Annotated in this window: 95 protein-coding genes, 2 tRNA genes, 2 pseudogenes and 1 riboswitch (2 of these 100 cut by a window edge); of the genes and pseudogenes, 34 read left to right on the top strand and 65 right to left on the bottom strand. The window is 71.8% G+C overall.

Annotated elements, in window-relative coordinates:
* The 4 genes from RWE79_RS15695 to RWE79_RS15710 form a co-directional block, all read right to left on the bottom strand.
* Positions 1-872 carry the 5' portion of a WxL domain-containing protein gene (locus tag RWE79_RS15695; RefSeq protein ID WP_475940691.1) on the bottom strand. The gene continues 463 nt to the left of window position 1, outside the view, so the window shows 872 of its 1,335 coding nt (coding positions 1-872); the start codon lies at positions 870-872; its stop codon lies off the left edge, out of view.
* 121 nt (positions 873-993) lie between these two features.
* Positions 994-1,680, bottom strand: coding sequence for an LPXTG cell wall anchor domain-containing protein (locus RWE79_RS15700; protein ID WP_475940692.1), 687 nt, complete (start codon positions 1,678-1,680; stop codon positions 994-996).
* A gap of 579 nt (positions 1,681-2,259) precedes the next feature.
* Positions 2,260-2,751, bottom strand: a complete 492-nt coding sequence (locus tag RWE79_RS15705; protein WP_475940693.1) for an ATP-binding protein — start codon at positions 2,749-2,751, stop codon at positions 2,260-2,262.
* 189 nt (positions 2,752-2,940) lie between these two features.
* Positions 2,941-3,309, bottom strand: coding sequence for an STAS domain-containing protein (locus RWE79_RS15710; RefSeq protein ID WP_475940694.1), 369 nt, complete (start codon positions 3,307-3,309; stop codon positions 2,941-2,943).
* A gap of 137 nt (positions 3,310-3,446) precedes the next feature.
* On the opposite strand from RWE79_RS15710, the gene RWE79_RS15715 reads away from it, so the two are divergent.
* Complete coding sequence (locus RWE79_RS15715) at positions 3,447-4,328, top strand: RNA polymerase sigma factor SigF (RefSeq protein WP_475940695.1); 882 nt, start codon at positions 3,447-3,449, stop codon at positions 4,326-4,328.
* A 94-nt stretch (positions 4,329-4,422) separates the two neighbouring features.
* On the opposite strand, the gene RWE79_RS15720 is transcribed toward RWE79_RS15715, so the two are convergent.
* From RWE79_RS15720 to hutU, 5 genes are all read right to left on the bottom strand, one after another.
* On the bottom strand, positions 4,423-6,057 hold the full coding sequence (locus tag RWE79_RS15720) for a beta-N-acetylhexosaminidase (protein ID WP_475940696.1): 1,635 nt from the start codon (positions 6,055-6,057) through the stop codon (positions 4,423-4,425).
* 45 nt (positions 6,058-6,102) lie between these two features.
* Positions 6,103-7,287, bottom strand: coding sequence for an imidazolonepropionase (hutI, locus tag RWE79_RS15725; protein ID WP_475940697.1), 1,185 nt, complete (start codon positions 7,285-7,287; stop codon positions 6,103-6,105).
* Positions 7,288-7,440: 153 nt separating this feature from the next.
* Positions 7,441-8,784, bottom strand: coding sequence for a formimidoylglutamate deiminase (locus RWE79_RS15730; protein ID WP_475945840.1), 1,344 nt, complete (start codon positions 8,782-8,784; stop codon positions 7,441-7,443).
* Positions 8,781-9,968, bottom strand: coding sequence for an allantoate amidohydrolase (locus RWE79_RS15735; protein ID WP_475945842.1), 1,188 nt, complete (start codon positions 9,966-9,968; stop codon positions 8,781-8,783). Before RWE79_RS15735 ends, RWE79_RS15730 begins: the two co-directional genes overlap by 4 nt.
* Before the next feature lie 17 nt (positions 9,969-9,985).
* Complete coding sequence (gene hutU, locus RWE79_RS15740; protein ID WP_475940698.1) at positions 9,986-11,701, bottom strand: urocanate hydratase; 1,716 nt, start codon at positions 11,699-11,701, stop codon at positions 9,986-9,988.
* A 120-nt stretch (positions 11,702-11,821) separates the two neighbouring features.
* Here hutU and RWE79_RS15745 point away from each other — a divergent pair, with 120 nt between their 5' ends.
* The gene (locus RWE79_RS15745) at positions 11,822-13,126 is read left to right on the top strand and encodes a type III PLP-dependent enzyme domain-containing protein (protein WP_475940699.1); all 1,305 of its coding nucleotides are present in this window, start codon (positions 11,822-11,824) and stop codon (positions 13,124-13,126) included.
* Positions 13,127-13,149: 23 nt separating this feature from the next.
* Here the strand turns inward: RWE79_RS15745 and RWE79_RS15750 are convergent, their stop codons facing one another.
* The 3 genes from RWE79_RS15750 to RWE79_RS15760 form a co-directional block, all read right to left on the bottom strand.
* Positions 13,150-13,626: a hypothetical protein gene (locus RWE79_RS15750; protein WP_475940700.1), complete on the bottom strand. Its 477-nt coding sequence runs from the start codon at positions 13,624-13,626 to the stop codon at positions 13,150-13,152.
* 116 nt (positions 13,627-13,742) lie between these two features.
* Positions 13,743-14,609, bottom strand: a complete 867-nt coding sequence (locus RWE79_RS15755) for a MurR/RpiR family transcriptional regulator (RefSeq protein ID WP_475940701.1) — start codon at positions 14,607-14,609, stop codon at positions 13,743-13,745.
* 75 nt (positions 14,610-14,684) lie between these two features.
* Positions 14,685-16,043, bottom strand: coding sequence for an AMP-binding protein (locus RWE79_RS15760; protein WP_475940702.1), 1,359 nt, complete (start codon positions 16,041-16,043; stop codon positions 14,685-14,687).
* Between the two features lie 155 nt (positions 16,044-16,198).
* Between RWE79_RS15760 and RWE79_RS15765 the strand changes: the two genes are divergently transcribed.
* Entirely contained in the window at positions 16,199-16,657 is a 459-nt protein-coding gene (locus tag RWE79_RS15765; protein WP_475940703.1) for a hypothetical protein, read from the top strand.
* 98 nt (positions 16,658-16,755) lie between these two features.
* Here the strand turns inward: RWE79_RS15765 and RWE79_RS15770 are convergent, their stop codons facing one another.
* Together RWE79_RS15770 and RWE79_RS15775 are read right to left on the bottom strand one after the other, a co-directional pair.
* Positions 16,756-17,781, bottom strand: a complete 1,026-nt coding sequence (locus RWE79_RS15770; RefSeq protein WP_475940704.1) for an SGNH/GDSL hydrolase family protein — start codon at positions 17,779-17,781, stop codon at positions 16,756-16,758.
* Positions 17,782-17,914: 133 nt separating this feature from the next.
* Positions 17,915-18,712 (bottom strand): helix-turn-helix transcriptional regulator, encoded by a 798-nt coding sequence (locus RWE79_RS15775; protein WP_475940705.1) that lies wholly within the window; start codon positions 18,710-18,712, stop codon positions 17,915-17,917.
* Between the two features lie 179 nt (positions 18,713-18,891).
* Here RWE79_RS15775 and RWE79_RS15780 point away from each other — a divergent pair, with 179 nt between their 5' ends.
* The 4 genes from RWE79_RS15780 (at position 18,892) to RWE79_RS15795 (ending at position 24,109) form a co-directional block, all read left to right on the top strand.
* Positions 18,892-20,277 carry a cystathionine beta-synthase gene (locus RWE79_RS15780; protein WP_475945844.1) on the top strand — a complete coding sequence of 462 codons (1,386 nt, stop codon included), beginning with the start codon at positions 18,892-18,894 and terminating at the stop codon, positions 20,275-20,277.
* Between the two features lie 398 nt (positions 20,278-20,675).
* Entirely contained in the window at positions 20,676-21,506 is an 831-nt protein-coding gene (locus RWE79_RS15785; RefSeq protein WP_475940706.1) for an inositol monophosphatase family protein, read from the top strand.
* Positions 21,507-21,618: 112 nt separating this feature from the next.
* The gene (locus RWE79_RS15790; protein ID WP_475940707.1) at positions 21,619-22,839 is read left to right on the top strand and encodes an acetyl-CoA C-acetyltransferase; all 1,221 of its coding nucleotides are present in this window, start codon (positions 21,619-21,621) and stop codon (positions 22,837-22,839) included.
* Between the two features lie 433 nt (positions 22,840-23,272).
* Entirely contained in the window at positions 23,273-24,109 is an 837-nt protein-coding gene (locus RWE79_RS15795) for a hypothetical protein (RefSeq protein ID WP_475940708.1), read from the top strand.
* Positions 24,110-24,151: 42 nt separating this feature from the next.
* On the opposite strand, the gene RWE79_RS15800 is transcribed toward RWE79_RS15795, so the two are convergent.
* Positions 24,152-24,475, bottom strand: coding sequence for a hypothetical protein (locus RWE79_RS15800; protein ID WP_475940709.1), 324 nt, complete (start codon positions 24,473-24,475; stop codon positions 24,152-24,154).
* A 107-nt stretch (positions 24,476-24,582) separates the two neighbouring features.
* Between RWE79_RS15800 and RWE79_RS15805 the strand changes: the two genes are divergently transcribed.
* A complete protein-coding gene (locus tag RWE79_RS15805) occupies positions 24,583-24,813 on the top strand; it encodes a DUF4287 domain-containing protein (protein ID WP_475940710.1) in 231 nt (76 codons plus the stop codon).
* A gap of 71 nt (positions 24,814-24,884) precedes the next feature.
* On the opposite strand, the gene RWE79_RS15810 is transcribed toward RWE79_RS15805, so the two are convergent.
* From RWE79_RS15810 to RWE79_RS15820, 3 genes are all read right to left on the bottom strand, one after another.
* Entirely contained in the window at positions 24,885-25,727 is an 843-nt protein-coding gene (locus tag RWE79_RS15810) for a Bax inhibitor-1/YccA family protein (protein WP_475940711.1), read from the bottom strand.
* A gap of 68 nt (positions 25,728-25,795) precedes the next feature.
* On the bottom strand, positions 25,796-27,013 hold the full coding sequence (locus RWE79_RS15815) for an acyltransferase family protein (protein ID WP_475940712.1): 1,218 nt from the start codon (positions 27,011-27,013) through the stop codon (positions 25,796-25,798).
* A 247-nt stretch (positions 27,014-27,260) separates the two neighbouring features.
* A tRNA-Leu gene (locus tag RWE79_RS15820) sits at positions 27,261-27,343 on the bottom strand.
* A 362-nt stretch (positions 27,344-27,705) separates the two neighbouring features.
* Between RWE79_RS15820 and RWE79_RS15825 the strand changes: the two genes are divergently transcribed.
* Together RWE79_RS15825 and RWE79_RS15830 are read left to right on the top strand one after the other, a co-directional pair.
* The gene (locus RWE79_RS15825) at positions 27,706-28,473 is read left to right on the top strand and encodes an ABC transporter ATP-binding protein (protein ID WP_475940713.1); all 768 of its coding nucleotides are present in this window, start codon (positions 27,706-27,708) and stop codon (positions 28,471-28,473) included.
* Between the two features lie 63 nt (positions 28,474-28,536).
* A complete protein-coding gene (locus RWE79_RS15830) occupies positions 28,537-31,044 on the top strand; it encodes an ABC transporter permease (RefSeq protein WP_475940714.1) in 2,508 nt (835 codons plus the stop codon).
* A 57-nt stretch (positions 31,045-31,101) separates the two neighbouring features.
* On the opposite strand, the gene RWE79_RS15835 is transcribed toward RWE79_RS15830, so the two are convergent.
* The 17 genes and pseudogenes from RWE79_RS15835 to RWE79_RS15915 form a co-directional block, all read right to left on the bottom strand.
* Complete coding sequence (locus RWE79_RS15835) at positions 31,102-32,403, bottom strand: class I SAM-dependent methyltransferase (protein WP_475940715.1); 1,302 nt, start codon at positions 32,401-32,403, stop codon at positions 31,102-31,104.
* A gap of 155 nt (positions 32,404-32,558) precedes the next feature.
* Entirely contained in the window at positions 32,559-33,947 is a 1,389-nt protein-coding gene (locus RWE79_RS15840) for an NAD(P)/FAD-dependent oxidoreductase (RefSeq protein WP_475940716.1), read from the bottom strand.
* A gap of 321 nt (positions 33,948-34,268) precedes the next feature.
* Positions 34,269-35,216: a Ppx/GppA phosphatase family protein gene (locus RWE79_RS15845; protein WP_475940717.1), complete on the bottom strand. Its 948-nt coding sequence runs from the start codon at positions 35,214-35,216 to the stop codon at positions 34,269-34,271.
* Positions 35,213-35,788 (bottom strand): DUF501 domain-containing protein, encoded by a 576-nt coding sequence (locus RWE79_RS15850; RefSeq protein ID WP_475940718.1) that lies wholly within the window; start codon positions 35,786-35,788, stop codon positions 35,213-35,215. Before RWE79_RS15850 ends, RWE79_RS15845 begins: the two co-directional genes overlap by 4 nt.
* Before the next feature lie 58 nt (positions 35,789-35,846).
* A complete protein-coding gene (locus RWE79_RS15855; protein ID WP_475940719.1) occupies positions 35,847-36,350 on the bottom strand; it encodes an FtsB family cell division protein in 504 nt (167 codons plus the stop codon).
* A gap of 191 nt (positions 36,351-36,541) precedes the next feature.
* Positions 36,542-37,822 carry a phosphopyruvate hydratase gene (gene eno / locus RWE79_RS15860; RefSeq protein WP_475940720.1) on the bottom strand — a complete coding sequence of 427 codons (1,281 nt, stop codon included), beginning with the start codon at positions 37,820-37,822 and terminating at the stop codon, positions 36,542-36,544.
* 141 nt (positions 37,823-37,963) lie between these two features.
* Positions 37,964-38,305, bottom strand: a pseudogene (locus tag RWE79_RS15865) (transglycosylase family protein); the annotation flags it as partial.
* 4 nt (positions 38,306-38,309) lie between these two features.
* Positions 38,310-38,492: riboswitch (cyclic di-AMP (ydaO/yuaA leader) on the bottom strand.
* Positions 38,493-38,724: 232 nt separating this feature from the next.
* Entirely contained in the window at positions 38,725-39,678 is a 954-nt protein-coding gene (locus RWE79_RS15870; protein ID WP_475940721.1) for a transglycosylase family protein, read from the bottom strand.
* Between the two features lie 148 nt (positions 39,679-39,826).
* Positions 39,827-41,125 (bottom strand): cytochrome P450 family protein, encoded by a 1,299-nt coding sequence (locus RWE79_RS15875; protein WP_475945846.1) that lies wholly within the window; start codon positions 41,123-41,125, stop codon positions 39,827-39,829.
* Entirely contained in the window at positions 41,118-41,828 is a 711-nt protein-coding gene (locus RWE79_RS15880) for an endonuclease V (RefSeq protein ID WP_475940722.1), read from the bottom strand. The genes RWE79_RS15875 and RWE79_RS15880 overlap by 8 nt, the downstream gene beginning before the upstream one ends.
* 59 nt (positions 41,829-41,887) lie before the next feature.
* Positions 41,888-42,268, bottom strand: coding sequence for a DUF6479 family protein (locus RWE79_RS15885; RefSeq protein WP_475940723.1), 381 nt, complete (start codon positions 42,266-42,268; stop codon positions 41,888-41,890).
* A gap of 48 nt (positions 42,269-42,316) precedes the next feature.
* Positions 42,317-43,300 (bottom strand): nucleoside triphosphate pyrophosphohydrolase, encoded by a 984-nt coding sequence (locus tag RWE79_RS15890; RefSeq protein WP_475940724.1) that lies wholly within the window; start codon positions 43,298-43,300, stop codon positions 42,317-42,319.
* A gap of 17 nt (positions 43,301-43,317) precedes the next feature.
* Positions 43,318-43,959, bottom strand: a complete 642-nt coding sequence (locus RWE79_RS15895) for a SurA N-terminal domain-containing protein (protein WP_475940725.1) — start codon at positions 43,957-43,959, stop codon at positions 43,318-43,320.
* A gap of 108 nt (positions 43,960-44,067) precedes the next feature.
* A complete protein-coding gene (locus RWE79_RS15900) occupies positions 44,068-44,931 on the bottom strand; it encodes a GmrSD restriction endonuclease domain-containing protein (RefSeq protein WP_475940726.1) in 864 nt (287 codons plus the stop codon).
* Between the two features lie 45 nt (positions 44,932-44,976).
* Positions 44,977-45,759, bottom strand: coding sequence for a hypothetical protein (locus tag RWE79_RS15905; RefSeq protein WP_475940727.1), 783 nt, complete (start codon positions 45,757-45,759; stop codon positions 44,977-44,979).
* 54 nt (positions 45,760-45,813) lie between these two features.
* Positions 45,814-46,563, bottom strand: coding sequence for a DUF6585 family protein (locus RWE79_RS15910; protein ID WP_475940728.1), 750 nt, complete (start codon positions 46,561-46,563; stop codon positions 45,814-45,816).
* Positions 46,564-46,635: 72 nt separating this feature from the next.
* Positions 46,636-47,382, bottom strand: a complete 747-nt coding sequence (locus RWE79_RS15915) for a hypothetical protein (protein ID WP_475940729.1) — start codon at positions 47,380-47,382, stop codon at positions 46,636-46,638.
* A 260-nt stretch (positions 47,383-47,642) separates the two neighbouring features.
* Between RWE79_RS15915 and RWE79_RS15920 the strand changes: the two genes are divergently transcribed.
* The 4 genes from RWE79_RS15920 to RWE79_RS15935 all read left to right on the top strand — a co-directional run bounded on the left by RWE79_RS15920 (position 47,643) and on the right by RWE79_RS15935 (position 53,463).
* Complete coding sequence (locus tag RWE79_RS15920) at positions 47,643-49,667, top strand: N-6 DNA methylase (protein WP_475940730.1); 2,025 nt, start codon at positions 47,643-47,645, stop codon at positions 49,665-49,667.
* 93 nt (positions 49,668-49,760) lie between these two features.
* Positions 49,761-50,372 carry a hypothetical protein gene (locus tag RWE79_RS15925; protein WP_475940731.1) on the top strand — a complete coding sequence of 204 codons (612 nt, stop codon included), beginning with the start codon at positions 49,761-49,763 and terminating at the stop codon, positions 50,370-50,372.
* A 56-nt stretch (positions 50,373-50,428) separates the two neighbouring features.
* Positions 50,429-51,904 (top strand): protein kinase domain-containing protein, encoded by a 1,476-nt coding sequence (locus RWE79_RS15930; protein WP_475945848.1) that lies wholly within the window; start codon positions 50,429-50,431, stop codon positions 51,902-51,904.
* A gap of 116 nt (positions 51,905-52,020) precedes the next feature.
* The gene (locus RWE79_RS15935; protein ID WP_475940732.1) at positions 52,021-53,463 is read left to right on the top strand and encodes a DUF2079 domain-containing protein; all 1,443 of its coding nucleotides are present in this window, start codon (positions 52,021-52,023) and stop codon (positions 53,461-53,463) included.
* A 133-nt stretch (positions 53,464-53,596) separates the two neighbouring features.
* Here RWE79_RS15935 and mfd read toward each other — a convergent pair whose 3' ends face one another.
* The 5 genes from mfd to RWE79_RS15960 all read right to left on the bottom strand — a co-directional run bounded on the left by mfd (position 53,597) and on the right by RWE79_RS15960 (position 61,894).
* Positions 53,597-57,154, bottom strand: coding sequence for a transcription-repair coupling factor (gene mfd, locus RWE79_RS15940; protein WP_475940733.1), 3,558 nt, complete (start codon positions 57,152-57,154; stop codon positions 53,597-53,599).
* 168 nt (positions 57,155-57,322) lie between these two features.
* Positions 57,323-59,899, bottom strand: coding sequence for an ABC transporter permease (locus RWE79_RS15945; protein ID WP_475940734.1), 2,577 nt, complete (start codon positions 59,897-59,899; stop codon positions 57,323-57,325).
* On the bottom strand, positions 59,896-60,684 hold the full coding sequence (locus RWE79_RS15950) for an ABC transporter ATP-binding protein (RefSeq protein WP_475940735.1): 789 nt from the start codon (positions 60,682-60,684) through the stop codon (positions 59,896-59,898). Before RWE79_RS15950 ends, RWE79_RS15945 begins: the two co-directional genes overlap by 4 nt.
* 224 nt (positions 60,685-60,908) lie before the next feature.
* Positions 60,909-61,394, bottom strand: a complete 486-nt coding sequence (locus RWE79_RS15955; protein WP_475940736.1) for an SUKH-3 domain-containing protein — start codon at positions 61,392-61,394, stop codon at positions 60,909-60,911.
* Positions 61,391-61,894 carry a YwqJ-related putative deaminase gene (locus tag RWE79_RS15960; RefSeq protein ID WP_475940737.1) on the bottom strand — a complete coding sequence of 168 codons (504 nt, stop codon included), beginning with the start codon at positions 61,892-61,894 and terminating at the stop codon, positions 61,391-61,393. The genes RWE79_RS15955 and RWE79_RS15960 overlap by 4 nt, the downstream gene beginning before the upstream one ends.
* Positions 61,895-62,190: 296 nt before the next feature.
* On the opposite strand from RWE79_RS15960, the gene RWE79_RS15965 reads away from it, so the two are divergent.
* The 3 genes from RWE79_RS15965 to RWE79_RS15975 all read left to right on the top strand — a co-directional run bounded on the left by RWE79_RS15965 (position 62,191) and on the right by RWE79_RS15975 (position 66,341).
* On the top strand, positions 62,191-63,177 hold the full coding sequence (locus RWE79_RS15965) for an SMI1/KNR4 family protein (RefSeq protein WP_475940738.1): 987 nt from the start codon (positions 62,191-62,193) through the stop codon (positions 63,175-63,177).
* Positions 63,178-63,185: 8 nt separating this feature from the next.
* Complete coding sequence (locus RWE79_RS15970) at positions 63,186-65,342, top strand: SUKH-4 family immunity protein (RefSeq protein WP_475940739.1); 2,157 nt, start codon at positions 63,186-63,188, stop codon at positions 65,340-65,342.
* Positions 65,343-65,414: 72 nt separating this feature from the next.
* Positions 65,415-66,341 carry a DivIVA domain-containing protein gene (locus RWE79_RS15975; protein ID WP_475940740.1) on the top strand — a complete coding sequence of 309 codons (927 nt, stop codon included), beginning with the start codon at positions 65,415-65,417 and terminating at the stop codon, positions 66,339-66,341.
* 99 nt (positions 66,342-66,440) lie between these two features.
* Here the strand turns inward: RWE79_RS15975 and RWE79_RS15980 are convergent, their stop codons facing one another.
* On the bottom strand, positions 66,441-67,748 hold the full coding sequence (locus RWE79_RS15980; RefSeq protein WP_475940741.1) for a sensor histidine kinase: 1,308 nt from the start codon (positions 67,746-67,748) through the stop codon (positions 66,441-66,443).
* A 139-nt stretch (positions 67,749-67,887) separates the two neighbouring features.
* Here RWE79_RS15980 and ppc point away from each other — a divergent pair, with 139 nt between their 5' ends.
* Positions 67,888-70,641 carry a phosphoenolpyruvate carboxylase gene (gene ppc, locus RWE79_RS15985; RefSeq protein WP_475940742.1) on the top strand — a complete coding sequence of 918 codons (2,754 nt, stop codon included), beginning with the start codon at positions 67,888-67,890 and terminating at the stop codon, positions 70,639-70,641.
* Positions 70,642-70,787: 146 nt separating this feature from the next.
* Here ppc and RWE79_RS15990 read toward each other — a convergent pair whose 3' ends face one another.
* The 6 genes from RWE79_RS15990 to RWE79_RS16015 form a co-directional block, all read right to left on the bottom strand.
* A complete protein-coding gene (locus tag RWE79_RS15990; protein WP_475940743.1) occupies positions 70,788-71,285 on the bottom strand; it encodes a hypothetical protein in 498 nt (165 codons plus the stop codon).
* Positions 71,286-71,347: 62 nt separating this feature from the next.
* The gene (gene pth, locus RWE79_RS15995) at positions 71,348-71,935 is read right to left on the bottom strand and encodes an aminoacyl-tRNA hydrolase (protein WP_475940744.1); all 588 of its coding nucleotides are present in this window, start codon (positions 71,933-71,935) and stop codon (positions 71,348-71,350) included.
* A gap of 79 nt (positions 71,936-72,014) precedes the next feature.
* Complete coding sequence (locus RWE79_RS16000; RefSeq protein ID WP_475940745.1) at positions 72,015-72,611, bottom strand: 50S ribosomal protein L25/general stress protein Ctc; 597 nt, start codon at positions 72,609-72,611, stop codon at positions 72,015-72,017.
* A 176-nt stretch (positions 72,612-72,787) separates the two neighbouring features.
* The gene (locus RWE79_RS16005; protein ID WP_475940746.1) at positions 72,788-73,774 is read right to left on the bottom strand and encodes a ribose-phosphate diphosphokinase; all 987 of its coding nucleotides are present in this window, start codon (positions 73,772-73,774) and stop codon (positions 72,788-72,790) included.
* Positions 73,775-73,880: 106 nt separating this feature from the next.
* On the bottom strand, positions 73,881-75,311 hold the full coding sequence (glmU, locus tag RWE79_RS16010; RefSeq protein ID WP_475940747.1) for a bifunctional UDP-N-acetylglucosamine diphosphorylase/glucosamine-1-phosphate N-acetyltransferase GlmU: 1,431 nt from the start codon (positions 75,309-75,311) through the stop codon (positions 73,881-73,883).
* Positions 75,312-75,441: 130 nt separating this feature from the next.
* Positions 75,442-75,512: transfer RNA gene (locus RWE79_RS16015), tRNA-Gln, on the bottom strand.
* A 217-nt stretch (positions 75,513-75,729) separates the two neighbouring features.
* Here RWE79_RS16015 and RWE79_RS16020 point away from each other — a divergent pair.
* Both RWE79_RS16020 and RWE79_RS16025 read left to right on the top strand, forming a co-directional pair.
* Positions 75,730-76,725 (top strand): acyl-CoA desaturase, encoded by a 996-nt coding sequence (locus RWE79_RS16020; protein ID WP_475940748.1) that lies wholly within the window; start codon positions 75,730-75,732, stop codon positions 76,723-76,725.
* Between the two features lie 70 nt (positions 76,726-76,795).
* The gene (locus tag RWE79_RS16025) at positions 76,796-77,398 is read left to right on the top strand and encodes a TetR family transcriptional regulator (protein WP_475940749.1); all 603 of its coding nucleotides are present in this window, start codon (positions 76,796-76,798) and stop codon (positions 77,396-77,398) included.
* Between the two features lie 63 nt (positions 77,399-77,461).
* Here the strand turns inward: RWE79_RS16025 and RWE79_RS16030 are convergent, their stop codons facing one another.
* On the bottom strand, positions 77,462-77,854 hold the full coding sequence (locus tag RWE79_RS16030; protein ID WP_475940750.1) for a VOC family protein: 393 nt from the start codon (positions 77,852-77,854) through the stop codon (positions 77,462-77,464).
* Positions 77,851-78,681: a trans-aconitate 2-methyltransferase gene (locus RWE79_RS16035; RefSeq protein WP_475940751.1), complete on the bottom strand. Its 831-nt coding sequence runs from the start codon at positions 78,679-78,681 to the stop codon at positions 77,851-77,853. The genes RWE79_RS16030 and RWE79_RS16035 overlap by 4 nt, the downstream gene beginning before the upstream one ends.
* A 120-nt stretch (positions 78,682-78,801) precedes the next feature.
* Between RWE79_RS16035 and RWE79_RS16040 the strand changes: the two genes are divergently transcribed.
* On the top strand, positions 78,802-79,299 hold the full coding sequence (locus RWE79_RS16040; RefSeq protein ID WP_475940752.1) for a MarR family winged helix-turn-helix transcriptional regulator: 498 nt from the start codon (positions 78,802-78,804) through the stop codon (positions 79,297-79,299).
* Positions 79,300-79,494: 195 nt separating this feature from the next.
* On the top strand, positions 79,495-80,514 hold the full coding sequence (locus RWE79_RS16045) for an SH3 domain-containing protein (RefSeq protein ID WP_475940753.1): 1,020 nt from the start codon (positions 79,495-79,497) through the stop codon (positions 80,512-80,514).
* Between the two features lie 75 nt (positions 80,515-80,589).
* Here RWE79_RS16045 and RWE79_RS16050 read toward each other — a convergent pair whose 3' ends face one another.
* From RWE79_RS16050 to galT, 4 genes are all read right to left on the bottom strand, one after another.
* A complete protein-coding gene (locus RWE79_RS16050; protein ID WP_475940754.1) occupies positions 80,590-81,381 on the bottom strand; it encodes a LuxR C-terminal-related transcriptional regulator in 792 nt (263 codons plus the stop codon).
* A 265-nt stretch (positions 81,382-81,646) separates the two neighbouring features.
* A complete protein-coding gene (galK, locus tag RWE79_RS16055; protein ID WP_475940755.1) occupies positions 81,647-82,807 on the bottom strand; it encodes a galactokinase in 1,161 nt (386 codons plus the stop codon).
* The gene (gene galE / locus RWE79_RS16060) at positions 82,804-83,799 is read right to left on the bottom strand and encodes a UDP-glucose 4-epimerase GalE (protein WP_475940756.1); all 996 of its coding nucleotides are present in this window, start codon (positions 83,797-83,799) and stop codon (positions 82,804-82,806) included. The genes galK and galE overlap by 4 nt, the downstream gene beginning before the upstream one ends.
* Before the next feature lie 112 nt (positions 83,800-83,911).
* A complete protein-coding gene (gene galT / locus RWE79_RS16065; protein WP_475940757.1) occupies positions 83,912-84,955 on the bottom strand; it encodes a galactose-1-phosphate uridylyltransferase in 1,044 nt (347 codons plus the stop codon).
* Positions 84,956-85,069: 114 nt separating this feature from the next.
* Here galT and RWE79_RS16070 point away from each other — a divergent pair, with 114 nt between their 5' ends.
* Both RWE79_RS16070 and RWE79_RS16075 read left to right on the top strand, forming a co-directional pair.
* A complete protein-coding gene (locus RWE79_RS16070) occupies positions 85,070-86,740 on the top strand; it encodes a sodium:solute symporter family protein (RefSeq protein ID WP_475940758.1) in 1,671 nt (556 codons plus the stop codon).
* Positions 86,741-86,751: 11 nt separating this feature from the next.
* A pseudogene (locus RWE79_RS16075) lies at positions 86,752-87,069 on the top strand (hypothetical protein); the annotation flags it as partial.
* Here the strand turns inward: RWE79_RS16075 and RWE79_RS16080 are convergent.
* The 10 genes from RWE79_RS16080 to rsmI form a co-directional block, all read right to left on the bottom strand.
* Positions 87,051-87,830 (bottom strand): helix-turn-helix transcriptional regulator, encoded by a 780-nt coding sequence (locus RWE79_RS16080; protein ID WP_475940759.1) that lies wholly within the window; start codon positions 87,828-87,830, stop codon positions 87,051-87,053. The pseudogene RWE79_RS16075 and the gene RWE79_RS16080 sit on opposite strands and share 19 nt — an antisense overlap.
* Before the next feature lie 260 nt (positions 87,831-88,090).
* A complete protein-coding gene (locus RWE79_RS16085; RefSeq protein WP_475940760.1) occupies positions 88,091-89,683 on the bottom strand; it encodes an outer membrane protein assembly factor BamB family protein in 1,593 nt (530 codons plus the stop codon).
* A 63-nt stretch (positions 89,684-89,746) separates the two neighbouring features.
* Entirely contained in the window at positions 89,747-91,546 is a 1,800-nt protein-coding gene (locus RWE79_RS16090; RefSeq protein WP_475940761.1) for an ABC-F family ATP-binding cassette domain-containing protein, read from the bottom strand.
* A 39-nt stretch (positions 91,547-91,585) separates the two neighbouring features.
* Entirely contained in the window at positions 91,586-93,055 is a 1,470-nt protein-coding gene (locus RWE79_RS16095; RefSeq protein WP_475940762.1) for an acyltransferase family protein, read from the bottom strand.
* 86 nt (positions 93,056-93,141) lie between these two features.
* Complete coding sequence (locus tag RWE79_RS16100; protein ID WP_475940763.1) at positions 93,142-94,086, bottom strand: 4-(cytidine 5'-diphospho)-2-C-methyl-D-erythritol kinase; 945 nt, start codon at positions 94,084-94,086, stop codon at positions 93,142-93,144.
* A gap of 107 nt (positions 94,087-94,193) precedes the next feature.
* Positions 94,194-95,066, bottom strand: a complete 873-nt coding sequence (gene rsmA / locus RWE79_RS16105; protein WP_475940764.1) for a 16S rRNA (adenine(1518)-N(6)/adenine(1519)-N(6))-dimethyltransferase RsmA — start codon at positions 95,064-95,066, stop codon at positions 94,194-94,196.
* Positions 95,063-96,427 (bottom strand): ubiquitin-like domain-containing protein, encoded by a 1,365-nt coding sequence (locus tag RWE79_RS16110; RefSeq protein WP_475940765.1) that lies wholly within the window; start codon positions 96,425-96,427, stop codon positions 95,063-95,065. Before RWE79_RS16110 ends, rsmA begins: the two co-directional genes overlap by 4 nt.
* 115 nt (positions 96,428-96,542) lie before the next feature.
* Positions 96,543-97,463 (bottom strand): TatD family hydrolase, encoded by a 921-nt coding sequence (locus RWE79_RS16115; RefSeq protein WP_475940766.1) that lies wholly within the window; start codon positions 97,461-97,463, stop codon positions 96,543-96,545.
* A 23-nt stretch (positions 97,464-97,486) separates the two neighbouring features.
* Positions 97,487-97,888 (bottom strand): hypothetical protein, encoded by a 402-nt coding sequence (locus RWE79_RS16120; protein ID WP_475940767.1) that lies wholly within the window; start codon positions 97,886-97,888, stop codon positions 97,487-97,489.
* Between the two features lie 212 nt (positions 97,889-98,100).
* The gene (rsmI, locus tag RWE79_RS16125) at positions 98,101-98,988 is read right to left on the bottom strand and encodes a 16S rRNA (cytidine(1402)-2'-O)-methyltransferase (RefSeq protein ID WP_475940768.1); all 888 of its coding nucleotides are present in this window, start codon (positions 98,986-98,988) and stop codon (positions 98,101-98,103) included.
* A gap of 117 nt (positions 98,989-99,105) precedes the next feature.
* On the opposite strand from rsmI, the gene RWE79_RS16130 reads away from it, so the two are divergent.
* Positions 99,106-100,911: a dolichyl-phosphate-mannose--protein mannosyltransferase gene (locus RWE79_RS16130; protein WP_475940769.1), complete on the top strand. Its 1,806-nt coding sequence runs from the start codon at positions 99,106-99,108 to the stop codon at positions 100,909-100,911.
* Between the two features lie 109 nt (positions 100,912-101,020).
* On the opposite strand, the gene RWE79_RS16135 is transcribed toward RWE79_RS16130, so the two are convergent.
* On the bottom strand, positions 101,021-101,446 hold the full coding sequence (locus RWE79_RS16135; RefSeq protein WP_475940770.1) for a hypothetical protein: 426 nt from the start codon (positions 101,444-101,446) through the stop codon (positions 101,021-101,023).
* Positions 101,447-101,686: 240 nt separating this feature from the next.
* Here RWE79_RS16135 and RWE79_RS16140 point away from each other — a divergent pair, with 240 nt between their 5' ends.
* The 4 genes from RWE79_RS16140 (at position 101,687) to RWE79_RS16155 (ending at position 107,009) form a co-directional block, all read left to right on the top strand.
* The gene (locus RWE79_RS16140; RefSeq protein ID WP_475940771.1) at positions 101,687-102,319 is read left to right on the top strand and encodes an HdeD family acid-resistance protein; all 633 of its coding nucleotides are present in this window, start codon (positions 101,687-101,689) and stop codon (positions 102,317-102,319) included.
* Between the two features lie 419 nt (positions 102,320-102,738).
* Positions 102,739-103,866: an AI-2E family transporter gene (locus tag RWE79_RS16145; RefSeq protein WP_475945850.1), complete on the top strand. Its 1,128-nt coding sequence runs from the start codon at positions 102,739-102,741 to the stop codon at positions 103,864-103,866.
* 209 nt (positions 103,867-104,075) lie between these two features.
* Positions 104,076-105,695: a penicillin-binding transpeptidase domain-containing protein gene (locus RWE79_RS16150; protein ID WP_475940772.1), complete on the top strand. Its 1,620-nt coding sequence runs from the start codon at positions 104,076-104,078 to the stop codon at positions 105,693-105,695.
* 465 nt (positions 105,696-106,160) lie between these two features.
* Positions 106,161-107,009 carry an EamA family transporter gene (locus RWE79_RS16155; RefSeq protein WP_475940773.1) on the top strand — a complete coding sequence of 283 codons (849 nt, stop codon included), beginning with the start codon at positions 106,161-106,163 and terminating at the stop codon, positions 107,007-107,009.
* A 12-nt stretch (positions 107,010-107,021) separates the two neighbouring features.
* On the opposite strand, the gene RWE79_RS16160 is transcribed toward RWE79_RS16155, so the two are convergent.
* The gene (locus tag RWE79_RS16160; RefSeq protein WP_475940774.1) at positions 107,022-108,035 is read right to left on the bottom strand and encodes an ATP-grasp domain-containing protein; all 1,014 of its coding nucleotides are present in this window, start codon (positions 108,033-108,035) and stop codon (positions 107,022-107,024) included.
* A gap of 263 nt (positions 108,036-108,298) precedes the next feature.
* Between RWE79_RS16160 and RWE79_RS16165 the strand changes: the two genes are divergently transcribed.
* The 5 genes from RWE79_RS16165 to RWE79_RS16185 form a co-directional block, all read left to right on the top strand.
* Complete coding sequence (locus tag RWE79_RS16165) at positions 108,299-109,954, top strand: FAD-binding dehydrogenase (RefSeq protein WP_475940775.1); 1,656 nt, start codon at positions 108,299-108,301, stop codon at positions 109,952-109,954.
* A 94-nt stretch (positions 109,955-110,048) separates the two neighbouring features.
* Positions 110,049-110,615: a Uma2 family endonuclease gene (locus tag RWE79_RS16170; RefSeq protein WP_475940776.1), complete on the top strand. Its 567-nt coding sequence runs from the start codon at positions 110,049-110,051 to the stop codon at positions 110,613-110,615.
* A gap of 216 nt (positions 110,616-110,831) precedes the next feature.
* Positions 110,832-112,529 carry a glycoside hydrolase family 6 protein gene (locus tag RWE79_RS16175; protein WP_475940777.1) on the top strand — a complete coding sequence of 566 codons (1,698 nt, stop codon included), beginning with the start codon at positions 110,832-110,834 and terminating at the stop codon, positions 112,527-112,529.
* A gap of 202 nt (positions 112,530-112,731) precedes the next feature.
* On the top strand, positions 112,732-113,898 hold the full coding sequence (locus tag RWE79_RS16180; RefSeq protein ID WP_475945852.1) for a serine hydrolase domain-containing protein: 1,167 nt from the start codon (positions 112,732-112,734) through the stop codon (positions 113,896-113,898).
* A 108-nt stretch (positions 113,899-114,006) separates the two neighbouring features.
* Positions 114,007-115,343 carry the start of a S41 family peptidase gene (locus RWE79_RS16185; RefSeq protein WP_475940778.1) on the top strand. Its footprint extends 2,047 nt past the window's final position, so only the first 1,337 of its 3,384 coding nucleotides appear in the window; it begins with the start codon at positions 114,007-114,009; its stop codon lies beyond the right edge, outside the window.

Consider the following 115,343-nt stretch of genomic DNA (forward strand, 5'->3'; position numbering starts at 1 on the left):
GGGGTGTTGTCGATGACGTAGTACCCGACCGGACCGGCCGCCGTCGAGGCGTCGTACGTGGTGCCCTCGAAGGCCAGGATGCCGGTGGTGTCCAGGTCGCTGACGGCCAGGGTCGCCGAGAAGGCGCCCGAGGCGTCGGTGGTGGCCGCCGTGTACTCACCCGTCGGATCCGAGCCCTGGACACCGACGACGGTGACGGCGGTGCTCGGCGTGAAGCCACTGCCGTTGACGGTGACCGAGGCGCCCACCACGCCGGATCCGGAACTCAGCGACAGGGAACGGCTGCTGGGCGCGGTGGCGGTGATGGTGGTGGCCACCGGCGCGGGCGGACTGTTGACGGTGCAGGGCGTGTCGGCCGAGATTCCGTAGTCGGAATGGACGACGTAGTCGGAGGGGGTCAGGGTGATGGAGCCGGGTGCGGTCACCGTGAAGGTGCCGGTGATGGTGAGGTTCGGGAAGTCCGCCCCGGCGGGGATCTCCGGGTTCTCCTTCGGACCGACGAAGGTCAGCAGGCCGGTCTGCGCGCCGCCGAGCTGGACCTTCACGGTGGGCGTGATCTGGTCCTCGGGGATGGCCAGGTTGAAGACACTGGTGTTGGCCATCGGCGTGTCCAGTACATAGGTCACCGTGACGGTGTCACCGACCTGAGGAGTGGTGTCACTCACGGAGATGTCGGCCACCGTGGTGCCGTCGAACGCGGGGATCCCCGAGATGGACGGCGGGATGCAGTGCACCGAGAACGAGGAGGTCGTCGCTGCCGCCGCCGCGGGATCCGCGAGGACGGCCCCGCCGCCGAAGGCGAGCGCCGCAGCACCGAGTACGGCGGCCGCCCTTCGTCTCAGTACTGCTCTTCGTGCGCTTGCGATCATCATCTACCCCTTGATCACACTCTGGGCGCAGAGTCCCGTTTCCACGCCATGCGTGGGCCATTGATGGCCCGGAGCTCAAAAGAAGTCAATGCGTACGGTTGACCGAATTTGACGCATCGTCAGATTAGGAGCGGCGGACTCGCCTGGTCAGCCACAGGACGCCGCCCGCGCCGAGCAGCAGTACGGTGCCGCCGAAGGTGCCGAGCGCGACCACGTTGTCCTCCGGCCCGGTCTGCGGCAGCGCGTCGTCGTCCGAGGACGAGGAACCGGAAGAACCGGAAGAACCGGAAGAACCCGAGGTCCCCGCGGACGAACCGGTGACGGCGAGCGAGAGGGAGACCAGCGTGCTGCCCGGCGTACAGGTCGTGGTCGTCCCCAGCGCCTTGATGGTCAGCACCCCGGGCGCGAAGGTGACCGTGCCGGACTTCTTGGGCGTGTAGGTCGCCGAGAGGTCACTGATCCTGATCGGCGTGTTGGCCTTGATCTCGGACGCGTTGGCCGGCCCGCTGACCTGGAGCGACCCCGAGTCGGCGCCACCGAGGGTGATCAGCGCGCTCGGCTTCATCGTCCCCTTGCCCAGGGGCGCCGGACTGGAGGAGACCCCCGCCTTGAAGGACATGACGACCTTGTACGCCGAACCCGACCTGGTGGCCGTGATGTCGATCGGGTCGACCGCGGTCTTCTTGCCGATCGGCGTATCGCAGGTGTACTTCACGCTCACGGTCTTGGCGTACGCGGCCGGACCGCTGAGCACGACGGCCGTGACCGCCACGACGGTCACCACGGCGGCGCCGGCGATGGAATGCCGCACGGGAGTCTCCCTTCCCCCAGAACCTTACTGACGGTGTATCAGATTCGGCCGACGGTACGCCTGTCGGCAGAAGACAGGAAGGGAACGGGACCGGCGGCAAGCGCCCGGCACGGCGGCCCGCCCGCCGAGCCCCGCGCGGGCGGCGCGCCAACTGCGCGTGCGCAGCGCCCTCGTCCGGATCCGCGGGCACCCAGCGGTGTGCGGCGAGCCGCGACAGCGGGGGGTGCGGACAGGCGACCGGCACGGCGGCTCGGCGACCGCGCACCGGCTGCGCAGCGCCCCCGTCCGGATCCCGGGGGTGCCGATCCACGATGGGCGGCAGGCCGCGGCAGCGGGACAAGCGCGGCAACGGGGCGCGGGCAAGCAGCAGGCACGGCGACTCACCCACCGAGCCCCGCACGGGCGGCAGCCGCCAACTGCGCGTGCGCCGACCCGGCGGTCAGCGGCAAGCCGCGACATAGGGGGTGCCCGCAGGCGGCAGGCGCGGCGGCTCGCCGGCCCGGGGCCTGGGCCGGCAGCGGTAAGCGGTCAGCGGTCAGCGGTCAGCGGTCAGCGGCAGCGATACCGCACGCGGCGTCGCTAGGCCGGGGCGGCCAGTTCGGCCCAGACCATCTTGCCGGGGTGGCCGTCCTGCTGACGCACCACGCCCCAGTCCTGGCAGAGCCGCTGCACGATGAACATCCCGTGGCCGCCGGGCCGTCCTGCCCGGTGCGGGGTGCGCGGGGCCGGTTCGCCGGTGCCGCCGTCGATCACCTCCAGGCGCAGCGCCTTGGAGGTGTAGTGGACCCGCAGTTCCTCCGGGCCGCCCGCGTGCAGGCAGGCGTTGGTCACCAGCTCGGACACCACGAGCAGTACGTCCTCGGCGGCGGCTCTGCGGTCGGCCGTCTCGGCCGGCAGCCAGCCCCAGTCGTAGAGCGCCTGGCGCGTGAAGTCACGGGCACGCGGAACGACCCCGGCGACGTCGACCAGCCGAAGCCGGCGCGTACGGAGCGCTGAGGGCACGCCCGCGTCGCCCGGGTCGCCCGGGTCGGAGCCGCGGTCGTCGGCCGCGTAGGGCCGGGTGGTGCTCATCAGCGCTTCACCTCACCGATGTCTGGCAGTCCTGGCAGTTCTGGCGGTTGTGACGGTTCTGGCGGTTGTGACGGTTCTGGCGGTTCTGGCGGTTCTTTTGCTGTCCGAAGGTCTTCCCACCGCCCATCTCCTGCCCGTAGCTCCGCAGGAGACACCTCCTGGGCGGCACGGAAACGACGGGACGAGCGATCACTCCTTCAGCGCGTCGTCCAGGGTCTCGTGAACGGTGAAGACCGCGTCGGCCCCGGTGATCTCGAAGACCCGGGCGACGGTGGGCTTCATTCCGGCCAGATGTACCCCGCCACCTGCCGCCTCGGCCTTCAGCCGGGCGCCGAGCAGCACATTGAGACCGGTGGAGTCACAGAACTCCAGTTCGGAACAGTCGATCACCACGGTCGGGATGCCGTCGGCGGCGAGCTCGTCGAGCGGCTCACGCAGCAGATCGGCGGTGTAATGATCAAGCTCTCCCGAGGGCGTGACAACCGCGCTCATGGCATAGCGGTGTACCGCGACCTCAAGCCGGTCACGTCCGGCGGTGCCAACCACCTCGCGGTCCATCTCACGCCCCTCCTGGGTTCTTGGCGATGCGCTGCTCGAACATTACGCGTTTCCGCCGTCCGGAGCGAGGTTGCAACATCACCGTGAAACAGGGTAGGGGTGGTAGGGAGGATACGTCTCACCCCAGGGAGGACCACATGGCACCCCGGCTCGACGTGAAACACACGTCGGCGACACCCGCGGCCACCGGAACCGAGCAGGAGACGTGGGTGGGCCTGGAGGGCCTGCCCGAGATCCCCCCGTACGACGAGGTGAGCCCGGTTGACGCACGGGCCCTTTCCAAAACACTGTTCCGGCGCCTGCAGTCGCTGGAAGAAGGCTCAGCCGAGTACTCGTACGTCCGCAACACCCTGGTCGAGCTCAATCTCGCCCTGGTGAAGTTCGCGGCCTCCCGGTTCCGCTCCCGCAGCGAGCCCATGGAGGACATCATCCAGGTCGGCACGATCGGCCTGATCAAGGCCATCGACCGCTTCGAACTGAGCCGCGGTGTGGAGTTCCCCACTTTCGCGATGCCCACCATCGTCGGTGAGATCAAGCGTTTCTTCCGTGACACCTCCTGGTCGGTGCGCGTCCCGCGCCGGCTCCAGGAGCTGCGGCTCGACCTGGCCAAGGCCGGTGACGAGCTCGCCCAGAAGCTGGACCGCGCGCCCACGGCCGCCGAACTGGCCGAGAGGCTGCAGATCCGCGAGGCGGAGGTCGTCGAGGGGATGGGCGCCAGCAACGCCTACACCGCCAGCTCCCTGGACGCCCAGCCCGACGAGGACGACTCCGAGGGCTCCCTGTCCGACCGAATCGGCTACGAGGACCACGGCCTGGAGGGGATCGAGTACGTCGAGTCCCTCAAGCCGCTGATCGCGGAGCTTCCGCAGCGCGACCGGCAGATCCTGTCGCTGCGCTTCGTCGGCAACATGACGCAGTCGGAGATCGGCGAGGAGCTGGGCATCTCCCAGATGCACGTCTCCCGGCTGCTCACCCGCACCCTGGGCCGGCTGCGCCGCGGCCTGCTCGTCGAGGAGTGAGCGCCCGCCCCGGGCCGTTACGGACCGCACGCGCGGGAGCCCCCGGTGCACCACCGGGGGCTCTCGCGCGTCCGGGGCCCGGACCGTTCGGGCTTCAGTACGCGGCCGGCCACGGCACCTGGGGGGACGCGTAGTACTCCATGCCCATGGCCGTCCAGCGCGGGCCCTGGGCGGCCAGGCGCTGCCGGAAGGAGTCCCAGCCGTGCCTGGCGGCCGGGGACCAGCCGACCTCGGCGACGGCCGGCAGCCGGGGGAAGGCCAGGTACTCGATCTCCGCGCTGTTGCCGACCGTCTCCGACCACAGCGGGGCCTCGACACCCATCACGGCGGAGGCCGGCGCGGCAGGCACCGTGGTCGCCGGATTCCAGTCGTAGGCCTTGCGCACCTCCGTGTAGCCCGCCCAGTTGTGGCCGATCGGTGTCGCCTCGGTGTATTTCATGTCCAGATACGCGTGGTTCGCCGGGGACATGATCAGCCTGGTACCGCCCCGGGCGGCGGCCGCGACCGTCTCCTCGTCGCCCTTGGTGCCCCAGTACTGCGCGACGGCGCCGGGGGCCATGGCGGCGGCGGTGATCTGGTGCCAGCCGATCACCGTCTTGCCGTAACGGAGCACCGCCGCCTGGGCGCGTTCCATGAAGGTGATGTAGTCGGCGCGGCTGGTCACGCGCGCCTCGTCGCCGCCGATGTGCAGATACGCGCCCGGGGTCATGGCCGCGACCTCGCGGATCACGTCGTCGACGAAGCCGCCGACCTCGGCCCTGGGCACGCACAGCGAGCTGAAGCCGACGGCGGTGCCGGTGTAGGGCGGGCGGGCGACGCCGCCGCAGTTCAGCTCCGCGTACGAGGCCAGGGCGGCGTTGGTGTGGCCCGGCATGTCGATCTCGGGGACGACGGTCATGAAGCGGGCGGCGGCGTGCCGGACGATCTCCTGGTAGTCCGCCTTGGTGTAGAAGCCGCCCCGGCCGCCGCCGACCTGGGTGGCCGCGCCCTGGGCGGTCAGGCGGGGACGGGAGGCGATGGCGATCCGCCAGCCCTGGTCGTCGGTGAGGTGCAGATGCAGGTGGTTGATCTTGTACAGGGCGAGCTGGTCGATGTAGCGCTCGACCCGCTCCACGGTGTGGAAGTGCCGGGCCACATCCAGCATCGCCCCCCGATAGGCGTAACGCGGCCGGTCGGTGATCGTGCCCCCGGCGACGGTCCAGGGGCCGAACTGGCCGTACCGCCGCTCCACCGACGCGGGCAGCAACTGCCGCAGCGTCTGCACGCCGTGGAACAGGCCGGCGGCCGTCGCGGCCCGGATCACCACCGCCCGCGGGGTCGCCTGCAGCCGGTAGCCCTCGGTGCCGGTGTCCGGGCTGTTGCCCAGGGCCAGCACGATGCCCTCGCGCCGGGTGCCGGTGGTGAGCGGCAGGTCGTACCCGGTCGACGGGCGCAGCAGATCGGCCAGATAGCGGCCGACGGCGGCGCCCGCCGGACCGGGCGGTACGTGGATGGCGGCGTCCTCCCCCAGGGTGAAGGCGCCGCCGCCCGGCCTGACGTCGGCGGGCACCGGGACGACCTGCGTGAGCGGGCGTGGCACGGTGGCCGCGAGGGCCGCGACGGGAGCCGCTGTGGCCGCTGTGGCCGCTGTGGCCGCGAAGGGGGCCGCGGCGCCCGCACCCGGCGCCTGGGCCACCGCCCCGGCGCCGAGGGAGAGCAGCAGCGCGGACACCACACTTCGTCGTCTCATACTGGAGACCTACCACCCGATTAGGCGTGAAACGCCCAAGAGCGCTCAGATCTCCATCGATTCGGGCACTCCGCCCCGCCATACGGCTGACACCAGCGGCACCCCGGGCCGATAGGCCAGATGCACGTGTGACGGTGCGTCAAGCAGCGCCAGGTCCGCCCGCGCACCCGGCCCGATGCGGCCGACATCCGTCCTGCGCAGGGCTTTCGCGCCGCCCATGGTGGCCGCCCACAGCGCCTCGTCCGGGGTCATCCCCATGTCCCGTACGGCCACGGCCACGCAGAACGGCATCGACGTGGTGAAGGACGACCCCGGGTTGCAGTCCGTCGACAGGGCCACCGTCGCGCCCGCGTCGAGCAGGCGCCGGGCGTCCGGGTACACCGCCCGCGTGGAGAACTCGGCGCCGGGCAGCAGGGTCGCCACGGTGCCGCCCGACGCGAGGGCGTCCACGTCGGCGTCGGTGAGGTGCGTGCAGTGGTCCGCCGAGGCGGCGTCCAGTTCGACGGCGAGCTGCACCCCGGGGCCGTGACCCAGCTGGTTGGCGTGCACCCGAGGGACCAGCCCGTGCCTGCGGCCCGCCGTCAGGACGGCCCGCGCCTGGTCGCCGTCGAACGCCCCGCGCTCGCAGAAGACGTCCACCCACCGGGCGTACGGCGCGCACGCGTCCAGCATGGGGCCGGTCACCAGGTCGACGTATCCGGCCGGGTCGTCGGCGTACTCCGGGGCCACGATGTGCGCGCCGAGGTACGTGGTCTCGGGGGTGTGCGCGGCCGCGATGCGCAGCGCGCGGGCCTCGTCGTGCGGGGTCAGGCCGTAGCCCGACTTCGTCTCGATGGTGGTGGTGCCCTGGCGCAGCGCCTCCCCGACGTAGCGCCGGACGTTGGCCTCCAGGTCGGCGTCGCTCGCCGCGCGGGTGGCGGCGACGGTGGTCCGAATGCCGCCGGCGGTGTACGCCCGGCCCGACATACGGGCGTTGAACTCCTGCGTGCGGTCGCCGGCGAAGACCAGGTGCGAGTGGGAGTCGACGAAGCCCGGGATCGCGGCCCGGCCGCGCGCGTCGTACGACGTGTCGGCGGCCGGTGCGTCGCCGGCCGGGCCGACCCAGGCGACGGTGCCGGTGCTGTCGTCCAGGACCACGGCGGCGTCCGTGAGCAGGCCGAGCGGGCCTTCCCCGAGTGCGGGGTCGTTGGTGACCAGGCCGGCGATGTTGGTGACGACCGTGGTGGTCATACGTCTCTTCCTTCTCGGGTCGGTTGGGGGTGGGCCGCTCGCCCGTTGCCGTGTGCGGGCCGGGCCGGCCGGCCCGCACACGGCAACGGGCCGCACCCCGACGGAGCTGGTCCGTGGGCCTGATCGTCTCGTGGCCGGGGGCTTCGCCCCCGGCTAGCCGCCGAGCGCCCGGGCGACCGCGGAGGCGAGTTCGGCGGCGGTGTGCGGGACGAGCTGGTGGTGGCCGTCGCGGACGATGTGGCGGCCGCCGACGACGGTGTGCCGTACGTCGGCGTTCGTGGCGGCGAAGACGGCCGTCTCGGCGGCCAGCCGCGCCGGGGCGCCGGCTGTGCGGACGGAGTCCAGGGCGATGGTGGCGAAGTCGGCGAGGGCGCCGGGTTCGAGGCGGCCGGCGTCGGGCCAGCCGAGGCCGGCGTGGCCGTCGGCGGTGGCGGCCCGCAGCAGCCGGGCGGCGGTCCAGTGGCCCCGGGTGCGGGTGTGGAGGCGTTCGTCGAGCTCCATGGCCCGGGCCTCCTCCAGCAGGTCGATGACGGCGTGGCTGTCGCTGCCGAGGGTGAGCGGGCTGCCGGCCAGCTCCAGGGACTTGGCGGGGCCGATGCCGTCCGCGAGGTCCCGCTCGGTCGTCGGGCACATGCACACGGCCGTACCGGAGGTGCCCAGCAGCGCGATGTCGTCGGGCGTCAGGTGGGTGGCGTGGACGGCGGTCGTGCGCGGCCCGAGCACCCCGTGCTCGGCGAGCAGCCCGGCCGGGGTGAGGCCGTACGCGGCCAGGCAGGCGTCGTTCTCGGCGGTCTGCTCGGAGAGGTGGACGTGCAGCGGGGCCTCGCGCTCGTGGGCCCATTCGGCGACGGTGGCCAGCTGGTCGGCCGGGACGGCCCGTACGGAGTGGATCGCGGCGCCGATCCGGGCGTGCGGGCGGCTCCTGAGGGCGCCGGCCCGTACCGCCCAGGCCTGGGCGTCGCCGTCGCTGAAGCGGCGCTGGTGGGGGTCGGGGGCGGCGCCGAACCCGGAGGAGAGGTAGGCGGTGTCGAGGAGGGTGATCCGGATGCCGGCCTCGCCCGCGGCGGCGATCAGGGCCTCACCCATGGCGTTGGGGTCGTCGTAGGGGGTGCCGTCGGGCCGGTGGTGGAGGTAGTGGAACTCCCCCACACAGGTGATGCCGGCGAGTGCCATCTCGGCGTACACGGCCCGCGCCAGCGCGTGGTACGTCTCCGGGGTGAGCCGGGCGGCCACCGCGTACATCACCTCGCGCCAGGTCCAGAACGTGCCGGAGCCCACCTGGACGGTGCCGCGCAGCGCGCGGTGGAAGGCGTGGCTGTGGGCGTTGGCCAGCCCCGGGATCGTCAGCCCGCGCAGCGAGATGGCACCGGCCGGCGGGATCTCGGTGCGCGGGCGTACGGCGGTGATGCGGCCGTCGGCGGCGGTGTCGACGACCACGCCCGGCTCCACGGTGTCGTTGAGCCAGGCGTGTTCCGCCCAGTAGGTCTGCGGCGTCAGCGACACGCCAGGCCCTCCAGTACGTCGGCGAGTGCGACGACCCCGGCGAGGCAGTCGTCCTCGGCGGCGTGTTCGGCCGGCGAGTGCGAGACCCCGGTGGGGTTCCGTACGAACAGCATGGCGGTCGGGACGGCGTCGGACAGGATTCCCGCGTCGTGTCCGGCGCCGGTCGGCAGCACCGGGACGCCGCCGAGCAGCTTGGCGAGCTCGTCGCGCAGCCCGTGGGCGAATTCGACCACCGGAGTGAAGGACTCCCGGGTGACCCGGACCCGGACCCCGTCGCGGGTGCCGCGTTCGACCGCCGCCCGCTCGATCTCGGCGACCACCTCGTCCAGGGTCGCCTCGTCGGCGGCCCGGGAGTCCAGCCAGCCCCGGACCAGGGAGGCGATGGCGTTGACGCCGTTGGGCTCGACGGCGACCTTCCCGAAGGTGGCCAGCGCCCCGGCGAGGCGGGCCTTCTTGCGGGCGGTCAGGACGGTGTTGGCGTACGTCAGCATCGGGTCCCGGCGGTCCTCCAGCCGGGTGGTGCCGGCGTGGTTCGCCTCGCCGTGGAAGTCGAACCGCCAGCGGCCGTGCGGCCAGATCGCGGAGGCGACACCGACGGCGTGCGGGGTCTCCGCCAGCGCCCGGCCCTGCTCGACGTGCAGCTCCACGAAGGCGCCGATCCGGGCCAGCCGCTCCGGGTCCGGGCCGATCGCGTCCGGGTCGTACCCGGCGGCCTCCATGGCCTGCGGGAGGGTGACGCCGTCCGCGTCGCGCAGCTCCCGTGCCTTCCCGGGGGTGAGCCGGCCGGCCGCGAGCCGGGAGCCCACGCAGGCCAGGCCGAAGCGGGCGCCCTCCTCGTCGCCGAAGTTGACGACGGCCAGCGGCCTGGTGGGCGTGGCGCCGCGGCCGCGCAGCTCGTCCAGCGCGGCCAGCGACGACACCACGCCCAGCGGCCCGTCGAAGGCCCCGCCGTCGGGCACCGAGTCCAGGTGCGAGCCGGTGACCACCGCGTCCCCGGCGCCGGGGTCGCCGAGCCAGGCCCACTGGTTGCCGTTGCGGTCGACCTCGTAGCCCAGGCCGCGGCTCTCGGCCTGGGCGCGGAACCAGGCCCGGCAGTCGGCGTCGGCACCGGTCCAGGCGTAGCGGCGGTAGCCCCCGCTGCCTGCGTGCCGGCCGACGGGCGCCAGGTCCCGCCACATCTCGTGGAACGAGGAGGTCACGCGTCGCCGCCCTCGCGCCCGGACGGGCCCTCGTGTCCCGGGCCGCCCTCGCGCATCGGCACCCGCACGCCGCGCTCGTCGGCGATCTCCTCCGCGCGGTCGTAGCCGGCGTCCACGTGCCGGATGACGCCCATCCCCGGGTCGTTGGTCAGGACGCGGCGGATCTTCTCGCCCGCGAGCTTCGTACCGTCGGCGACCGTGACCTGCCCGGCGTGGATGGAGCGGCCGATGCCGACACCGCCGCCGTGGTGGATGGAGACCCAGGAGGCGCCGGAGGCGACGTTCACCATCGCGTTGAGCAGCGGCCAGTCGGCGATCGCGTCCGAGCCGTCGAGCATGGCCTCGGTCTCGCGGTACGGGGACGCCACGGAGCCGCAGTCCAGGTGGTCGCGGCCGATGACCAGCGGCGCGGCCAGGGTGCCGTCGGCGACCATCTCGTTGAAGCGTTCGCCGGCCTTGTCGCGCTCGCCGTAGCCGAGCCAGCAGATACGCGCGGGCAGGCCCTGGAAGTGGACCTTGTCCTGCGCGAGCCTGATCCAGCGGGCCAGCGACTCGTTCTCCGGGAAGAGCTCCAGGATCGCCTTGTCGGTCTTGTGGATGTCGGAGGCCTCGCCGGACAGCGCCGCCCAGCGGAAGGGGCCCTTGCCCTCGCAGAACAGCGGCCGGATGTAGGCGGGCACGAAGCCGGGGAAGGCGAACGCCCGCTCGTAGCCGGCGAGCTGCGCCTCGCCCCGGATCGAGTTGCCGTAGTCGAAGACCTCGGCGCCGGCGTCCATGAAGCCCACCATCGCCTCGACGTGCTTCGCCATGGACTCACGGGCCCGCTGGGTGAAGTCGGCGGGCTTCTCGGCCGCGTACGAGGCCATGTCGGCGAAGTCGACACCGACGGGGAGGTACGCGAGCGGGTCGTGGGCGCTCGTCTGGTCGGTGACGATGTCGATCGGCGCGCCCTCGGCGAGCATCCGCGGAAGCAGTTCGGCCGCGTTGCCGAGCAGGCCGATGGAGAGCGGCTGCCGCTGGTCGCGGGCCTCGGTGGCCAGTCGCAGCGCGTGCGCGAGGTCATTGGCCCGTACGTCCAGGTAGTGGTGCTCGATCCGGCGCGCGATGGCCCGCGGGTCGACGTCGACACAGATCGCGACGCCGCCGTTCATCGTCACGGCCAGCGGCTGGGCGCCGCCCATGCCGCCGAGCCCGGCGGTCAGCGTGATCGTCCCGGCGAGTGTGCCGCCGAACTTCTTCTCGGCGACGGCGGCGAAGGTCTCGTACGTGCCCTGCAGGATGCCCTGGGTGCCGATGTAGATCCACGACCCGGCGGTCATCTGCCCGTACATGGTCAGGCCCAGGGCCTCCAGCCGCCGGAACTCCTCCCAGGTGGCCCAGTCGCCGACCAGGTTGGAGTTGGCGATCAGCACGCGCGGCGCCCACTCGTGCGTCTGCATCACGCCGACCGGCCGCCCGGACTGCACGAGCATCGTCTCGTCCTGCTTCAGCCCCTGGAGCGTGCGCACCATGGCGTCGAAGGAGCGCCAGTCGCGGGCCGCCTTGCCGGTGCCGCCGTAGACGACCAGCTTGTCCGGGTGCTCGGCGACCTCGGGGTCGAGGTTGTTCTGCAGCATGCGCAGCGCGGCTTCCTGCTGCCATCCCTGCGCGCTGAGCGTGGTGCCGCGCGGTGCGCGCACGGTCCTCGGGCCGGTGGGTCCGGTGCCGGTCATGGGCGGGGCCTCCTCGCGACTGGATTGATTCATTCAGATAATCGCAATCTGAATAGTCCTAGTCAACACCACGGGTGCGCGGCCTGGCGGGCCGCCGGACCGGATGCTTGGCTGGTGCACATGACTGCGGATCGTGCGGATCATGCGGAACGGCGGGCCCTGGCGGTGCGGGCGGCGGCCGAACAGGGCCTGGTCGGGCCGGAGGAGCCCGTCGTGGGGCTGCTGGACCTGGAGGGCGTCCGGGAGGCCGTGGCGGCGCTGCGTACGGCGTTCACGGTACCGGGGGTGGAGGTGCTGCACACCTTCGCGGTGAAGGCCACCTCCCTGGTGCCGGTCCTGCGGCTGCTGAACGCCGAGGGGATCGGGGCGGAGGTCGCCAGTCGAGGAGAGCTGGCGATCGCGCGGGCGGCCGCGGTGCCGGTGGGACGGATCGTGCTGGACTCGCCGGCGAAGACCGAGGCGGAGCTGCGCGAGGCGCTGGCGCTGGGGATCGCGGTCAACGCGGACGGTCCGCAGGAGCTGGCCCGGCTGGACGCGCTCACCCGGGCGGGCAGCCGGTCGTCACTGGGGCTGCGGGTCAATCCGCAGGTGGGCGGGGGCGCGATCGGGGCGACAAGCACCGCGACGGCCACCTCCAAGTTCGGCTTCGCGCTGCGCGACGAGGGCGCGCGGGACGCGGTCGTACGGGCGTATCTGGACCGCCCGTGGCTCACCCGGCTGCACACGCACACCGGCTCGCAGGGCGTGCCGCTCGACCTCATGGCGGCGGGCGTACGGGCCGCGTACGAGCTGGCGGAGCGCATCAACACCGCTGCCGGCCGGCGGCAGATCACGGTGTTCGACATCGGCGGCGGACTGCCGGTGAACTTCGCCTCGGACGAGATCCGGCCGTCCTTCGAGGAGTACGCGGACCTGCTGCGGGCCACCGTGCCCGGACTGTTCGACGGGCGGTACGCCCTGGTGACGGAGTTCGGGCGGGCGCTGCTGGCCAAGGCCGGGACGGTACTGGCCCGGGTGGAGTACGCGAAGTCCGCGGGCGGCCGGCCCATCGCGATCACCCACGCGGGCGCCCAGGTCGCGACCCGTACGGTCTTCGCGCCGGAGGCATGGCCGCTGCGCGTGCTGGCTCTGGACCCCAAGGGGCGGGCCAAGGGCGGTCCGGAGGTGGTGCAGGACGTGGCGGGGCCGTGCTGCTTCGCGGGCGACCTGCTGGCCCGGGAACGGGCGCTGCCGCTGCTCGCCGGAGGCGACCTGGTGGCGGTCCCGGACACCGGGGCGTACTACTTCTCCAACCACTTCGCGTACAACTCGCTGCCCCGGCCCGGGATCCACGGGTTCACCGTCAGTGCCGGCGGGGCGGTGCGGTTCGAAACCGTACGGCGGCCCCAGACGCTGGCGGAGCTGGTCCGGGAGAGCGGCGGCTGACGCCTCCCGCGTCCCGGACGGCCTCAGCGGCCGGCTCGCGGGCCGGTGGTCTCGTAGCCGGCGTCCTCCTTGCGGACGTCGGGGCGCACCCACAGCAGGAGGTCACGGGAGCGTTCGAGGCGGCCGAGCCACAGGGCCTTGGCCCACAGGCCGAAGCCGAGACCGGCCAGCGCCAGCCCGGCCGTCGCGGGGGCCACCGCCGAGGAGGCGACCGCGACGACGAAGGCGAGCAGCAGCCACCAGCGGCGGGAGCGGACCCAGGCCCGCGCGGTGACCCGGCGGTCCTGGAGGAAGACGGACTTGGGTGCCCGGTCGGCGGCGTCGGCCAGCGTGACGTAGCGCCCGCGGCGCAGCGCGAAGGCGAGGCCGGCGGCTATGACGAACAGCGCGGCACCGGCGAGGACACCGATCCGGCGGCCGAGCAGACTGGGGACGAAGACGCCGACCAGCGCCGAGACGATCCCGAGCCACCACAGCCAGCGCGCGGGCACCCGGACCATGACCGCGACTCTGGCAAGGACATACGCTCCGCGAACCACCGCTGACCTCCTGTTCGACCCGACCTGTCTGGGAGGGGAGGTTACTCAGCGGACCTCAAGATTTCGTTAAGACCGCCCTACTCCGCGAAAAGACCCCGCTCGGCGGCCCGGGCGTCGAACGCCTCCAGCCGGGCCTGCGCCTGCGGCAGCCCGTCGCACATCGCCTCCAGCAGCACCCGGCCCAGCAGCATCGGCGCACACGCCGTGTCGAAGGCCAGCCCGGTGCCGACGGCCGCCGGGAGCAGCAGGTCGGAGTGGGCCGCGACCGGGGCGAAGGCACTGTCGGCGACCGTGACCACGGTCAGCCCGAGGCCCCGGGCATGACCGAGGGCGTCGACGACCTCCCGCGGGTGGCGGGGCAGCGCGAAGCAGAGCAGGGCGGTGGCCCCGGCCCGTACGGCGGCGTCGAGGCGGTCGGCGAGCATCGTGCCGCCCTCGGTGAGCAGCCGGACGTCGGGGTGGACCTTGGCGGCGAAGTACGCGAAACCCCCGGCCTGGGCGGAGGCGGCCCGCAGACCGAGCACGGGCAGCGGCCGCGAGGCAGCCAGCAGGGCGCCGGCGCGGGCGACGGGGGCGGGGTCGGCGAGCAGCGCGGCGAGGTGCCGGAGGTTCTCGATCTCGGCGTGCACGGCCTCCTGGTACTCGTTGTACGAGTCCTCCTCCCGCCCGGCCGCCCCGGCGGCCGGTGCGACCTCGCGCAGATGGCGGCGCAGCGCCGGATAGCCGTCGAAGCCCAGGGCGACCGCGAAGCGGGTCACCGAGGGCTGGCTGACGCCGGCCAGTTCGGCGACCTCCACGCTGGACAGAAAGGGCGCGTCGGCGGCCCGCCGGACGAGGCTGTGCGCGATACGGCGCTGCGTGGGCGTGAGGCGGTGGGCCTCGAAGAGCTTCATCAGCCGTGCCGGGGCACCGTCGTGCCCGTCGTTGCCGTGGTCGGTCCCCATCACGCTCTCCCCGTGTCTCTTCCTCACGCAAAGAGTGCCATGCGCGGCGCGGCCGCGACGGTCGTCCCCCTGGCCCTAGGCGGGCGGCAGCAGCCGTTTCTGCGGCTTGCCCATGGCGTTGCGCGGGAGCGCGTCGAGGAAGCGCACCTTGCGCGGCCGTTTGTGGACGGACAGGTGCCCGGCGACGAAGTCGATCAGCTCGCGCTCGCCCACACCGCCGCCCTCGACCACCACATAGGCGACGATCTCCTGCCCCAGGTCGGAGTGCGGGGCGCCGACCACGGCGGCCTCCCGTACCGCCGGGTGGTCCAGGAGCGCGTTCTCCACCTCGCCGGCGCCGATGCGGTAGCCGCCGGACTTGATGAGGTCGGTGGAGGCCCGCCCCACGATCCGGTGCATCCCGTCCGGCTCGATCGCCGCGATGTCGCCGGTACGGAACCAGCCGTCGGTGGTGAAGGACGCCGCGGTGGCCTCCGGCCGGCCGAGGTAGCCGTCGAAGAGCGTGGGCCCGGTGATCTGCAGTTCGCCGATCTCGGCGCCCGGCTCGGCGGCGACGCGGGTACGGATCCCGGCGAGCGGGAGGCCGACCGAGCCGGGGCGGCGCTCACCGTCGGCGCGCGTGCTGACGGTGATGAGGGTCTCGGTCATGCCGTAGCGCTCGACGGGGCGCCGGCCGGTCAGGGCCGCCAGGTCCCGGAAGACCGGGGCGGGCAGCGGCGCGCTGCCGGAGACCAGCAGCCGCGCGCCGCGCAACGCGCGGGCCGCGGAGGGGTCCTGGGTGACCCGGCCCCACACCGTGGGCACCCCGAAGTAGAGGGAGCCGCCGGCCGAGGCGTAGGCCTCGGGGGTGGGGCGGCCGGTGTGCACCAGACGGCTGCCGGTCCGCAGGGCGCCCAGGACCCCGAGGACGAGGCCGTGCACATGGAACAGCGGCAGGCCGTGCACCAGCACGTCGTCGGCCGTCCAGTCCCAGGCGTCCGCGAGGGCGTCCAGGTCGGCGGCGACGGCGCGCCGGGGGATCACCACGCCCTTGGGCGGCCCGGTGGTGCCGGAGGTGTAGAGGACCAGGGCCGTCGTACCGGGGGCGGGCTCGGGGCCCGTCCGGTCCGCGCGCTCGGCGAAGTCGACCGGGGGCAGCGGCGCGGCGCCGGAGTCGCGCAGGATGTGGTCGCGTTCGGCCGGCCCGGCGTCCGGGGGCACCGGCACCACGGGCACACCGGCGAGCAGGCCGCCGACGACGGCGGCGACGGTCTCCAGGGTCGCCGTGGCGTCCACGGCGACGGCCGGGGCGCCGGCGATCCGGGCGGCGACCGCGCCGGCCGCGCCGAGCAGGTCCTCACGGGAGCAGGCTCGGCCGGCGACGGTGACGGCGTCACCGCGATCGGCCGTGGCGGGGGCCGAGGCCGGGTCCGTCAGGGCGGGCAGCAGGTGCACGTTCGGCTCCCGGGTTCCCAGGTCGAAGGGATGAAGGCTCGCGACCGACTGTACGCATCCACCCGCCGCATCCCGAGCGGGGAGGGGCCGGTCCCCCACAGGGTTAGGGGGATAACCCCAGTGTCAAGCGCCGCCCGGCTTCGTACGGTGTCGTCATGGACGCCCGCGACCAAGAGCTGAAGAAGGAACTCGCCGCCACCATTCAGGCGCGCAAGGATCTCGGTGAGGAGTACGAGTCCGCGCTGGTCGACTCCTTCATGGAGAAGATCGACCAGCGTCTCGACGGCCATGTCGAGCGCCGGGTCCGCCGTGAACTCGCGCAGCACCAGACCTCGTTCGCCCGCGCCGGCCGTCAGGCCGGCCCCCGTACGAACCCGGCCGCGCACCCGGGCGGCGGCCGTTTCGCCGCCCGCTACGGCCTGGCCGGCTTCTCGCTGATCTTCGCGATACCGCTCTCGGCCATCGCCTCCGGGAACGCCGGACTCCCGGGGCTGCTGGTCACCTGGCTCGGCATCGTCGGCGTCAACACCGCCCAGTCCGTAGGGGCGTTCGTCAGCGAACGCGCCCTCGACCGGCAGCACCGCCCCAAGGACGACGACACCTGGGAGGACTAGGGCGGGCGATTGACAACAAAGCCGGCAAAGCGCGTCCGAGGACCGGCGCAACCCGGTGAACCGGCCGGGCCACAGCACCAGCTGAGGCCCGGTCAGGCCTAGGACTCGGCCGCGGCCGCCTCGACGCCGATCGTCTCGGTGCCCGTCAGGCGCCGCCGCCGGCGCCGCATGAGCAGGGCCCAGCGGCCCCGGGGCCCGGAGAGCGAGCCGGCCGCCGCGGCGACCTCGGTGCCGCCCTCGCCGGCGGCCGCCGCCGCGGCCTGGGCGACCGGGAGGACGCCCTCGCCGCGCCGGACGTCGGGGCGGTCCTCCTCGGGCCACAGCCCGAGCGTCGCGCACACGGTGGGAAGCATCGCCATGGCGGCGGTCGCGTACCCCTCGGCGGAGGGGTGGTAGTTGTCGGGGCCGAACATCTCCCGGGGCCGGGCCTCGAACTCGGGGCCGAGCAGCGCGCCCAGCGACACCGTACGACCGCCCAGTCCCACCACGGCGATGGTCTGGGCGGCGGCGAGCTGGCGGCTGAGTCTGCGGCCCACCCACCGCAGGGGCTGGTACACCAGTTCCACACTGCCCAGGTCGGGGCAGGTCGCGACGACCACCTCGGCGCCGGCCTCGCGCAGCCTGCGTACGGCGTCGGAAAGATGGCGGACGGACTCCGCGAGCGGCATCCGGCCGGTGACGTCGTTGGCGCCGATCATGATGACGCAGACGTCGGGCACCGGGGTCAGGTCCCCGTCGAGCAGCAGGGTGGCCTGCCGGGCCAGGTCGTCGGACTGGGCACCGGGGCAGGCGACGTTCATCAGCCTCACGGGGCGTTCCGCGACCGCCGCGAGGCCGGAGGCCAGCAGGGCGCCGGGGGTCTCACGGGCCCGGTGCACGCCCTGCCCGGCGGCGGTGGAGTCGCCGAGGAAACCCAGTACGAGCAACCCCTCCAGCTGGGCGAACGCCGAGCCGTACCGGCCGTCGGCACGCGGCGGGACGGCCTCCGAGCCCCCGACGGTCCGTCTGGCCAGGGCGACCTCGGTGAACAGCAGACCGATCGCCGCGCCGCCGAGAAGGCCGATACCGCCGCCACCGTAGGCGGCGGCCTGTGCGATGCGCCGTGCGACCCGTGCCCTGGACATTGTGCGCGTCCACCTCCCGTTGCGAAGTGCGGGCCGCTGCGGCCCGCACTCCCTCACACACTCACACCGTCACTACGTATTGACTCAACAACTCAATGCCCCGTCGTGTGCCCGGCGCAACGTGCCGGACCGGTCAGGCCATCCGTTGCTGGGCGACGTACCAGGCGAGCTGGGTGCGGTTGGCCGTGCCGGTGGATTCCATCAGCGCCCGGATGCGGCGCTGGAGGGTGCGCAGCGAGACACCGAGCTGGGTGGCGACGGCCTTGTCGGGCAGACCGGACATCAGCAGCGAGAGGAGCTGTTCGTCGAGGGCGGGCGAGGCGGGGACATCGGACCCGGAAGCGGTGGTGGCGGCGAAGCGCAGTGGGGTGGCGCGCAGCCAGCGGTCCTCGAACAGCTCCAGCAGCGCGTCGACCAGCAGCGACGGGTGCAGGAGCAGCAGCCCGGCGGAGGCCAGCCCGCCGCGCTCGCCGGCACCGTGCAGGGGCAGCAGCGCGCGCTCCCCGTCGACGATCATCAGTTTCATGGGCACCCGGGGCGTGGCGCGGGCCTGCTCGCCGCGCGGGATGAAGCCGGGGAGGTCGGAGGAGCCGGGGAAGGCGAGGGCGCTGGCCTCGTAGAGTGACCGATAAACGACCCCGGCCGCGAGCCGCTCGGCCTGCACCGGGTTGCTCTGGTCGACGTAGGGCGGACGGACGAAGCCGAGCACCTCCTTGCGCGCCTCCCGCTGCAGCCGCTGCACACAGGCACGCTGCTCGGACTCCCCGTAGACCACCTCGGCGATACCGTTGAGCTGGGCCGTCACCGGTGTGGCGGGATCCGGTGCCGGGTTCTGCGCGAGGGCGGAGAGCCGGTCCCGTACGGCGTCGAGCTCGGCGGCGAGGCCGTACAGCGTGTCGGTCAACGGCTCGGCGGACGGCTCGCCCGGCATGTGCCACCCCCCAGTGACGTAAGTGCGACGTGTCGTGAACGCGCCACAGCGCGACTCTACCGCCGCATCATGCCGGGGATACGTAACAGCAGCGTGAAGCGGCACGGAGAGCGTGCGTTCGCGTGGTGCGCGGAAGCGCATACGCTGGCCTGACAATCTCGGAGAACCCGGAGACAATGGTGCAGTTCCACGACTCGATGATCAGCCTCGTCGGCAACACCCCGCTGGTGCGGCTCAACAGCGTGACCGCAGGGCTCCAGGCGACCGTCCTGGCCAAGGTCGAGTACTTCAATCCCGGCGGCTCGGTCAAGGACCGCATCGCGCTGCGCATGATCGAGGCGGCGGAGAAGAGCGGCGAGCTCAAGCCCGGCGGCACGATCGTCGAGCCGACCTCGGGCAACACGGGCGTCGGGCTGGCCATCGTGGCCCAGCAGCGCGGCTACAAGTGCGTCTTCGTCTGCCCGGACAAGGTGTCCATGGACAAGATCAACGTCATGCGCGCCTACGGCGCCGAGGTCGTGGTCTGCCCCACCGCCGTGGACCCGTCCCACCCGGACTCGTACTACAACGTCTCCGACCGGCTGGTGCGCGAGACCCCGAACGCCTGGAAGCCGGACCAGTACAGCAACCCCAACAACCCGGCCTCGCACTACGCCTCCACCGGCCCCGAGCTCTGGGAGCAGACGGAGGGGAAGATCACCCACTTCGTGGCGGGCGTCGGCACCGGCGGCACCATCTCGGGCACCGGCCGCTACCTCAAGGACGCCAGCGACGGCCGGGTCAAGGTCATCGGCGCCGACCCCGAGGGCTCGGTCTACAGCGGCGGCTCGGGCCGCCCGTACCTGGTCGAGGGCGTCGGCGAGGACTTCTGGCCCACCGCCTACGACCGTGAGGTCGCCGACGGGATCATCGCGGTCTCCGACAAGGACTCCTTCCAGATGACCCGCCGCCTGGCCAAGGAGGAGGGCCTGCTGGTGGGCGGCTCCTGCGGCATGGCGGTCGTGGCGGCGCTGCGCACGGCGGAGGGCCTGGGCCCGGACGACGTGGTGGTCGTACTGCTGCCGGACTCCGGCCGCGGCTACCTCACCAAGATCTTCAGCGACGAGTGGATGGCCTCCCACGGCTTCCTCGACGAGAGCGACGGCCAGGCCCGGGTCGGCGACGTCCTCAAGCGCAAGGACGGCGGTATCCCGCACCTGGTGCACATGCACCCGGAGGAGACCGTCGGCCAGGCCATCGACGTGCTGCGCGAGTACGGCGTGTCGCAGATGCCCATCGTCAAGCCGGGCGCCGGCCACCCGGACGTCATGGCCGCCGAGGTCGTCGGCTCGGTGGTGGAACGGGAACTGCTCGACGCCCTGTTCACCAAGCGCGCCACCCTCGACGACCCGCTGGAGCGCCATATGAGCGCCCCGCTGCCGCAGGTCGGCTCGGGCGAGCCGATCGCCGACCTGATGACGGTGCTGGGCTCGGCGGACGCCGCGATCGTGCTGGTCGAGGGCAAGCCCACCGGCGTCGTGAGCCGTCAGGACCTGCTGGCCTTCCTGGCCGAAGAGGCCCGCTAGGCCCGGTCCGAGGGAGGACGTTCCCCGAAGTGGTACAGGGGCGTCACGTGCACGCAGCACGGACTTAACAAGGATCCGGCACATTAGTGGGTGTCAGCAGGACAACAGCCCGGTTGACACCCACAGATGTGGCGCCAAGGACCTCCGGAGCGGCTCCCGGACCTCCATGGTGACGCTAGGACGCGAAGCCCGGCCCTGACCCGGCGCGCGTCCCTCGCGGGGACCGCCGTCGTCCCGCCCCCCGGCAACGGGGGTGCGGCGGTCCCCGCGCCAAGCCTTTCCTGCCTTTCGGCCCGCCCGGCGATCGAGGACGAAACGGCCACCGGGCCGCACCCGGGCAGCGAAGCCGCAGGCGCCCCCGCACCGGGGCCACAGCCCCGTCTGCTTCCATGGCCCGCATGATCCGAGCCGCCGTCACCGACAACCTCACCGCCGTCGAGGCCCTCATACGTGAGATAGCCGCCGAAGAGGCATCGTCCCGCTTCGGGAAGCTCTCCGACGCCGACATCACGGAGAAGAAGGGCCCCCAGGACCTGGTCACGGTGGCCGACCGCCTCGTCGAGGAGCGGCTGACGCGGGCCCTGACCGCCCTGCTGCCCGGGTCCGTGGTGATCGGCGAGGAGGCCGTGCACGCCGACCCGTCGCTGCTGGACGCACTGCTGGGCGACGACCCGGTGTGGATCATCGACCCCATCGACGGCACGTCGAACTTCGTCCGGGGCGAGCCCTCCTTCGTCACGCTGGTCGCCCTCGCGCAGGGCGGCGAACTGCTCGCCTCCTGGATCCACCACCCGGTCTCCGGCCGCACCGCGGTCGCCCGGCGCGGCGCGGGCGCCCTGCTGGACGGCGAGCCGCTGCGCACCCGCCCCGGGGACCCGCTCCCGGGCGCGCCGCTGCTGATGGCCTCGGCCCGGCCCGAACATCTGACCGCCGAGCAGTACGACCGCTTCTACGGGCTCGGCCCGGCGCACGGCGTCAAGGCCTGCGCGAGCGGTTCGGCGGGCTGCGACTACCTGGATGTGGCCCGCGGTCAGCTCGACGCGGTGTCGTACGTCTACGACAACCCCTGGGACCACTCAGCCGGGATCCTGCTGGTCGCCGAGGCCGGCGGCACGGTGCTGGGCGCCGACGGCGGCCCGTGGCGGATGGCGGACGGGGCGCGGGCCTTCGCCGCGGGGCGCGACACGGTGGCCGCGCGACGGGTGGCGGGACTACTGTCGGCACCGTGACTAAGCGGGCGCTCAGAAAGAGGCCCGTGTCACAGCCCGCATCGCGTGACGGACAGCGCTACGTGCGGGTAACTTCCCAGAGAGTCCAGCCGCCTCGACGAGGAGTGTCGCGATGCCCGAAGCCGTGATCGTCTCTACAGCCCGTTCGCCGATCGGGCGGGCGTTCAAGGGGTCCTTGAAGGACCTGCGCCCGGACGACCTCACCGCGACGATCGTGCGCGCCGCCCTGGACAAGATCCCGGAGCTCGACCCGCGCGAGATCGACGACCTCATGCTGGGCTGCGGCCTGCCCGGTGGCGAGATGGGCTACAACATGGGCCGCATCGTCGCCGTACAGCTCGGAATGGACCACCTGCCCGGCTGTACGATCACGCGCTACTGCAGCTCCTCGCTCCAGACGACCCGGATGGCGCTGCACGCCATCAAGGCCGGCGAGGGCGACGTCTTCATCTCGGCCGGCGTCGAGACCGTCTCCCGCACGGTCAAGGGCAGCTCCGACGGCCTGCCCGACACCATGAACCCGCTCTTCGCCGAGGCCGAGGCCCGTACGAAGCACCGCGCGGAGCACGGCGGCGGCGAGTGGCACGACCCGCGCGAGGACGGCCTCGTCCCCGACGCGTACATCGCGATGGGGCAGACCGCCGAGAACCTGGCCGCCCTGAAGGGCATCAGCCGCGCCGAGCAGGACGCGTTCGGCGTGCGGTCCCAGAACCTGGCCGAGGAGGCCATCAAGAAGGGCTTCTGGGAGCGCGAGATCACCCCGGTGACCCTCCCCGACGGCACCGTGGTCTCCAAGGACGACGGTCCGCGCGCCGGCGTGACCCTGGAGGCCGTCCAGGGCCTCAAGCCGGTCTTCCGCCCCGACGGCACGGTCAACGCGGGCAACTGCTGCCCGCTCAACGACGGCGCCGCCGCCCTGGTGATCATGAGCGACACCAAGGCCCGCGAGCTGGGTCTGACCCCGCTGGCCCGGATCGTGTCGACCGGCGTGTCCGGCCTGTCCCCCGAGATCATGGGCTACGGCCCGGTCGAGGCGTCGAAGCAGGCGCTGAGCCGGGCGGGGCTGTCGGTCTCCGACATCGACCTGGTCGAGATCAACGAGGCCTTCGCCGCCCAGGTGATCCCCTCCTACCAGGACCTCGGCATCGACCTGGACCGGCTCAACGTCAACGGCGGCGCGATCGCCGTCGGCCACCCCTTCGGCATGACCGGCGCCCGCATCACCACCACGCTGATCAACTCGCTGCAGTGGCACGACAAGCAGTTCGGCCTGGAGACGATGTGCGTCGGCGGCGGCCAGGGCATGGCCATGGTCATCGAGCGGCTGAGCTGAGCTGCAGCGGAGGGTGGCGGTCGTCCGAGGAACGAGGACGGCGGGCGCCCGCAGCGCAAGCGAAGCGCAGCGCGACCACGAACACCGAGCGGCTGAGCTGAGCTGCAGCGGAGGGTGGCGGTCGTCCGAGGAACGAGGACGGCGGGCGCCCGCAGCACAAGCGAAGCGCAGCGCGACCACGAACACCGAGCGGCTCAGTTGAGCGTGAGCTAAGTCGCAATCTAACCGCCCCCAGGACGTGACCTTGTCCTGGGGGCGGCTCATTTGCGCAGCTCACAGGGCGCATCACCCATTCGGGCCAGGACTGAAGACCTACTCAATTCGTGACGTTCCGCACTGCAGAGGCCAAGGATCGCGGTGCACAGTGGTGGAGTACGTCGAGTACTTCGAGTACGAAGGACAAGGCTCGGGACAGACAGTCGGGAGTACATCAGTGAGCGCCATGATCCTCATTCCGCTTACGGTCGCGGCAGCAGCCGTAGCCGTGGGGTCCGCCGCGCTGCTCACCGCGCGTGGCCTTCGCCGCGACGTCGCCGGACTGCGCGAGGACCTGCTGGCCGCCCACGCCGCCGCCGCGCTTCCGGTGCCGGCCGCCCGCACCGCCTCTCCCGACGGCGAGGCGATACGCACCGCGGTCGCCGACGCCCTCGCAGACGAGCGGGAGCGCGAGCTGGCCGAGGCCCGGGCGTTCTGGGCCGCCCAGGAGGCCCGGGAGTCCGCCGACGCCCCGCTGTTCGGCGGCGGCCCCCCGCTGCCCGGCGCCGAGCACTCCGACTACGAGGTGCTGCCCTACGGACCGTACGGGCCCTTCCTGCCCCGGCAGGCCGACCTGGCGGGGCAGGGCCTGGACAGCGGGTTCGGCACCGGGTTCGACACCGACCTGGACACCGGCCTGGAGCCGGTGAGCGACCCGGGCATCCCCTTCCGGCACCCCTCGGACGTGGACTTCTCCGTCCCCACCCCGGTCGTGGCCGACCAGGAGCAGACCGCCGAGCGGCTCACCGACCTCGCCGACGCCCGCATCCCGCTGGCCGACGTGCGCCCGGGCCCGCTGGGCACCCTCGACGTCTATGTCTTCGCGGACGGCACCACGCTGTGCATGACCCCGGGCCACCGCGAGACCGCCCTCCAGCTCTCCGACGCCCTCGACCGCGGCGAGCTGCCGGTGCTGCTCGGGGGCTCCGCCATCGCGGGCGCCTACGCCCTCACCTTCACGTACGGCGAGGAGAGCGTCTACATCCTCGCGGACCGCGTCGTGGCGTCGCTCTGAACCGGAGCGGAAGGTACGGAAGGTAAAAATTACCCCTGCGGCTCAGAGCCCGCAGCGCTTCGCGGCGGCCTCGATGCGGCCCAGTGCCGCGTCCCTCTCGGGCGCCAGTTCCGGCCGCTGCTCCAGTGCCGCGGCCAGCTCGTGACCGGCCACGGCGATCTGGTCGCCGATGACGAAGATCCCGTCGTCCGGTATCAACCGCGCCTCGGCGTCAGGGAATTCGAGCCGCTGCGCGACGGCCGCCAGGTCACGCGCCAGCGCCAGGCCCTCCTGCGCGACCGGGCCGCGCAGCCGGCTCTGCGGCAGTGCGCGAAAGCGTCCGGCGAGCCGGTCCGCGGCGTTGCGTAGATCCTTCACGTCGAGCACGTCGGCGAGCCTACCGGTGCGTACACACAAACGATCGCCTGGGACTGTTGCCAACAACCAACCTCTCAGGCACCGTGGGGTGACCGGAACGCATACCGGAGGCGCCGATGTCCCAGACCTTCTCCGAAGAAACCCACCGGAACCTGCTCTCCCGCATCCCCCATTGCACTGGTCGCGAAATCCGCGACTGGCTGCGTGCCGTCGACGACGGCCCAGCCTTCCTCCGCTTCGACGAGAAAGTCAGCTGGCTCCGCAGCGAGCACGACCTGTCCTACGGACACGCCAAGGCGATCGTCCACGAATACGACCTGCGGCGGGCCGCCCGCAACCTCCTCTGACACCTCGGCGGGCCCGGGAAGACCATGGTCTTCCCGGGCCCGCCGACGTTGATTGCGCGGGACGTGGTGCGTCAGTCGCGCAGGATCGAGATCAGCCGCAGCATCTCCAGGTAGATCCACACCAGGGAGAGCGTCAGCCCGAAGGCCGCCAGCCAGGACTCCCGCTGCGGGGCGCCGTGGGCGATGCCGTCCTCGATCTGCTTGAAGTCCAGCGACAGGAAGAACGCGCCGAGCAGCACGCCGACGATCCCGACGGCGATGCCCAGCGGGCCGCTGCGCAGGCCGAGGTCGACGCCGAAGGCCACCAGCACCAGATTGACGACCAGCAGCAGCACGAAGCCGATCGCGATCGCCAGGCCGATCCGCTGGTAGCGGGCGGTGACCCGGATCAGCCGCGTCCGGTACGCCACCAGCATGCCGCCGGAGACCGCCATCGTGCCCAGCACGGCCTGGAGCGGGGCGCCCGACCACTGCTGGTTGTACGCCTCGCTGAGCACGCCCAGGAAGATGCCCTCGAAGGCCGCGTAGGCCAGGATCAGCGCGGGCACCGGCTCGCGCTTGAAGGCCTGGATCATGCCGAGCACGAAGGCGATGAACATGGCGCCGAAGGCGACCGCGAGGTTGCCCGCCAGCGCGACCCAGCCGACCAGCGCGCCGACCGCCACCGTGCCCAGCGTCATCCCGGTCCGCATGACGACGTCGTCGATCGTCATGCGCCCGGTCTGGAGCGGTCCGGCCGGCGGGGCCTGGTACATCTCCTGGAGCTGCTCGGGCGTGCCGTTGTTGGTGTTGTAGGGGTTCGTACCGGCGTAGGGGTTGCCGCCCTGGGGCTGCTGCTGGCCGCCGAAGCCCGCGTAGCCGCCGTCCCCACGGGTGAATCCCCGTCGGGAGAAGACCGGGTTGCTGCTCCTCATCCTTCACTCCTCCATGGCCGCGCGATACGGCGTCTCGCTAAGAGTAATGGCTTGGCAAAGTAGACGTACTAATCCTTGAGGAGGATCTTTGCCGCCGCCTGCCGCTTCATACCCTGCCGCAGCCGTCTGCCCAGCGGTTTCTCCACCAGGTAGTGGATGGCCGCGGCCAGCAGCAGCATCGACACCACCGTCGCGGCCAGCGACTCGCGGGCGGTCAGGTCCAGCCGCTGCCGGAAGACCTGGAGCGCCAGGTACCCCAGGTGTTCGTGGACGAGGTAGAAGGGGTAGGTCAGCGCCCCGGCGAAGGTGAGCCAGCGCCAGTTCATCCACTCCAGCTTCCGGAGCGCGACCAGTCCGACCAGCACATAGCCGAGGGTGAGCCCGAGCATGATCACCACCGGTGTGCGGGTGAGGAACGGATGCGCGGCGTGCGGCTGGTAGATGATGTCGATCACGTACTTCTGGCCGAGCAGATAGCTCGCGATCAGGATGCTCCACAGGGTCAGGTCGCTGCCGAAGCGGTACATCAGATAGAGCGCGAGCCCCCCGATGAAGAACGGCGCGTGGTTGCGCACCATCACCATGTCGATCAGCGGGCTGCCCAGGTTCGCCGTCAGGGCCCCCGCCACCAGCCACAGGATGCAGAAGGTCACCACCCGCCGGTACGTCGCGCCCTTCCAGAGCACGAAGAGCGCGAACAGCAGGTAGAAGCGGGCCTCCACCCACAGCGTCCAGTCCACGCCCAGCACCCGGTGCACACCCATCGGCGACTGCAGCATCGTCAGGTTGACCAGCAGGTCACCGAAGGCCGGCCGCTTCTCCAGCACCGGCCACAGCGCCGTGGCGCCGGCGAGCAGCAGCAGCGCCACCCAGTACGCCGGATACAGCCGCGACACCCGGGAGCGGAAGAAGTCGCCCAGCGTCCGTCCCCAGCCGCTCATGCAGATCACGAAGCCGCTGATGACGAAGAAGATCTGCACCCCGAGATTGCCGTAGATCGCGGCCTGCGCGAGGTTGGGGAACAGCAGCCGCGGAGACTGGCCGAACGCGTGCGTGGGGAGCCCGCCGTGTCCCACGTAGTGGAAGAAGCACACCAGCAGCGCGGCCAGCAGCCGCATCCCGTCCAGCGCCCTCAGCCGCCCCCCGGCACCCTCGGCCCGCGCCGTGGGCGTCGTGCGCAGCGGCGCCGGTGTCGGAGTCGGCGCCGGAGTTGGAGTCGGAGTCGGTGTCGGAGGCGGCTCCCCGGCTCCGTCGGACGGTGTGGCGGTCGCGCTTCCCAGCGCCATGTGGAGCCCCCAAGGGTCGGACGCCACGGCTCTCGCGGCGCGCAGGAATGACCTGCCGAAGACACCAAAGGTTGCACAGAGAAAACGCACAGACTCGGAGCGTTAACCCCTGGAGAACAGCGAATGAACACCCGCCTCCGGGTCGACGACAAGTCCGGAACCCACAGGAATGCCCGAACGGGGCCGGGGTAGTGGGGCATCCGGGTGCGGTGCGCCCTTTTTTCGGCGGAGCCGCCAGACGAGGGAGTGCCCGGAACCGGACTCGAACCGGTACGCCCCCGAGGGGCAGCGAGGTTTAAGCTCGCCGTGTCTGCATTCCACCATCCGGGCAGGGCGGCACTTGAGCGCTGTACGAGCCTATCCGGGAAGGGAGGTGGAACAGGGGGTCATCGGGGTCATGTTGTCTGATTTTAAGGGTAACTGACGGAACATCAGGGGTGCTTCAGGGGCCGGAAACCTACAGGCCCGGGGGTGTCCGAGGGCCGGACAGCGCCCGCAGCATATGACGTGAAATCGCTTACCCCCCGGGGGGTGACTCGGGGACGACGTCATACCCAGGGAGTACGGCGGACCGGCCGTGTACCTCTGCGGCACACCATGAGAACACCATCACAGGCTGATCCCCCGAGCGGATCGCACCGGAAGGATGGGGGGAGTCCGAATCCTCACGTCCCCCGACAGGAGCACCTGCCGTGACCACCACCGCACCCGCCGACCTCGCCACCACGGCCGCCCGAGCGACTGATCTGAGCAAGGTCTACGGCGAGGGCGAGACCAAGGTCGTCGCGCTCGACTCGGTGTCCGTCGAGTTCCGCACCGCGCAGTTCACCGCGATCATGGGACCGTCGGGCTCCGGCAAGTCCACGCTGATGCACTGCATGGCGGGCCTGGACACCGTCTCCTCGGGATCGGCGACCATAGGCGGGACCGAGCTGTCCTCGCTGAAGGACAAGCAGCTGACGCAGCTGCGCCGGGACAAGATCGGCTTCATCTTCCAGGCGTTCAACCTGCTCCCCACGCTCAACGCGATAGAGAACATCACCCTCCCCATGGACATCGCGGGCCGCAAGCACGACAAGGAGTGGCTGGAGCGGATCGTGGAGACGGTCGGCCTGGCCGACCGTCTCAAGCACCGGCCGAGCCAGCTGTCCGGCGGCCAGCAGCAGCGGGTGGCGGTGGCCCGCGCACTGGCGAGCAAGCCCGAGATCATCTTCGCCGACGAGCCGACCGGCAACCTGGACTCCCGGTCCGGGGCCGAGATCCTCGGCTTCCTGCGCAACTCGGTTCGTGAGCTGGGCCAGACCGTCGTCATGGTGACGCACGACCCGGGCGCCGCGTCCTACGCCGACCGCGTGATCTTCCTCGCCGACGGCCGGATCGTCGACGAGCTGCAGGACCCGACGGCGGAGGGCGTCCTGGAGCGCATGAAGCGTTTCGACGCCAAGGTCCGCACCAGCTGAACCGGCGTCACCGCCCCGCGCCCCCGCCCCGTTTCTCCGCCCAGCCCCACCCAGGACGTCCACATGTTCCGTACCGCCCTGCGCAACGTGCTCGCGCACAAGGCCAGACTGCTGATGACCGTACTCGCCGTGATGCTCGGCGTGTCCTTCGTCTCCGGCACCCTGGTCTTCACCGACACCATCGGCGACGCCTTCAAGAAGAGCTCGGCCAAGAGCTACGAGAACGTCTCCGTGGCCATCACCCCCGACAGCGACTCGCCCTACCTGAGCGAAAAGCTGCTCACCGCCGTCCGCGGCCTCCCCGGGGCCGGGAGCGCCACCGGCGCCGTCTCCGGCTTCACCGCCGTCGCCGACAAGAAGGGCAAGCTGATCGGCGACGGCTGGTCCACCAACGGCGCCAACTACGCCGGGGCCGCCAAGTACCCCCTGGTCCACGGCCGGGCGCCGCGCACGGCCTCCGAGGTCGCCCTGGACACCAGGACGGCCGAGCGCGCCGGGTACGCGGTCGGCGACAACGTACGGATGTCGGTGGACGGCCCGGTGCTGAAGCAGAAGGTCACCGGGATCTTCACCACCGACGACGGCAACGTGGCGGCCGGCGGCAGCCTGGTGCTCTTCGACACCGCGACCGCGCAGAAGCTGTTCGCCAAGCCCGGTCGGTACAGCGAGATCGACGTCAAGGCGGCGGCGGGCACCGGCCAGGCCGCGCTCAAGGCGCGGATCGACACGCTGCTGCCGTCGTACGCCAAGGGCGCGGAGGCGGTCACCGGCAAGAAGCTCGCCGCTGACGAGGCCGAGCAGATCTCGTCCGGCCTGAGCGGCTTCAACAACACCCTGCTGGCCTTCGCGGGCATCGCGCTCTTCGTCGGCGTCTTCATCATCGCCAACACCTTCACCATGCTGGTCGCCCAGCGCACCAAGGAGCTGGCGCTGCTGCGCGCGGTCGGCGCGAGCCGCCGCCAGGTGACCCGTTCGGTGCTGATCGAGGCCCTGGTCGTGGGGCTGGTGGCCGGCGTCTCCGGCCTCCTGGTCGGCATCGGTATCGCCGCCGGCATGCGCACGCTGCTCGGCAGCACCGGCGCGACCCTGCCCGACGGCTCCCTCGTCCTGCAGTCCGGCACGGTGATCGCCGCGCTCGCCGTCGGTGTCGGGGTGACCATGCTCGCCGCCTGGCTGCCGGCCCGCCGCGCCGCCAGGATCCCCCCGGTCGCCGCCATGGGCAGCGTGCACGCTCCGCCCACCACCAAGGGCCTGGTCGTGCGCAACACCATCGGCGCGGTCGTCTCCGGCGCCGGTGCCGCCCTGGTGCTGGTCGCCACCGGCATGAAGGACGGCGGCAACGCGATCATGGGCGGCGGTGCGGGCCTGCTGCTCATCGGCGTCTTCATCCTCACGCCGCTGCTGTCCCGGCCCGTCATCGCCGCCGCCGGCCCGCTGCTGCGGCCCTTCGGCATCACCGGCAAGCTCGCCCGGCAGAACTCGGTGCGCAACCCGCGGCGCACGGCGGCCACCGCCTCCGCGCTGATGATCGGACTGACGCTGATCACCGGGCTCACCGTGGTCGCCACCTCCATGCAGTCCGCCATCGACAAGATGGCGACCGCCTCGCTCAAAGCCGACTACCAGATCGCCATGGCCAACGGCACCCTGCTCTCTCCCGACGTGGAGAAGAAGCTCAGCCGCATGGACCAGGTCACCGCCAGCAGCGGCCTGCGCGACTCCCGCTCCGAGCTGGGCACGGGCGGCAACACCGCCTACCTCACCGGCGTCGACACCGGCGCCATCGACAAGCTCATCGCGTTCGACTTCTCCAGCGGCTCGATCGGCGCACTCGGCGGCCGTACGGTCGTCATCGACACCGACACCGCCGAGCGGACGGGCTGGAGGACCGGCGACACCGTACCCGTCGTCTACGACGACGGGCAGAAGAGCACCCTGCGGATCGGCGGTGTCTACCAGGGCAACGAGCTGCTGGGCGGTGTCCTGGTGGACGAGGACACCCTCGCCCCGCACAGCGCCAGGGTCACCGACATGCAGGTCCTGGTGAAGACCGCCGGCGGCCCGAGCGCGGCGGCCAAGGACGCGATCGAGAAGGCGCTCGGCAGCAACCCGGCGATCAAGGTCCAGGACAAGGCCGGTATCTCCGAGGAGATCAGCTCCTTCATCGGCCTGCTGCTCAACATCCTCTACGGGCTCCTCGCCATGGCCGTCCTGGTCGCGGTGCTCGGGGTGATCAACACCCTGGCGATGTCCGTCTTCGAGCGCTCCCACGAGATCGGCATGCTGCGGGCCATCGGTCTGGACCGCCGCGCCGTCAAGCGGATGGTGCGGCTGGAGTCCCTGGTCATCTCCCTGTTCGGCGCGGTGCTGGGCATCGGGCTCGGCGTCTTCTTCGGCTGGGCCGCAGGCCGGCTCATCTCCGGCAGCATCGCCTCCTACACGCTGGTCCTTCCCTGGGGCCGTATCGCCGTGTTCCTGGCCCTGTCGGCCGCGGTGGGTGTCCTCGCCGCCCTGTGGCCCGCACGGCGGGCGGCGAGGCTCAACATGCTGGCCTCCATCAAGGCCGAATAGCGGTTCCGGTTCCGGTTCCCGGGCGGCGGGGCGACCCGGGCGTCCGGGCGTCCCGGCTCAGCCGAGCCAGGCCGCCCGGGTCGGCGGCAGGAACGCCTCGCCGTCCGCCGTCGTGCGGACGGCGAGGACCTGGTTGACGCCGATCCGGTTGCGCTCGAAGGAGAGCGCGGAGGCCGCCATGTACAGGCGCCAGACCCTGGCCCGGCCGCCCGAGGTGAGACGTACCGCCTCGGGCCAGCGGGCCTCCAGGTTGGCGACCCAGTGCCGCAGGGTGAGCGCGTAGTGCTCGCGCAGGGCCTCCACGTCCCGTACCTCGAAGCCGGCCTCCTCCAGGCGGGAGACGGTGGAACCGACGGGCGCCAGCTCCCCGTCGGGGAAGACGTAGCGGTCCATGAAGTCGTCGAGGCGGTACGTCTCCTCGTCGCCCGTGGGGCGGCGGGCGATCTGGTGGTTGAGCAGCCGCCCGCCGGGCCGCAGCAGGCCGTGCAGGACGGTCGCGTATTCGCGGTAGCGGTCGCGGCCGACATGTTCGGCCATGCCGATGGAGGAGATGGCGTCGTAGGGCCCGTCGGGCACGGCCCGGTAGTCCTGCACGCGGATCTCGACGCGGTCGGACAGCCCGGCCCCGGCGACCCGCTTACGGGCGTGCGCGGCCTGTTCGGTGGACAGGGTGATCCCGGTGGCGTGCACACCGTAGTGCTGCGCGGCGTGCAGGACCATCGAGCCCCAGCCGCAGCCGACGTCGAGCAGCCGCTGCCCCGGCCGCAGGCCCAGCTTGCGGCAGACGAGGTCCAGCTTGGCGGTCTGGGCGTCCTCCAGGGTGACGTCGGGGCTCTCCCAGAAGGCGCACGAGTAGACCATGGACGGGCCGAGCACCAGCTCGTAGAAGTCGTTGCCGACGTCGTAGTGGTGGCTGATGGCGGCGCGGTCGCGGTGCGGGCTGTGCAGGAGGCCGGTGCGGCGGCGCACCTCCTCCGGCGGGGGCGGCGGGGGCAGTCCGGGGCCGGCGAGGGCCAGCGCCTCGCGGCCGAGCCGGTAGGTCGCCGGGTCGCGCAGGAGATCGGTCAGCGACCGTGCGGGCCCGCTGTCGGAGCGCTCCCAGAACAGGCCGGTGAGCAGGTCGAGGGCCTCGTACAGATCCCCCTCGAGGTCGAGTTCGCCGGCCACCCAGGCCCGGGCCAGGCCCAGCTCGCCGGGCTTGTAGAGCACCCGCCGCAGGGCCCGGCGGTTGCGCACCACCAGCATGGGGGCGTCGGCCGGCCCAGCCTCGCTGCCGTCCCACGCGCGCACGCGCAGGGGCAGGGGCGTACCGAGGATCTGTTCGGCGAGTGCGGTCAGCCGTCCGGCCGCGTCGGTCATGTCGGGCACCTCCGTCGTGACAGGTTCACGGTTCCTCTCATCACGTAAACATGTGCACGTTACGGCGGTAATCCCCCTGACGCAGGAACGCCGAAGGGCGTCCGCACCACGGATGGCGGACGCCCTTCGGCTCAGGTCTGCGGTACTGCCGCGGGTCAGGCCTTGGCCTTCTCCCCGTCCTTGACGGCGGCCGGCGCCGGAGCGGTGGCCTGGGCCGGCACGGCCGGGCGGGCGGCCTCGTAGAACTCCTCGCGGGGGTGCTCGATGGCGCCCAGCGAGACGACCTCGCGCTTGAGGAACATCGCCAGCGTCCAGTCGGCCAGCACCCGGAACTTGCGGTTGAAGGTCGGGACCGCCATGCCGTGGTAGCCACGGTGGAAGTACCAGGCCAGGCGGCCCTTGAACTTCAGCTTGACCTTGCCGATGCGGATCAGCGCGACGCCCTTGTGCAGGCCCAGGCCCGCGACGGCGCCCTTGTTGCCGTGCTTGTACTCGGCCTGCGGGAAGCCGCGCATGCCGGAGATGACGTTGTCGCCGAGGACCTTGGCCTGGCGCAGCGCGTGCTGGGCGTTGGGCGGGCACCAGGCGCCGGGGCCGGAGGCGAGGTCGGGGACCTGGGCGTTGTCGCCGGCCGACCAGATGTAGTCGGTGCCCTGGACCTGGAGGGTCGGGGCGGTGTCGACATGGCCGCGCGGGCCGAGCGGGAGGCCGAACCTGGCCAGCGCCGGGTTGGGCTTGACGCCCGCGGTCCACACCAGCGTCGAGGCGTCGACCTCCAGGCCGTTGTCGAGCACGACGTGCTTGTCGACGCAGGACTTCATGGAGGTCTTGAGGTAGATCTCGATACCGCGCTCGCGCAGGTGCTCAAGGCCCCACGCGCCGAGCTCGGGGCCGACCTCGGGGAGGATCTTGTCGGCCACGTCGACGAGGATGAAACGCATGTCCTCGCGCTTGACGTTCGGGTAGTACTTCGCGGCGTCCCGCGCCATGTCCTCGATCTCGCCGATCGCCTCGGCGCCCGCGAAGCCGCCGCCGACGAAGACGAAGGTGAGGGCCTGGCGGCGGATCTCCTCGTCGGTCGTGGACTCGGCCTTGTCGAGCTGCTCAAGGACGTGGTTGCGCAGGCCGATGGCCTCCTCGACACCCTTGAGACCGATGCCGTTCTCGGCGAGGCCGGGGATCGGGAAGGTCCGGGAGACCGCGCCGAGCGCCACGACCAGGTAGTCGAAGGGCAGCTCGTAGGAGTCGCCCACGAGCGGCTCGACCACGGCGACCTTGCGGTCCTGGTCGATGGTGGTGACCCGGCCGGTGAGGACCTCCGCCTTGGGGAGCACGCGGCGAAGCGGCACCACGACGTGGCGGGGGGAGATGTTGCCGGCGGCGGCTTCCGGCAGGAAGGGCTGGTACGTCATGTACGAACGCGGGTCGACGACCGTGACGGTCGCCTCCGCGTAGCGCATCTTCTTCAGGATGCGTCGGGCCGCGTACAGGCCGACGTACCCACCGCCTACTACGAGGATCCTGGGACGCTCCGTGGTGCTCATGGCTTCGAGTATTCACCACACCCCGGGGGGTAGCTCGTGAGCCCCTTCACAAGCTAACCGCACCCTTCTGCTACACTGCCCCGCTTCGTGACCAGGGCCACAGTGCTCATGGGGAACCCGGTGCGGGGCGCGGGCGTTGAGCAACCCCTGTGAAGTGCGGAAATCCCGGCCTGGGTGGCCTCTGCGGCCGGTCGCGCAATACGGCCGAAACACGCACCCGCAAAGGGTTTTGGGGGCGCCCGGAGCCTGCGGCCTTCGAAAACCGGGCCACAGGACCGGAACTTCATGTGAAGAGTTTCACAAACAATCTCGGGCGCCGGATCAGGCGACGCTCCAGGCGATGCCGTCGAGGATGTCGTGCTCGCTGACCACCACTTCCTCCGCCCCGATCCGCTCCATGATCTCCAGCAGGACCAGCGCCCCCGCGCCGATGACGTCAACCCGGCCGGGATGGATCACCGGGACCTCGGCGCGCTGCGCGTGCGTGGTGGTGAGCAGCTCCCCGGCGATCTCCCGGACCCGGGCCACCGGGATACGGGAGTGATGGGTCGCCGTCGAGTCGTACTCCGGCAGGCCCAGCGCGATCGCGGCCACCGTGGTGACCGAGCCGGCCAGGCCGACCAGCGTGCCGGCCCGGGTGAGGGGCACCGCCTCGGCGGCCAGGTCGAGCGCGGCCTCGATGTCGGTCTTCATCGCGGTGATCGCGCCCAGCGTCGGCGGGTCGACGACCTTGCCGGTGTCCTTGCGGACCAGGTGCCGCTCGGTCAGCCGTACGCAGCCGATGTCGACCGAGCGGGCCGCGTCGACACCGCGGTCGCCGACCACGAACTCCGTCGAGCCGCCGCCGATGTCCACCACCAGGAACGGCCTGGCCAGGTCGGAGCGGCCGGCCAGCTCCTTGGTGGCCCCGACGAAGGAGAACTCCGCCTCCTGGGCACCCGTGATCACCTCGGGCTCCACACCCAGGATGTCCACCACCCCGCGTACGAAGTCCTCGCGGTTCGAGGCGTCCCGGGAGGCCGAGGTCGCCACGAAGCGCAGCCGCTGCGCGCCCAGCTTCTCGATCACCGCCGCGTACTCGCGGCAGGCGTCGAAGGTCCGCTCCAGCGCCTCGGGGGCCAGCCGGCCGGTGCGGTCCACGTCCTGGCCGAGCCGGACGATGGTCATCCGGCGGTCCAGGTCCTCGATCACGCCGGTCGCGAGGTCGGCGTCGGCCACCAGGAGCCGGATGGAGTTCGTACCGCAGTCGATGGCCGCGACCCGGGTCATTCGGCGTCTCCTTCAGCAGCGGCCGCGACGGCCGTCCCGGCCGTCCCGGCCGGCGGGCCGCACGGCGTCACACACGGGCCCTTGCGCCACCATTCCGGCAGCATCGCGATCGCCTCGTCGCCCAGCGGGTTCACACCCGGTCCGGCCGCCAGCGAGTGGCCGACCAGCACATGCAGGCACTTCACCCGGTCCGGCATCCCGCCGGCGCTGGGGAAGCCCTCCAGGACCTCGATGGCGTCGCGCCGCGCGATGTAGTCCTCGTGCGCGGCGCGGTAGGCGGCGGCCAGCTCCGGGTCCTCGGCGAGACGGGCCGTCATCTCCTTCATGACGCCGTCCGCCTCCAGCGTGCCGATCGCGGAGGCCGCACGCGGGCAGGTCAGGTAGTAGAGGGTCGGGAACGGCGTCCCGTCCTCCAGCCGCGGCTGGGTCTCCACGACGTCCGGATTGCCGCACGGGCACCGGTGGGCGATGGCCCGCAGGCCGCGCGGCGGGCGGCCCAACTGCTCCTTGAACGCGGCGATGTCCGTCTCGGTGGGCGGAGTGCGCGGGGTGACGGCGGGGGGCGTATCCATGCGGAGTGTCTTCTCGTACCGTTCGTCGGTCGTCGGTCGTCGGGAGGTCGGTGGTCGGTCAGTGACGGGCGGCCGCGGAGGCGTCGGCGTGGTCCACGCCGTCCCAGAGGTTGGCGTACCAGGCGCGGCGGGCGGCCGCCCCGCTCGCTTCGTGGCGGTCCGCCTCGTCCGCGCTGCGCTGCGCCGTGGAGCCCGGCTGGACCACGGTGAAGCCCGTCTCGCCGGGCATCACGTAGTTCAGGCGCTGCCGTGCCTGGCTCCTGACGTACGCCGGGTCCTGCCAGCGGGCCTTCTCCTCCCGCAGCTCCTTCACCCGGCGCTCCGTCTCCTGCGCCTGGCGGCGCTGGTCGGCGATGGCGCTGCGCTGGGCGATGTACTGCCGCATCGGGTACGCGAGCGCCACGACGAGCGCGCACACGACCAGCGCCAGTACGGCGGCCCGGCCCGTGAGGCGGTTACGGCGCGGTGCGACGGGGCCCCGGCCCGCGGCGCGGTACACCCTCGCCTGCGCCTGGGCGCCCAGCGCGCGGATCCGCGTCGCGGTGGAGAAGCGGTCCGGCACGTGCACCTCCGGTGAGGGTTCGCGTTGGGTCGGCGGCTGCGCCTGCCGGTCACCCTACGCGGCCGGGGGCCGCACACACCGGCACGCCGGTACGCCGGCTGCGGTTTCGTACCCGGCCCCCGGCCGGGAGCCGGGCTGTGGCCGGGTTGTGGCCGGGTTGTGGCCGGGCCACAACCCGGCGGGGCCGGAGATCAGCCCTTGAAGCGCGGGAACGCCGAGCGGCCCGCGTACACCGCGGCGTCGTCGAGGATCTCCTCGATGCGCAGCAGCTGGTTGTACTTGGCGACGCGCTCGGAGCGGGCCGGGGCGCCGGTCTTGATCTGGCCGCAGTTGGTGGCGACGGCCAGGTCGGCGATGGTGACGTCCTCGGTCTCACCGGAGCGGTGGGACATCATGCACTTGTAGCCGCTGCGCTGCGCGAGCTCGACGGCGTCGAGGGTCTCGGTGAGGGAGCCGATCTGGTTGACCTTCACCAGGAGCGCGTTGGCGGTGTTGTTGTCGATGCCCTTCTGCAGGCGCTCGGGGTTGGTGACGAACAGGTCGTCGCCGACGATCTGGACCTTGTCGCCGAGCTGGTCGGTGAGGGTCTTCCAGCCGTCCCAGTCGTCCTCGAACAGCGGGTCCTCGATGGAGACCAGCGGGTACGCGGCCACGAGCTCGGCGTAGTACGCGGTGAGTTCGGCGGCGGACAGCGCCTTGCCCTCGAACGAGTAGCTGCCGTCCTTGTAGAACTCGGAGGCGGCGACGTCGAGCGCCAGCGCGATGTCCTGGCCCGGGGTGTAACCGGCCTTCTTGATGGCCTCGACGATGAGGTCGAGAGCGGCGCGGTTGGAGTCGAGGTTGGGCGCGAAGCCGCCCTCGTCACCCAGACCGGTGGACAGGCCGCGCTCCTTCAGGACCGCCTTGAGGGTGTGGTAGACCTCGGCACCCCAGCGCAGGGCCTCGGAGAAGGACTCCGCGCCGATGGGCGCGATCATGAACTCCTGGATGTCCACGTTGGAGTCGGCGTGCGAGCCGCCGTTGAGGATGTTCATCATCGGGACCGGCAGCACGTGGGCGTTCGGGCCGCCCAGGTACCTGAACAGCGGCAGGTCCGAGGCCTCGGAGGCGGCGTGCGCGACGGCGAGCGACACGCCGAGGATGGCGTTGGCGCCGAGCGATGACTTGTCGGGGGTGGCGTCCAGGTCGAACATCGCCTGGTCGATCAGGCGCTGCTCGGTGGCGTCGTAGCCGACCAGCTCGGGGCCGATCTGCTCGATGACGGCGAGGACGGCCTTCTCCACGCCCTTGCCGAGGTAACGGCTCTTGTCGCCGTCCCGGAGTTCGAGGGCCTCGAAGGCGCCGGTGGAGGCACCGGACGGAACGGCGGCACGACCGGTGCTGCCGTCGTCGAGGCCGACCTCGACCTCGACGGTGGGGTTGCCTCGCGAGTCGAGGATTTCCCGGGCTACGACGACGTCGATGGACGGCACGTGAGTCTCCTTCTGGATGTCTCTATCTTTTTCGTGCTGAGCCTAACCGACCCGAAAAGCCCCGGCCGGGCACGCTTGGGGGAGAAGCGTGCCCGGCCGGGGAGCCGTGGGGGGTGGCGTCGCGGTGGACGCCCCCGGTCAGAGGTGCTTGCCGCAGATCGGCCAGGCGCCCTTGCCCTGGCTGGCCAGGACCTTCTCGGCGACGGCCATCTGCTGGCCCGAGGTCGCCAGGTCGGCGCGGGCGGCGTACTTGGTGCCGCCGTAAGCGGCCCAGGTCGAATTGGTGAACTGCAGGCCGCCGTAGAAGCCGTTGCCGGAGTTGATGTGCCAGTTTCCGGTGGACTCGCACATGGCGACCTTGGTCCACGCGGTGGCCGGAGCGGCGGAGGCGGAGGAGGCGGTCATCATCGGAACCGCGATCGCACCGGTGGCGACGGCACCGAGAGCGGCGAGACGGATCGACTTCGAGACACGACGGATCATGATCTGGGTTCCTCACCGGCGCCTGCGAGGTCAGCTGTCGGGTTCGGGCCGAGTGAGTGCCCGGCGCGGCGCGACGTGCGCGCAGCGCTTAACCCCGAGCCGCACGGAGCGGCGGACGACGGGCGTCCGGATCCGTACGGCGGCGAACCTGTGGGTCCCCCGCTCCTGCCTTCGGCGCTTTCGCGTCGACTGTTCCCGTCGGTCGGCGGCAGGACTCGGCGTTCCTGACCGGCGGGGCCCGCGGCGGCGAGCGATGTCGACCGTAAGCAAAGGCCGGGGGTGAGGACAATCCCCCCAAGATCGCCCATCGTTCGCTTTTTCACCCACCAGGAATGCGTGTCATTCCTGGTGGGAGCGGGTGAATCGGACAAGGAGGGACACCGCGGGCACAGACCTCCGGGAGAGGCTTGTCACAGGTGCTACTCCAGGTTCAGATACTCCCCGGGGTGGATCACACTCGGATCGTCACCGATCGCGCTCTTGTTGGCCTCGTACAGCGCGCGCCATCCGCCCGCCACGTCCTCCTCGGCCGCGATCCCGCAGAGCGAGTCGCCGTCACGTACGAGGTAGCGCCGGGCGGCCTCGGTGGTGGCGCCCTCGGTGGCGGCGGACTTCGTGCGGGCGACGACCTTGACGCTGTTGCGGGACAGCTCGCCCCAGGCGGCCAGGCCCGTGGGGCCGGTGGTCTCGGGCCGGGCGTGCCGGCCCTGGTTCCGGGAGGTGGCCGAGCCGGCCCGGGTGGCGGACGGATCGGGGCTCGTCGAGGACGCCGAGCCGGATGTCCCGTCGCTGTCGCCGGTGTCCGAGGCGTCGGCGGAGTCGCTGCCGGAATCGGTGTCGGAGCCCGTGCCACCGGAGTCCGTGCCGGAGGTGGTGGAGTCGTCGGTGGCGTCATCGGACGGCGTGGCGGTCGTGTCGCCCGTCGTGTCGTCCGTCGCGTCGTCGGTGGGGTCGGCGGAGGCCGAGGAGTCGTCACCGGTGACGGCGTCGGTCAGACCCGAGAGGTCGGCGCAGGTCGGCCACGCCTCGGGGCCGAGGGCGTCGAGGATCTCGTCGGCGACGGATATCTGCTCGTTCTGGCTGGCGAGGTCGGGGCGCTTGGCGTAGTCCTGGCCGCCGTACTGGTCCCAGGTCTCCTGGGTGATCTGCAGCCCGCCGTAGAACCCGTTGCCGGTGTTGGAGCTCCACAGGCCGCCGCTCTCGCAGACGGCGACCGCGTTCCAGGTCGAGTCGGAGACGGAGGTGTCGGCGGCCTGGGCTCCGCTCGCGGCGAAGAGCGGGAGCGCCATTCCGGCTCCGGTCGCCGCGACCACCACCACAGCGGTGGGTGCCTGGCGCGGTTTGCGGTGTCGGCCGTTCCCGGACTTCAGCATGCGATCGCCTTTCCTTTTCAAAGACTGCGACGACCGCAGAACGTAGCGGCGTTGGCCATGGCATCACAAGTCGATGTATCGGAGATCACGCCAAGATCACGACGGTGACGGAGCGTCAACTCCCTTATCCCTCCTGCTCAGGGCTCGACTACCGCTCCGGCGTGAAATTCACCGGTAGAGTTCGCAGTCCGCGCATGATCAGGCCACCCCGCCAGCGCAGCTCAGAGGGCTCGACGGCGAGATCGAGATCGGGCAGCCGGGTCAGCAGGGTGGCCAGTGCGCTCTGCGCCTCCAGGCGCGCCAACGGGGCGCCCAGGCAGTAGTGGATGCCGTGTCCGTAACCGAGGTGCTGGTTGTCGCGGCGGGTCAGATCGAGGGTGTCCGGGCTGTCGAAACGGGCCGGATCCCGGTCGGCGGCGGCCAGCACGACCAGCACCGGATCGCCGGCGGCGATCACCCGGCCGCCGATCGTCAGCGGCTCGGTCGCGAAGCGCCAGGTGGCCAGCTCCACCGGCCCGTCGTAGCGCAGCAGTTCCTCGACACCGGTGGCCAGCAGCTCCGTGTCGCCGTGGGCCAGGGCCTGTTGCAGCCGCGCGCGCTGCGCGGGGTGGCGCAGCAGTGTGTGCATGCCGTTGCCGATGAGGTTGACCGTTGTCTCGAATCCGGCGAAGAGGAGGATGAAGGCCATGGCCGCCGCCTCGTTCTCGGTGAGGTGCTCGCCGTGGTCGCTCGCCCTGATCAGGCCGGAGATCAGGTCGTCGTCGCCTCCCTGCCCCAGGCCCTCGCGTTTGCGGTGGATCAGCTCCAGCAGGTACCCCCGCATCTTCTTCACCGCCCGGCCGACGCCGCCGCGCGGGCCGCCGCCGTGGCGGATCATGAGTCCGGCCCAGTCGCGGAAGTCGTCCTGGTCCTCGGCCGGGACGCCCAGCAGGTCACAGATCGCGTAGATCGGCAGCGGGAAGGCGAAGTCATGGATGAGGTCCGCCTCGCCCGCGCCCGAGAAGCCGTCGATCAGGCGGTCGGTGAGCTGCTGCACGCGCGGCGCGAACTCCGCCACCCGGCGCGGGGTGAACGCCTTGGAGACCAGCCGGCGCAGCCGGGTGTGGTCCGGAGGGTCGATGTTCAGCAGATGCGTCATCAGGTCGGCGCTGCGCTCGCCGGGAATGCCGACCCGGCCCTTGGCGTGCGCGCGCTCGCTGTGGTGCACCGGGTTCTTGCTCAGCCGGGCGTCGGCCAGCGCCTGCCGCGCGTCCGCGTACCGGGTGACCAGCCAGGCGTCGACCCCGCTGGGCAGGGTGGTGCGGTGCACGGGCGAGTGCTCGCGCAGCCAGCCGTACGCCGGGTAGGGGTCGGTCGCGAACTCCCAGCTGAACAGGGTCGGGGCGGGGCCGGGGCCGGAAGTCGGGCCGGGGGTCGGCGACGGGGTCGGGGCGGAGGCCTCAGGCACGGGGACGGTCACGGTACGACGCTAGCGCGTCCCTGCTGAGGCGGTCCGCGAGCCTGGTCGTCTCCGGCAGCCGGTAGGCCGCCGCCATCGCCAGGACGTGACGGCAAGCCGTGTCCAGGTCGATCCGGTGCCCCGTCGACACATAGACCGGCTTCACGCCGTCCTGGGTGCGCAGGGCCCGGCCGAGCCGCTCGGTACCGCTCATGAGGTCGGCGTACGAGCCGCGCTCACGTCCCGGCGAGCCGTCCCCGTACGTCCCCGTGAACGGGGTCTTGGCCACCCCCGCCGTCGCGATCCCTGTGATGACGCCCAGGTGGCAGGCGAGCCCGAAGCGGCGCGGGTGCGCCAGCCCCTGACCGTCGCAGAGCAGCAGGTCGGGGGCGGTACGGAGGCGGCGCAGCGCCTCGATCAGCACCGGCAGCTCACGGAAGGCGAAGAGCCCCGGGACGTACGGAAAGGTGGCCCGGCCCACCGCGGTCGCCCGCTCGACCGGGGCGAGGGTCTGCGCGTCGACGACCACCACCGCGGCCGCGAGCTCGTCGTCCGCTCCCCCGCTGCCGCCGTAGGCCACGTCCAGGCCCGCTATCAGACGCGGCCGCTGCGGCCCCGGGCCGGCATGGTCGGCAAGGGGCCGCAGCTCGTTCTGGAGGGCCACCGCTTCGGCCTCGTCCCGCGGCCAGGCGTGGGGTACGTCGATACGCATGGGGCGAGGCTACGGGCCGGGCGTGGTCCGTCCTCGAACCAGGTCCTGTCCGGCCCGGCCTAGGGGTGGCGGGCCGAGTGGGAGCCCCAGTTCCCGAAGCCCTTCATCGAGTGCGGCAGGCGGCGCGCACCGTTGGGCTCGGGTTCCCACTCGTCGACCTCCCGTGGCTCGGTGAGCGGGTGCCGCTCGCCGTCCTGATGGCCCGGTCCGTGGTCGGCGGGCACCTCGCCCCGCTCATGCTCCTCACGCTTCTGCCAGGCCCCCGCACGGGGCTGGGGCTCCTGCTGCGGCGGCGGCTCCTTGGAACGGGCCCACAGGCCCAGCGACACGGCGCCGATCAGGACGCCGACCAGGAGGACGCCCACCACCAGTGGCACGATCCCGACGAGGTAGTCGTGCGGGATGGCCAGCTGCACCTGTTCCACTGCACTCATACTCATGTCCCATTTGTACCCCTTTCGGGGCCAGGGCAACATATTCGTGCCGGATCAGCCCGCGGCCTCCGCCGAGCGGATCGCCTCGCGGTAGCGCCGGGCCGCCGCGCGCAGCGCGGATTCGGGGTCGACGCCGGCCGCCTGCGCGGCGGCGGCGAGTGCGAGCAGCCGCTCCCCGAACTCGTCCCCCGCGGGCACCGCGACGTCGAGCCCGGCCGCCCGGGCCCGTCCGGCGAGCTTGGCGGCGAGCGCCAGCGCCGGCTGGCCGAGCGGAATCCCCTCGGTGACGGACTCCCGCTGCTTCTCCACGGCCTTCGTGCGCTGCCAGTGCGCCTGGACCTCCTCAGGGGTCTCGGCGGTCTCGTCGCCGAACACATGCGGATGCCGGTGGATGAGCTTGTCGACGATCGTCCCGGCGACGTCGTCGATGGAGAACGGTTCCTCCTCGTCGTCCTGCGCGATCCGCGCATGGAAGATCACCTGCAGCAGCACGTCGCCCAGCTCCTCGCGCAGGGCCTCGCGGTCGTCCTCCTCGATCGCCTCGACGAGTTCGTAGACCTCCTCGACCCCGTACTTGGCCAGCTCGGCGCTGGTCTGCTCGCTGCTCCACGGGCACTCGCGACGGATCCGGTCCATCACCTGCACCAGGTCCAGCAGCCGCGCCCCCGGCAGGTCGTACGAACCGGGCAGCAGCTCCAGATCGGGCATCGCGACCCGCCCCGAGCCGCCCAGCCGGGCCAGTTCGTCGGTGACGGCCCGATCGCCCTCGCCGCCGGCGACATAGACGACAGTGCGGCCGCCGGCCGTCAGCTCGACCAGCTCACGGCCGCCGGGCGCGACCACCTCGACGGCCACGCCCGCCTCGCGCAGATACGGCAGCAGCGGGTGGCCGCCGTCGGGGCAGACCACCTGGTCCGCGCCGCGCAGGGCCTCCCAGGCCGGCCAGGAGAGCAGGCCGGGCGCCACCCGGTGCGTCGTGGTGAGCAGCAGGAGGCGCCCGGGGGCCCGGGGGGCTTCGTTCGTCGGGTTCTCGTCCACCCGACGAAACTACCTCCCTACGCGGTCGTCGAAGTCGTCGCGGTGACCTGGCTGAGCCAGGGGTCCTTGGCGGTGTCGAGGGTCAGCTTCTTCGAGTTCCACGTCCCGTAGCGCGGGTTGACGTCGATGCCCAGCTCGTCGGAGGTCCGGCGGAGCACCTTGACCAGTTCCGCCTGGCCGGCCGCGGTCTGCACATCGGCGCCGTAGTGCCGGGCGACCTTCTGCATGGTCAGGTCGGTGCGGATGCTCTCGTCGATGTCGGCGGGCACCATCGCGTAGGTCTGCAGCACCTGCGACTCCAGGTTCGTCCTGCCGCCGGCCTGCTTCTCCGCCGCCGCCCTGGCCTGCTGTACCTCGCGCCGCGTCACGGACACCCCGGCGTCCTCGGCCGCCCGGTCGATGACCCTGGCCTGCACCAGGCTGTGCACGGTGTTGCGGCTGAGGTCGCTGCTCGCCTCGATCAGCTGTGCGGCCTGCGGTGACTTCTCCTGCGCGGCCCGTACCGCGTCGACCCTCGCCTGCACCGCCGATACCGTGATCCGCTGGCCCCCGACCACCGCGGCCGCCCCCGGGTGCGGTGTCCCGCACGAGGTCAGCAGGGGTGTCGCGGCGAGCATGGCAGCGGCGGTGAAGGAGAGCGCAGTCCTGCGGCGGAGCATTTTGCCTCCCGGCAAGGGATCGAGCGACGGTGCACGACCTGGCGATGATCGAGGATATTGACTCGCGCACCGTGAGACCAGCACTCGTTACAAACGAGACCGCGCCTCTCAGGTGTCGCAGGCGACTCCGTCGCCGTCCCGGTCGAGCGAACGCGAGTACCCGGGGTCGCCCTTGCGCAGCGGCGCCGCGCCCGCCTTGCGTACGGCGTCGCAGTTGGCGTAGCGCGTGCCCGTCGCCGCGGACGACGTCTCCACGTCGGGCGTCCCGGAGGCCACCGGCTTGCCGGAGTCCGGGAGCTTCTCGCCGGGGCAGGTGTTGAGCACCTTCACCATCGCCGTCTTCTCGGCGCCGGTCACCCACACCCCGTACTTCTTCTTCACCGCCGCCTGCCGGGCCACGTACGCGCACCGGAAGCTCTTGTTCGACGGCAGCCAGGTCGCGGCATCCGCGTCACCCTTGACGCGGTTCGAGGAGTAGTCGACGGCCAGCAGATTCAGCGGGTCGTTGGCGAGCTGCTCGCGCTTGTCCTCCGACCACTTCTGCGCCCCCTTCTGCCAGGCGTCGGACAGCGCGACGACATGGTCGATGTCGACGGTGCTCTTGCCGCGCGTGAAGTGGATCGTCCTACCCGTGTAGGGATCGTCCAGGGTGCCTGAGGCGATGACGCAGTCGCCGCCCTGGTCCGAGCGGAACGACTCGGCGGTCATGTCGCGCTTGAGTATGTCGTCGCGCGTGTCACAGGAGTTGTGGTCCGTGTCCACCCACGACTTCCCGAACTCGGCCCGGGAATAACCGGTCTTCGGCGCCCGGCCCTTCACCGTCAGGTCGTTGACCGCCTCCATCGCGCTGCCCTTGGGCGCGGCATTGCTGCCCGTGCCCGTCTCGTCCGTCGTCCCCTTGCAGCCCGCGACGCCGGCCACCCCGACCAGCGCCGCGACCGCCAGCACCGTACCCGCCCTTGATATGCCCACGAACGGCACTTTACGGCCTCGGGCCGCACCCGAGGAGACGGCGTGTCAACCGAGCTTGTTCTGCTGCGCCCTGACGACGGCGGCGGGGAAGGCGAAGTCCTTGCCGGAGACGAGCGAGGCCAGGTTCAGCGCGGTGAAGTAACCCACCGTCGCGCCCTGACGGATCACCACGAGCTTCATCGGCCCCTGGGACGCCTCCTGGACGGCTGTGACGGTGAACGCCACCGCCTCGTCGGCCCCCTTGGGCGCCGACGTCCCGGCGACCTTGGTGATCTTCTGCTTCTCGCCGCCCGCCGTCCCCGAGAAGCCGCCCGCGCAGGCGTCGCCCGCGTCGGTGAGGGACTTCAGGACTTTCCGGGCGGTGCTCCCGTCCGCGTACGAGGCCAGCGACAGCAGCGTCGTCGTCACGTCGAACGCCGAGGTCAGGTCGGTCTCGGAGGTGCCCGTGGGCTTGGTCGCCCTGCTGGTCACCTGCCGCACCTCGGTCGCCGACGGCTTCCCCAGCGGAACCCCCGCCAGCGCGTGCGCCAGCGGCACGCACTCCGTCTGTGCCGTGCTCACATCGGAGGCGGCGACGAGATCTCCCTTGCCCGGGGTGCTGACGGTGAACCCGTCGACATCCGCGGTGACGAGCGCGGCCTTCTTCAACTCCGCCGCCGTCAGGGGTTGCGCCGCCGGCCCGGAGGACTGCGACCCCGCCGCGCCCGACTGCTTCGCCTGGTCCGCCTTGCCGTCGGCTCCCCCGTCCGACCCGTCGCACCCGGCGACCAGCGCCAGGGACAACGCCGAGGCCGCTACAAGATATCGGCGCACACCTGTGTTCTTCATACGTTCAGTCTCCCGTTCGGCCGGCGCGGAACCAGTCATCCAACACCACTTCCGTCAGCCGGCGGGGCGGCGGAGCCGCTCTACCAGGGCGAGGAAGAGGAAGAAGTTGGGGATGTCCTTGACCGCCTTGGTCGACCAGGAGCGGGACTTGCCGCCCTTGCGCAGGAAGAGGGCGCCGTTCTTGATCTGGACCTGCTCGATCTCGGTCCAGCCCGCCGAGCCGGACCTGGGCGTCGCGATGCCGCCCCGGCTGACGGACAGGTCGCCGAAGCGCAGGGTCTCGCCCTGGTCCAGGCGGGCGAGCAGGCCGGGCAGCTGGAAGCCGGTGATCTCCTGCTGGATGAAGGGGCCCCAGCGCTCGGGCTCGGCGTAGAACTGGGTGAGCTTGCGTACGGTGCCGTCCTTGGCGTGCAGGGTGTACGCGTAGGTGGTGCCGACGTAGACGCCGTTGGCGTAGCGCTCGGTGATCTCCTGGAGGGCCATCATCGAGTCCCAGCGGAAGGCCGCGGGGGTGCCGTCGGCGGCGACCTCGACGAGGCCGTACTCGAAGAAGTGGAGGCGGCGGGCGGCCTGGGTGCGGGAGAGGTTGGGCGTCCGGGAGGCGAGCCAGAGGAAGTACAGCCCCGGGAGGACGAGGGCGACCAGGCCGAACACCCCGAAGAACAGCAGGCCGCCGAGGCGCAGGGCCCCGAGGCGCTGGGGGTGGATGGTGAAGCGGTGGGCGCCCAGGTCCTCGGCGGCGGCCAGCGCCGTGAGTTCGGGCGCCAGGGGTTCGCCGGGGACGGGTGAGGCTTCGACTGCCATGGTGGGTTTCTTCTTCGCCGTTCGCTGTGTCCGGGCTGTGCGCCCCTGAGCCTGTGAGCCCTTGAGCTTAGATCAGCTGCCGAGCTTGTCGAGGTCCACGGTGTCCTTGGCCGCGGGGGCCTTGGCGGCGACGGGCTCGTTGTAGCCGGAGAGGGTCACGGTGCCGGGCTCCTTGCCGCCCTTGGTGACGAGCTTGAGGATGTACGGCTTGCCCTTGGTGGCGACGTAGATGGTGTAGTGCTCGGCGCCTTCGCTCTCGGTCAGGGTGATGGCGGGGGTGCCGTCGACCGTGGTGACGGCGCCCTTCTTGGCGGCGGTGTCGTCACCCTCGAAGCCGGCGAGGACTTCGGCCAGGCTGCAGGAGCTGACGAGGTCCTTGGCGTCGGCGCCGGTGGCCTTGGTCTTCATCCACCTGCCGCCGATGAGCGACTTGGCGGCCGCGCCGTCCTTGCCCTGGGACTTCCAGTAGGCGTCGTCGAACTTGAGGTAGGCGGTGTCGCCGGCCTTGAGCAGCTGGATGCCGCCGTCGGGGGTCCGGAAACGGCCGGTGCAGTCGCCCTTCTTGTCCAGGGACATACGGAAGGTCATGTCGTCGCCGTCGACCTTGCCGTCGAGGTCCATGGTGAGGGAACTCGCGGACTTGGTGGCCTTGAGCGCCTTGTTGGCGATCTGGGGGCCGGTGAGGTCCGCGGTGGTCTTCTTCCCGGGCTCGGTGGAGTCGGCGGACAGGGTGCCGCAGGCGGCCAGGCCGACGGCGGCGGCGGTGGCGGCGAGCGCCAGAACGGCGCGCTTGGCGTACGGGGTGGCGTTCGCGTTCATGGGATTTCCTCTCGGCGATGCCGGTGGCGTGGTGTTCTCACTGCCGCCGCCGGCGCCCGAAGGCACCGGCGGCGTGGATCGCTCCGGGGCGCACAGACCCCCCTCGGGCTTCGTAGTGCGCCGTGAAGCGATGGATCAATCACAGCATGAGCTGTGAACCGAGTCAACACGGTTCACAAGATTGAGTGAGTTCACGCCGTGAAGCGATGTCTCGCGTATTTCGTCGGTATGATCAGGCACACAGCGAAGGGAGCCGCCAGGTGCAGGAGAACGCAGCAGAGGTGACCGCCGCCGGGATCGCGCGGCTCGCCGGGGTGGGCCGCGCCGCCGTCAGTAACTGGCGGCGCCGGCATGCGGACTTCCCCCGGCCGGTCGGCGGTACCGACAGCAGCCCGACGTTCCCGCTCGCCGAGGTGGAGAGCTGGCTGCGCGATCAGGGCAAGCTCGCCGAGGTCCCGTTGCGGGAGCGCGTCTGGCAGCAGGTGGAGAGCCATCCGGCGGGCGCGCTCACCGCGCTGCGACAGGCCGGGGTTCTCCTGCTCCTCGTGAGGGCCCGCCCGGAGGACTGGCGGGATCTGAGCGGCCGCGCCCTCACCGGGGCGCTGGAGGACCTGTGCGTGCTGCGCTTCGAGGGGCAGTTCCGGATCGGGCGGCCGGTCGACACGGAGCTGCTGCCGGCGGTGGCCGATCTGGGCCAGGAGCTCGGGCTGCGGCAGGCCTACGAATTCCTGCTGGGCCGGTATCTGGACGCCAACCCCAGGCAGTACACGCTCACTCCGCCCGATCTGGCCGACCTGATGGCCGCGCTGGCCGGCCCGGCCCGCACCGTGTTCGACCCCGCGTGCGGCACGGGGACGCTGCTGCGGGCGGCCGAGGCACCCGAGCACGTCGCCGGGCAGGACGCCGACCCCGACCTGGCCGCACTGGCCGCCCTGCGGCTCGCGCTGTACGCCCATCCGGCCACCGACGAGCTGCGGGTGCGGGCCGGTGACAGCCTGCGCGCCGACGCCTTCCCGGACCTCGCGGCGGATGCCGTGCTGTGCCATCCGCCGTTCAACGAACGCAACTGGGGCCATGACGAACTGGCCTACGACGCGCGCTGGGAGTACGGCTTCCCGGCCCGTACCGAATCGGAACTGGCCTGGGTGCAGCACGCCCTGGCCCGGGTACGGGAGGGGGGCACCGTCGTCCTGCTGATGCCGCCCGCCGCCGCGTCCCGCCGGTCGGGGCGGCGGATCAGGGCCGACCTGCTGCGCCGGGGCGCGCTGCGCGCGGTGATCGCGCTGCCGGCCGGCACCGCGCCCCCGTACGGCATCCCGCTGCACCTGTGGGTGCTGCGCAGACCGGCCGACGGGGCGGGCGGCCGGGCACCGTCCCCGCACCTGCTGCTGGTGAACACCGCCGAACTGGCCGTCCCCGGTGGTGAGAAGCTGCCCTGGCAGAGCGTACGGAGCACGGTCCTGGACGCCTGGCGCTCCTTCGACCGGCACGGCACCACCGAGGAACGCCCCGGGATCCGGCGGGCCCTGAAAGTCATCGACCTGCTCGACGACGACGTGGACCTGGCCCCGGCCCGTCATCTTCCGCCGCCCGTGGCCCCGGGCGGCCCGGGCGGACTCGCGGGGGTGCGCGACCGGCTGGCGGCGACCCTGCGCCGTACGTCCGAGCTGGCCCCCGCCCCGGCCGTGCCCGGCGAACCGGCCCGCTGGCCGGCCACCACGGTGGGCGAACTGGCCCGCGCCGGAGCCCTGTTGCTGCGGGCCGGCGGCCCCGGCACCGCCCCCGGCGAGGCATCCGGGCCCGCGGTGCTCACCGAGCACGACGTGCTGGCCGGGTCGGCGCCCTCCGGATCGCTGCCCGAAGGGCCGGGGCCGACGGAGGAGCCGGTGCTGCTGGAGCAGGGGGACGTGGTCGTCCCCGTCCTGGGGCGCGGCTCGGTGGCCCGGGTGGTCGACGCGGCGACGGCGGGCGCGGCGCTGGGCCGCAGCCTGTATCTGCTGCGCCCCGACCCGGCCGCCCTGGACCCGTGGTTCCTCGCCGGTTTCCTGCGCGGCACCGCCAACAACCGTCAGGCCAGCAGCTACGCCTCGACCTCCACCCGGCTCGACGTACGACGGCTCCAGCTGCCCCGGCTGCCGCTGGCCGACCAGCGGCGCTACGGTGAGCGCTTCCGTACGCTGGCCGCCTTCGAGGAGACTCTGCGGCTGGCCGGGCAGTTGGGCGAACAGCTGGTGCAGGGGCTCTACGACGGGCTGACGGACGGGACCGTACGGCCCGAGCCGTAAGCGCCGCAGTTCGGTAACGCCGGGTCGGTTGTCGGCCGTGACGGATAGTCTTCGGCTGTCACCCGGACTTATGTTTTGCCCAGGGAGCAAGTGATGAACGGCCCCGGCACCGCACCGCCGCCGTACCCCCGCCCGCCGGGCGACGGGTCCGTGATCCCGCTGCGCGTGCTCTTCGTCGCGCTGGGCTATCTGGGCTTCACCTTCCTCAACTTCGTCCTGCTGCTGCGGATCGCGCTGCTGCGCCGGCGGCCGCTGGACTGGGCGGTGTTCGGGGTCGTCGGGTTCGTGCTGCCGGGCGTCTTCCTCAGCATGGTCAGCGACAGCGAGGACATCACCGGTCCCGTCGACGCGACGGGCACCTTCGGCTTCTTCTTCCTGTGGCTCTGCACGCCCGTGTACTTCCTGATCATGGACATCCAGCACCGCCGGGTGGTGCCGCCGCCCTACGCCACCCCGTATCCGTACCTCCCCGCGCAACCGCCGGTCCAGCCCCAGCCCCAGCCCCAGCCGTACGACTACAACCCGTACCGCGGCAGCCAGGCCCCGGCGCCCACGCCGGCCCCGACCCCCGCCCCCGCCCCGGCCCCGGCCCCGGCCCCGGCCCCCGCGCACACGCCCGTTCCGCCGCCGCCGCGCATCAGCCAGGTGCGGGCCGAACTGGACGAGCTCAGTGACCTGCTGCGCAAGCAGGAGGACGGTCAGTGAACGGACGGATCGTCGCCGGCCGTTACGAGCTGGCCACGGTCATCGGCCAGGGCGGCATGGGCCAGGTCTGGACCGCGTACGACCGCCGGCTCGACCGCCGGGTCGCCGTCAAGCTGCTGCGCCCCGACAAGGTCGCCGGCTCGGAGGACGCCTCGGAGCTGCGCAGCCGCTTCGAGCGCGAGTGCCGGGTGACGGCCCAGGTCGACCACCCGGGCCTGGTCACCGTCCATGACGCGGGCAGCGACGCCGACGAGCTGTACCTCGTCATGCAGTACGTGGAGGGCGCCGACCTCGCCGACCATCTCGCCGAGCACGATCCGTACCCCTGGCCGTGGGCGGTCGCCGTCGCCGCGCAGTTGTGCGCGGTGCTGTCGGCCGTGCACGCGGTGCCGATCATCCACCGGGACCTCAAGCCCCGCAATGTGATGGTCCGGCCGGACGGCAGCGTCACCGTCCTGGACCTCGGGGTCGCCTCGGTGCTGGACACCGACACGACCCGGCTCACCCACACCGGCACCCCCATCGGCACGCCCGCGTACATGGCGCCCGAGCAGGCCATGGGCGGTGCCGTGGGCCCCCGTACGGACCTGTACGCGCTCGGTGTGCTGCTGCACGAACTGGTCAGCGGCAACGTCCCCTTCGCGGGCTCCACGGCGCTGGGCGTCCTGCACCGGCATCTGTACGAGGCCCCGGTGCCGCTGCGGCAGGTGCGGCCGGAGGTGCCCGAGCCGCTGGAGACTCTGGTGCTGCAACTGCTGGCCAAGGACCCCCAGCACCGGCTGCCCGACGCCCAGGAGACCTACCGCAGGCTCGCCTCCCTGCTTCCGGTGCCCGGCCCGCACCAGCGCCCGAGCGGGCCGATGGACCCCAGCCGACCCTTTCTGCGCCCGCACGCCCCCTGGCCCGACCACCCGGTCGCGCCGCGCAGCGACGCCCCGGCGCCGACCCCGGTCCCGACGAGCGGCGGCGGCGCCCCCGGTATCGCCGAGGCCGTCGACGAGGTCAAGCGGCTGCTCGACGCCGGCCGCATCACCCAGGCCGTCGACATCCTCGGCGGTGTGCTGCCGGCGGCCGAGGCCAGGCACGGCGAACGCTCCCCCGTCGTGCGCATGCTGCGCAAGCAGTACGCCGCCACGCTCATGGAGGACGGCCAGTACCGCCGCGCGCTGCCCGAGCTGCGGCGCCTCGCCGACGAGCACGCCGCCGAGTCCGGCCCCGCCGGCCGCGCGTCCCTGCAGTACCGCTACGAGGCCGCCCAGTGCCTGGAGCAGCTCGGGGAGGCCGCGCTCGCCCTCACCGAATACCGCACCCTGCTGCCCTACTTCGAGCAGTACCGGGCCACCGATCCCGTCCTGCCCCTCGAAGTGCGGCGCCGGATCGGCCATCTGCTGCTGTCGGTCGGTGACCGCGCCGCCGCGCACGACGTCCTGTCCCGGCTGGTGTACGACGCCGACCGCGTCCACGGCCCGCACCACCCCTTCTCGGCCGAGGTGCGCCGCACCCTCGCCTGGCTGGGCCAGGTCCGCCGCTGACCGCCGCCGCTGCCGCTGGCCGCCGCTGTCAGATACCGCTGTCAGATACCGCTGACAGCTGCCGCCGAGCCCCCGGACGGGATGCTCACAGTCGGGCTTCGCATACTTGAGCGACGATGCTCGATTTCACAGCCACGGCCAGAACCGCCACCGCCGCACCGCGCGCCACCGCGGTGCGGCGGCGTGCGCGGTTCGCCGGACCCCGGCTGGACCCGTACTGGCTGGCCGCGCTCCTGTTCGCGGCGTATGCGTCGCTCTCCGTGTGCCGGTTCCGCCGGATGGACACCATGTCCTGGGACCTGGGCATATTCGAGCAGGCGGTACGGGGCTACGCGCATCTGCGGGCGCCGGTCACGGACATCAAGGCGCCGGGCTTCAACATCCTGGGCGACCACTTCAGCCCGGTGACGGCGCTGATCGCCCCCGCGTACCGCCTGTGGCCGAGCGCGGTGACCCTGCTGGTGGCACAGGCCGCGCTGTTCGCGCTGTCGGCGGTGCCGGTGACCCGGGCGGCCGCGCGGGTGCTGGGGAGGCGCGGCGGGCTCGCGCTGGGGGCCGCGTACGGGCTGTCGTGGGGCATCCAGCGGGCCGTGGACTTCGACTTCCACGAGGTGTGCTTCGCGGTGCCGCTGATCGCGTTCGCGCTGGAGGCGGTACTGCGGCACCGCTGGTACGCGGCGCTGTGGTGGGCCGCGCCCCTGGTGCTGGTGAAGGAGGATCTGGGCGTCACTGCGGCGGCGATCGGCCTGGTCGTGGCCCTGCGGGCGCGACGCGAGGACCCGAGGGCGGTGCTGTACGCGGTCGGCCTGGCGGCCTTCGGGGTGGTGGCCTGCGAGGTGGAGCTGACGTACGTCATACCGGCGTTCAACTCCGCCGGGCACTACGACTACTGGGTCAAGATGAGCGGCGACACCTCCGGCAGCGTGCTCGCGCATCTGCTGGCCGGCGCGGGTCAGAAGCTGCGGACCCTGCTGTGGGTGCTGCTGCCGACGGGTGGCCTGCTGGCGCTGCGGTCACCGCTGCTGCTGGCCGCGCTGCCCACCCTGGCCTGGCGGTTCGCCTCGGGCGACGACCACTACTGGAGCACGGCCTGGCACTACAACGCGGTGCTGATGCCCGTCGTCGCGCTCGCCCTCACCGACGCCCTCGGCCCCGCGCGGCGCAGCGGGCGCCCGTGGCTGCGCGCATACGCCGTGCACGCCCCGGCGGCGTCGCTGGCGGCCGCGCTGGCGCTGAGCACCTCGCTGCCGCTGGCCGACCTGACGCACCCGGCCGGCTACGAACCCGGTACCCGCGCGGCGGCCGCGGCCCGGGTCCTGTCGGCGGTCCCGGACCGGGCGACGGTGGAGGCCAACGTCGGGACGCTGGCGCATCTCACCAACCGCTGCCGGGTGCTGTGGGTGACCAACACCCGGGGCATCCTGCCGCGCTGGATCGCACTGGAGGAGACCGGGAAGTCGGCCTCGCAGGTGCTGACCTACGTCGGCCAGCTGCACCCCGGCGCGACGTACCGGATCGTGTCGGGCGAGTCCGGCTACTGGGTGCTGCGGCGGTTCTGATCCGCGGGGCGCGGTCGTGGCCGGTGCGGGCCGGTGCGGGCCGGTGCGGGCCGGTGCGGGCCGGTGCGGCAGGGCGCCCCGTCACCGGTCCGCGTGTCACGGATGCGCCTGCGTACCGGACCCACCGGCCGCATCAGTTGTCCAGGACGGTGGTCAGGAACTCCGCCGTCCAGGTGAGCAGTTCGCGCCCGACGACCGGCTTGCCACCGATCCGCGCCGTGGTGGGGCGCGGCACCAGCACCTGGCGGGTGGCGTGCTTGATGACCGTACGCGGGTAGAGCCGGCCGAGCCGCAGCTCCTGCGACTCGCGCAACTCCACCGGTCCGAAGCGGACGTTGGCGCCCTGGAGGGTGATGTCGCCGACCCCGACCTTGCGGGCGAGCAGCCGCAGTCCGGCCACCAGGAGCAGATTCTCCACGGGCTCGGGCAGCTTGCCGTAGCGGTCGGACAGCTCGTCGCGGACGGCCGTGATGTCCTCAGTGGAGTTCGCCGCCGCGATGGCCCGGTAGGCCTGGAGGCGCAGCCGCTCGCCGGGGGCGTAGTCGTGCGGGACGTGCGCGTCGACCGGCAGCTCGATCTTGACGTCGAGCAGGGTCTCCTCGGGCTCGCCGCCCTCCTCCAGCGCGCTGCGGTAGTCGGCGACGGCCTCGCCGACCATCCGGATGTACAGGTCGAAGCCGACGCCCGCGATGTGCCCGGACTGCTCGCCGCCGAGCAGGTTGCCCGCGCCGCGGATCTCCAGGTCCTTCATGGCGACGTACATACCGGCGCCCATCTCGGTGTGCTGGGCGATGGTCGCCAGCCGTTCGTGGGCGGTCTCGGTGAGCGGCTTCTCCGGCGGGTAGAGGAAGTACGCGTAGCCGCGCTCACGGCTGCGGCCGACCCGCCCGCGCAGCTGGTGGAGTTGCGAGAGGCCGAAGTTGTCGCCGCGCTCGACGATCAGGGTGTTGGCGTTGGAGATGTCGATCCCGGACTCGACGATCGTCGTGGAGACCAGGACGTCGAACCGCTTCTCCCAGAAGTCGACGACGACCTGCTCCAGCTGTGTCTCGCCCATCTGCCCGTGCGCGGTCGCGATCCTCGCCTCGGGGACGAGGGCGCGCAGCCGCGCCGCCGCCCGGTCGATGGACTCGACCCGGTTGTGGATGTAGAACGCCTGGCCCTCACGCAGCAGTTCGCGGCGGATGGCGGCGGCGATCTGCCGCTCCTCGTACGGGCCGACGAAGGTCAGGACCGGGTGCCGCTCCTCGGGCGGGGTGGTGATCGTCGACATCTCGCGGATGCCGGTCACCGCCATCTCCAGGGTGCGGGGGATGGGGGTGGCGGACATGGTCAGTACGTCGACGTTGGCGCGGAGCTTCTTCAGCTGCTCCTTGTGCTCGACGCCGAAGCGCTGCTCCTCGTCGACGATGACCAGGCCCAGGTCCTTGAACTTCGTCTCCGAGGAGAACAGCCGGTGGGTGCCGATGACGACGTCGACCGAGCCCTCGCGCAGCCCCTCCAGGACCGCCTTGGCCTCGCTGTCGCTCTGGAAGCGGGACAGCGCCTTCACGATGACCGGGAACTGGGCGTAGCGCTCGGAGAAGGTCGAGAAGTGCTGCTGCACCAGCAGCGTGGTGGGGACCAGGACCGCGACCTGCTTGCCGTCCTGGACGGCCTTGAAGGCGGCTCGCACGGCGATCTCGGTCTTGCCGTAGCCGACGTCGCCGCAGATCAGGCGGTCCATGGGGACGGACTTCTCCATGTCCTCCTTGACCTCGGCGATGGTGGTGAGCTGGTCCGGGGTCTCGACGTACGGGAAGGCGTCCTCCAGCTCGCGCTGCCACGGGGTGTCGGGGCCGAAGGTGTGGCCGGGGGCGGCCATGCGGGCGGAGTACAGCCGGATCAGGTCGGCGGCGATCTCCTTGACGGCCTTCTTGGCGCGCGCCTTGGTCTTCGTCCAGTCGGCACCGCCGAGCCGGTGCAGGGACGGGGCCTCCCCGCCGACGTACTTGGTGACCTGCTCCAGCTGGTCGGTGGGGACGAACAGCCGGTCGCCGGGCTGGCCCTTCTTGGCGGGGGCGTACTCGACCAGAAGGTACTCGCGGGTGGCCCCCTGGACGGTGCGCTGGACCATCTCGACGTACCGGCCGACGCCGTGCTGCTCGTGGACGATGTAGTCGCCGGGCTGCAGGGTGAGCGGGTCGATGGTCTTGCGGCGCCGCGACGGCATGCGGCCCATGTCCTTGGTGGAGGACTTCTGGCCGGACAGGTCGGTCTCGGTGAGGACGGCGAGCTTGAGGCCGGTGTCGATGAAGCCGTTCTCGATGGAGCCGGTCGCCACCTGCACCACGGACGGCTCGATCGCGGAGGCGGGCAGGGTGGTGTCCAGCCGGGCGGCGATGCCCTCGTTGCCCAGGACCTCGACGATCCGGGCGGCCGGGCCGTGGCCCTCGGTGACGTAGACCGTGCGCCAGCCGTCGGCCAGCCAGCCCTTGGTGTCGGCCAGCGCGCGGGCGGTGTCGCCCCGGTAGACCTCGGGGGCGTGCATGCCGAGCTTGATCGTGGCCCCGTCGTCCTCCGGGTCCTCCTCGCCGGCGGCGAAGGGGCTGACGCTCCACCACGGCATGCCGAGGTCCCGGGCGTGATCGCGGACGTCGGCGATGCCCCAGAGGCTGGCCGCCCCCAGGTCGACGGGTGCCTCGCCGCCGCCGGCCGAGGCGGCCCAGGAGGCCTCCAGGAACTCCCGGCTGGTCGCGACGAGGTCGGCGGCCCTGGTCCGTACCCGTTCCGGGTCGCAGACCACCGTCATGCTGCGGGCGGGCAGCACGTCGAGCAGCAGCTCCATGTCGTCCACCAGCACCGGGGCCAGCGACTCCATGCCCTCGACCGCGATGCCCTCCGCGATCCTGTCCAGCAGCTCGTGAAGTTCGGGGTGGAGCCGCAGGAGGGCGGCGGCCTTGTTCCGTACGTCCTCGGTCAGCAGCAGTTCACGGCAGGGCGGCGCCCACAGGCCGTGCTCGGCCACCTCCAGGCTGCGCTGGTCCGCGACCTTGAAGTAGCGGATCTCCTCGACGTCGTCGCCCCAGAACTCGACGCGGAGCGGATGCTCCTCGGTCGGCGGGAAGACATCCAGGATCCCGCCGCGCACGGCGAACTCCCCGCGCTTCTCGACGAGCTCCACCCGGGCGTACGCCGCTGCCGCCAGCGCGTCCACGACCGCGCCGAGGTCGGCGTTCTGCCCGCTGCGCAGGGCCACCGGGACCAGGTCCCCCAGCCCCTTGACCTGCGGCTGGAGCACGGAACGGATCGGGGCCACGACCACCTTGACCGGCCCCGCCGCCGGATCGTCCGCCCGGGGGTGCGCCAGCCTGCGCAGCACCGCCAGACGACGGCCCACGGTGTCCGAGCGCGGCGACAGCCGCTCGTGCGGCAGGGTCTCCCAGGCCGGGTACTCCACCACGGTGTCCTCCTGGCCGGCCGGCATCAGCGACCGCAGCGCCGCCGCCAGGTCCTCCGCCTCCCGGCCGGTGGCCGTCACGGCGAGGACCGTACGGTCGGTACGGGCCGCGAGCGCGCCGATGGCGAAGGTCCGCGCGGCGGGCGGACCCACGATGTCCACCTGCGGACGACGGCCGTCAGCGGCGGCCTTCACCGCCTCGCTGAGGGCCGGATCGCCGACAACAGCATCGAGCAGACCGTTCAGGCTCATGAAGGCTTTCCGTCCCAGGGGCTTGCGGCTTGTACCACGCGAACCACCCGACGCGTGGAACGAGCCGGGGTGTCCCAGCCTACGACGCCCCACCGACAACACGTGTCCGGCGGTCCCGGTGCGCGCCAGGCGCACCGGGACCGCCGGGTCTCCCCCCGTACTCCCCCGTTACTCGGTGGCGATGGCGCTCAGGACGTTCATCCGGCCGGCCCGGAAGGCCGGGAAGAGCGCCGCCGCGAGCCCCACGAAGGCGGAGCCGACGAAGACGGTCACGATGGTCGACCAGGGGATGTCCAGGACGCCGAGGCCCTGCAGGGCCAGCAGCTGCTGGGCGCTGGCGCCCCAGCCCATGCCCAGGCCGAGCCCCAGGACCGCGCCGAAGAGGGCGATGACGATCGACTCCAGGCGGATCATGCGGCGCAGCTGCCGGCGCGACATCCCGATCGCCCTCATGAGGCCGATCTCGCGGGTGCGTTCGACGACGGAGAGGGCCAGGGTGTTCACCACGCCCAGGACGGCCACGATGATCGCCAGGGCCAGCAGCCCGTAGATCAGGTTCAGCAGCTGGCCGATCTGGTCCTTGAGTGCCTGCTTGTAGTCGGCCTGGTCGCGGACCTGGATCTGCGGGAAGTCCGCCAGCTTCTTCTTGAGGGCGGTGTACGCCGCGTCCTGGCCGCCGTTCCCGGCGGCCGCGAACATGATCGTGTTCATCGGCATCCGGTCGGCCGGCAGGTAGCGGGCCACGGTGGTGATGTTGATGTACATCGCGCCGTTGTCCAGGGCGGTGTCCTTGGACGTGATGGCGGCGACCTTCAGCTTCGCCGTCCGGCCGTCCTTGAACGCGACGTCCAGCCGGCTGCCGACCTTGATGCCGCGCTTGTCCGCGAACTTCTCGCCGACCGAGAGGGCGTTCGTGCCGTAGGCGTCGGCGAGCTTGCCGCTGACCGTCTTGACCTGGAGATCCTGGGCGTACGTCGGGTCGGCCGCGGACAGCGTGACCTTCTCGGGCTTGCCGGCGCCGGTGCCGATCGTGGCGTCGATCATCTTGTAGTCGGTGACATGGGCGAGGCCGGGCACCGACTTGACGGCTTTCTCGACCTCCGGCGGGATCGGGTTCTGGGCGTCGCCGGCCTGGATGATGAAGTCCGCGCCGACCGACTTGTCGAGTTCGGAGCTCGCGGAGGCCACCATGGACGAACCGACCACCGACAGGCCCGCGACCAGCGCGAGGCCGATCATGAGGGCGGCGGCCGTGGCACCGGTACGACGCGGGTTGCGCAGCGCGTTGCGCTCGGCCAGGCGGCCGACCGGACCGAAGATCCGCAGGACGCCGGCGCTGATGGCCCGGACCACCACACCCGCCAGCAGCGGGCCGATGACCACGAAGCCGAGGAGGGACAGGACCACCCCGGCGGCCAGCAGCCACCCGCCGTCGCCGGCCTTGGTGGCCTGGCTGGTGGCGTACAGGGCGATGGCGCCCGCGGCGGTCAGCAGCAGGCCGGTCGAGGCACGTACCTTGCCGGCCCGGCCGTCGGCGGGGGTGCCCGCGTCGCGCAGGGCGGCCATCGGCGAGACCTTCCCGGCCCGGCGGGCCGGGAGGTAGGCGGCGAGGACGGTGACGACGACCCCGACGGCCAGCCCGATGACCGGGGTGGTGGCCTTGACGGTCAGCTCGGAGGTGTCGAGGTTCATGCCGGCGCTGCTCATGAACTTCATCAGGCCGATCGCCAGTCCGACGCCCGCCCCGATGCCGAGGATCGAGCCGAGGACGCCCAGCAGGCTCGCCTCGACCAGCACCGAGCGGTTGACCTGCCGGCGGCTGGCGCCGATGGCGCGCATGAGGCCGATCTCCCGGGTGCGCTGCGCGACCAGCATCGAGAAGGTGTTGACGATGAGGAAGATGCCGACGAGCACGGCGATCCCCGCGAAGCCCAGCATCGCGGTCTTGATGACGCCCAGGAAGGAGTCGATGCCCTTCTTGTTCTCCGCGGTGTACTCGGCCTTGGTCTGGATCTTGTAACCGGAGCCGAGGTCGGCCGCCACCGTCTTCTTCAGCCGCGCGTCGCCGACGCCCGGGTCGGCGGTGAGCATGATGTTGGAGTAGACGCCGGGCGCGCCGAGCAGCTTGGTCTGGGCGGTCGCGGTGTCGAAGTAGAAGACGGCCGCGCCGGGGTTGGTGGTCTTGAAGGTGGTGATACCGGTGATCTTCGCCCTGAACTCACCGGGGGTGGCCAGCACCCGCAGTTCGTCACCGAGCTTGAGGTGGTGCTTGTCGGCGGTGTCCTTGTCGACCATCAGCTCGGTCGGTCCGCGCGGGGCGTGACCGGAGGTGAGCTCGACCGTACGCAGTTCGGTGGAGTCCCAGTTGGTGCCGATGGTGGGGGCGCCGGACGACGGGCTCAGGTTGTCGTTGCCGCTGGTGACCACGGTCAGCGCCATGTTGCTGGCGTCGCCCACGGCGGCCTTGACCCCGTCCGCCGCGCGCAGCCGGGCGACCAGCGACGCGGGGACGGTCGCCGCCTTGCTGGTGGTCTGCTGCTCGTTGCCGGCGGGGGCGTCCCCGGAACTGACGGTGACGTCGGCGGCGGTGGCCGCGAAGAGCTTGTCGAAGGTCGCGGTCATGGTGTCGGTGAAGACCAGCGTCCCGCAGACGAAGCCCACCGAGAGCAGGACGGCTATGGCGGACAGCGCCATCCGTCCCTTGTGCGCGAGGAAGTTGCGCAGGGAGGTCTTGACGACGGTCACGACGTCCTCCCGCGGGCGTCGAAGTCACGCATCCGGTCGAGGACGGACTCGGCGGTCGGGTCCGCCATGTCGTCGACGATCCGGCCGTCGGCGAGGTAGAGCACCCGGTCGGCGTACGAGGCCGCCACCGGGTCGTGGGTGACCATGACGATGGTCTGGCCCAGCTCGTCGACCGACTTGCGCAGGAAGCCCAGCACCTCGGCGCCGGCCCGCGAGTCGAGGTTTCCGGTCGGCTCGTCGCCGAAGATGATGTCGGGCCGCGCGGCGAGCGCCCGGGCCACGGCGACGCGCTGCTGCTGGCCGCCGGAGAGCTGGTTGGGGCGGTGCTTGAGACGGTCGGCGAGACCGACGGTCTCGACGACCCGCTCCAGCCAGGGACGGTCGGGCTTACGGCCCGCGATGTCCATGGGGAGGGTGATGTTCTCTATCGCGTTGAGCGTGGGGAGCAGGTTGAACGCCTGGAAGATGAAGCCGATGTGGTCCCGGCGCAGCTGGGTGAGCTTCTTGTCCTTGAGCGTGGTGATCTCCACCTCGCCGATCCGGATCTGCCCGCTGGTGACCGTGTCCAGACCCGCCAGGCAGTGCATCAGGGTCGACTTGCCGGAACCGGAGGGCCCCATGATCGCGGTGAAGCGGCTGCGCTCGATGTCGACGTCGACAGCGTCGAGGGCGACGACCCGGGTCTCCCCGGAGCCGTACGCCTTGGTCACCTGACGGGCACTTGCGGCAACGGCCGAACGCTCTCCGCTGCCCCCGGACTTGGGAATCGTTACTGCCGTTGTCACGGTTCTTCTCCTGGTGTGATGGGTGCTGCCGGCGCTGTCTGCGTGTGTCATCAGCTTGGCCGCGGTGGGGAGGTCGGGGCGATGGTGCGGGTCTCCGTACCGACCCGGGGGTTAGCCCCACCCAGAAGGCTAGGGAGCGCGGCCGTGCCGCGGCTCCTCCCCTGGGTGGAATCACGGGGAGGAGAAAACCGGGTGCGTCCCCTAGGGGATCTCGCACCCCTCGGTCACGTCAGGCCCAGGCGGCGCGGCCGCAGGCCCAGGACCAGCGCGGACAGCGCGGTGTCGATGGTGGGGCCGATGTACCAGTCGCCCGTGTGGTCGACGGCGTAGACGCGGCCGGCGGCGTCGATGGCGAGCTGGGCCTGGCCGGAGGCCTCCTCGCCCAGCGGGCACACCTCGGTGTCGAGGGCGTGGCCGAGGTCGCCGAAGGTGCGCGCGAGGTGCAGCCCGTACAGCGGGTCGATACGGGCGGCGACGGGCGCGACATGACGCCCGGGGCCGACGGCGGGCGGCACGGTGAGGCCGCCGAACTCCGCCCAGGCCTCGACGGCCGCCGGGAAGACGGTGTGCCGGTGACCGCCGGGCGAGGTGTACGCGCGTAGCGTGTCGGCCCAGATCTCGGCCTGCCGGATGTCCCAGCGGCCGGGCTGCCAGCCGCCGGCGCGCAGCGCGGCGTCGACTCCCGCGGCGAAGCGGGTGCTCGTGCTCACTTGGCTCCCGCCCCGGGGTCGAAGGGCCGCACCCCGAAGTGCGAGAGCAGCGGCTGGCAGCTCCGGCACGGCGGCGCGTAGGAGCCGTGCGACGGATCGCCGTCCTCGCGGATGCGGCGGGCGGTCAGCTTGGCGCCCTTGAGGGCCTTTCTGGCCTCGCCGTTGGAGAGCGGCTTGCGCGCGGCGCGCTTGCTGCGGGCGGCGTCGACGGCGGTGAGGAAGCGGGAGAGCAGCACGGGTTCCGGGCAGCGCCCCGCGAAACGCTCACGCTGTGCCACCGGCAGTGCGTCCAGCACGTCCCGCACCAGCGGATGCAGTTCGGGCGGCTGCTCGGCCTTGCTTCCGGTGCAGGTCAGAACCTCGTCGTGAACGGACAGCGCGGCTGCCACGGCCGGCAGGATGCCGTCCCTGCGGTGTCGCAGCACAGGTGGCGGTGCGGCGTCGGCCGCGCGCCAGTCGAGCCGCGGATCCGACCTCTCCGCGGGGTCCTTCGTGTCCATGTTGGTGCGTCCCTCCCGTGCTCACCATGCCAAACGGATCAGGTGATGCGGAAGTCGGTTGTGGGAAGAGAGACAGCATTTGTGCGGGATGTCACGAAGCGCTGTCACTGAGTGACCGGCCAACTCGTCGCCGGATGAACCTACTTGGGGCGATACGTTCGGTGACCGCGTCGGGGTCCCGCCGGCCGCTTCACCGGAAAGAGTGTCCCGCCGGACAGACGCTCTGACCTGAACATACGGTTGCCGCACACCATAGGCTGTGCCCAACAGCCAGATTCAGCATGGGGGCATCCGCAATGACGACAGGTCGGTCCGTGGGGCGGGCCGTGCCGCCGAACGCGGCCTACGCCGGACAGGTGGTGCGCTTCCCGGACCCGGTCCGCGCCGCCCGGCATCCGCACGGCGTACGGGTGGACGAGGACGGATACCCGGACTTCTCCGCGTACGCGCGCGCGGCGGCGGAGATCGCCGAGCCCCCGGAGGGCTTCGGCATCGACGAACTACGGCTGACCGACTACGTGTCGGCCAACGCCGCGCTGCACGCCGCGGGGCACGAGCTGTGGGGCAGTCTGCCGCCGGTGGCCACCCCGCACGGCTGGACCTGGCACCACGTCTTCGGCACCCGCCGTCTCGAACTGGTGCCGGTCGAGATCAAGGCGCTGCTGCGGCACCACGGCGGCCTAGCCGCCTCGGACGCCGACCACACCAAGCGCGGCACCCGCCCCCTCCAGGACACCCGGCCCGTCCACTTCGGGCTGCCCAAGGACCCGGTCGCGGTGACGGAGGATCAGATCCTCGACGTTGAGGAGGAGCTGGGCTACCGGCTGCCCGGCGCCTACCGCACCTTCCTCAAGGCCGCGGCCGGCTGCGCGCCGCGCGGTGTCGCCCTGGACCCGCACCTGGGGCTGCTGATCGACCAGCCGTTCTTCACCCTGCGCGACGAGGCCGCGCTCAACGACCTCGTCTACGTCAACAAGTGCCTGCGCGACCACCTGACCAAGGACTATCTCGCGGTCGGCTACGTCCAGGGCGGCGTCCTCGCGCTGCGGGTGCGCGGCGAGGCCGCCGGGTCGATGTGGTTCTGCCCGTACGACGACGTGCGGGACGGCGACGAGGCCCGCTGGCCGTCGGCGGGTGAGCGGGTCGAGGCGCTGCTGCTGCCCTGCGGCGAGGACTTCGACGCCTTCCTGCTGCGGCTGGCCGGCAACCCGCCGGAGCTGGAGACAGTGGCGAACCTGATGGTGGACGGCGGCTTCGCCCACGCCGTCCCGGTGGAGGGGTGAAGCGGGAGATGGTCACGTTCGCGGAGGCGCAGGAACGCGCCGAACAGTGGATCAACGGCGACGTCCCGGCCTACCAGGCCCGCGAGGTGCGGGTGCGGGAGTTCGAGCTGGGCTTCGTGGCCTGGAGCGAGCCCCGCGAGGACGGCCCCACGACGGACGACGGCGCGGTGCGGCTCGTCATCGCCCGGGACAGCGGCGACGCCACGCTGTGGCCGGCACTGCCGGTCGGGGAGATCGTGCGGCGTTACGAGGAGGAGTACGGCGCCGTGCCGCAGGACGCGGCCCCGCCGGCCGACGCGCCGCCCGAGCGGCTCGACCTGGAGGCCACGTCCTTCCTGCTGAGCCCCCCTCAGTGGCTTCAGGACGCCGCCGACCGGATCGGCATCCCGGACCGCCGGGGCGGACCCTCCGGGGGTGTCCCCACGCCCTGGCGGGACGCCAACACCAGCACCGCCGCCGACGCCGAGTCCGTCGCCCCTCCCGCCACCGTCTTCGCCCCGCCCGCGCAGGAGGCGCCCGCGCCCCCGCCGCCGACGCCCGCCCCGACGCCGGTCCCCGGGCCCGTCGCGGCGCCGCCGGCGTATCCGCCGCCGTCGGGCCCGGGAGTGCCGCTGCCGCCGCCCGGGGTGTCGCGGGGCGCGCCTCAGGGCCCGCCGCCCGGCCCGGCCCGGCCCGCTCCGGCGCGGCCCGCTCCGGCGCGCGGGGCCTCGGACATCGCGGACGCCGAGACGTCCAAGGCCGGGCGGGGCAGCGTGCCCCCGCCGCCGCCACCCCCGCCCGGCGTGCCGGGAGCGGGCGGCGGTGCGCCCGCCGCCCCCGTCCCCGCGCCCGGCGCTCCCGGCGCTCCCGGCGCTCCCGGCGCTCCCGGCGCTCCCGGCATGGGATACGTACCGACCCAGATGGTGCCGCAGCTGGACCTCAGCGGCCCCCGTGGCCAGGACGTGCCGCCGCCCCCGCCACCGCCCGGGGTGCCGCGCGGGGCGGGGCCCGGCGACGTCCACCACGCGGCGACCATGCTGGCGACGCCCGGTGGCCCGCCCCCGCCGCCGCCCCCGCCGGTGCTGCGGCAGCCGATGGCGCAGCACCAGCACCAGCCGCCGGTACCGCAACCGCCCGCGCCCCAGCCGCAGTCCCAGCCGCAGGGCGGTGGCTACGGCTATCCGCAGCCGCCCGCCGGGGTGCCCACCGTGGGTCCCGGTTACATGGCCGTGCTGCGCTATCGCGCCCAGGACGGTTCCGAGCAGCAGCTGATCCGGCGCTCGGCGCCCGGCACGCCGCACCCGGAGTGGCAGATCCTGCACGAGCTGCGCGCCCTGGGCGTGCCGCCGCAGCAGGTGCTGGAACTCCACACCGAGCTGGAGTCCTGCGATCTGCCCGGCGGCTACTGCGCGCGCATGGTCCGCGAGACCTGGCCGCAGGTGCGGATCAGCCACACCGCCCCGTACGGCAAGGACCACGCCGGACGCCAGCAGGGCGTGCAGCATCTGCTCACCCATCTCGGCGAGCTGCACCAGGTGGCCGGAGCTCCCGCGATCACCCACCCGCAGCGGGTGCCGCTGCCGCATCCGGCACAGGTGCAGCGGGTGCCGCCGATCCCGCTGGACGGGATCGGCCACGAGCTGGCCCAGGCCTTCGGTCCGCAGGGCGTGTTCCGCTTCGACCAGCGGGCGGTCTCCCGTCAGGGCGTGCCGGACATCGTGGCGCAGACCCTGACCTGGTCCGGGCTGCCGGTGGACTTCGGGCCGTTCTTCTGGGCGCAGGCCCAGCCGGGCCGTCCGGTACCGACGCTGGCAGAGCTGGCCGCCGAGCGCGGGGTGCAGGCGGGGCCGGACGCGGGCTCGTACCTGGTGATGGGCAATGACTACGGCCGCCAGCTGTGCGTCCAGTACGGCACCGCGCACATCGTCGCCGTACCGCTGGAGGCGGCGCCGGGCGGGCAGCCGGCCGTTCCGCAGTTCGTCAACACCAGCCTGCCGGAGTTCGCCCGCTGTCTGGCCCTGCTGGGCCGGATGTGGCGGCTGCGGCTCGGACTGACGCCCGATCAGGCCGGACGCTGGACGGTCGACTTCCAGAACCAGCTGGCCGCTCTGGACCCGGCGGCGGTCTCCTCGCCCGACCACTGGTGGGCTGTGCTGATCGAGCAGATGTGGGACGGGATGCTGTAGGCGCATGCGTGTCCGGCCCCCGTCGGAGTGTTGCGTTATGGACAAATAGGGCAAATAACCAAAAATGGAGGCATGAACTTCGGCTTTGGCACCGCCCGCGGCCGCGGATACCGCCCCGACCAGGTCGACCGCTTCCTGGACGAGCTGTCCGAGGACCGGGACGCCGCCTGGGAGCGGGCCGCCCGGCTCACCGTCCTGGCCAACGAGATGGACGCCGAGTGCAGCGCGCTGCGCGAGGTGGTCGCGACCCTGGCGCCACCGTCCTTCGAGTCCCTGGGCCCCGGCGCCCAGGAGCTGCTGCGGCTCGTCGAGGACGAGGCCGCCGCCGTACGGAGCCGGGCGGAGGCCGAGGCGCAACATGCGCACGACACCGCCGAGGCCGCCCGCCTGACCCTCCTCGACGAGGCCCGTGCCGCCGCCCAGGCCCGCCTGGCCGTCGCCGAGGAACACGTCCAGCACGTCATCGGCGAGGCCAGGGCCGGCGCCACCGCGCTGCTGAACGAGGCCGGGCAGGAGGCCGCCCGCGTCCTCGACGAGGCCCACCGCACCCTGGAGGCGGCCCGGCAGGACGCCGACCGCGCCCTCACCGAACTGGGCGCCGAGCACCGCGTACTGCTCGACAACGGGCATCACGAACTGGCCGAACGCGAGGCCGGCATCGACAGCCGCATGGGCGAACTCACCGCCTACGCCGAGACCCTCGCGGCCGAGGCCGAACGCTCCTTCGCCGACGCCCGCGCCGACGCGCGCCGCCGCCAGGAGGAGGCAGAGGCCGCGGCCTCGCAGCTCATCGTCCAGGCCCGCGCCCGGGAGGAACGTATCCACCGCGAGGCCGAACGCGAACTGCGCGAGCACGAGATCCGCCGGGAGGAGATCCGCGAGCACCTCGCCCACGTCCGCTCCAGCCTCGCCACCCTCACCGGCCGCGAACCCGGCGAGGAAGAAGAAGGAAAGGACGGAGAAGAGGAAGAGGAAGAGGAAGGGGAAACGCGGCCCTGAGCGACCGGGTCCCGACCGGGCGGACCCGACAGGGTTCAGGCCCGACAGGGTTCAGGCCCGACCGGCTCCAGGCCCGACCGGCTCCAGGCCCGGTCGGCTTCAGGCCCGGTCGGGCAGCAGGGCCGAGACGCGGAACCCGCCGTCGCGGGTGGCGCCGGCCGCGAAGCCGCCGCCGAGGGCGGAGACCCGCTCCTTCATACCGAGAAGGCCGTTGCCCCCGCTGGGCAGGCGCAGCCCGGTACCGGACTCGGCGGCGTCGGAGGGCCCGTTGAGGACCAGGACGGCCACCTCCTCCTCGCGGTAGGCGAGCCGGACCTCGGCCTTGGCGCCGGGAGCGTGCTTGTGGACGTTGGTGAGGGCCTCCTGCACCACGCGGTAGACGGTCGCCTCGATCCGGGCGGTGACGCTCCGCCGGGCGCCCTCGACCTGGAAGACGACGCACATGCCGACCGCCCGGGACTCCTCCATGAGCGCGTCGAGCTCGTCCAGGCAGGGCCCGTCGCCCTCGCCCAGGCCTTCGGCATCCCCCTGGGCGCCGCCACCGTCACCGCCGGCGTGCGCGTCGGCGGCCCGCACGGCCGGCGCCGGCTCGGCGCGCAGCACGCCCAGCATCTGCCGCAGTTCGTTGAGCGCCTGACGGCCCATGTCCCCCAGCAGCTCCGCGTTGGCCGACGCCTTCTGCGGGTCCCGCAGCGCCACCGCCTTCAGCGCGGAGGCATGGACGACCATCAGGCTCACCCGGTGCGCCACCACGTCGTGCATGTCGCGGGCGATACGCGTCCGCTCCTCCATGCGGGCCCGCTCGGCCCGTTCGGAGGCCTTCTCCGCCAGCAGCGACAGCTCCCGCTCCAGACCGTCCGCCCGCTCCCGCAGGCTCTCGACCAGCCGGCGCCGGGCCCCGACGTACAGACCGAGCAGTACCGGCGGCGCGTTGAGGCCGACGGCGGTGAGTACGGAGGTGAAGACGGCCGCCGCGTAGGGACCGTCGAAGCCCTGGGTGGTCTTGAGGAGGCTGACGATCAGGGTGCCGGCCGCGGACATCCCGGCCAGGACGGCGGTGATGCGGCGCGGCACGTCGGACGCGGCCAGCGTGTAGAGGCCGGCCATGCCCAGCAGCAGGATGCCCATCTGGGCGGGGGCCACCGCGATGGCGACCAGTACGACCGCCACCGGCCAGCGGCGCCGGAACAGCAGCGCCGAGCCGACGGCCAGCCCGAACAGGCCCGCGACGGTCACCGACACCCCGGTGCGCTGGGCGAAGGCCACACCCTCCAGCAGGCACTCCACGGACGACACCGCGGCCAGCATCACATCGAGCACCAGACTGCGCCGTCTGGGCCACCCCCACAACACTCCCCCGGCCCACCGGCCGGGTCTGTCTGGTACGTACTCCCCCGTCGTACTCATGTCCAACAGGGTAGGCGTTGTCCGTCTGGCGGGCGGCACGAGTCCCGCGCAAGCCGCCGACCTATCCTGGTGCCGTCGGACAGCGCGGTCCGCACACATTTGCCCACCGCCGTCTTCCACTGCACTAGGAGCCGCACCTGTGAGCAGCGCCGACATCACGACCGAGAGCGCCCCCCTGCGCGCGGACATCCGCCGCCTGGGCGACCTGCTCGGAGGGACGCTCGTCCGGCAGGAGGGCAGGGAACTCCTCGACCTGGTCGAGAAGGTCCGCGCCCTGACCCGGACCGACGGTGAGGCAGCCGCCGAACTGCTCGGCGAGACCGACCTGCAGACGGCCGCCAAGCTCGTGCGGGCCTTCTCCACCTACTTCAACCTCGCCAACGTCACCGAGCAGGTGCACCGGGGCCGCGAGCTGCGCGCCCGCCGGGCCGCCGACGGCGGGCTGCTCGCGCAGACCGCCGACCTGCTCAAGGACGCCGACCCCGAGCATGTGCGCGAGACCGTCAAGAACCTCAACGTACGACCGGTCTTCACCGCGCACCCCACCGAGGCCGCCCGCCGCAGCGTCCTCAACAAGCTGCGCCGGATCGCCGCCCTGCTCGACAAGCTCCCCCAGCCTTCGGCGGGGGCACCCCCATCCGACTCCGGTGACCGCCGGCGCGCCGACACGCGCCTGGCCGAGAACATCGACCTGCTCTGGCAGACCGACGAGCTGCGGGTCGTCCGCCCCGAGCCCGCCGACGAGGCCCGCAACGCCATCTACTACCTGGACGAGCTGCACAGCGGGGCTGTCGGCTACGTCCTGGAGGACCTGTCCGCCGAGCTGGAGCGGGTCGGCGTGCCGCTGCCGGCCGAGACCCGCCCGCTGACCTTCGGCACCTGGATCGGCGGCGACCGCGACGGCAACCCCAATGTCACCCCGGCGGTGACCTGGGACGTGCTGCTGCTCCAGCACGAGCACGGCATCAACGACGCGCTCGTGCTCGTCGACGACCTGCGCGCCGCCCTGTCGAACTCCATCCGCAACGCCGGCGCGAGCCAGGAGCTGCTGGACTCCCTCGACCGCGACCTGACCCTCCTGCCGGAGATCAGCCCCCGCTACAAGCGGCTCAACGCCGAGGAGCCGTACCGCCTCAAGGCGACCTGCGTCCGCCAGAAGCTGGTCAACACCCGCGAGCGGCTCGCCAAGGGCACCCCGCACGTCGACGGCCGCGACTACCTCGGCACCGCCGGACTGCTGGCGGACCTGCGGCTGCTCCAGGACTCGCTGCGCGCGCACCGGGGCGGACTCATCGCCGACGGCCGCCTGGACCGCGCGATCCGCACCCTGGCCGCGTTCGGCCTCCAGCTCGCCACCATGGACGTACGCGAGCACGCCGACGCCCATCACCACGCCCTGGGCCAGCTCTTCGACCGGCTGGGCGAGGAGTCCTGGCGGTACGCCGACATGCCGCGCGACTACCGCCGCAAGCTGCTCACCAAGGAGCTGCGCTCGCGCCGCCCGCTGGCCGGCACCCCGGCCCCGCTGGACGCCGAGGGCACCAGGACGCTCGGGGTCTTCCACACCGTCCGCGAGGCCTTCGAGCGCTTCGGGCCCGAGGTGGTGGAGTCGTACATCATCTCGATGTGCCTGGGCTCCGACGACGTCTTCGCCGCCGCCGTACTGGCCCGCGAGGCCGGGCTGATCGATCTGCACGCGGGTGTCGCCAAGATCGGCATCGTGCCGCTGCTGGAGACCACCGACGAGCTCAAGATCGCCGACCAGCTGCTCGACGAGATGCTCTCCGACCCCTCCTACCGCAAGCTCGTCTCGCTCCGGGGCGACGTGCAGGAGGTCATGCTCGGGTACTCCGACTCGTCGAAGTTCGGCGGTATCACCACCTCCCAGTGGGAGATCCACCGTGCGCAGCGCCGCCTTCGCGACGTCGCCCACCGGCACGGCGTACGGCTGCGTCTCTTCCACGGCCGGGGCGGCACCGTCGGCCGGGGCGGTGGCCCCTCGCACGACGCGATCCTCGCCCAGCCCTGGGGCACCCTGGAGGGCGAGATCAAGGTGACCGAGCAGGGCGAGGTCATCTCCGACAAGTACCTGATCCCGTCGCTGGCCCGGGAGAACCTCGAACTGACCGTCGCGGCCACCCTCCAGGCCTCCGCCCTGCACACCGCTCCCCGGCAGTCCGACGAGGCCCTGGCCCGCTGGGACGCCGCCATGGACGTCGTTTCCGACGCCGCGCACGCCGCCTACCGGCGGTTGGTCGAGGACCCGGACCTGCCCGCGTACTTCTTCGCCTCGACACCGGTCGACCAGCTCGCCGAGCTGCACCTCGGTTCGCGGCCGTCCCGCCGCCCGGACTCGGGCGCGGGCCTGGACGGGCTGCGGGCGATCCCGTGGGTGTTCGGCTGGACGCAGTCGCGGCAGATCGTGCCGGGCTGGTTCGGTGTCGGCTCGGGTCTGAGGGCCGCCCGCGAGGCGGGCCTGGGCGAGGAGCTCTCCGAGGCGCAGGAGCGGTGGCACTTCTTCCGCAACTTCCTGTCCAACGTCGAGATGACGCTGGCCAAGACCGATCTGCGGATCGCCGAGCACTACGTGGGCACCCTGGTGCCGGACGAGCTCAAGCACATCTTCGACGTCATCAAGGCCGAGCACGCGCTCACCGTCGAGGAGGTCCTGCGGCTCACCGGGGAGAGCCGGCTGCTGGACGCGCAGCCCGCCCTGCGGCAGACCTTCCACATCCGTGACGCCTATCTGGACCCGATCTCCTACCTCCAGGTCGCCCTGCTGCACCGCCAGCGCGAGGCGGCCGCCCGGGGTGAGGAGCCGGACCCGCTGCTGGCCCGTGCCCTGCTGCTGACGGTCAACGGCGTGGCCGCCGGCCTGCGCAACACGGGGTGAGCCGCTGACGCGGGCCACAGCCCGCAGGCCACAACACTCAGGCACAGCACTCAGGCCACAGCACTCAGGTCACAGCACTCAGGTCACAGCACAGCCCGCGGCCGCCCGTCCTGTCCGGACACACCGGCGGCCGCGGGCCGGCTCGCTCACAGCGCCAGGAACGCCGCCACCAGCAGTGCCCCGCCGGCCAGCCCCGCGGCCCAGGCCGTACGGGGCAGCCGCAGGCCGCCCGCCAGTACCAGCGCCACCAGCAACAGCGCCCCGCCCAGCGGGATCCAGGCGTGCAGCACCCCGGCCGTACCGGTGCGCACCACCGTGGAGGTGCCCGGTTCGACCGCGACCGGGATCCGCTCCCCGGTGCGGTGGGTGACCGTCCGGTCGATGGTCACCCTGGCCCGGACCTCACCGCCCCGGTCGTCCGGGAGGAACGGTCCGGTGCAGGTCTTCTCGCCGCACGCCGAGACCGTCATGGTGCCCTGCTCCCGCCCCTTGGTCAGCATCACGTGCTGGGCGGTCTTCCAGGACGTCCGGACTCCCGCGGCGAGGATCAGCAGGACCAGGGCGGACAGCAGCAGGATCCTGCCGACGAGGAGCAGCCCGTAGGCGCCCTCGGCGGTACGGCGGGTACGGCTCCGTTTGACCATGCGGGCGATCCTTGGCCAAAAGCTGCCCCTCGGTCAACCTCCGGGGGCCGGGGCCGCCCGCGTCAGCTGTTGTAGGTGCCCTGCGCCCGCTCCAGGCCCTCCGAGATCAGCGCCTCGACGGCGTCCGCCGCCCGGTCCACGAACCAGTCCAGTTCCTTGCGCTCCGCCGATCCGAAGTCCTTGAGCACGAACGCCGCCACGTCCATCCGCCCGGGCGGCCGGCCGATTCCGCAGCGCACCCGCAGATAGTCCGGGCCCAGCGACTTGGTGATCGACTTCAGGCCGTTGTGGCCGTTGTCCCCGCCGCCCATCTTCAGGCGCAGCGTCGCGAAGTCGATGTCCAGCTCGTCGTGGACGGCGATGATGCCGGCGACCGGCACCTTGTAGAAGTCGCGCAGCGCCGTCACCGGACCGCCGGACAGGTTCATGTACGTCATCGGCTTGGCCAGGATCACCCGCCGGCCACCGATCCGCCCCTCCACGACCTGGGCCCGGCTCTTGTGCGTCTTGAAGCGGCCGCTGATCCGCTCGGCGAGCAGGTCGGCCACCATGAAGCCGATGTTGTGCCGGTTACCGGCGTACTCGGGCCCGGGGTTGCCCAGTCCGGCCACCAGCCAGGGCCCCTCCGGGGCGCTTTCCGCTGCGCTCATGCTCATGCAGTCCATTCAACAGGACCGCCGCCCCGCTCCTGACGGAGCGGGGCGGCGGTCAGAGGCGATGCCGGGAGGGTTACGCCTCGGCGCCGGAGGTCTCGCCCTCGGCACCCTCTTCGCCCTCGGAGACCTCGGCCTGGGCGGCGAGGACCTGGATGACGACCGCGTCCTCGTCGACGGCGAGCGTGGTGCCCTTGGGGAGCGAGATGTCCTTGGCGAGGATGGAGGCACCGGCCTCCAGGCCCTCGATGGAGACCGTGACGGACTCGGGGATGTGGGTGGCCTCGGCCTCGACCGGCAGCGCGTTGAGCACGTGCTCCAGCAGGTTGCCGCCGGGGGCCAGCTCGCCCTCGGTCACGACCTGGATCTCGACGTTGACCTTCTCGCCCTGGCGGACCGCGAGCAGGTCGACGTGCTTGATGAAGCCCTTGAGCGCGTCACGCTGCACGGCCTTGGGGATGACCAGCTGGGACTTGCCCTCGAACTCCACGCTGATGAGCACGTTCTTGGCGCGCAGCGCGAGCAGCAGCTCGTGGCCCGGCAGGTTGACGTGCTGCGGCTCGGCACCGTGGCCGTAGATCACGGCCGGCACCAGGCTGGCGCGACGGGCACGGCGGGCGGCGCCCTTGCCGAACTCGGTACGGGTCTCGCCGGCGATCTTGATCTCGGACATGGGATTCGCTCCTTGTGACAGTGGACGGATTCTTCACGTCACCCGGCCCGCGACGGGCCGTTCCCCTTACAAGGAGCGCGTCGATAACGGAGGCGGGCCTCCCTCGCCGAGCAACTCCCGAAGGGTACCCGGCGGGAAGGCCCGCCACGAAATCGATCTTCTGCCGGATCCCGGGATCAGCGGGGGGAGTGCGAGTCCTCGAACAGGCTCGTCACGGAACCGTCCTCGAACACCTCGCGCACCGCGTTGGCGATGGTCGGGGCGATCGACAGCACGGTGATCTTGTCCAACTCCAGCTCACCCGGGGTCGGGAGGGTGTCGGTGAAGATGAACTCGCTCACCTTGGAGTTCTTCAGGCGGTCCGCCGCCGGGCCCGAGAGCACACCGTGCGTCGCCGTCACGATGACGTCCTCGGCGCCGTTGGCGAACAGCGCGTCGGCGGCGGCGCAGATGGTGCCACCGGTGTCGATCATGTCGTCGACCAGGACGCAGATACGGCCCTTCACATCACCGACGACCTCGTGGACGGTGACCTGGTTGGCCACGTCCGGGTCGCGCCGCTTGTGCACGATGGCCAGCGGGGCGCCGAGCCGGTCGCACCAGCGGTCGGCGACGCGCACCCGGCCGGCGTCCGGGGAGACGACCGTGAGCTTGTCGCGGTCCACCTTGGCGCCGACGTAGTCCGCCAGCAGCGGCAGCGCGAACAGGTGGTCCACCGGGCCGTCGAAGAAGCCCTGGATCTGGTCCGTGTGCAGATCCACGGTGAGGATGCGGTCCGCGCCGGCGGTCTTGAGCAGGTCCGCGATCAGCCGGGCCGAGATCGGCTCGCGGCCGCGGTGCTTCTTGTCCTGACGGGCGTAGCCGTAGAAGGGCACGACCACGGTGATGCGCTTGGCGGAGGCCCGCTTCAGCGCGTCGATCATGATCAGCTGCTCCATGATCCACTTGTTGATGGGAGCGGTGTGGCTCTGGATGACAAACGCGTCAGAGCCACGCGCGGACTCCTGGAAGCGGACGTAGATCTCACCGTTCGCGAAGTCGAACGCCTTGGTCGGTACGAGGCTCACACCCAGCTGGTGCGCCACCTCCTCCGCGAGCTCGGGGTGTGCGCGGCCGGAGAAGAGCATCAGCTTCTTCTCACCGGTCGTCTTGATCCCGGTCACTGCACGTCTCCTTGGAATTCGACTGGCGGCGGAAATGCGTGCCCCTCACACGGTACGCGCTGTTCAAGCCACCCGTGCACGCGGGGGAACGCCCCGAACCGTCCCCTTACTCACCCCTGGTGGCCCGCTCGGCGGCCTGCGCGGGGGCACTGCTCGGACGCTTTCTGGCCACCCAGCCCTCGATATTCCTTTGCTGGCCACGGGCGACGGCCAGCGAACCTGGCGGCACGTCCTTGGTGATCACCGACCCGGCGGCGGTGTAGGCCCCGTCCCCCACTGTGACAGGCGCCACGAACATATTGTCCGCCCCGGTACGGCAGTGACTGCCGACCGTGGTGTGGTGCTTGGCCTGCCCGTCGTAGTTCACGAACACACTGGCCGCGCCGATGTTGGTGTACTCGCCGATCGTCGCGTCCCCCACGTACGACAGGTGCGGCACCTTGGTGCCCTCGCCGATCGTGGCGTTCTTGATCTCGACGTAGGTGCCCGCCTTGGCCCTGGTCCCGAGCCTGGTGCCGGGGCGCAGATACGCGAACGGACCCACGGTCGCCTCCTCGCCGATCTCGGCGCCGTCGGCGACGGTGTTGCTGACCCGGGCCCCCGGGCCGACCGTGGTGTCGGTGAGGGTCGAGTTCGGCCCCACCTCGGCGCCGGTGGCGATCCGGGTCGCCCCGTACAGCTGGGTGTTGGGCAGCACGACGGTGTCCGGCTCGAACTCCACGCTCACGTCCACCCAGGTCGAGGCCGGGTCGACGATGGTCGCGCCCTGGAGCATCGCGCGCTCCAGCAGGCGGTCGTTGAGGGTGCGGCGGGCCTCGGCGAGCTGGACGCGGTTGTTGATGCCGGCGATCTCGCGGTGGTCGGCGGCGATCGCGGCGCCCACCCGGTGGCCGGCCTCGCGCAGGATCTCCAGGGTGTCGGTGAGGTACTCCTCGCCCTGGGCGTTGTCGGTGGTGACCTTGGCGAGCGCGTCGGCGAGCAGCCCCGCGTCGAAGGCGAAGACCCCGGAGTTGATCTCCCGGATCGCCCGCTGCTGGTCGTCGGCGTCCTTCTGCTCGACGATCGCCAGGACGGCGCCGTCGGCGGACCGCACGATCCGACCGTAGCCGGTGGGGTCGGGCACCTCGGCGGAGAGCACGGTCACGGCGTTGCCGTCGGCGTCGTGGGCGGCCACCAGGGCGCGCAGGGTGTCGGCGGTCAGCAGCGGGGTGTCCCCCGCGGTGATCACCACCGTCCCGGTCAGGGCGGGCAGGCCCTCCAGGGCGACCCTGACCGCGTGGCCGGTGCCGTTCTGCTCGTGCTGGACGGCGGTACGGATCTGCGGGCCGGCGTCGGCCAGATGGGCCGTCACCTGCTCGCGGGCGTGACCGACGACGACCACCAGGTGCTCGGGCTCCAGGGCACCGGCGGCCGCCACGACGTGGCCGACCAGGCTGCGGCCGCTGATCTCGTGCAGGACTTTGGGCGTGGCCGACTTCATGCGGGTGCCCTCACCCGCGGCGAGAACGACGACAGCGGCCGGGCGATGGGCGCTCACAGGAGGGACTCCTCGGCTTCGGGTCAGGGACACCCGCAGAATACCGGCGCGTTTCGGAGCGGAAACGCCGGTGACCGCCGAAGACCGGGAGAGACCGGTACTGAGTGCCTGTGTCCGCACCCCGTCCGAGCTCCGCCGCCAGGATTCGAACCCGGACCTAAGGGACCAAAACCCTCAGTGCTGCCATTACACCACGGCGGATCATCGTGCGTGCGGCACCACTATGCCGCACTCGGGTATGTGGACGCGACGATGTTCCTGGGTACCCGTAGCCCATGGACGGCCATCCGGCCGACACGTGCCCCTCTGCTTCGCGAAGACTTCGCACTGCCATACTTACGACGCCGTAGGTTACGGTTCCGTAGAAGAGGCAAAGTGGCACAAACCCCCGCATTCCCGAGTTCATCGAGGGACCACCATGACCACACGGAACGACGTGATCACCGAGTCCCGGGACCCCGGGGCCGGAACCGGAACCGGAACACAGCTCCCGACAGCCACCCTGGGCGGCGACAAGAAGGGCTCGATCGAGCAGATCACGCTCGGGCTCTTCATCGGCGTCCCCTTCATCGCCCTGCTCGCGGCCATCCCCTTCGCCTGGGGCTGGGGGATGAGCTGGCTGGACCTGGGCCTGATGGTGGGGATGTACTACCTCGGCTGCCACGGCATCACCATCGGCTTCCACCGCTATTTCACCCACGGATCGTTCAAGGCCAACCGCCCCCTGCAGATCGCCCTGGCGGTCGCCGGCTCCATGGCGGTCGAGGGACCGGTCGTGCGCTGGGTCGCGGATCACCGCAAGCACCACAGGTTCAGCGACGCCGAGGGCGACCCGCACAGCCCGTGGAAGTACGGGGAGACCCTCCCGGCGCTGCTCAAGGGCCTGTGGTGGGCGCACATGGGGTGGATGTTCGACGAGGAGCAGACCCCGCAGCACAAGTACGCCCCGGACTTGATCAAGGACCCGGTGATCCGCCGGGTGAGCCGCGACTTCTGGTTCTGGACGACCCTGTCGCTGGCCATTCCGCCGCTGGTCGGCGGTCTGGTCACCATGTCGTGGACGGGGGCCGCGACGGCCTTCTTCTGGGGCTCGCTGGTCCGGGTGGCCCTGCTGCACCACGTGACCTGGTCGATCAACTCGATCTGCCACGCGGTGGGCAAGCGGCCGTTCCGCTCCCGCGACAAGTCGGGCAACGTGTGGTGGCTGGCCGTGCTGTCCTGCGGCGAGTCCTGGCACAACCTGCACCACGCCGACCCCACCTCGGCCCGCCACGGCGTGCTGCGCGGGCAGATCGATTCCAGCGCCCGGATCATCCGCTGGTTCGAACAGCTGGGCTGGGCGACGGATGTGCGCTGGCCGACCGCTGACCGTATCGCGGGCCGCCGCAAGGAAAGTGTCAGTGAAGCGGCATGATTGACGCGTGAGCGACGGCAGTAGCAGAAGCAGTGAGGGTACCGGGGCTCGTCGTGCCCGGCGCGTGCGGATGACGGGCAAGGAACGCCGGGAGCAGCTTCTGGACATCGGCCGGACGCTTTTCGCCGAACGCGGGTTCGAGGCCACGTCGGTGGAGGAGATCGCGCACAAGGCGGGGGTCTCCAAGCCCGTGGTGTACGAGCATTTCGGCGGCAAGGAAGGCCTCTACGCGGTCGTGGTGGACCGCGAGATGCGACGTCTGCTGGACATGGTCACCAGCGCGCTCACCGGCGGCCATCCGCGCGAGCTGCTGGAGCAGGCGGCCTTCGCGCTGCTGGACTACATCGAGCAGTACACCGACGGTTTCCGGATCCTGGTCCGGGACTCCCCGGTGGCACAGTCGACGGGCACCTTCGCATCGCTGATCAGCGACATCGCGACCCAGGTCGAGGACATCCTCGGCATGGAGTTCAAGCAGCGGGGCTTCGACCCCAAGCTGGCACCGATGTACGCGCAGGCGCTGGTCGGCATGGTGGCGCTGACCGGGCAGTGGTGGCTGGAGACCCAGAAGCCCAAGAAGTCCGAGGTCGCGGCCCACCTGGTCAACCTGTCCTGGAACGGGCTGTCGGGACTGGAGCCCCGGCCGCGGCTCATAGGCCACCGAAAGACATGAGGGCCGGTCTCGGACGAGACCGGCCCTCTGGCGTTTCCGCTGCCCCCTGTCAGCTGCCCCCTGTCAGCTCTCCGGGGCGGCCGGTTCGAGGAATTCCAGCCGGTTGCCGACCGGGTCCTCGGAGAAGAAGCGTTCATGTCCCGGCAGGTCGTGGTCCCACACGACCTCGGCCCCGCGCACCCGAAGCCGTTCGGCGAAGTCGTGGATGCCGGTCACCCGCAGGCCCGGGTGGGCCTTCCTCGCGGGCCGGAAGGCCTCCTCGATCCCCAGGTGCAGCTGGACGCGGCCGTCGGCCGTGACGAACCAGCAGCCGCCACGGGCGGCCAGGACGGGCGGCTTGGGCAGTTCGGTGAGGCCCAGGACGCCGGCGTAGTACGTACGCAGGACGTCCTCACTGCCGGGCGGGGCGGCGAGCTGGACATGGTCGACGGCTGATATCCCCGGGGTCCGGGTCACTGGTCGGCAGCCTTTCGTACGACGGCGAAGATGCGGCGGAAGGGGAAGACGGTGCCGCGCGGGCCCGCCGGATAGGCCTTGCGGAGCAGGTCGCGGTACTGGGCGAGGAACTCACGGCGGGCGGCGGGATCGTCGGCCAGTTCGGTGAGGACGGGCCGCAGGGCGGTGCCCTTGGTCCATTCGAGGACGGGGTCCTCGCCCTGGAGGAGCTGGACGTAGGTGGTCTCCCACACGTCGGGCTCACCGGCCAGGCCGGGCAGCTCCGAGAGGCGTTCGAGATAGCCGGCGGGTTCGAGGATGTGCACATAGCGCCGCCCGTGGCCGTCGCCGAGGCGGTCGCGCCACTGGGGGGCGTCACAGAGCTCACCGAGCAGGGCGTGACTGGGCGAGGTGAAGTTGCCCGGCACCTGAAAGGCGAGGGTGCCGCCGGGGGCGAGGTGGTCGTACCAGACCGGGAACCGGTCGGCGTGGCCCTCGACCCACTGGAGCGCGGCATTGGAGACCACGAGGTCGAAGGTCTCCCCGGGGGTCCAGTGGGCGGCGTCGGCAGGGGCGAAGTCCAGGCTGCCGCCGCCGGGGGTCGGCCCCTGGTAGGACCGCGCGGCCTCCAGCATGTCCGGGGAGCTGTCGTAGCCGGTCACCCGGGCGTCGGGCCAGCGGTCGGTGAGCAGGACGGTGACATTGCCCGGACCGCAGCCGACGTCGGCGATGCGGGGCCCGGCGCCGGGCAGCTCGGATATGCGGGCGAGGAGATCATGGAAAGGTCGGGTGCGGTGGGTGGCATGGCGGAGATACTGCTCAGGATCCCAACGCGCTGCTGCTTGCATGTTCGAACTCCCTCGTCAAGACAGAATCTGGTCCTGCGCCCGACATTGCCCACACGCTCCCGCAATTAATCTCTTGATGTCAAGAGACTTCATGTCAACAGAACCACTACACTGATCTCCATGGAGGACGAGGTCGACCGTCTGGTCGCTGCATGGCGCCGAGAGCGCCCCGACCTCGACGTTGAACCGCTTGAGGTACTGAGCCGGGTGAGCCGGCTGGCCCGGCATCTGGACCGGGCCCGGCGACTGGCGTTCTCCGAGCACAGCCTGGAGCCGTGGGAGTTCGACGTACTGACCTCGCTGCGCCGCGCCGGGGCCCCGTACCAGCTCTCGCCAGGTCAGCTGCTGACCCAGACCCTGGTCACATCGGGCACGATGACCAACCGCATCGACCGGCTGGCGAAAAAAAGACTCGTGGAGCGGTTGCCGGACCCCACCGACAGGCGCGGGGTACTGGTGCGGCTGACCCCCGAGGGCCAGGACCGGGCCGATCAGGCACTGGCCGGACTGCTGGCTCAGGAGCGGGCGATCCTGGCCGAGCTCTCCGATCGGCAGCGCGACGAACTGGCAGGCCTGCTGCGGCAGTTGACGGCCCCCTTCGACAACCTGCCGGGCTGATTCCCGATCTTGGTGGGTGTGTACACAACGCCACCGTTTGCACACTCACAGTACCCGACCTAGCGTAAGCGGTGTGAAGGCCACATAAGGACCAACCGGTCACTTTTGCGGCACCCGGCGCGCTACTGAGCTCAATCCGGCGCCGGTTTCCATTGCGGACCCTCGCCGGGTCCCTCTCCAACATTGGAGATGCAGATGACTCTGCAGATGAGCCTGACCAAGATAGCCAGCGCGACCGCCACCGGCGTTCTGGCCACGGCGCTCGCATTCGGCAGCACGGGCGCCGCGTTCGCGGACGACGGGCCCCAGGGCAACGGTCCCGAGGTCACGTCCCCCGACCTCTCCGACGACGGCGTCGCGCCGGACTTCAATGACGAAGTGTCGCTGCCCGGCGGCGTCGACGCCCCGGACGCCTCCGACGCCGGTAGCCCCGACCTCTCCGGCGCGATGTCCTCCGCGTCCTCGGTGGCCTACTCGCAGCGGACGTACTACCAGGGCCGGGTCATCTCCCGCATCGGCCTGCGGATCCGCTCCGCCCCCAGCACCGACTCCCGCATCCTCGGCACGCTGCCGCGCGGTGCGAACGTCTGGATCCAGTGCAAGGTGTACGGGGAGGAAGTCGACGGCAACTCGCAGTGGTACAAGCTGGCCAACGGTTACTGGGCCTGGTCCTCGGCGCGCTACATCAGCAACATCGGTCCGTCGCCGCGCTACTGCCGCTTCCGGGACCAGCACGACGACCACGACGGGCGCGACAACGGCCGGGACCACGGCCGCGACCACGGCCGCGACAACGGGCGTGACCACGGCCGGGACAACGGGCGTGACAACGGCCGGGACAACGGGCGCGGGAACGGCCGGGACAACGGGCGCGGGAACGGTCGGGACAACGGCCGCGAGAACGGTCGTGACAACGGCCGGGACAACGGCAACGGCAACGGCCGCGAGAACGGTCGTGAGAACGGCAACGGCAACGGCCGCGAAAACGGCAACAGCAACAGCCGCGAGAACGGCCGTGAGAACGGCAACGGCAACGGCCGCGAAAACGGCAACAGCAACAGCCGCGAGAACGGCCGTGAGAACGGCAACAGCAACAGCCGCGAGAACGGTCGTGAGAGCGGCAACAGCAACAGCAACAGCAGCGAGACCAGTTGGAAGAGCGACAACTCCAGCTGGGACGCCAGCAGCTACAACAGTGCCGAGGGTGGCAACTGAGCACCGGTTCCATCGGTGACCCGGCGGCTCGCTCTCCCCGTTCGCGGGGAGAGCGGGCCGCCGCCCCGCGTCATGTCACGCGCCGGACGCGCCCGCCTTCACCGCCAGATCGGCCGGCCCGACCCCGGCCCGGCGGGCCAGGGCCACGGCGGCGAGGGTGGAGTGCACGCCGAGCTTTCCCAGCACGTTCTGCATGTGGGTACGGACGGTGTGCGGGGAGAGATAGAGCCGTTCCGCCACCGCCTTGCGTCCGAGTCCCGCGACCATGCAGCGCAGTACCTCCTGCTCGCGCGGGGTGAGCGACTCCACCAGCCGTTCGCTCTCGGTGCGATGACGCCGGGCCGCGGTCAACTCCCGCAGTACGCCGGTGAGCAGGGCGGGCGGCAGATGCGTCTCGTCGCGCAGCACCCCGCGCATGACGGCCAGCAGCCGGGACAGCGAGCAGTCCTTGGCGACCCAGCCGGAGGCCCCGGCCTGGAGGGCGCGGGCGGCACGGCGGGCGTCGTCGCGTTCGGCGAGGACCACGGTACGGGTGGCCGGATGGTCGACGCGGATGCGCTCGACCAGGGCTATGCCGTCGACCATGGGGACCTGCCCGTCGGCGCCCACCGCCCGGAGCGGCTCGGGCTGCCGGGGCTCCGGCACCCTGGCGGCGGCTCCGAGGTCGGCGTCGACCAGCAGTACGTCGTAACGGCGGCCTTCGGCCGCACCGCGCTCCAGGCACCGCTGGGCCGCCGGGCCGCTGCCTGCGGCCGATACGTCCACATCGGGCTCGGCCGCGAGGGCCGCGGCGAGCGATTCGGCGAAGATACGGTGGTCGTCGACGACGAGAACGCGAATCCGTCCCACGGGCCCCACTCCCGGCATTTGCCATTCCCCCCACGGTGGCGGCGGGGTCCACGGAGGATCCGGCACCCGGAGCGGGGGGTCGTGCACCGCAACCTCCGTACGACCGCCGCCGTACCGGGCTGCCTACCCCGTTCCAGGTGCCGAACCCTTGTGTCTCGCCCCCTGATGCAAGCGTCGGCCCCCACCGACGCTGTGAAAAAGCGTAGAGGCAGGGGCCGACAAAGGCTCCTCAATGGCAAAACTTGCTTGATGGAGTTGCCTTTTGTTGCTAATGGCGATCGGTTCAGGTCAGTCGGTGCGCACCCTCGTCCGGAACTGCACTGAAAACACGGGGAGTACGGAATCCGGCCGTGGCGAAGGCCGCGAGCACCGCCTCCGTCACCTTCTCCGCCGCGTCGTCCTCGACCAGCACGATCGCGGAGCCGCCGAAACCGCCGCCGGTCATCCGGGAGCCGAGCGCGCCGGACTCGTTGGCCGCCGAGACCACGAGGTCCAGTTCGGGGCAGGAGACCCGGAAGTCGTCGCGCAGCGAGGCGTGGCCCGCGGTGAGGACCGGGCCGATGGCGCGGTAGCCGGCGGGGCTGCCGTCCACCGCGAGGCGTACGACCTCCTCGACCCGGTGGTTCTCGGTGACGACATGCCGGGCCAGCCGGCGCTGCTCCTCGTCGTCCAGCCTGGCGAGGGCGGCGTCCAGGCCCTCGTAGGGGACGTCGCGCAGCGCCTCGACCTCCAGGGCCGCCGCGGCGGCCTCGCAGCCGGCCCGCCGCTTGCCGTACTCGCCCTCGCTGTGGGAGTGCTTGACCCGGGTGTCGACCACCAGCAGCCGCAGGCCCTGCGCGGCCAGGTCGAAGGGGATCTGCCGCTGTGCCAGGTCCCGGGTGTCCAGGTGCAGCGCGTGGCCGGCGGTGCAGCACGCGGAGGCGGTCTGGTCCATGATGCCGGTGGGGGCGCCGACATAGACGTTCTCGGCCCGCTGGCAGAGCCGGGCGAGCCGCCAGGGCTCCAGGCCGAGTCCGAACAGGTCGCTCAACGCCAGGGCGGTGACGACCTCCAGGGCGGCGGAGGACGACAGTCCGGCGCCGACCGGCACCGTGGACTCGAAGTGGATGTCCGCGCCGGTGACGGCGTGCCCGGCGTCGCGCAGCACCCACACCACACCCGCCGGATAGGCGGCCCAGCCCTCGACGGGCGCGTCCGGCGTCAGCGTGCCGAGGTCCAGCTCGACGATGCCCGCGCTCACGTCACCGGAGGCGGAGTGCAGCCGCAGCCGCCCGTCGGTGCGCCGGGCCACCGCCGCGACGGTGGTGTGCGGCAGCGCGAACGGCATGACGAAGCCGTCGTTGTAGTCGGTGTGCTCGCCGATCAGGTTCACCCGGCCGGGCGCCGCCCAGACGCCCTCGGGCTCGGCTCCGTACACCTCACGGAAGGTCTCCGCTGTCGTCATCGGTTGTTCTCCAGCTTCTGCGTGAACTCCCAGGCGTCGCGCACGATACCGGCCAGATCGGCCCGTGACGGCTTCCAGCCCAGCCGCTGCCTCGCACGCTCGGCGGAGGCCACCAGCACCGCCGGGTCGCCGGCGCGGCGCGGGGCGGCGACCTCGGGGACGGGGTGGCCGGTGACCTGGCGGACCGTCTCGACGACCTCGCGCACGGAGAAGCCGTTGCCGTTGCCCAGGTTGCAGATCAGGTGCTCACCGGCGGTCGCGTGGTCCAGGGCCAGCAGGTGGGCCTCGGCGAGGTCGGCGACATGGATGTAGTCACGGACGCAGGTGCCGTCGGGCGTGGGGTAGTCGTCGCCGTAGACCGAGATGGCCGCGCGGCGGCCCTGGGCCACCTGCAGGACGAGCGGGATGAGGTGCGACTCGGGGTCGTGGCGCTCGCCTGAACCCTTGTACGCGCCCGCGACGTTGAAGTAGCGCAGCGAGACCGCGGCCAGGCCGTGGGCGGCCGCCTCGCCGGTGATCATGTGGTCGACGGCGAGCTTGGTGGCACCGTACGGGTTGGTGGGCAGCGTCGGCTCGTCCTCGGTGATCGGGACGGTCTTCGGCTCGCCGTAGGTGGCCGCGGTGGAGGAGAAGACCAGTGTGCGCACGCCCGCCCCGCGCATCGCGGTGAGCAGCTCCAGCGTCCCGGCGACGTTGTTGCGCCAGTACTTCTCGGGGTCGGTCACGGACTCGCCGACCTGGGAGGAGGCCGCGAAGTGCAGCACGGCGTCGTAGGGGTCGTCCGGGGTGTCCAGGACGCGCGCGGCGTCGGTCTGGATGCGGCCCTCGACGAATACGGCGCCCTCGGGCACACCGGCCCGGAAGCCGGTGGACAGGTCGTCCAGCACGGTGACCCGGTGGCCCGCCTCCAGCAGGTGCCGGGCGACGACGCTGCCGACATAACCGGCGCCGCCGGTGACCAGGACCTTCTTCGTACCCGGGGTGTCGCTCACTGGGCCGCTGCCTCTCTGCTGTTTCCGCTGCCGGTGTCCCGCCGACCGTAACCGGGGGATCTGAGGTGCCGCTGAGAGCCTTCCATGAACGCGCTCATACGGGTCGTACGGCTCATCCGGACGCGACCTCCCGCAGCCGGGCGGCGGCGGCCTCCGGCGGCACGTCGTTGATGAACGCGCTCATCCCGGACTCCGAGCCGGCCAGGAACTTCAGCTTGTCCGCGGTGCGGCGGATGGTGAACAGCTCCAGGTGGAGGGCGAACTCGCGGCGCAGCTCGCTGCTGAAGGGCGCCTGGTGCCAGCCGGCGATGTACGGGGTCCCGGACTCGGCCCCGAAGAGCCGGTCGAAGCGGCGCAGCAGTTCCAGGTAGACGGCCGGGAACTCGGCGCGGGCCTCCTCGTCGAGGCCGAGCAGGTCGGGCACCCGGCGCTTGGGGTAGAGGTGGACCTCGTAGGGCCAGTGGGCGGCGTAGGGGACGAAGGCCGTCCAGTGCGCGGTGTCCATGACTATGCGGGAGCCGTCGGCGCGCTCGGCCTCGACCGTGTCGTCGAAGAGGTTGCGGCCGCCGGTGGCCTCGCGGTGCTGCTCCAGGGAGCGGAGCATCAGCTCGGTGCGCGGGGTGACGAAGGGATAGCCGTAGATCTGGCCGTGCGGGTGGCCGAGGGTGACGCCGATCTCCTTGCCGCGGTTCTCGAAGCAGTAGACCTGCTCGACGGCGGGGAGCTGGGAGAGCTCGGCGGTGCGGTCGGTCCAGGCGTCCAGGACCAGGCGGGCCTGGCCGGGGCTGAGGTCGGCGAAGGACTTGTCGTGGTCGGAGGTGAAGCACACCACCTCGCAGCGGCCCGCGTCGCCGCTGAGTGAGGGGAAGCGGTTCTCGAAGACCGCGACGTCGTAGTCCGTGTCGGGAATTTCACTGAGCCGCCCGTTGCGGGAGGGGCAGAGCGGGCACTCGTCGGCGGGCGGGAGATAGGTCCTGCCCTGGCGATGGGAGGCAACCGCCACGGAGTCACCGAGCAGGGGGTCCCGGCGGACCTCGGAGGCCGTGGAGACCGGGTCGAGCGGTCGGTGGTCCACCGCTTCGCGTACGGCGTCGTCCCGGCGGTCGTAATAGATCAGCTCACGACCGTCGGCGAGCCGGGTCGTCGTCTTCTTCACCGCGAGAGCTCCTTGCCCGTGTTGCCGACCACACTCATCCAACATAAACAAACACAATTAACCACAAGGCAACAGTTGCGTCAATCACTCAACATTTCGGGGAGGGATTTGCCCATGCACTACCTGGCCGACGAGCTGCGGCTGCCCACCAACGCGCTGGACTACTCGATCCTGGCGATCTACTTCGTCGTCGTCCTCGGCATCGGCTTCGCCGCCAGACGCAGCGTCAAAACCAGCCTGGACTTCTTCCTGTCCGGCCGCTCGCTGCCCGCCTGGGTCACAGGTCTGGCCTTCGTCGCCGCCAACCTGGGCGCCACCGAGATCCTCGGCATGGCCGCCAACGGGGCGCAGTACGGGGTCTACACCGTCCACTGGTACTGGATCGGCGCGATCCCGGCGATGGTGTTCCTGGGCCTGGTGATGATGCCGTTCTACTACGGCTCCAAGGTCCGGTCCGTACCCGAGTTCCTGCTGCACCGCTTCGACCGGCGCGCGCACCTGCTCAGTTCGGTGCTCTTCGCCTGCGCCGCCGTCCTGATCGCGGGGGTCAACCTCTACGCCCTGGCCATCGTGGTCGAGGCGCTGCTCGGCTGGCCGCAGTGGGTGGCCATCGTCGTCGCCGGGTTCTTCGTCCTCGTCTACATCAGCATCGGCGGCCTGTCCTCGGCGATCTACAACGAGGTGCTGCAGTTCTTCGTCATCCTGGCGGCGCTCATCCCGCTGACGGTGGTCGGCCTGGAACGCGTCGGCGGCTGGGGCGGGCTGACGGACAAACTGGACGCCTCGCACGGCAGCGACTTCACCAGCGCCTGGGGCGGCACCGGCATCGGCGATCCCAACCCGCTGGGCGCCAACTGGCTCACCATCGTGCTGGGTCTGGGCTTCGTCCTCAGCTTCGGCTACTGGACCACCAACTTCGCCGAGGTGCAGCGCGCGCTGTCCGCGAAGAACCTGTCCGCCGCCCAGCGCACCCCGCTCATCGCCGCCTTCCCCAAGATCTTCATCCCGTTCATCGTCATGGTCCCCGGTCTGATCGCGGCCGTGCTCGCGCCGGAGATCGGCACCGGCAGGTCCGACCTGACGTACAACGACGCGATCCCGCTGCTCATGCAGGACCTGCTGCCCAACGGCGTCCTGGGGATCGCGGTGACGGGCCTGCTGGCGGCCTTCATGGCGGGCATGGCGGCGAACGTGTCGTCCTTCAACACCGTCTTCACCAACGACATCTGGGGCGCGTACATCAGGAAGGACCGCCCCGACGCGTACTACGTGCGCTTCGGCCGGATCATCACCGTGGTCGGCGTGCTGGCCAGCATCGGCACCGCGTTCCTGGCGTCCAGCTTCAGCAACATCATGGCCTACCTCCAGACGCTGTTCTCGTTCTTCAACGTGCCGATGTTCGTGGTCTTCATCATCGGCATGTTCTGGAAGCGGACCACCCCGGCCTCCGGCTTCTGGGGGCTGCTCAGCGGCACCGTGGCGGCGATGATCAACTACTTCTGGCTCTACAAGCAGGGCGTCATCGGCATCCCGAGCGACCAGGGCGCCAACTTCGTCTCGGCGATCGTGGCCTTCGTCGTCGGCGCGGTGGTGATGGTGATCGTCAGCGCCTTCACCCGGCCCAAGCCCGCCGAGGAACTGGCCGGCCTGGTCTACGGCACCACCTCGCCCGGCATGGCCGAGCCCGCCGCCAAGGGCGACGACGCCTGGTACCGCAGGCCCGCACTGCTCGGCTGGTCCGCGCTGGTGCTCGCCGCCGTGTGCTACATCCCGTTCTCCTTCTGAGGCAGGCCGACATGAGCGAACACAGCGAACACAGCGAGTTCGACTACCAGCACCAAGTCGAGGAACTGGAGCACAGGTCCGCCACCGCGGCCCGGCTCTTCGACATCCGCCGCATCATCGGCGGTCTGTTCACGGTGTACGGCGTGATCGTCACCATCGCCGGCATCACCGCCTCCGACGCCGACATCGACAAGGCCCAGGGCATCAACATCAACCTGTGGACGGGCCTGGGCATGCTGCTGCTCGGCCTGCTCTTCCTGCTCTGGGTCAGGCTCAGCCCGCCGCCCCCGCCGCCCTCGGCGGAGGCGCTTCAGGAGGGCTCCGGCCCCGGGAACGCTCCCGGCCCGGAGGCGGGACCCGCCACCGGGCCGGCCGCCGGACCCGCAGCCGGACCCGGTTCCGTCCCCGGCGCGTGATCCGCGCGCGCGCCGCCCGCCCGGTCCAGCAGGCCGGTGCGGGCGGCGAGCGCCGCGGCCTCCAGCCGGGAGCCGACGCCGAGCTTCATCAGGACGCGCTGGACATGGGTCCTGGCGGTGCTGGGCGCGATGCGCATCCCCGCCGCGATCAGCCGGGTGTCCTCCCCCTCGGCGACCCGGACCAGCACCTCGATCTCCCGGGGGGTGAGCATCTGGAGCAGCCGGGTGCCCTCGTCGTCGGGCTCCACGACCGGGTTGAGCAGCTCCGCGAAGGCCGCCTGGAGCAGTCCCGGGGCCACCGCCACCTCGCCCGCCCGGGCCTTGGCCATGGCGCGCTCGACGCCCTCGATGCGCTCGTCGTGCCGTACGTAGCCGGAGGCGCCGGAGGCGAAGGCCGCCGCGATGCCCCGCGGGTTCGGCACCGGCCCGAGCACGATCACCGCGACCCCCGGCCGCTCCTTCTTGATCCGTACGATCGGGTCGAAGACGCCCGGCTCGCCCGGCGCGGCGGTGCCGATCAGGCAGACCTCCGGGGACCGCGACAGCACCAGCTCGGCCGCCCCGGACGCGGGTGCGGCCGCCGCCAGCACCCGGTGCCCGCGCAGTTTCAGTGCCGAGGCGAGCGCCTCCGCCAGCAGCCGGTGATCGTCCACCACAACAAGCCGTACGCCCATGTGGCGTTCCCCTCATCCCCCCCAGGGAGCGGCGAGGCCCGGCCTCGCCCGACTCCACGCCGGTCCCCCCTCGTGCCGTAGCGCGGCCCTCCCCGGCGCCCCAGCTGTGCCCTCCGTCCGGGCCCGGGTACAGGCCCGCAAGCTACACGCTTGTTCGACTTTCTGCGCCCCCTACTGGTCAGAACCTTCACTCATTACCGAAATTCCCGTATTTCTTGGCTGGTTCACCCACGAATCGGTTCGTTTCCGTCCGATCATGATCACCCGAATGCCGCGACCGACTTCTGGGTGGAACCGTCGGCTCCGCTGGAGCCCAGGGCCCGGACGGTGGCCGCCGTCATGAAGAAGTGCTTCTTGTACATCCACAGGTAGTCGCTGGAGTAGAACAGGTCCTCCAGGTCCTTCCCACTGTCCGGTAGCTCCATGTATGGCGTGACTTGATGCGTCGAGGTGTCGACGGCGATCAGCCGGCCCGGCTTGTCGTACGTGGCCTCCTGATAGCCGATCACCCGGTCCCCGCCGTCGTCGAGGCCCACGATGGTGACCTCCCGCTCCTCGTCCGGCTTGGCGAGCCACTTGGGCTTGCCGGTGCTCAGGTCCAAGGCGGCGATCTCGTTGGTACGGCCGTAGGAGTCGCTGCCGCTCCCGGAGTGCGACTTGGTGGTGAAGTAGATGGTGTCGTCGTCCAGCGCGTAGTCCTGGCAGCGGCCCTCACCGACCACATGGCAGTCGATGCGGTACTTCGCCTCGGCGCCCGCGTTGCCCAGCGAGATACGGGACTTCATCTTCCCGCCCTCCAGATGAACCACGTCGGACAGCAGCGAGCTCGACCCGGCGGCCAGCCCGACCACCACCGGGTCGGTGGAGACGATGCTGTTGACCTCGTTGTGCGAGGGCACCGGCCAGGTCCACTGCTTCTTGCCGGAGCCGTCGATCCCCTGGACGTAGTACGAGCGGTCGCTGTACGTGCCGCACTGGATGACCGCGACCAGCTTCGCGCCGCCCTTGTAACCGATGTCGCTGCACTCGGCGTTGTCCTTGGGCGTCCACAGCAGCTTGCCGGTGCTGATCCGGTACGCGGCGTTGCTGCCGCCGATCCAGGCCACCGCCGCGGTGTCGCCGGAGACCGCGATCTGCCCGTAGCTGAAGGACGTACGGCCGTTCTCCACCGGCAGTTCGTGGTCCCACAGCTTCTTGCCGCCGGCGATGTCGATCGCCATCACCCGGGAGCACCCGGTGCCGTACTGCACCACGATCCGGTCGGCCGACGACTCCCTGGAGCCGGGACAGGACGGACCGGACAGGGGTATCGACCAGTTCCGGTGGCCGCTGTCGATGTCGAAGGAGGTCACCGAGTCCGGCATGGTCTTCACGATCGCCCGGGCCGTGAACCACACGTCGGGCAGCGCGGCACCGTACTCGGACTTGGGCGGCCGGTCGGCCTCGGCGGTCCACAGGGTCGAGGCCTTGATCCCGGCGCCGGAGGAACCTGATGAGGATGCCCGGGAACTCGCCCTGGAGTCCGAGGGGTCCGTGCCGTCGTCCCCGCCCGAGGTCGCGATCCACACCCCGGCGACGACGACGAGGGCGGCGGCGGCCGTTCCCGCGACGATACCGATCACCTTGCCGCCGCCACTGCCGCCCCGCGGCGGCTGCGGCGGCAGCGGGGGCGGGTAGTAGGGCTGCTGGTACGGCTGTTGCTGGTACGGCGGTTGCTGCTGGTACGGCGCCGGCGGCGGCTGGGGATACGGCTGTTGCTGCTGAGGGTACGGCTGTTGCTGCTGGGGGTAAGGCGGGAACTCGGGCCGACCGTAGGGGCCCTGCGGCGGAGGGGGCGGGGGCGGCTGCGACATGCGGCATTTGTATCACCGGAAACTCACAGACCGGCCCGTCACCCCGGCACCGTTACCCCACTGCTACGCGTCCTCGGCCAGCTCCAGCCAGCGCATCTCCAGCTCGTCGCGCTCACCGCTGAGCGCGCGCAGCTCGGCGTCCAGCCGCCCGACCCGCCCGAAGTCGGTGGCGTTCTCGGCGATTTCGCCGTGCAGCCTGGCCTCCTTCTCGCCGATCCGGTCGAGCTGACGCTCGATCTTCTGCAGCTCCTTCTTCGCCGCCCGGCTGTCCCCGCCGCCCTTGGGCCTGGCGGCGGCGGCCGGCGCCGGGGCGGGAACGGCCGCCTCGGCGATCCGCCGGCGGCGCTCCAGGTACTCGTCGACGCCGCGCGGCAGCATGCGCAGCGTCGCGTCGCCGAGCAGGGCGTGGATGTGGTCGGTGGTGCGCTCCAGGAAGTACCGGTCGTGGGAGATCACCACCATCGAGCCGGGCCAGCCGTCGAGGAGGTCCTCCAGCTGGGTCAGGGTCTCGATGTCCAGGTCGTTGGTGGGCTCGTCCAGGAACAGCACGTTCGGCTCGTCCATCAGCAGCCGCAGGATCTGGAGCCGCCGGCGCTCACCACCGGACAGGTCGCCGACCGGCGTCCACTGCTTCTCCTTGGTGAAGCCGAACTTCTCGCACAGCTGCCCGGCGGTCATCTCCCGGCCCTTGCCGAGGTCGACGCGCTGGCGCACCTGCTCCACCGCCTGCAGCACCCGCCAGGTCGGGTCCAGCTCACCGACCTCCTGCGAGAGGTAGGCCAGCTTCACGGTGCGGCCCACCGTGATCCGTCCGGCCGCCGGCTGCTGGTCCCCGTCGCTGTACGCGGCCTCCGCCAGGGCCCGCAGCAGCGAGGTCTTCCCGGCACCGTTGACCCCCACCAGCCCGATCCGGTCGCCGGGGCCGAGCTGCCAGGTGAGGTGCTTGAGCAGCACCTTGGGGCCCGCCTGGACGGTGACGTCCTTGAGGTCGAAGACCGTCTTCCCCAGCCGCGAGTTGGCGAACTTCATCAGCTCGGCGCTGTCGCGCGGCGGCGGCACGTCGGCGATCAGCTCGTTGGCGGCCTCGATGCGGAAGCGGGGCTTGCTGGTCCGGGCCGGTGCCCCGCGCCGCAGCCACGCCAGCTCCTTGCGCATCAGGTTCTGCCGCTTGACCTCCTCGGTGGCGGCGATCCGCTCCCGCTCGGCCCGCGCGAAGACGTAGTCGCTGTAGCCGCCCTCGTACTCGTGGATGTCGCCGCGCTGCACATCCCACATCCGGGTGCAGACCTGGTCCAGGAACCACCGGTCGTGGGTGACGCAGACCAGGGCGGAACGGCGCACCTGGAGGTGGGCGGCGAGCCAGGAGATGCCCTCGACGTCCAGATGGTTGGTCGGCTCGTCGAGCACGATCAGGTCCTGCTCGTCGATCAGCAGCTTGGCGAGCGCGATCCGGCGCCGCTCACCGCCGGACAGCGGCCCGATGACGGTGTCCAGCCCCTGCGGGAAGCCCGGCAGGTCCAGCCCCCCGAAGAGCCCGGTGAGCACATCGCGGATCTTCGCGTCGCCGGCCCACTCGTGGTCGGCCTTGTCGCCCACCACCTCGTGCCGGACCGTCGCCTCCGGGTCCAGGCTGTCGTGCTGCGTCAGCACGCCCAGCCGCAGGTCACCCAGGTGGGTGACACGGCCGGTGTCCGGGTCCTCCAGCTTCGCCAGCATCCGGATGAGGGTCGTCTTGCCGTCGCCGTTGCGGCCGACGATGCCGATCCGGTCGCCCTCCGAGACGCCGAGCGAGACTCCGTCCAGAAGGGTACGGGTGCCGTACACCTTGCCGACGGACTCGACGTTGACCAGGTTGACGGCCATTTTTCTCCATGCGCGCGGGGGAGGGACAGTCCTACCAGCCTAATGCGGGCGGGTACCTGCCCGAGTACGCCGACGGACGCCGGCGCCTCCGCAGACCTCGACCAGGGCCCAGCCGCCGAGCGCCATGGCGATCGCGGCGGGCGCGGTGATCCGTACCGCGATCAGGACGGCGGAGTGCCCCTCCAGGAGGCCGCCGAAGCCCACCGCCGACAGGCCCAGGACACCGAGCAGCGCCAGGGTGACGCCGAGGGCCGCGCCGGGGCCGCCCAGCCGGGCGGCGGGGACAGCGGCACGGGACACGGGCGGGCGCTCGGCGGGCGGGCGCTCGGCGGGAGGCCGTTCGGCGGGAGGCCGTTCAGCGGGAGGGTGCTCGGCGGGAGGCCGTTCGGCGGGCGAGCGCTCGGCGGACCGGAAGACGGCGACCAGCACCGCGGTGACCACCACGGCCGCGGCGATCCGGACCGGCACCTGCGCCCACCACGCGGCGCCGCCGGGAGCCGGGAGCGGGAGACCGAGGGCGAGGACGGCCGCGTACACGGCGAGCATCGCCGTCAGGTGCCACAGGAAGGCCGTCATGGCGATGCCGTTGGCCACCACCACACCCCGCCAGACCCGCGGCCGCTCCAGCAGCCGCCCGGCCGGCCCCCGCAGCAGCTCGACGGCGCCCACCAGCCACAGCCCGTGGCAGAGCAGCGCGAAGGTGGGCGGCGCCATGTTCGATATCCGCTCCCCCGGCATCCCCACCATCGACAGCGGATACGGGCCGAACGCCACCAGCGCCGCCGCCCCCGCCAGCCCGGTCACCGCCAGCGCGGCGGGGACGCGCGGCCCGCGCAGCCGCCCGTCCGCCCGCAGGAAGCCCAGTTGGTGCACCGCCAGCCACACGAACCCGAAGTTGAGGAACGGTATGTACGGCACCCCGCCGACGAAGCGCAGCACGTCCACCACCGCCGCACCGCCGGCCAGCCCCGCGAAGGCGCCCCAGCCGTACCGCTCGTGCAGGCGCAGCAGCGGCGGTGTGAAGGCCACCATCGCCAGATAGATCCCGATGAACCACAGCGGCTGCGCGACCAGCCGGGCCGCGACCTCCCCCAACGCCCCGCCCGTACCGAGCAGTTGCAGCGCCAGAGCCCCGGCACCCCATACGGCCGTGAATACCGCCGTAGGCCGCAGCAGCCGCTGCAACCGGGCCCGCAGGAAGGCCGCGTAAACGCCCTGGCCACCCGCCCGCCGCGCCTGCGACCGGTAGGACAGCGCGTGCGAGAACCCGCCCACGAAGAAGAACACCGGCATGATCTGGAGCAGCCAGGTGAGCGGTTGCAGCGCCGGGCGGATCGCCAGCAGGTTCCCCACCCCGGCCGTGCCGTCCGGCCCGACGGACACCGCCGCCATCAGCCAGTGGCCGAGCACCACCGTGGCCAGCGAGGCCACCCGCAGCAGATCGACGTACCGGTCCCGCCCGGCGGGAGTGGCGGCGGCGACCGCCCGTGCGTCCATGTTCGGCGTCATGCCCGAACGATCCCGCCACCGGCCGCCCCGGCATCAGGTCCGGCCTACTCAACTCGGCTGCCCGGCAGCTGAGTACGGCTACTCAGCTAGCCGACGACCGTCGCGCCCGGCGCGGGCCCCGAGGTCACCCGCACCGCCCGGCAGGTGCCGGAGGCGGTGAGGGCGGCGGCCACGCCCGCGGCCGCCTCGGCGTCCTTGGCGAGGAACGCGCAGGTGGGGCCGGAGCCGGAGACCAGGGCGGCGAGGGCGCCGCCGTCGGTGCCGGCGGAGAGGGTGGCGGCGAGGGCGGGGCGCAGGGACAGGGCGGCGGCCTGGAGGTCGTTGGTGAGCGCGCCGGCGAGGGCGGCCGGGTCGCCGCCGCGGAGGGCTTCCAGGAGCGCGGGGGACGGCTCGGGTTCGGGAACCGCCGCGTCGGCGCGCAGCCGGTCGCACTCCCGGTAGACGGCCGGGGTGGACAGGCCGCCGTCGGCGACCGCGAAGACCCAGGAGAAGTCGCCGCCGGTCTCCAGGGGCGTCAGGATCTCGCCCCGGCCCCGGCCGAGGGCGGCGCCGCCCAGGAGGCTGAAGGGGACGTCGCTGCCGAGGTCGGCGCAGATGCCGAGGAGTACGTCACGGGGGGTGTCCAGGCCCCAGAGGGTGTCGCAGGCCAGCAGTGCGCCGGCGGCGTCGGCGCTGCCGCCCGCCATGCCGCCGGCCACCGGGATGTCCTTGGCGATGTGGATGTGCACGGCGGGCGAGCCGAGGCCGTGGTGCCGGGCGAGGGCGACAGCGGCGCGGGCGGCCAGGTTGTCGCCGTCCAGCGGTACGTGCTCCGCGTCCGGGCCCTCGACCGTGATCCGGAGGCCGTCGGCCGTGGGGGCTCCCGTCGGGTCCCCCGCGCCGGGGGCGCCGGCTGCCAGGGGGGTGACCGTGACGTGGTCGTACAGGCCGACGGCGAGGAAGACATTGGCCAGGTCGTGGAAGCCGTCCGGGCGGAGCGGGCCCACGGCGAGCTGGACGTTGACCTTCGCGGGGACGCGGACGGTGACCACGGGGCGTGCTCCTAGCGTGGTGGTGGCGGTGACGGTGGGCGCGAGCGCGGGGCGGGTGCGGTGCGGGTGCGAGCGCGGGGCGGGTGCGGGGCGGGTGCGCGGGGCGATCAGCCCGCCGCGGCGGGCCTGTTCTCGGCGATCGCCACGAACTCCTCCACCGTCAGCGCCTCGCCCCGCGCCTGCGGGGAGACGCCGGCCGCCACAAGGGCCGCCTCGGCGGCCGGAGCGGACCCGGCCCATCCGGCGAGCGCGGCCCGCAGGGTCTTCCGCCGCTGCGCGAAGGCGGCGTCCACGACCGCGAAGACCTCCTCCCGCCGTGCCGTGGTCTTCAGCGGCTCGGCCCGCCGCACCAGCGACACCAGTCCGGAGTCGACGTTCGGCGCGGGCCAGAAGACATTGCGCCCGATGGAGCCGGCGCGCTTGACCTCCGCGTACCAGGCGGCCTTGACCGAGGGCACCCCGTAGACCTTGGAGCCCGGCCCGGCCGCGAGGCGGTCGGCCACCTCGGCCTGGACCATCACCAGCGTGCGCTCGATCGACGGGAACGTCTCCAGCATGTGCAGCAGGACCGGCACGGCGACGTTGTACGGAAGGTTGGCGACCAGGGCGGTCGGCGCCGGCCCGGGCAGCTCGCGCACCCGCATGGCGTCGGAGTGGACGAGAGTGAAGCGCTCGGCCCGCTCCGGCATCCGCGCGGCGACGGTGGCGGGCAGCGCGGCGGCCAGGACGTCGTCGATCTCGACGGCGACGACCCGGTCGGCGGCCTCCAGTAGGGCCAGGGTCAGCGAACCCAGCCCGGGGCCGACCTCGACGACCACGTCCTGCGGCCGCACCCCGGCCGTGCGGACGATCCGCCGCACCGTGTTGGCGTCGATGACGAAGTTCTGGCCGCGCTGCTTGGTGGGGCGTACGCCAAGCGCTGCGGCCAGCTCGCGGATGTCGGTGGGGCCGAGGAGATGATCCGAGTCGGTGCTGCTCACCGGTAAAGCTTACGGCCGCAGACCGGCCACGGGCTCGCTCCCCTCGTGACGTAGAGCTTCTTGGCCCGGTAGGTCTGCTCGGCGGCGGGCGCGTCCTGCGGCCGGCCGCTGCCGCCGATGGAGTGCCAGGTGCCGACGTCGAACTGGTAGAGCCCGCCGTACGTCCCCGACGCGTCCACCGCGTTCGGCCGGCCGCCCGCCTCGCACTGGGCCAGGCCGCCCCAGTTGAGGCCGTCGGCTCCGGCCACCGACGCCGGCAGGGCCCTGGTGCCGACCCGGACGACCTGGGTGACGGGCGTCCGGACGACCTCCTCGGCGATCCGGCGGGGCCGCTGCCGCACTCCGTTGACGGTCCGGTAGGCGTACGTGACCCGGCGGACCCCGGGCCGGCCGGGGGTGTCGACAGCGGTGGTGCCCTGGAAGAGCGAGCCGTCCTCATGGCGCTCGGTCGCGTACGGGACGGGCTCCTCGTGCACCTCCTCGGTGCCGCGGATCCGCATCACCGAGACCGTCTGGCCCTCGCGCGGGAAGGAGTCCGCGGCGACCGAGGTGGTGTCCTGGCCGTACAGGGCGATCCCGGCCTCGCGCAGCGCGTCGCCGACGGTGGCGGCGTTGGTGCGGATGCTGCGCTCGTGGCCGTCGACGAGGAAGGTGAGGGTGCGCTCGGTCCGAACGTCCAGGTCCAGGCCGTGCCGGCCGATCGGCTCGCTGCGCGAGGCGGACAGATACGCCCCGTCCGCGCGGACACCGAGCTGGCGCAGGGCCTCGTCCACCGTGCGGGCGGTGGTCCACACCCGGCGGCTGCGGCCGTCGAGGGTGAGGGAGACCGGGCGGCCGTAGCGGACGGCGACCTCGTCACCGTCGTCGAGGTCCGCGTCACGGCCCGGGGCGACGATGTCGTGTTCGGCGACCTCGACGCCCTGCCGTTCCAGGAGCTCCTCCACGTCGCCGGCGAAGGTCGCCAGGGTGCGCGGCTCCCCGTCCACGCTGAGCTGGACCGTCTTCTCGCCGGCGAGGAAGGCGGTGGTGCCGCCCGCCAGGAAGGCCACCACCAGCGCCCGCGGCAGCAACTGCCGCAGCGGGTCCGGCTTCTGCTGCCGCCGCCGCTGCCGTCCCCGGCGGCCCGCCGCCCGGCCGCCGTCGGCACGCCCCGCCGGATCGGCCGGGACCGCCTGCGCAGGGACCGCCTGGGCCGGGACCGCCTGCGCAGGGACCCCTTGCGCCGGGACCGCCTGCGCAGGGGCCGCCTGCGCAGGGGCCGCCTGCGCAGGGGCCGCCTGCCGGGGCACGTCGACAACGGCCTCGGGCCGGTCGGCGACCGGTGCCGGGGGCGGCCAGTGAGTGCCGCGCCAACTGTTCACGACGGGGGACCCTAGCGGAGGGACCGTCACTCTCCAAAGTGGTACGACTACTCAGCGTGTCGCCCGGTGCGACCCGGTTTCCGCCTGTTCCCGCCGATTCGGACCGGATCGGCGCTCAGTAGCCGAACGCCCGCGCGGTGTTGGCGCCCAGCGCCGCCGCCAGTGCGTCCTCGTCCGCCCCGCGGACGGCGGCCATCGCGCGGACCGTCACCGGGATCAGATAGGGCGCGTTGGGGCGGCCCCGGTACGGCACCGGGGTGAGGAAGGGCGCGTCGGTCTCGACGAGGAGCAGCTCCGGCGGGGCCACGGCGACCGCGTCGCGCAGGTCCTGGGCCGACTTGTAGGTGACATTGCCGGCGAAGGACATGTAGTAGCCCTTGTCCGCGCACAGCCGGGCCATGGCGGCGTCGCCGGAGTAGCAGTGGAAGACCACGGTGCCGGGCGCGCCCTCCTCGTCCAGGATGCGCAGTACGTCGGCGTGTGCCTCGCGGTCGTGGATGACCAGGGCCTTGCCGTGCCGCTTGGCGATGTCGATGTGGCGCCGGAAGGACAGCTGCTGGTCCGCCACGCCCTCGGGGCCGGTACGGAAATAGTCCAGGCCCGTCTCCCCGACCCCCCGCACCTGCGGCAGGGCGGCCAGGGTGTCGATCTCGGCGAGCGCCGCCTCCAGGGCCTTAGCCCCGCCGGCCGGCCGCGCGCCCTGCCGGGACCACTGGTCCGGGTCGCCGTGCACGATGCGGGGCGCCTCGTTGGGGTGCAGGGCGACGGCGGCCCACACGTTGTCGTACCGCCCCGCCGTGTCGGCGGCCCAGCGTGAGCCGCCGACGTCGCAGCCCACCTGGACGACGGTGGTCACACCGACCGAGGCGGCCTTGGCCAGCGCCGCCCCGACGTCCTGCGGAGTGTCCCCCTGCATGTCCAGATGGGTGTGCGAGTCCGCCACCGGCACCGCGAGCGGCTCCGGCAGCGGCGGGGCTGCGGACGTGTCGTCCTTCTTGCGCGACTGCGAATGCGACTGCGACTGCGACTTGGGCATGCCCCGATCTTAGGAACCCGCTCTCACGCGGACTCGGGCTCCTCCCTGCTGCGGCGATGCAGCAGGTGCAGCGGCGACCAGTGCCGGTTCCGGTTCCGTTTCGGGGGCACGGCCCGCCCGCCGGCCGCCCGCTCCCCGAGGGAGGCCAGACCGGACACCTGCCCGGCCCGCATGATGCGGACCCGGTGCCCCTCGCAGTTCGCGCACGCCGGCCGGGTCAGCGGGGACGGGACGCGCTTGCCGTCGGCGATGTAGGTGACGTAGGGGTGGTTGTGGAGGTCGACGTGGTGCTCGATCTCGTACGACTGCTCCCAGCCGTGGCCGCAGCTGACACAGACGAAGGCGTACGCCTCCCACACCGCACGGGGGGTGTGCGGGGTGTACCCGGTGTCGCGGGTGTGCCCGGTGCCGACGATCTCGCTCATGGCAGCTCCTGATGCCCCCCGGACGGCGCGTCCGGAACGGGACTTCCCACCACCAGCAAACGCCCCGTAACCGGGCCCGCGCAGCAGTGGTTCCGCTGTTTTGGCCCAGTTTTGGGCTGTATGTGGGATGTGGGCCCCAGGGCCACAACAGCCCTTTGCCGTGCGCCCGGTTTAGACCGGATACGCGCCCCGCCACGCCCCCTCAGCCGTGCTCAGGCACCCGGAGCGGCCTCACGCTTGGCCGCCACCACCGCGTCGAAGACCTCGCGCTTCGGCAGCCCCGCCTCCGCCGCGACCGCCGCGATGGCCTCCTTGCGGCGCTCCCCCGCGTCCTCCCGGTCCCGTACCCGCCGCACCAGCTCCGCCTGGTCCAGATCGGCCGGCCCCGGCTCCGGGGCGCCCTCGACGACGACCGTGATCTCACCGCGTACGCCTTCGGCCGCCCACGCGGCCAGCTCCTTCAGGGGGCCGCGCCTGACCTCCTCGTACGTCTTCGTCAGCTCCCGGCACACCGCGGCACGCCGGTCCGCGCCGAAGACCTCGGCCATCGCGGCCAGCGTGTCGTCCAGCCGGTGCGGGGCCTCGAAGTACACCAGGGTGCGCCGCTCCGCCACGAGCTCCGCCAGACGGGCCCGGCGCTCACCCGCCTTGCGGGGCAGGAATCCCTCGAAGCAGAACCGGTCCACCGGCAGCCCCGACAGCGCGAGTGCCGTCAGCACGGCGGACGGACCGGGCACCGCCGTCACCCTGATGTCCCGCTCCACCGCCGCCGCCACCAGCCGGTACCCGGGGTCGGACACCGACGGCATCCCGGCGTCCGTCACCAGCACCACCCGGGCGCCGCCCACCAGGGCCTCCACCAGCTCCGGGGTGCGCGCCGACTCGTTGCCCTCGAAGTACGACACCACCCGGCCGGTCGTATGGACGCCCAGCGCCTGGGTGAGGCGCCGCAGCCGCCGGGTGTCCTCCGCCGCGATCACATCCGCCGCCAGCAGCTCCTGGGCGAGGCGCGGCGGTGCGTCCGCCACGTCGCCGATGGGGGTCCCCGCCAGGACGAGGACGCCTGCGGCTGCGGCTGGGGCTTCGGCTGCGCTGTTCACGGCCCCAGTCTGGCACCCCCGGCACGCGGCCGGTCCGCCGGGGAAAATCCCGGCCCCTGAGACACGGCTTCGCACCGTACTCAGCGCACACACATCCGGCTTCCCTACGATGGCCCGGTGACGAGTGACACCGCAGACACCGCGACGCAGCCGCAGCACGCCCCGGCCGCGGCCGGGGACGCCGAGTGGGCCGAGGGCTCCGCCCCGCCGGAGAGCGCCCAGACGCCCTGGCTGCGGCGCCTGCGGCGCTTCGGCCATGTGGCCCGCCCCCGGTCCGACGTACGCGACCGCCTGGTCCAGCCGTACCCGGAACCGGGTACCCGTCTGTGGTCCGCGCTCGGCCTGAGTCCGGTACTGGCCGACCGGCTGGCCCGCTGGTCGGGCTGGGGCGCCCCCCTGCTCGTCGCGCTCTTCGCGGGCCTGATCCGCTTCTGGAACCTCGGCAGCCCGCACGCGGTGATATTCGACGAGACGTACTACGCCAAGGACGCCTGGTCACTCCTGCAGTACGGCTACGAGGGCTCCTGGCCCGACAAGGCCAACGACCAGATCCTCGCCGCCCACCAGACCGTCCCGCTCTCCCCTGCCGCCTCCTACGTCGTCCACCCGCCGGTGGGCAAGTGGGTGATCGCCGCCGGTGAGTGGATGTTCGGCCTGAACCCCTTCGGCTGGCGGTTCATGACGGCCGTCCTCGGCACGCTCTCCGTCCTCATGCTCTGCCGCATCGGCCGCCGGCTGTTCCGCTCCACCGCGCTGGGCTGCCTGGCCGGCGGCCTGATGGCGGTCGACGGCCTGCACTACGTCATGAGCCGCACGGCCCTGCTCGACCTCGTCGTGATGTTCTTCGTGCTCGCCGCCTTCGGCTGCCTGCTCATCGACCGCGACAAGGCCCGCGCCCGGCTGGCTGCGGCACTGCCCGACGACCGCCCCAACGCCCTCGCCGCGGGCCGGACCGGCCTCGGTGCGCGGCCCTGGCGCATCGCCGCCGGCGTCAGCCTCGGCCTCGCCTGCGGCACCAAGTGGAACGGCCTGTACATCCTGCTGGCCTTCCTCGTCATGACCGTCCTGTGGGACATCTCCGCCCGCCGCCTGGCCGGTGCCCGCCAGCCCTGGGTCTCGGTGCTGTTCAAGGACGCCGGCTGGGCCTTCCTGGCGCTGCTGCCGGTCGCCGTCGTCACGTACCTGTTGAGCTGGACCGGCTGGTTCTTCACCAAGGGCGGTTACGACCGCACCTGGGCCCATGGCCGTGCCGGCCTCTCCCCCGACCACTTCACCCTGCCGTTCGTGGGCCTGCGGATCCCGCTCCACCAGTTCTCCATGAGCTGGGTCCCCGAGGTCATGCGCAGCCTGTGGCACTACGAGTCCCAGGTCTACGACTTCCACGTCAATCTCGTCTCGCCGCACACCTACCAGTCCAACCCGTGGTCCTGGCTGGTCCTCGGCCGCCCCGTCTCGTACTTCTACGAATCCCCCAAGTACGGCGTCGACGGCTGCACCGCCACCGCCGGCTGCGCCCGCGAGGTCCTCGGCATCGGCACCCCGCTGCTGTGGTGGTCCGCCTGCTTCGCCCTGCTCTACGTCCTCTACCGCTGGGCATTCCGCCGCGACTGGCGCGCCGGCGCCATCCTCTGCGGCGTCGCCGCGGGCTACCTGCCCTGGTTCATGTACCAGCAGCGCACGATCTTCCTCTTCTACGCGGTCGTCTTCCTCCCCTTCCTCTGCCTCGCCCTCGCCATGATGCTCGGCGCGATCCTCGGCCCCCCCGCCGCGACCGAACGCCGCCGCATGTGGGGCGCGGTGGGCGCCGGCACCCTGGTGCTGCTCATCGTCTGGAACTTCATCTACTTCTTCCCGCTCTACACCGGCATGACGATCCCGATGGATTCCTGGCGGGCGAGAATGTGGCTCGACACCTGGATCTAGCAGGGGAACCCCGGTTCTGCCGGGGTTCCCCTGACCGCTCCGCAACGGTCGTCCTTGGCTCTCCTTGGTCGTCTTCGGTCGCCGACCGACGATCGACGACCGACGACTCCTACCTGTGGGCCAGGGCTTCGGCCTCCGCACGTGCCAGCAACGCCTCCAGTGAGGCAGATTCCGCCTCCATGATGGTGGCGGCGGCGTAGTCGATCGCGAACGACGCATAGTGCTCCGCATCGTTTGCGTTGTGCTCGGCGCGCTTCACGTCATGCTCGGCTTTCCGTTCCTGAACGCGGCCCTTGGCCGTCGCTACATGCTCCTGCCATTTGCTCCTTGCCTCGTCCAGTGACGCAGCGGCAGCGGCCTTCTGTTCGGCTGTCTCACGGCGGAGCTGCTGTGCCTGGTGTTCCGCCTCCCGCTGAGCCTGTTCGACCGCAGTCGACAGCTGCTCCCGGTTCTTGGCGATGGCACTCTCCACCTGCTCCTGTGCGTGCTTCGCCCGATCCGTCAATTGGGTCATGCGGTCCGTCGTCTCCGTCATGGGTCCTACCTTTCCGATTGCTCGCAAGAAATGAGGCCCTCGTCAAGGGGAACACACACGGCAGGGGCCCGCCATTCGAGTGATCGCACAAGCCCCCATGCTGGGCGCGTTCCTGGAAGACCTCACCGCCGCCCGCAGCGGCCACTGCGCAAGCCCCATCTCCGCCGGGCGAAACGCGAGCGGGCGGGCGATGATGGAGCGGCACTGTCCGGCGACACCATTCGAGCAGGAGGAGTCGACATGACATCTCCCTCCGATTCCTCAGGCGCCGGCCGTCCGCGCGCTACCGAGCCACAGGACGCCTCGTTGGCCGAAGGCCTGGGCGCCTTGACGAATATGGGCTGGCAGATCCTGCTCACCGTGGGCTTGGCCACGATCGCCCTGGGCGTCGTGGTCTTCGCCTGGCCGGAGGAAACGCTGCGGGTCGTCGGCGTACTCTTCGGCATCTACCTGCTGGTCACCGGCGTCTTTCAGCTGCTCGGCGCCTTTGGCGCGCATGTGCCTGGCCATCTTCGAGTGCTGCATTTCATCACGGGTGCGCTCTCCATCCTGCTGGGGCTGATCTGCTTCCGAGGCGCACTGCAATCGATTCTGCTGCTCGCTCTGTGGATCGGCTTCAGTTGGCTGCTACGCGGCATTATGGTGACGGCCGCAGCAGCCTCCACCCCAGATGTACCGGCCCGCAGCTGGCAGCTGTTCCTCGGGATCATCACCACCCTGGCAGGCATCGTTCTGATCGTCTCGCCGTTCACCTCGATTGCCTCACTCACTCTGACATTGGGCGTCATCGCCATTGTTCTAGGAGTGGTCGAGGTATCCCACGCCATCAAAGTGCGCATCGAATTCGGCCGCCTCACTCACCCCCAGCACTGATCGGCTGCACCACCGGTGGGGGCTGCGCGAAGGCACAGCAGAGGGTGGACAAGAAGCGTGAGAGCGACAGACCGGATGTTGTCAGAATTCCGATTGAATTGATTTATAAGTGAGGGACGGTGGCCCGTGACCGGTATATGTGCGTGTTCGCATCGGATGACCGTGTGGGCTCGTGAGCCGAGGTCCCACGGCAGGCGGATGGTCTGTGCGTCTGCTCGCAAGCCCATGTGCGAGGGGTCACGCAGACGCTCCGGGCGGGATTCTCTCCGCACGGGGCGATTGATGTCCGCCGAACAGTGCGCGTGGCGCTCGGCATCCGCTTCGACGGTCTATGACGACGGTCGATGACGCAGCCGGACCCCGGCCAGGAGCCACAGCCGTCCGAATCCCCGCCCAGCGGGGCGGGGGGCACCGACCGGATGCCGAGGTGGCTGCCGCGTGCCATGGTGCTTGCGCTCGCCATGGTGGCCGCATTCCAGCTTGGCAGCTGGGCGTTCCAGAGGCTCACCGTTCTGCTGCTCAGCATTGTGATCGCGCTCTTCCTGGCGCTGGGGATCGAGCCGGGCGTCGACCGGATGACATCCCGAGGGATCCGCCGGAGCCTGGCCGCGTTCCTGGTGTGTCTCGCCGTGATCCTCGGGGCGGTTGGGCTCCTCGTGCTGTTCGGTTCGATGCTGGCGGGTCAGATCCGTGGCATGGCCGAGAACTTCCCGGGGTACTTCGACTCGGTCATCGGCTGGATCAACAGGACGTTCCACACGGATCTGTCGCAGGTCGACGTCCCGGGCCGATTGTTGCGCTCCGACTGGCTCCGGACGTACGTACAGAAGCACGCGGGCGGGGTGTTCGACTTCTCGGCTTCCGTGCTGGGCGGTCTGTTTCGACTGCTGATGATCTTCCTGTTCACGTTCTACTTCGCTGCGGACGGCCCCCGGCTGCGCCGCGCGCTGTGCGCGCTGCTGCCACCGGCCAAGCAGACAAAGGCACTCAGGGCCTTCGAGATCGCGGTCGACAAGACGGCAGGCTATCTCTACTCCCGGGGGCTGATGGCCCTGATCTCCACGGTCGCCCACTACATCATGCTGGCAGTACTGGGCGTACCGTACGCCCCCGTGCTCGCCCTATGGGTGGGCGTGGTGTCGCAGTTCATCCCGGTCATCGGCACCTATCTGGCCGGTGCCGTGCCCATGCTGGTCGCGTTCACCGTCGACCCCTGGTACGCGGTGTGGGTGCTGATGTTCGTCGTGGCCTATCAGCAGGTCGAGAACTACCTGATTCAGCCGAAGCTCACGTCCAAGACCGTGGACATCCATCCGGCGGTGGCCTTCGGTTCCGTGGTCGCGGGCACCGCGCTGCTCGGTGCGGCCGGCACCCTCATCGCCATTCCTGCTGTGGCCACGTTGCAGGCGTTCCTCGGTGAATACGGGAAGCGGTACGCCGTGGCGGATGATCCGCGGGCGGAGGGCGGCCCACGTCACCCGCGCAGGGACGGTCCTCGGCCGCTCAAGCGTCTGCGCGAGCTGCTGCACCGCCACGGCCGGTCCTGACCAGGCCGGCGAGAGCCTGCGCGCGAAGCCATTTCGATGACCGCTTGTGGAAGCCCGTTCTCGTGACGACGGGGCTCATCCCGCTCGCCCCGGCCGGGGCGAGCGGCACGGAGGCTCAACCGAGATTCGGTCTTTACCGGGGCTCGACACTGTGGCCGCGCTGTGCGGCTAGAGTGCGCTTGCTATCTCACGGGGGAGGGGTGGGCGGCATGCGCCGTAGTGCGAAGACGGCCATTGTGAGCGGGGTGTTCGCCGCGATGGTGGGGACAGCGGGATTCGGGGTCTACAACCTCTACAACGGGCTGGCCGGGAGTACGACGGCGGCCGCGCCGGTCCGGACGGGGCCGCCGACCTCGGACGAGGTGCGCGACACCGCGAAGGCGTTCCTGGCGGCCTGGTCGAAGGGGAAGGACACAGCGGCGGCCGGGCTGACCAACGACTCGACGACGGCCGCGGCGGCCCTGAAGGACTACCGCCGCCAGACGCACGTGACGTCGGTACGGCTGACGCCGGGGCGGGCGGCGGGCGAGAAGGTCCCGTTCACCGTGAAGGCGACGCTGTCGTACCAGGGCAAGCGGTCCACCTGGACGTACGACTCCTCGCTGATCGTCACCCGCGGGCTGACCACCGGCAAGGCCCTGGTGGACTGGACGGCGTCCGTGGTGCATCCGAAGCTGACCCGGGGCGAGTACCTGGAGACGGGGAAGGCCGCGGCGCCGCCGGTGACGATCCTGGACCGCAAGGACAGAGCCATGGACCCCGCCGACTACCCGTCGCTGGCCGCGGTGTTCACGCAGTTGCGGGAGCGGTACGGGAACCGGCTGGGCGGCACGGCGGGAATCGAGACATGGGTGAATCCCAACGACGGTTCCGGGGACGCCGGGCAGACCCTGCACGTCCTGAGCAAGGGCAGGGGCGGCCGGCTGCGGACGACGCTGGACTCGGGAATCCAGACGGCGGCCGAGAAGGCGGTGACGCAGCGGCCGAACGCGTCGGTGGTGGCGTTGCAGGCCAGTACCGGCAGGATCCTGGCGGTGGCCAACAACCCGGCGACGGGCTTCAACACCGCGCTCCAAGGCAAGCTGGCGCCCGGCTCGACGTTCAAGATCGTGACGGCGTCGACGCTGCTGGAGAAGGGCGTCGCGAGCCCGGACAAACCACTGCCGTGCCCCGCGCAGGCCAACTACGCCCAGGGTCAGCTCTTCCACAACGTGGAGTACGAGTCGGACCTGGCCGCGACCTTCGCGGGTGACTTCGCCTCGTCCTGCAACACGGCCTTCGTCTCCCTCACCGGTACGATCTCCGACTCCGCGCTCACCACCGAGGCACGCGACGTCTTCGGCATCGGCCCGGAGTGGCACACCGGCGTCTCCACCTTCGACGGCCGCGTGCCGGGTGGCAGCGGCGACGAGAAGGCCGCCGAGATGATCGGGCAGGGCCAGATAGAGATGAACCCGCTCAACATGGCCTCCATCGCGGCGACCGCCCGCACCGGGTACTTCCATCAGCCGGTGATCGTCGACCCGAAGCTGATCAAGGGCACGATCGCGAAGTCCGCACGCGGGCTCCAGCCCGTCGCCGCGCAGCAGTTGCGGTCCATGATGCACCTCACGGCCACCAGCGGGACCGCGAGTACCGCGATGCGCGGCGTGTACGGCACATACGTCGGGGCCAAGACCGGCTCGGCGGAGGTCGGCGGCCAGGACAAACCGAACGGATGGTTCACGGCCTACCGCGACGACGTAGCCGCGGCCGGAGTGGTCCAGGAGGGCGGCCACGGCGGCGATTCGGCCGGCCCCATGGTCGCGGCCCTGCTGAAAGCGTCCTGAGCGCAGGCCCGGCGCGCGGCGCGGCGCGGCGTGCACCGTGCGGCACGCGTCCGGCTCGGCGCGGGACGAGCCGGCGCGTCAGCACGGCCCGAGGGCGGCGCGGCGCAAGCCGGTGCGGCACGGCGTCAGCCCAACACCGCTTGCGGGCGACGTAGTCAGCCGGGCTCGGCGGCAGCCGGGCTCGGCGCGTGCCGACGCCGCACGCGCACGGCCCGGCGTCAGCCGGACGCGCCGTGAAGGCGACGCCGTCAGCCCGGCTCGGCGCAAGCCGGGCCCGGCCTGTGCCCGGCTCGGCGCAAGCCCGGCGCCGCGCGCGCACGGCCCGGCGGCGGTGTGCTGCGGGTGGGGTGAGTCGTTGGCGGGGGTGGGTAGCGTCGGGGGCATGGTGCCGCATCCGTTTCCGCGTCCGCGTCCGCGTCCTTGTCCGCGGTTCGGCTGTGTGCTGGGCGTGGCAGGGGGCGGGGAGTGACGCCGGTGGTGGTCGTGGCGGTGCTGGTGGCGGCGATCACGCATGCCAGTTGGAACGCGATCGCGCACGGCATCAAGGACCAGGTGCTTGCCTTCACGCTGGTGGGCGGGGGCGGGGCGGTCTGTGCGGCGGTGCTGGCGCCGTTCGCGCCGCTGCCGGCGGGCGGGGCGTGGCCGTATCTGCTGACGTCGGTGGTGATCCACATGGCGTACCAGTACCTGCTGATGAAGTCGTTCAGCCTCGGTGACTTCGGCCAGGTCTACCCGATCGCGCGCGGTATCGCCCCGCTGGTGGTCACCGTGCTGGCCGCCGTTCTGCTGGGCGAGGTGCCGGACGCCGGGCAGACGGCCGGTGTGCTGGTGGCCTCCGTGGGTCTGGCCGGGGCGGCCCTGTGGGGGATGCGCGGCGGGCGGCAGCAGTTGCCGGCTGTCGCCGCCGCGGTCGGCACCGGGCTGACCATCGCCTCGTACACGGTGGTGGACGGCGTCGGCGTCCGGGCCTCCGGTTCCGCCCTGGGGTACGTCTCCTGGCTGCTGCTCCTGCAGGGCGCGCTGATCCCGCTCGCCGCGTTCGCCGTCCGGCGCGGTGAACTGCTGGGGCAGCTGCGGCCGGTGGCGCTGCGCGGGCTGCTCGGCGGCGGGCTGTCGGTGCTGGCGTACGGGTTGGTGCTGTGGGCGCAGACCCGTGCCGAGCTGGCGCCGGTCGCGGCGCTGCGCGAGACGTCGATCATCGCGGGGGCGGTGATCGGGGCCGTCCTGTTCAAGGAGCGGCTGGGACGGCCCCGGATCGTGGCGGCGGCGCTGGTCGTGGCGGGTATCGGCCTGATGCTCTTCGCGGGCGCCTAACCCGAACTCGCCCTACGCCACGCTCTCCTGGACCACGGACAGCGGGGCGCGCTCGACGACCTCGAAGGCGGTCTCGGTGATGGCGACGCGGCCGCCGAGCCAGGGTTCGGCCAGCGGGCCGGCCGAGCCGGACAGGATGAGGCGGACGGCGGCCCAGGGAAGGTTGACGCCGGTGTACGCGGTCTGGAATATCCCGGCGGAGGGACGGGGGTTGGCCTCCAGCAGGACGGGGCGGCCCCTCCAGTGCCGGAGCTGGACGTTCGACAGGTAGGCGAGCCCGAAGTGCTCGACGACCAGCCGTGCGATGTCCACGTACGCGGGATCGTCGAGGAGCAGCCGGTAACGGCCCTGCTTGGCGCGGGCGATGCCGGTGAGCAGGCCGCCGCCGGGGGCGGACAGACAGTCGACGCTGACCTCGGGGCCGTCGAGGTACGGCATCACCATCAGCTGGGGCACCTTCTCGCCCTCGTCCTCCGCCCGGGTGAGGGCGTCGGCGACCGCGGCGACCGAGGCGACGGGCCGGGGCGCGGCCAGCAGGTCCTGGAGGCTGAGCGGCCGGTCGTCGAGGATGCGGAAGCCGAAGGCGGAGAACTCGCCGGCGGGCTTGACGCACACCGTGTCGCCGTCGGCGGACAGTTCGGCGACGGCCTGCCGCAGTCCGGCCGCGTCGCGTACGACCCGCCAGTCGGGCACCGGGATGCCGGCGGCGCGGGCCGCCTCGTAGGTCCGGGCCTTGCTGGTCAGCACGTCGATCGCGGAGGCCGGGGAGCACATCAGCTTGGTGCCGACGGCGGCGAAGTCCTCGGCCCGGGAGGCGAGGGCGTCGAGGCGGCGGGGCGGGATGAGCACGTCGATGGCGTGCCGCCGGGCGAAATCCAGGGCGAAGTCCGCGTATTCGTCGGTGCCGACGCGCCGGGGTTCGACCTCACCGGTGTCGGCGGCCATGAGGGCGGGGGCGGCCGGGTCGACGTTGCTGCCGTAGATGCGGACGGGCGCGGCTTCGGGGTTGTCGCGCAGCATGCGCATGACCTCGGTGGTGGCTACTCCAGCACTGCTGAGCCAGATGCGTATGGCGATCGCGGGCTCCCCTCAGGTCGCGGCCCCTCGGCCTCCCGGCCGGGCAAGATCAGGTGTGTGGCGTGATGTTAGCGGTATTTCGTTGCGGTGACGTTTCACCAGTGGCGCCACTGGGAAAGGACGGCCTCCATGCGGACCCTCGCCTGATTACCGGCCGGTACCGTACCGTTCTCGCACACACGTCGGAGTTGACGAGAAGGGCGGCACATCCCATGGCGCAGGACGCGGACGTCATCGTCGTCGGGGCAGGTCTGGCCGGGCTTGCCGCCACCGCCGAGCTGGCCGACGCAGGGCGCAAGGTGATCCTCCTGGACCAGGAGCCCGAGGCGTCGATGGGCGGGCAGGCCTTCTGGTCGTTCGGCGGACTGTTCCTGGTCGACTCGCCCGAGCAGCGCCGGATGCGGATCAAGGACAGCCGCGAACTGGCCCTCCAGGACTGGGCGGGCACGGCCGGCTTCGACCGCGAGGAGGACCACTGGCCGCGCAAGTGGGCCGAGGCGTACGTCGACTTCGCCGCCGGCGAGAAGCGCAGCTGGCTGCACGCCCAGGGCATCCGGTTCTTCCCGGTGGTCGGCTGGGCCGAACGCGGCGGCTTCCTCGCCACCGGCCCCGGCAACTCGGTGCCCCGCTTCCACATCACCTGGGGCACCGGCCCCGGCGTGATCGCCCCCTTCGTCCGGCGGGTGCGCGAGGCGGTGGCCCGCGGCCGGGTCGAGCTGCGGTTCCGTCACCGGGTCACCGCGCTGGCCACGACGGACGGCACGGTGACCGGTGTCAGCGGCGAGGTGCTCGTGCCCAGCGGCGTGGGCCGCGGTGAGGCGAGCTCCCGGGAGGTGGCGGCCGACTTCGCGCTGTCCGCGCAGGCCGTCGTCATCACCTCGGGCGGCATCGGCGGCAACCACGACCTCGTACGGGCCAACTGGCCGGCCCGGCTCGGCACGCCGCCCGAGAAGCTGCTCTCCGGGGTCCCCGCGCACGTCGACGGCCTGATGCTGGGCATCGCCGAGGAGGCGGGCGCCCACCACATCAACCGCGACCGCATGTGGCACTACACCGAGGGCATCGAGAACTGGAACCCCATCTGGGCCAGGCACGGCATCCGTGTCCTGCCCGGTCCCTCCTCCCTGTGGCTGGACGCCACCGGCAAGCGGCTGCCGGTGCCGCTCTTCCCGGGCTTCGACACCCTCGGGACGCTGGAGCACATCATGGGGACGGGGCACGAGTACACGTGGTTCGTGCTCACCCAGAAGATCATCGAGAAGGAGTTCGCGCTCTCCGGCTCCGAGCAGAACCCCGATCTCACCGGCAAGAGCGTGCGCGACGTCCTCAAGCGGGCCCTTCCGGGCGCCGCCGGCCCCGTCGAGGCCTTCAAGCAGCACGGCGTCGACTTCGTGGTCGAGAAGGATCTCGGCGCCCTGGTGCGCGGCATGAACGCCATCACCAAGGACGACCTGATCGACGAGAGCGCGCTGCGCCGCGAGATCGAGGCCCGCGACCGCGAGATCGCCAACACCTTCACCAAGGACCTGCAGGTCACGGCGATCCGGGGGGCCCGGAACTACATCGGCGACAAGCTGATCCGCACCGCCACCCCGCACCGGCTGCTCGACCCCAAGGCCGGTCCACTGATCGCCGTGCGCCTCAACATCCTGACCCGCAAGTCCCTCGGCGGCCTCGAAACCGACCTCGCCGCCCGGGTCCTCACCGCCGACGGCCAGCCCCTTCCCGGCCTGTACGCCGCCGGTGAGGCCGCCGGCTTCGGCGGCGGCGGCGTCCACGGCTACCGCTCCCTGGAGGGCACGTTCCTCGGCGGCTGCCTGTTCTCCGGCCGTACGGCGGGCCGGGCGGCGGCGAAGGCGACGGCGTAGGCGGCGGCGTAGGCAGCGGCGACCGGCCTGCCGGCAGGAGCGCCGGTAGGCTGGCCGCCGTAGCACCAGCTCGACCACGCCAGGAGCGTGCCCCATGGACTACGCCCGGATCCGAGCCATCGCCGACCAGCTCACCGAGCTTTTTCCCGATGACATAAGGGGCATCGAGATCAGCGGTGACGAGATCGTCATGATGATCAGCCCGGCCAACCGGCACGAGAAGATCGCCTGGCTGATCCAGGACCAACTGGCCGATCAGCTCCGGGGCACCAGCGGGCCCAGGCTCATCGCCCACTGCGGCGTCGAGATCGAGCGGGTGGATATCGGCACGTTGCGGCGGCCCGACGTCACGGTCCTGCCCATCGACGCCCTCGACGACGACCGGGACGCGGTCGACCCGAGCGTGGTCGAGGCCGTGGTCGAGGTCGTGTCCAAGAGCAACCACAGCAACGACTACGACCAGAAGATGCGCGACTACCCCGCCATGGGCATCCCCCGCTACCTCCTGGTCGACCCCCGCAAGGGCACCGGCGTGGTCGTGTCCGATGTGCGCCCGTCCTCCGACGGGGCTCGTTACGCGACCCGTACGGAGTTCGTCTTCGGGGAGACCGTCCGGTTCGGTTCCTGGACGGTGGACACCTCGGACTTCCCGACGTACTGAGGCCGGTACGGGCCAGGCCCGTACCGGTCCTCGGAGTCATCCTGCGACAACCATTGACATGGGCGGGACACACCTTAACCATGGGAGCGCTCCCATCATTAAGGGCATGTAACTGAATCACGCACTCCGGCACAACTCCCTTCACCGCACGGAGGCAGTCACATGAGAAGCGCTCCCCCACCTCGCCGTCGCTCGGCGGCATTAGCAGCCGGTGCGATGCTGGTCGCCGCAGCGGGTATCGGCACCAGCGCGGCGCTCACCGGGACCGCGGCGGCCGCGGATCCCGGCTGCACGGTTTCGTACACGGTTCAGAATCAGTGGAACACCGGCTTCACCACCGCCGTCACGGTCACCAACACCGGCCCCGCCGTCACGTCGTGGGAGCTGAAGTGGTCGTTCGCGGGCGACCAGAGCGTGACCAACTCCTGGAGCACGGCTCTCACGCAGAGCGGCAAGGCCGTCTCCGCCAAGAACGTGTCCTGGAACGGCGCGCTGGCCACCGGCGGTTCGGCGAACTTCGGCTTCAACGCGTCGTACAGCGGGACGAACACCTCACCGACGGCGTTCACCCTCAACGGGGTCGCCTGCAACGGCGGCGGAAGCACGTCGTCGCCGACCACCTCGCCGACGAGCTCCCCGACGACCACCCCGCCGACCGGCTCGAAGGCCGACAACCCCTACGCGGGCGCCAATGTCTACGTGAACCCGGAGTGGTCCGCGAAGGCCGCCGCCGAGCCGGGCGGGAGCGCGATCTCCAAACAGCCGACCGCGGTCTGGCTCGACCGCATCGCGGCCATCGCGGGCACGAGCAGCAGCATGGGCCTGCGGGCGCATCTGGACGCCGCGCTGGCGCAGAAGGTGAGCGGCAAGGACGAGGTCGTCCAGCTGGTCATCTACGACCTGCCCGGCCGGGACTGTGCCGCACTCGCCTCCAACGGAGAGCTCGGCGCGACGGAACTGCCGCGCTACAAGAGTGAGTTCATCGACCCGATCGCCACGATCCTGGGCGACTCGAAGTACTCCTCGCTGCGGATCGTGACCATCGTCGAGATCGACTCGATCCCGAACCTGGTCACCAACATCAGCGGCCGGCCGACCGACGTCCCGGCCTGCGACACGATGAAGGCCAACGGCAACTACGTCAACGGCGTCGGCTACGCGCTCGCCAAGCTGGGCGCGCTGTCCAACGTCTACAACTACCTCGACGTCGGCCACCACGGCTGGCTCGGCTGGGACGACAACTTCGGCGCGGCGGCCGACCTGCTCTACCAGACGGCGAACGCCTCGGGTGCCACCGTCGACGACGTCACCGGCTTCATCTCCAACACCGCCAACTACGGTGCGCTGACCGAGCCGTACTTCACCATCAACGACACGGTGGGCGGCACCTCGGTCCGCCTGTCCAAGTGGGTGGACTACAACCGCTACGTCGACGAGTTGTCGTACGCCCAGGCGTTCCGCCAACGATTGATCACGGCGGGCTTCAACTCCAACATCGGCATGCTGATCGACACCTCCCGCAACGGCTGGGGCGGTTCCGCCCGGCCCACCGCGGCGGGCCCGACGACCAGCGTGGACGCCTATGTCAACGGTGGCCGCATCGACCGCCGTATCCACCTCGGCAACTGGTGCAACCAGTCCGGTGCCGGTCTCGGTGAGCGTCCCAAGGCCGCTCCGGCCAGCGGGATCGACGCCTATGTGTGGGCCAAGCCGCCGGGTGAGTCGGACGGCTCCAGCACCGCCATCGCCAACGACGAGGGCAAGGGCTTCGACCGGATGTGCGACCCGACGTACACCGGCAACGCCCGCAACGGCAACAGCATGTCCGGGGCACTGGCCAACGCCCCGCTCTCCGGGCACTGGTTCTCCGCCCAGTTCCAGGAACTGCTGAAGAACGCGTACCCGGCGCTGTAACCGGCCGGTGCGGCGAGGGGGCGGGCCCGGGACGGGACCCGCCCCCTTTCGTGCGCGTCCCACGTGCGCGTCCCACGTTCTCGCCGTTCACGTCTCCCGTTCGTGTCCGCCGTTCACATCACTGTCACCGCCCCCGCTGCGATGCCCGCGGGCGGCCCGTGCACCATGGGGGGAGTCGGCGAGGGCAGGAGCGCGGGACATGGTGGACGTCCACGGAACGGTGGAGGACGGCTTCGAGCCGGTCCGGGATGCGTTCGTCAGGAATTTCGAGGCCCTGGGCGAGCGGGGCGCCGCCGTGACGGTCTACCGGGACGGCCGCGCGGTGGCCGACCTGTGGGCCGGGGTGAGCGACCCGGAGGGCACCCGGCCGTGGGAGCGGGACACCGCGCAGGTGGTCCGGTCGGCCACGAAAGGCGTGGCGGCGGCCTGTCTGCTGCTGCTGCACCAGCGTGGGCAGCTCGACCTGGACGCCCCGGTGGGCACGTACTGGCCCGAGTTCAAGGCGCACGGCAAGGACCGGGTCACCGTACGGGACGCGCTGGCGCACCGGGCGGCCGTGCCGGCGCTGGACCGTCCGCTGACGCCGGCCGAGGCGGTGGACGGCACCAGCGGTCCGCGGGCGCTGGCGGCGCAGGCCCCGCAGTGGGCGCCAGGGACGGACCACGGCTACCACGCGATGACGTACAGCTGGCTGGTCGGCGAGCTGGTGCTGCGGGCCACGGGCCGCACCCTCGGGCGGTACGTGGAGCAGGAGATCGCCCGTCCGCTCGGGCTGGACCTGTGGGTGGGCCTGCCCGCGGCGCAGGCCCACCGGGTGGGCCGGCTGGCCCCGGTGGAGCCGCCGGCCCCGGCCGCCGCGGGGCTGCGGGCCCGGCCCAGGCGCGCGGTCGCGGACGCCTGGGCGGATCCGGGCTCGCTGACCCGGCGGGCCTTCGGCGTCATCGACCCGCTGCCGGACGAGAACGACCCGGCGTACCGCGCGGCGGAGCTGGCCGCCTCCTCCGGTGTCGCGACGGCCCGTTCCCTGGCCCGGTTCTACGCGGCCCTGGTCGGCGACGTCGACCAGCGGGGCCACAAGCTCTTCGCCCCGGCGACCCTGACCGCCGCCCGTACTCTCGAATCGGACGGCCCGGACCGCGTGCTGATCGTCAACACCCGCTTCGGCCTGGGCTACATGCTGCACGGCCCCGCCTCGCCCTTCCTCGCCCCCGGCTCCTTCGGCCACCCGGGACGCGGCGGTTCCCTGGCCTTCGCCGACCCCGGCTCCGGGATCGGCTTCGGCTATGTCACCAACGGCATGCAGCGCAACGTCACGGCCGATCCCCGTGCCCAGTCGCTGGTCCGGGCGGTACGGGAGTGCCTCCGGTAGCCGGCGACGGACGGCGGCGCTCCGGGCCGCGCTCCAGGCGGCGCTCCGGGCCGCGCTCCGGGCCGCGCCGCGGCTGAAAAGTTGCCCGGGCACCGCGGGCCGCGAACCATGGGTGGAGTGAGCGACGGCGCGTACCTCCGGTTCCCGCACATCCACGGCGATCTGCTGTGCTTCGCCGCCGAGGACGACGTCTGGGTCGCCCCGCTCGGGCCGCCCGGCGCGTCTCCGGGGCGGGCCTGGCGGATCACGGCCGACCGGACCCGGGTGGGGCACCCCCGGTTCTCGCCGGACGGGACACGGATCGCGTTCACGAACTGGCGCAGCCTCGACCCGGAGATCCATCTCGCCCCGGTGGAGGGCGGGCCGGCGCGCCGGCTGACCTACTGGGGCAGCTTCGACACGCGGGTACGCGGCTGGACCCCGGACGGGCAGATCCTCGCCGTCTCCTCCCACGGCCAGCCCTTCTCGTACTTCTCCTGGGCCTACGACGTGCCGGTCGACGGCGGTCCCGGCGGGCGCCTGCCGTGGGGGCCGGTCACCGACATCGCCGTCCGGGACGTCGAGGGGGAGCACCGCACGCTCCTGCTCACCGGTACCCCGCCGCACGAGCCCGCCGCCTGGAAGCGCTACCGGGGCGGGGCCACCGGGCGGCTGTGGCTGCACGGCAAGCGAAGCGAGGTGGGGGTCGCCCCTCAGCCCGGCGGCTGGGAGGTGCCCCCACCGGGCGAAGCCTGCGGGCGGCTCGTGCCGGACCTGGGGGGCCATCTGGAGTCCCCGATGTTCGTCGGTGACCGGATCGCCTTCCTCTCCGACCACGAGGGCGTGGGGAACCTGTACTCCTGCCGCACCGACGGCACCGACCTGGCCCGCCACACCGACCACGGCGACTTCTACGCCCGCAGCGCCGCCACCGACGGCTCCCGTGTCGTCTACCAGTGCGCGGGCGGGCTGTGGCTGGTGGACGACCTCGCCGACCGGACCGCCGGGCCCCGCCGGCTCGACGTACGGCTGGGCGGCCCGCGGGCGGGGCGGCGTCCCTACCAGGTCCCGGCCGCCTCCCACCTGGACTCCGTCGCCTGCGACCGTACCGGCCGGGCCAGCGCCGTCTGCGTACGCGGCAGCCTCTACTGGCTCACCCACCGCGACGGCCCCGCCCGGACCATCGCCGACGAGCCCGGGGCGCGCGTCCGGCTCCCCGAGATGCTGGGCGAGACCGGGCGGATCGCCTTCGTCACGGACGCCGAGGGCGAGGACGCCATCGAGATCGCCGATCTGCCGGGGCGGGCGGCTCCCGCGCCGGCGGAGGCCCCCGAGCCCGCCCCGGCCGGCTCCGCCACCCGGCCGCCGTGCGGCAGCGGCGGGCGGCGCCTGGCGACCGGGCGGGTGGGCCGGGTCCACGAGCTGGTCTCCTCCCCGGACGGCGGGACGCTGGCGGTCGCCGCCGA

The sequence above is a fragment of the Streptomyces sp. RLA131 genome (genome assembly GCF_056270125.1).

Bases quoted from the DNA above. Each gene is read 5' to 3' on its own strand.
- RWE79_RS15705 (WP_475940693.1), bottom strand. From the start codon at position 2,751: ATGAGCACCACCCGGCCCTACGCGGCCGACGACCGCGGCTCCGACCCG.
- RWE79_RS15710 (WP_475940694.1), bottom strand. From the start codon at position 3,309: ATGGACCGCGAGGTGGTTGGCACCGCCGGACGTGACCGGCTTGAGGTC.
- RWE79_RS15715 (WP_475940695.1), top strand. From the start codon at position 3,447: ATGGCACCCCGGCTCGACGTGAAACACACGTCGGCGACACCCGCGGCC.
- RWE79_RS15720 (WP_475940696.1), bottom strand. From the start codon at position 6,057: ATGAGACGACGAAGTGTGGTGTCCGCGCTGCTGCTCTCCCTCGGCGCC.
- hutI (WP_475940697.1), bottom strand. From the start codon at position 7,287: ATGACCACCACGGTCGTCACCAACATCGCCGGCCTGGTCACCAACGAC.
- RWE79_RS15735 (WP_475945842.1), bottom strand. From the start codon at position 9,968: ATGTGGCGGGACCTGGCGCCCGTCGGCCGGCACGCAGGCAGCGGGGGC.
- hutU (WP_475940698.1), bottom strand. From the start codon at position 11,701: ATGACCGGCACCGGACCCACCGGCCCGAGGACCGTGCGCGCACCGCGC.
- RWE79_RS15745 (WP_475940699.1), top strand. From the start codon at position 11,822: ATGACTGCGGATCGTGCGGATCATGCGGAACGGCGGGCCCTGGCGGTG.
- RWE79_RS15750 (WP_475940700.1), bottom strand. From the start codon at position 13,626: ATGGTCCGGGTGCCCGCGCGCTGGCTGTGGTGGCTCGGGATCGTCTCG.
- RWE79_RS15755 (WP_475940701.1), bottom strand. From the start codon at position 14,609: ATGGGGACCGACCACGGCAACGACGGGCACGACGGTGCCCCGGCACGG.
- RWE79_RS15765 (WP_475940703.1), top strand. From the start codon at position 16,199: ATGGACGCCCGCGACCAAGAGCTGAAGAAGGAACTCGCCGCCACCATT.
- RWE79_RS15770 (WP_475940704.1), bottom strand. From the start codon at position 17,781: ATGTCCAGGGCACGGGTCGCACGGCGCATCGCACAGGCCGCCGCCTAC.
- RWE79_RS15775 (WP_475940705.1), bottom strand. From the start codon at position 18,712: ATGCCGGGCGAGCCGTCCGCCGAGCCGTTGACCGACACGCTGTACGGC.
- RWE79_RS15785 (WP_475940706.1), top strand. From the start codon at position 20,676: ATGATCCGAGCCGCCGTCACCGACAACCTCACCGCCGTCGAGGCCCTC.
- RWE79_RS15790 (WP_475940707.1), top strand. From the start codon at position 21,619: ATGCCCGAAGCCGTGATCGTCTCTACAGCCCGTTCGCCGATCGGGCGG.
- RWE79_RS15805 (WP_475940710.1), top strand. From the start codon at position 24,583: ATGTCCCAGACCTTCTCCGAAGAAACCCACCGGAACCTGCTCTCCCGC.
- RWE79_RS15810 (WP_475940711.1), bottom strand. From the start codon at position 25,727: ATGAGGAGCAGCAACCCGGTCTTCTCCCGACGGGGATTCACCCGTGGG.
- RWE79_RS15815 (WP_475940712.1), bottom strand. From the start codon at position 27,013: ATGGCGCTGGGAAGCGCGACCGCCACACCGTCCGACGGAGCCGGGGAG.
- RWE79_RS15830 (WP_475940714.1), top strand. From the start codon at position 28,537: ATGTTCCGTACCGCCCTGCGCAACGTGCTCGCGCACAAGGCCAGACTG.
- RWE79_RS15835 (WP_475940715.1), bottom strand. From the start codon at position 32,403: ATGACCGACGCGGCCGGACGGCTGACCGCACTCGCCGAACAGATCCTC.
- RWE79_RS15840 (WP_475940716.1), bottom strand. From the start codon at position 33,947: ATGAGCACCACGGAGCGTCCCAGGATCCTCGTAGTAGGCGGTGGGTAC.
- RWE79_RS15845 (WP_475940717.1), bottom strand. From the start codon at position 35,216: ATGACCCGGGTCGCGGCCATCGACTGCGGTACGAACTCCATCCGGCTC.
- RWE79_RS15850 (WP_475940718.1), bottom strand. From the start codon at position 35,788: ATGGATACGCCCCCCGCCGTCACCCCGCGCACTCCGCCCACCGAGACG.
- RWE79_RS15870 (WP_475940721.1), bottom strand. From the start codon at position 39,678: ATGCTGAAGTCCGGGAACGGCCGACACCGCAAACCGCGCCAGGCACCC.
- RWE79_RS15880 (WP_475940722.1), bottom strand. From the start codon at position 41,828: ATGCGTATCGACGTACCCCACGCCTGGCCGCGGGACGAGGCCGAAGCG.
- RWE79_RS15885 (WP_475940723.1), bottom strand. From the start codon at position 42,268: ATGAGTATGAGTGCAGTGGAACAGGTGCAGCTGGCCATCCCGCACGAC.
- RWE79_RS15895 (WP_475940725.1), bottom strand. From the start codon at position 43,959: ATGCTCCGCCGCAGGACTGCGCTCTCCTTCACCGCCGCTGCCATGCTC.
- RWE79_RS15905 (WP_475940727.1), bottom strand. From the start codon at position 45,759: ATGAAGAACACAGGTGTGCGCCGATATCTTGTAGCGGCCTCGGCGTTG.
- RWE79_RS15910 (WP_475940728.1), bottom strand. From the start codon at position 46,563: ATGGCAGTCGAAGCCTCACCCGTCCCCGGCGAACCCCTGGCGCCCGAA.
- RWE79_RS15915 (WP_475940729.1), bottom strand. From the start codon at position 47,382: ATGAACGCGAACGCCACCCCGTACGCCAAGCGCGCCGTTCTGGCGCTC.
- RWE79_RS15925 (WP_475940731.1), top strand. From the start codon at position 49,761: ATGAACGGCCCCGGCACCGCACCGCCGCCGTACCCCCGCCCGCCGGGC.
- RWE79_RS15930 (WP_475945848.1), top strand. From the start codon at position 50,429: ATGGGCCAGGTCTGGACCGCGTACGACCGCCGGCTCGACCGCCGGGTC.
- RWE79_RS15935 (WP_475940732.1), top strand. From the start codon at position 52,021: ATGCTCGATTTCACAGCCACGGCCAGAACCGCCACCGCCGCACCGCGC.
- mfd (WP_475940733.1), bottom strand. From the start codon at position 57,154: ATGAGCCTGAACGGTCTGCTCGATGCTGTTGTCGGCGATCCGGCCCTC.
- RWE79_RS15960 (WP_475940737.1), bottom strand. From the start codon at position 61,894: ATGGACACGAAGGACCCCGCGGAGAGGTCGGATCCGCGGCTCGACTGG.
- RWE79_RS15965 (WP_475940738.1), top strand. From the start codon at position 62,191: ATGACGACAGGTCGGTCCGTGGGGCGGGCCGTGCCGCCGAACGCGGCC.
- RWE79_RS15970 (WP_475940739.1), top strand. From the start codon at position 63,186: ATGGTCACGTTCGCGGAGGCGCAGGAACGCGCCGAACAGTGGATCAAC.
- RWE79_RS15975 (WP_475940740.1), top strand. From the start codon at position 65,415: ATGAACTTCGGCTTTGGCACCGCCCGCGGCCGCGGATACCGCCCCGAC.
- RWE79_RS15980 (WP_475940741.1), bottom strand. From the start codon at position 67,748: ATGAGTACGACGGGGGAGTACGTACCAGACAGACCCGGCCGGTGGGCC.
- RWE79_RS15990 (WP_475940743.1), bottom strand. From the start codon at position 71,285: ATGGTCAAACGGAGCCGTACCCGCCGTACCGCCGAGGGCGCCTACGGG.
- pth (WP_475940744.1), bottom strand. From the start codon at position 71,935: ATGAGCGCAGCGGAAAGCGCCCCGGAGGGGCCCTGGCTGGTGGCCGGA.
- RWE79_RS16000 (WP_475940745.1), bottom strand. From the start codon at position 72,611: ATGTCCGAGATCAAGATCGCCGGCGAGACCCGTACCGAGTTCGGCAAG.
- RWE79_RS16020 (WP_475940748.1), top strand. From the start codon at position 75,730: ATGACCACACGGAACGACGTGATCACCGAGTCCCGGGACCCCGGGGCC.
- RWE79_RS16025 (WP_475940749.1), top strand. From the start codon at position 76,796: ATGACGGGCAAGGAACGCCGGGAGCAGCTTCTGGACATCGGCCGGACG.
- RWE79_RS16035 (WP_475940751.1), bottom strand. From the start codon at position 78,681: ATGCAAGCAGCAGCGCGTTGGGATCCTGAGCAGTATCTCCGCCATGCC.
- RWE79_RS16040 (WP_475940752.1), top strand. From the start codon at position 78,802: ATGGAGGACGAGGTCGACCGTCTGGTCGCTGCATGGCGCCGAGAGCGC.
- RWE79_RS16045 (WP_475940753.1), top strand. From the start codon at position 79,495: ATGACTCTGCAGATGAGCCTGACCAAGATAGCCAGCGCGACCGCCACC.
- RWE79_RS16050 (WP_475940754.1), bottom strand. From the start codon at position 81,381: ATGCCGGGAGTGGGGCCCGTGGGACGGATTCGCGTTCTCGTCGTCGAC.
- galK (WP_475940755.1), bottom strand. From the start codon at position 82,807: ATGACGACAGCGGAGACCTTCCGTGAGGTGTACGGAGCCGAGCCCGAG.
- RWE79_RS16070 (WP_475940758.1), top strand. From the start codon at position 85,070: ATGCACTACCTGGCCGACGAGCTGCGGCTGCCCACCAACGCGCTGGAC.
- RWE79_RS16080 (WP_475940759.1), bottom strand. From the start codon at position 87,830: ATGGGCGTACGGCTTGTTGTGGTGGACGATCACCGGCTGCTGGCGGAG.
- RWE79_RS16085 (WP_475940760.1), bottom strand. From the start codon at position 89,683: ATGTCGCAGCCGCCCCCGCCCCCTCCGCCGCAGGGCCCCTACGGTCGG.
- RWE79_RS16090 (WP_475940761.1), bottom strand. From the start codon at position 91,546: ATGGCCGTCAACCTGGTCAACGTCGAGTCCGTCGGCAAGGTGTACGGC.
- RWE79_RS16095 (WP_475940762.1), bottom strand. From the start codon at position 93,055: ATGACGCCGAACATGGACGCACGGGCGGTCGCCGCCGCCACTCCCGCC.
- RWE79_RS16115 (WP_475940766.1), bottom strand. From the start codon at position 97,463: ATGCCCAAGTCGCAGTCGCAGTCGCATTCGCAGTCGCGCAAGAAGGAC.
- RWE79_RS16120 (WP_475940767.1), bottom strand. From the start codon at position 97,888: ATGAGCGAGATCGTCGGCACCGGGCACACCCGCGACACCGGGTACACC.
- RWE79_RS16135 (WP_475940770.1), bottom strand. From the start codon at position 101,446: ATGACGGAGACGACGGACCGCATGACCCAATTGACGGATCGGGCGAAG.
- RWE79_RS16140 (WP_475940771.1), top strand. From the start codon at position 101,687: ATGACATCTCCCTCCGATTCCTCAGGCGCCGGCCGTCCGCGCGCTACC.
- RWE79_RS16145 (WP_475945850.1), top strand. From the start codon at position 102,739: ATGCCGAGGTGGCTGCCGCGTGCCATGGTGCTTGCGCTCGCCATGGTG.
- RWE79_RS16150 (WP_475940772.1), top strand. From the start codon at position 104,076: ATGCGCCGTAGTGCGAAGACGGCCATTGTGAGCGGGGTGTTCGCCGCG.
- RWE79_RS16160 (WP_475940774.1), bottom strand. From the start codon at position 108,035: ATGCGCATGCTGCGCGACAACCCCGAAGCCGCGCCCGTCCGCATCTAC.
- RWE79_RS16165 (WP_475940775.1), top strand. From the start codon at position 108,299: ATGGCGCAGGACGCGGACGTCATCGTCGTCGGGGCAGGTCTGGCCGGG.
- RWE79_RS16170 (WP_475940776.1), top strand. From the start codon at position 110,049: ATGGACTACGCCCGGATCCGAGCCATCGCCGACCAGCTCACCGAGCTT.
- RWE79_RS16175 (WP_475940777.1), top strand. From the start codon at position 110,832: ATGCTGGTCGCCGCAGCGGGTATCGGCACCAGCGCGGCGCTCACCGGG.